Annotated in this window: 106 protein-coding genes, 4 tRNA genes and 1 pseudogene (1 of these 111 cut by a window edge); 20 read left to right on the plus strand and 91 right to left on the minus strand. The window is 71.2% G+C overall.

Features of this window, described 5'->3' with window-relative positions:
- Window positions 1–99 precede the first annotated feature (99 nt).
- The 15 genes from rplE to rpsJ all read right to left on the minus strand — a co-directional run bounded on the left by rplE (window position 100) and on the right by rpsJ (window position 8,512).
- Complete coding sequence (rplE, locus tag DPA01S_RS01060; RefSeq protein ID WP_043566766.1) at window positions 100–672, minus strand: 50S ribosomal protein L5; 573 nt, start codon at window positions 670–672, stop codon at window positions 100–102.
- Window positions 673–674: 2 nt separating this feature from the next.
- Window positions 675–989, minus strand: coding sequence for a 50S ribosomal protein L24 (gene rplX, locus DPA01S_RS01065; RefSeq protein ID WP_007628110.1), 315 nt, complete (start codon window positions 987–989; stop codon window positions 675–677).
- Between the two features lies 1 nt (window position 990).
- Entirely contained in the window at window positions 991–1,359 is a 369-nt protein-coding gene (gene rplN, locus DPA01S_RS01070) for a 50S ribosomal protein L14 (RefSeq protein ID WP_007628112.1), read from the minus strand.
- A gap of 144 nt (window positions 1,360–1,503) precedes the next feature.
- Window positions 1,504–2,943 carry an alpha/beta hydrolase gene (locus DPA01S_RS01075; RefSeq protein WP_232302949.1) on the minus strand — a complete coding sequence of 480 codons (1,440 nt, stop codon included), beginning with the start codon at window positions 2,941–2,943 and terminating at the stop codon, window positions 1,504–1,506.
- Window positions 2,944–3,153: 210 nt separating this feature from the next.
- A complete protein-coding gene (gene rpsQ, locus DPA01S_RS01080; protein WP_174521529.1) occupies window positions 3,154–3,450 on the minus strand; it encodes a 30S ribosomal protein S17 in 297 nt (98 codons plus the stop codon).
- Window positions 3,447–3,677, minus strand: a complete 231-nt coding sequence (rpmC, locus tag DPA01S_RS01085; RefSeq protein WP_007628118.1) for a 50S ribosomal protein L29 — start codon at window positions 3,675–3,677, stop codon at window positions 3,447–3,449. Before rpmC ends, rpsQ begins: the two co-directional genes overlap by 4 nt.
- Window positions 3,677–4,093 (minus strand): 50S ribosomal protein L16, encoded by a 417-nt coding sequence (gene rplP, locus DPA01S_RS01090; protein ID WP_007628120.1) that lies wholly within the window; start codon window positions 4,091–4,093, stop codon window positions 3,677–3,679. The genes rpmC and rplP overlap by 1 nt, the downstream gene beginning before the upstream one ends.
- A 2-nt stretch (window positions 4,094–4,095) precedes the next feature.
- Window positions 4,096–4,914 (minus strand): 30S ribosomal protein S3, encoded by an 819-nt coding sequence (gene rpsC / locus DPA01S_RS01095; RefSeq protein WP_007628122.1) that lies wholly within the window; start codon window positions 4,912–4,914, stop codon window positions 4,096–4,098.
- Complete coding sequence (rplV, locus tag DPA01S_RS01100) at window positions 4,915–5,343, minus strand: 50S ribosomal protein L22 (RefSeq protein WP_061228296.1); 429 nt, start codon at window positions 5,341–5,343, stop codon at window positions 4,915–4,917.
- Window positions 5,340–5,621 (minus strand): 30S ribosomal protein S19, encoded by a 282-nt coding sequence (gene rpsS / locus DPA01S_RS01105; protein WP_007628126.1) that lies wholly within the window; start codon window positions 5,619–5,621, stop codon window positions 5,340–5,342. Before rpsS ends, rplV begins: the two co-directional genes overlap by 4 nt.
- A 14-nt stretch (window positions 5,622–5,635) precedes the next feature.
- Window positions 5,636–6,472, minus strand: a complete 837-nt coding sequence (gene rplB / locus DPA01S_RS01110; RefSeq protein WP_061228295.1) for a 50S ribosomal protein L2 — start codon at window positions 6,470–6,472, stop codon at window positions 5,636–5,638.
- Between the two features lie 31 nt (window positions 6,473–6,503).
- The gene (gene rplW, locus DPA01S_RS01115; RefSeq protein ID WP_007628130.1) at window positions 6,504–6,806 is read right to left on the minus strand and encodes a 50S ribosomal protein L23; all 303 of its coding nucleotides are present in this window, start codon (window positions 6,804–6,806) and stop codon (window positions 6,504–6,506) included.
- Window positions 6,803–7,492 (minus strand): 50S ribosomal protein L4, encoded by a 690-nt coding sequence (gene rplD, locus DPA01S_RS01120; RefSeq protein WP_061228294.1) that lies wholly within the window; start codon window positions 7,490–7,492, stop codon window positions 6,803–6,805. The genes rplW and rplD overlap by 4 nt, the downstream gene beginning before the upstream one ends.
- On the minus strand, window positions 7,489–8,154 hold the full coding sequence (rplC, locus tag DPA01S_RS01125) for a 50S ribosomal protein L3 (RefSeq protein ID WP_061228293.1): 666 nt from the start codon (window positions 8,152–8,154) through the stop codon (window positions 7,489–7,491). Before rplC ends, rplD begins: the two co-directional genes overlap by 4 nt.
- Before the next feature lie 52 nt (window positions 8,155–8,206).
- Window positions 8,207–8,512: a 30S ribosomal protein S10 gene (gene rpsJ, locus DPA01S_RS01130; RefSeq protein WP_003938093.1), complete on the minus strand. Its 306-nt coding sequence runs from the start codon at window positions 8,510–8,512 to the stop codon at window positions 8,207–8,209.
- A 563-nt stretch (window positions 8,513–9,075) separates the two neighbouring features.
- Between rpsJ and DPA01S_RS01135 the strand changes: the two genes are divergently transcribed.
- A complete protein-coding gene (locus DPA01S_RS01135; RefSeq protein ID WP_061228292.1) occupies window positions 9,076–9,348 on the plus strand; it encodes a hypothetical protein in 273 nt (90 codons plus the stop codon).
- A 110-nt stretch (window positions 9,349–9,458) separates the two neighbouring features.
- Here DPA01S_RS01135 and tuf read toward each other — a convergent pair whose 3' ends face one another.
- The 13 genes from tuf to DPA01S_RS01200 form a co-directional block, all read right to left on the minus strand.
- Window positions 9,459–10,649 (minus strand): elongation factor Tu, encoded by a 1,191-nt coding sequence (gene tuf / locus DPA01S_RS01140; protein WP_061228291.1) that lies wholly within the window; start codon window positions 10,647–10,649, stop codon window positions 9,459–9,461.
- A gap of 176 nt (window positions 10,650–10,825) precedes the next feature.
- The gene (gene fusA / locus DPA01S_RS01145; protein WP_061228290.1) at window positions 10,826–12,937 is read right to left on the minus strand and encodes an elongation factor G; all 2,112 of its coding nucleotides are present in this window, start codon (window positions 12,935–12,937) and stop codon (window positions 10,826–10,828) included.
- A 196-nt stretch (window positions 12,938–13,133) separates the two neighbouring features.
- Complete coding sequence (rpsG, locus tag DPA01S_RS01150; protein WP_061228289.1) at window positions 13,134–13,604, minus strand: 30S ribosomal protein S7; 471 nt, start codon at window positions 13,602–13,604, stop codon at window positions 13,134–13,136.
- Window positions 13,604–13,975, minus strand: coding sequence for a 30S ribosomal protein S12 (rpsL, locus tag DPA01S_RS01155; protein WP_007628148.1), 372 nt, complete (start codon window positions 13,973–13,975; stop codon window positions 13,604–13,606). Before rpsL ends, rpsG begins: the two co-directional genes overlap by 1 nt.
- A 200-nt stretch (window positions 13,976–14,175) precedes the next feature.
- A complete protein-coding gene (locus DPA01S_RS01160; RefSeq protein WP_061228288.1) occupies window positions 14,176–14,826 on the minus strand; it encodes a TetR family transcriptional regulator in 651 nt (216 codons plus the stop codon).
- Window positions 14,827–14,837: 11 nt separating this feature from the next.
- Window positions 14,838–15,971, minus strand: a complete 1,134-nt coding sequence (locus DPA01S_RS01165) for an NDMA-dependent alcohol dehydrogenase (RefSeq protein WP_061228287.1) — start codon at window positions 15,969–15,971, stop codon at window positions 14,838–14,840.
- A gap of 79 nt (window positions 15,972–16,050) precedes the next feature.
- Entirely contained in the window at window positions 16,051–16,833 is a 783-nt protein-coding gene (locus DPA01S_RS01170; RefSeq protein WP_061913569.1) for an enoyl-CoA hydratase family protein, read from the minus strand.
- A 97-nt stretch (window positions 16,834–16,930) separates the two neighbouring features.
- Window positions 16,931–18,112 (minus strand): acyl-CoA dehydrogenase family protein, encoded by a 1,182-nt coding sequence (locus tag DPA01S_RS01175; RefSeq protein WP_061913663.1) that lies wholly within the window; start codon window positions 18,110–18,112, stop codon window positions 16,931–16,933.
- Window positions 18,113–18,117: 5 nt separating this feature from the next.
- Window positions 18,118–20,187, minus strand: coding sequence for an ATP-binding protein (locus tag DPA01S_RS01180; RefSeq protein ID WP_061913571.1), 2,070 nt, complete (start codon window positions 20,185–20,187; stop codon window positions 18,118–18,120).
- Between the two features lie 11 nt (window positions 20,188–20,198).
- Window positions 20,199–21,797, minus strand: coding sequence for an acyl-CoA carboxylase subunit beta (locus tag DPA01S_RS01185; RefSeq protein WP_061913573.1), 1,599 nt, complete (start codon window positions 21,795–21,797; stop codon window positions 20,199–20,201).
- The gene (locus DPA01S_RS01190; protein WP_174521528.1) at window positions 21,794–22,996 is read right to left on the minus strand and encodes an acyl-CoA dehydrogenase family protein; all 1,203 of its coding nucleotides are present in this window, start codon (window positions 22,994–22,996) and stop codon (window positions 21,794–21,796) included. The genes DPA01S_RS01185 and DPA01S_RS01190 overlap by 4 nt, the downstream gene beginning before the upstream one ends.
- Complete coding sequence (locus DPA01S_RS01195; RefSeq protein WP_061913575.1) at window positions 22,993–24,834, minus strand: acyclic terpene utilization AtuA family protein; 1,842 nt, start codon at window positions 24,832–24,834, stop codon at window positions 22,993–22,995. The genes DPA01S_RS01190 and DPA01S_RS01195 overlap by 4 nt, the downstream gene beginning before the upstream one ends.
- A complete protein-coding gene (locus DPA01S_RS01200) occupies window positions 24,831–25,649 on the minus strand; it encodes a TIGR03084 family metal-binding protein (RefSeq protein WP_061913577.1) in 819 nt (272 codons plus the stop codon). The genes DPA01S_RS01195 and DPA01S_RS01200 overlap by 4 nt, the downstream gene beginning before the upstream one ends.
- 142 nt (window positions 25,650–25,791) lie before the next feature.
- On the opposite strand from DPA01S_RS01200, the gene DPA01S_RS01205 reads away from it, so the two are divergent.
- A complete protein-coding gene (locus DPA01S_RS01205; RefSeq protein WP_061913579.1) occupies window positions 25,792–27,399 on the plus strand; it encodes a class I adenylate-forming enzyme family protein in 1,608 nt (535 codons plus the stop codon).
- A 69-nt stretch (window positions 27,400–27,468) separates the two neighbouring features.
- Here DPA01S_RS01205 and DPA01S_RS01210 read toward each other — a convergent pair whose 3' ends face one another.
- Both DPA01S_RS01210 and scpC read right to left on the minus strand, forming a co-directional pair.
- Window positions 27,469–28,941 (minus strand): acyclic terpene utilization AtuA family protein, encoded by a 1,473-nt coding sequence (locus DPA01S_RS01210; RefSeq protein WP_061913581.1) that lies wholly within the window; start codon window positions 28,939–28,941, stop codon window positions 27,469–27,471.
- 36 nt (window positions 28,942–28,977) lie between these two features.
- Window positions 28,978–30,528, minus strand: a complete 1,551-nt coding sequence (gene scpC / locus DPA01S_RS01215; RefSeq protein ID WP_061913583.1) for a succinyl-CoA:acetate CoA-transferase ScpC — start codon at window positions 30,526–30,528, stop codon at window positions 28,978–28,980.
- Between the two features lie 184 nt (window positions 30,529–30,712).
- Here scpC and DPA01S_RS01220 point away from each other — a divergent pair, with 184 nt between their 5' ends.
- Window positions 30,713–31,219: a MarR family winged helix-turn-helix transcriptional regulator gene (locus tag DPA01S_RS01220; RefSeq protein WP_061228278.1), complete on the plus strand. Its 507-nt coding sequence runs from the start codon at window positions 30,713–30,715 to the stop codon at window positions 31,217–31,219.
- A gap of 109 nt (window positions 31,220–31,328) precedes the next feature.
- Here DPA01S_RS01220 and DPA01S_RS01225 read toward each other — a convergent pair whose 3' ends face one another.
- From DPA01S_RS01225 to DPA01S_RS01275, 11 genes are all read right to left on the minus strand, one after another.
- Window positions 31,329–32,759, minus strand: coding sequence for an MFS transporter (locus DPA01S_RS01225; RefSeq protein ID WP_061228277.1), 1,431 nt, complete (start codon window positions 32,757–32,759; stop codon window positions 31,329–31,331).
- A gap of 142 nt (window positions 32,760–32,901) precedes the next feature.
- Window positions 32,902–33,873, minus strand: a complete 972-nt coding sequence (locus DPA01S_RS01230) for a UDP-glucuronic acid decarboxylase family protein (RefSeq protein ID WP_061228276.1) — start codon at window positions 33,871–33,873, stop codon at window positions 32,902–32,904.
- On the minus strand, window positions 33,870–34,937 hold the full coding sequence (locus DPA01S_RS01235) for a glycosyltransferase family 9 protein (RefSeq protein ID WP_165001055.1): 1,068 nt from the start codon (window positions 34,935–34,937) through the stop codon (window positions 33,870–33,872). Before DPA01S_RS01235 ends, DPA01S_RS01230 begins: the two co-directional genes overlap by 4 nt.
- Complete coding sequence (locus DPA01S_RS01240; protein WP_061913585.1) at window positions 34,927–36,300, minus strand: PfkB family carbohydrate kinase; 1,374 nt, start codon at window positions 36,298–36,300, stop codon at window positions 34,927–34,929. Before DPA01S_RS01240 ends, DPA01S_RS01235 begins: the two co-directional genes overlap by 11 nt.
- On the minus strand, window positions 36,290–38,119 hold the full coding sequence (locus tag DPA01S_RS01245; protein ID WP_061913587.1) for a glycosyltransferase: 1,830 nt from the start codon (window positions 38,117–38,119) through the stop codon (window positions 36,290–36,292). The genes DPA01S_RS01240 and DPA01S_RS01245 overlap by 11 nt, the downstream gene beginning before the upstream one ends.
- A complete protein-coding gene (locus tag DPA01S_RS01250) occupies window positions 38,116–39,087 on the minus strand; it encodes a glycosyltransferase (protein ID WP_061913589.1) in 972 nt (323 codons plus the stop codon). The genes DPA01S_RS01245 and DPA01S_RS01250 overlap by 4 nt, the downstream gene beginning before the upstream one ends.
- Window positions 39,075–40,136 (minus strand): glycosyltransferase family 9 protein, encoded by a 1,062-nt coding sequence (locus DPA01S_RS01255; protein WP_181365940.1) that lies wholly within the window; start codon window positions 40,134–40,136, stop codon window positions 39,075–39,077. Before DPA01S_RS01255 ends, DPA01S_RS01250 begins: the two co-directional genes overlap by 13 nt.
- The gene (locus tag DPA01S_RS01260; protein WP_061913591.1) at window positions 40,136–41,761 is read right to left on the minus strand and encodes an HAD-IIIA family hydrolase; all 1,626 of its coding nucleotides are present in this window, start codon (window positions 41,759–41,761) and stop codon (window positions 40,136–40,138) included. The genes DPA01S_RS01255 and DPA01S_RS01260 overlap by 1 nt, the downstream gene beginning before the upstream one ends.
- On the minus strand, window positions 41,758–43,398 hold the full coding sequence (locus tag DPA01S_RS01265) for a carbamoyltransferase family protein (protein ID WP_061913593.1): 1,641 nt from the start codon (window positions 43,396–43,398) through the stop codon (window positions 41,758–41,760). Before DPA01S_RS01265 ends, DPA01S_RS01260 begins: the two co-directional genes overlap by 4 nt.
- Window positions 43,399–43,481: 83 nt before the next feature.
- On the minus strand, window positions 43,482–44,402 hold the full coding sequence (locus DPA01S_RS01270) for a glycosyltransferase family 2 protein (RefSeq protein ID WP_061913595.1): 921 nt from the start codon (window positions 44,400–44,402) through the stop codon (window positions 43,482–43,484).
- Between the two features lie 53 nt (window positions 44,403–44,455).
- A complete protein-coding gene (locus tag DPA01S_RS01275; RefSeq protein ID WP_061913597.1) occupies window positions 44,456–45,301 on the minus strand; it encodes a glycosyltransferase family 2 protein in 846 nt (281 codons plus the stop codon).
- Window positions 45,302–45,319: 18 nt separating this feature from the next.
- On the opposite strand from DPA01S_RS01275, the gene DPA01S_RS01280 reads away from it, so the two are divergent.
- Window positions 45,320–46,312, plus strand: a complete 993-nt coding sequence (locus DPA01S_RS01280; RefSeq protein ID WP_061913599.1) for a polysaccharide pyruvyl transferase family protein — start codon at window positions 45,320–45,322, stop codon at window positions 46,310–46,312.
- Window positions 46,313–46,459: 147 nt separating this feature from the next.
- Complete coding sequence (locus tag DPA01S_RS01285; protein ID WP_061913601.1) at window positions 46,460–47,767, plus strand: cytochrome P450; 1,308 nt, start codon at window positions 46,460–46,462, stop codon at window positions 47,765–47,767.
- Window positions 47,768–47,804: 37 nt separating this feature from the next.
- Here DPA01S_RS01285 and DPA01S_RS17150 read toward each other — a convergent pair whose 3' ends face one another.
- From DPA01S_RS17150 to DPA01S_RS01305, 4 genes are all read right to left on the minus strand, one after another.
- Window positions 47,805–48,011: a response regulator transcription factor gene (locus DPA01S_RS17150; protein ID WP_232302950.1), complete on the minus strand. Its 207-nt coding sequence runs from the start codon at window positions 48,009–48,011 to the stop codon at window positions 47,805–47,807.
- 684 nt (window positions 48,012–48,695) lie between these two features.
- On the minus strand, window positions 48,696–49,601 hold the full coding sequence (gene mmsB, locus DPA01S_RS01295) for a 3-hydroxyisobutyrate dehydrogenase (RefSeq protein ID WP_061228402.1): 906 nt from the start codon (window positions 49,599–49,601) through the stop codon (window positions 48,696–48,698).
- Window positions 49,602–49,604: 3 nt separating this feature from the next.
- Window positions 49,605–50,768 (minus strand): acyl-CoA dehydrogenase family protein, encoded by a 1,164-nt coding sequence (locus tag DPA01S_RS01300; RefSeq protein WP_061913603.1) that lies wholly within the window; start codon window positions 50,766–50,768, stop codon window positions 49,605–49,607.
- Window positions 50,769–50,796: 28 nt separating this feature from the next.
- Complete coding sequence (locus DPA01S_RS01305; protein WP_061913605.1) at window positions 50,797–52,323, minus strand: CoA-acylating methylmalonate-semialdehyde dehydrogenase; 1,527 nt, start codon at window positions 52,321–52,323, stop codon at window positions 50,797–50,799.
- Between the two features lie 215 nt (window positions 52,324–52,538).
- Between DPA01S_RS01305 and DPA01S_RS01310 the strand changes: the two genes are divergently transcribed.
- Window positions 52,539–54,341 carry an AMP-binding protein gene (locus DPA01S_RS01310; protein WP_061913607.1) on the plus strand — a complete coding sequence of 601 codons (1,803 nt, stop codon included), beginning with the start codon at window positions 52,539–52,541 and terminating at the stop codon, window positions 54,339–54,341.
- Between the two features lie 84 nt (window positions 54,342–54,425).
- A complete protein-coding gene (locus tag DPA01S_RS01315; protein WP_061913610.1) occupies window positions 54,426–55,085 on the plus strand; it encodes a class I SAM-dependent methyltransferase in 660 nt (219 codons plus the stop codon).
- A gap of 6 nt (window positions 55,086–55,091) precedes the next feature.
- Here the strand turns inward: DPA01S_RS01315 and DPA01S_RS01320 are convergent, their stop codons facing one another.
- The gene (locus DPA01S_RS01320) at window positions 55,092–57,110 is read right to left on the minus strand and encodes a vWA domain-containing protein (protein ID WP_061913612.1); all 2,019 of its coding nucleotides are present in this window, start codon (window positions 57,108–57,110) and stop codon (window positions 55,092–55,094) included.
- Window positions 57,111–57,153: 43 nt separating this feature from the next.
- Entirely contained in the window at window positions 57,154–58,551 is a 1,398-nt protein-coding gene (locus DPA01S_RS01325; protein ID WP_061913669.1) for a sigma 54-interacting transcriptional regulator, read from the minus strand.
- A gap of 54 nt (window positions 58,552–58,605) precedes the next feature.
- Between DPA01S_RS01325 and DPA01S_RS01330 the strand changes: the two genes are divergently transcribed.
- On the plus strand, window positions 58,606–59,022 hold the full coding sequence (locus DPA01S_RS01330; protein ID WP_061228408.1) for a YccF domain-containing protein: 417 nt from the start codon (window positions 58,606–58,608) through the stop codon (window positions 59,020–59,022).
- Between the two features lie 54 nt (window positions 59,023–59,076).
- Here the strand turns inward: DPA01S_RS01330 and DPA01S_RS01335 are convergent, their stop codons facing one another.
- From DPA01S_RS01335 to DPA01S_RS16940, 4 genes and pseudogenes are all read right to left on the minus strand, one after another.
- On the minus strand, window positions 59,077–59,532 hold the full coding sequence (locus DPA01S_RS01335; protein WP_061228409.1) for a carboxymuconolactone decarboxylase family protein: 456 nt from the start codon (window positions 59,530–59,532) through the stop codon (window positions 59,077–59,079).
- A 1-nt stretch (window position 59,533) separates the two neighbouring features.
- Window positions 59,534–59,890 (minus strand): GNAT family N-acetyltransferase, encoded by a 357-nt coding sequence (locus tag DPA01S_RS01340; protein ID WP_061228410.1) that lies wholly within the window; start codon window positions 59,888–59,890, stop codon window positions 59,534–59,536.
- 12 nt (window positions 59,891–59,902) lie between these two features.
- Entirely contained in the window at window positions 59,903–60,931 is a 1,029-nt protein-coding gene (locus DPA01S_RS01345) for a pirin family protein (protein WP_061913614.1), read from the minus strand.
- Between the two features lie 425 nt (window positions 60,932–61,356).
- Window positions 61,357–61,877, minus strand: a pseudogene (locus DPA01S_RS16940) (TIGR03619 family F420-dependent LLM class oxidoreductase); the annotation flags it as partial.
- Here DPA01S_RS16940 and DPA01S_RS17640 point away from each other — a divergent pair.
- Window positions 61,786–61,977 carry a hypothetical protein gene (locus tag DPA01S_RS17640; protein WP_232302956.1) on the plus strand — a complete coding sequence of 64 codons (192 nt, stop codon included), beginning with the start codon at window positions 61,786–61,788 and terminating at the stop codon, window positions 61,975–61,977. The pseudogene DPA01S_RS16940 and the gene DPA01S_RS17640 overlap by 92 nt on opposite strands.
- Window positions 61,978–62,011: 34 nt before the next feature.
- Here DPA01S_RS17640 and DPA01S_RS01355 read toward each other — a convergent pair whose 3' ends face one another.
- The 18 genes from DPA01S_RS01355 to rplJ all read right to left on the minus strand — a co-directional run bounded on the left by DPA01S_RS01355 (window position 62,012) and on the right by rplJ (window position 86,227).
- Window positions 62,012–63,130: a prenyltransferase gene (locus DPA01S_RS01355; protein ID WP_232302955.1), complete on the minus strand. Its 1,119-nt coding sequence runs from the start codon at window positions 63,128–63,130 to the stop codon at window positions 62,012–62,014.
- A 45-nt stretch (window positions 63,131–63,175) separates the two neighbouring features.
- Window positions 63,176–63,895: a class I SAM-dependent methyltransferase gene (locus DPA01S_RS01360; protein ID WP_061228413.1), complete on the minus strand. Its 720-nt coding sequence runs from the start codon at window positions 63,893–63,895 to the stop codon at window positions 63,176–63,178.
- A complete protein-coding gene (locus DPA01S_RS01365) occupies window positions 63,889–65,262 on the minus strand; it encodes a glycosyltransferase family 4 protein (protein ID WP_061913616.1) in 1,374 nt (457 codons plus the stop codon). Before DPA01S_RS01365 ends, DPA01S_RS01360 begins: the two co-directional genes overlap by 7 nt.
- Before the next feature lie 213 nt (window positions 65,263–65,475).
- On the minus strand, window positions 65,476–69,435 hold the full coding sequence (locus DPA01S_RS01370) for a DNA-directed RNA polymerase subunit beta' (RefSeq protein WP_061913618.1): 3,960 nt from the start codon (window positions 69,433–69,435) through the stop codon (window positions 65,476–65,478).
- A 123-nt stretch (window positions 69,436–69,558) separates the two neighbouring features.
- The gene (gene rpoB / locus DPA01S_RS01375) at window positions 69,559–73,065 is read right to left on the minus strand and encodes a DNA-directed RNA polymerase subunit beta (RefSeq protein ID WP_061913620.1); all 3,507 of its coding nucleotides are present in this window, start codon (window positions 73,063–73,065) and stop codon (window positions 69,559–69,561) included.
- A 417-nt stretch (window positions 73,066–73,482) separates the two neighbouring features.
- Entirely contained in the window at window positions 73,483–74,154 is a 672-nt protein-coding gene (locus tag DPA01S_RS01380) for a hypothetical protein (protein ID WP_061913622.1), read from the minus strand.
- 19 nt (window positions 74,155–74,173) lie between these two features.
- Window positions 74,174–74,863 (minus strand): Rv1363c family protein, encoded by a 690-nt coding sequence (locus tag DPA01S_RS01385; RefSeq protein ID WP_232302951.1) that lies wholly within the window; start codon window positions 74,861–74,863, stop codon window positions 74,174–74,176.
- 53 nt (window positions 74,864–74,916) lie between these two features.
- Window positions 74,917–76,161 carry an MCE family protein gene (locus DPA01S_RS01390; protein WP_061228419.1) on the minus strand — a complete coding sequence of 415 codons (1,245 nt, stop codon included), beginning with the start codon at window positions 76,159–76,161 and terminating at the stop codon, window positions 74,917–74,919.
- On the minus strand, window positions 76,158–77,411 hold the full coding sequence (locus DPA01S_RS01395; RefSeq protein WP_061228420.1) for an MCE family protein: 1,254 nt from the start codon (window positions 77,409–77,411) through the stop codon (window positions 76,158–76,160). The genes DPA01S_RS01390 and DPA01S_RS01395 overlap by 4 nt, the downstream gene beginning before the upstream one ends.
- Window positions 77,408–78,637 (minus strand): MCE family protein, encoded by a 1,230-nt coding sequence (locus DPA01S_RS01400; RefSeq protein ID WP_061913624.1) that lies wholly within the window; start codon window positions 78,635–78,637, stop codon window positions 77,408–77,410. The genes DPA01S_RS01395 and DPA01S_RS01400 overlap by 4 nt, the downstream gene beginning before the upstream one ends.
- A complete protein-coding gene (locus tag DPA01S_RS01405; protein ID WP_061913626.1) occupies window positions 78,637–79,659 on the minus strand; it encodes an MCE family protein in 1,023 nt (340 codons plus the stop codon). Before DPA01S_RS01405 ends, DPA01S_RS01400 begins: the two co-directional genes overlap by 1 nt.
- Complete coding sequence (locus DPA01S_RS01410; RefSeq protein ID WP_061228421.1) at window positions 79,656–80,747, minus strand: MCE family protein; 1,092 nt, start codon at window positions 80,745–80,747, stop codon at window positions 79,656–79,658. Before DPA01S_RS01410 ends, DPA01S_RS01405 begins: the two co-directional genes overlap by 4 nt.
- Window positions 80,744–82,180: an MCE family protein gene (locus DPA01S_RS01415; RefSeq protein WP_061228457.1), complete on the minus strand. Its 1,437-nt coding sequence runs from the start codon at window positions 82,178–82,180 to the stop codon at window positions 80,744–80,746. The genes DPA01S_RS01410 and DPA01S_RS01415 overlap by 4 nt, the downstream gene beginning before the upstream one ends.
- Window positions 82,177–82,986 (minus strand): MlaE family ABC transporter permease, encoded by an 810-nt coding sequence (locus DPA01S_RS01420; protein WP_174521533.1) that lies wholly within the window; start codon window positions 82,984–82,986, stop codon window positions 82,177–82,179. The genes DPA01S_RS01415 and DPA01S_RS01420 overlap by 4 nt, the downstream gene beginning before the upstream one ends.
- 48 nt (window positions 82,987–83,034) lie before the next feature.
- Complete coding sequence (locus DPA01S_RS01425; protein ID WP_061228423.1) at window positions 83,035–83,865, minus strand: MlaE family ABC transporter permease; 831 nt, start codon at window positions 83,863–83,865, stop codon at window positions 83,035–83,037.
- A gap of 25 nt (window positions 83,866–83,890) precedes the next feature.
- Window positions 83,891–85,057 carry an ABC transporter ATP-binding protein gene (locus DPA01S_RS01430; RefSeq protein WP_061913628.1) on the minus strand — a complete coding sequence of 389 codons (1,167 nt, stop codon included), beginning with the start codon at window positions 85,055–85,057 and terminating at the stop codon, window positions 83,891–83,893.
- 210 nt (window positions 85,058–85,267) lie between these two features.
- Complete coding sequence (gene rplL, locus DPA01S_RS01435; RefSeq protein WP_061228425.1) at window positions 85,268–85,654, minus strand: 50S ribosomal protein L7/L12; 387 nt, start codon at window positions 85,652–85,654, stop codon at window positions 85,268–85,270.
- A 60-nt stretch (window positions 85,655–85,714) separates the two neighbouring features.
- Complete coding sequence (rplJ, locus tag DPA01S_RS01440; RefSeq protein WP_061228426.1) at window positions 85,715–86,227, minus strand: 50S ribosomal protein L10; 513 nt, start codon at window positions 86,225–86,227, stop codon at window positions 85,715–85,717.
- Between the two features lie 339 nt (window positions 86,228–86,566).
- On the opposite strand from rplJ, the gene DPA01S_RS01445 reads away from it, so the two are divergent.
- Entirely contained in the window at window positions 86,567–87,550 is a 984-nt protein-coding gene (locus tag DPA01S_RS01445) for a diacylglycerol/lipid kinase family protein (RefSeq protein ID WP_061228427.1), read from the plus strand.
- 133 nt (window positions 87,551–87,683) lie between these two features.
- On the opposite strand, the gene rplA is transcribed toward DPA01S_RS01445, so the two are convergent.
- The 9 genes from rplA to DPA01S_RS01490 all read right to left on the minus strand — a co-directional run bounded on the left by rplA (window position 87,684) and on the right by DPA01S_RS01490 (window position 92,116).
- Window positions 87,684–88,406: a 50S ribosomal protein L1 gene (gene rplA, locus DPA01S_RS01450; protein WP_061228428.1), complete on the minus strand. Its 723-nt coding sequence runs from the start codon at window positions 88,404–88,406 to the stop codon at window positions 87,684–87,686.
- Window positions 88,407–88,496: 90 nt separating this feature from the next.
- On the minus strand, window positions 88,497–88,931 hold the full coding sequence (gene rplK / locus DPA01S_RS01455) for a 50S ribosomal protein L11 (protein WP_061228429.1): 435 nt from the start codon (window positions 88,929–88,931) through the stop codon (window positions 88,497–88,499).
- A gap of 257 nt (window positions 88,932–89,188) precedes the next feature.
- Window positions 89,189–90,091 (minus strand): transcription termination/antitermination protein NusG, encoded by a 903-nt coding sequence (gene nusG, locus DPA01S_RS01460; protein WP_061228430.1) that lies wholly within the window; start codon window positions 90,089–90,091, stop codon window positions 89,189–89,191.
- A gap of 64 nt (window positions 90,092–90,155) precedes the next feature.
- Window positions 90,156–90,494 (minus strand): preprotein translocase subunit SecE, encoded by a 339-nt coding sequence (gene secE / locus DPA01S_RS01465; RefSeq protein ID WP_061228431.1) that lies wholly within the window; start codon window positions 90,492–90,494, stop codon window positions 90,156–90,158.
- A 37-nt stretch (window positions 90,495–90,531) separates the two neighbouring features.
- Window positions 90,532–90,604: transfer RNA gene (locus DPA01S_RS01470), tRNA-Trp, on the minus strand.
- 172 nt (window positions 90,605–90,776) lie between these two features.
- A complete protein-coding gene (locus tag DPA01S_RS01475; RefSeq protein WP_082767669.1) occupies window positions 90,777–91,259 on the minus strand; it encodes a MaoC/PaaZ C-terminal domain-containing protein in 483 nt (160 codons plus the stop codon).
- A complete protein-coding gene (gene hadA, locus DPA01S_RS01480; protein ID WP_061913630.1) occupies window positions 91,256–91,651 on the minus strand; it encodes a (3R)-hydroxyacyl-ACP dehydratase subunit HadA in 396 nt (131 codons plus the stop codon). The genes DPA01S_RS01475 and hadA overlap by 4 nt, the downstream gene beginning before the upstream one ends.
- Before the next feature lie 276 nt (window positions 91,652–91,927).
- Window positions 91,928–92,001 (minus strand) — tRNA-Met (locus DPA01S_RS01485).
- 42 nt (window positions 92,002–92,043) lie between these two features.
- Window positions 92,044–92,116: transfer RNA gene (locus DPA01S_RS01490), tRNA-Thr, on the minus strand.
- A gap of 121 nt (window positions 92,117–92,237) precedes the next feature.
- On the opposite strand from DPA01S_RS01490, the gene DPA01S_RS01495 reads away from it, so the two are divergent.
- The gene (locus DPA01S_RS01495) at window positions 92,238–92,960 is read left to right on the plus strand and encodes a glycosyltransferase family 2 protein (RefSeq protein ID WP_061228433.1); all 723 of its coding nucleotides are present in this window, start codon (window positions 92,238–92,240) and stop codon (window positions 92,958–92,960) included.
- A gap of 67 nt (window positions 92,961–93,027) precedes the next feature.
- On the opposite strand, the gene lbtBC is transcribed toward DPA01S_RS01495, so the two are convergent.
- The 6 genes from lbtBC to DPA01S_RS01525 form a co-directional block, all read right to left on the minus strand.
- Complete coding sequence (gene lbtBC / locus DPA01S_RS17515; protein ID WP_198150703.1) at window positions 93,028–94,356, minus strand: C(50) beta-cyclic carotenoids biosynthesis protein LbtBC; 1,329 nt, start codon at window positions 94,354–94,356, stop codon at window positions 93,028–93,030.
- A gap of 26 nt (window positions 94,357–94,382) precedes the next feature.
- Window positions 94,383–94,727 carry a lycopene cyclase domain-containing protein gene (locus tag DPA01S_RS01505; protein WP_061228434.1) on the minus strand — a complete coding sequence of 115 codons (345 nt, stop codon included), beginning with the start codon at window positions 94,725–94,727 and terminating at the stop codon, window positions 94,383–94,385.
- Window positions 94,724–96,412: a phytoene desaturase family protein gene (gene crtI / locus DPA01S_RS01510; protein ID WP_061913632.1), complete on the minus strand. Its 1,689-nt coding sequence runs from the start codon at window positions 96,410–96,412 to the stop codon at window positions 94,724–94,726. Before crtI ends, DPA01S_RS01505 begins: the two co-directional genes overlap by 4 nt.
- Window positions 96,409–97,269, minus strand: a complete 861-nt coding sequence (locus DPA01S_RS01515; RefSeq protein ID WP_061228436.1) for a phytoene/squalene synthase family protein — start codon at window positions 97,267–97,269, stop codon at window positions 96,409–96,411. The genes crtI and DPA01S_RS01515 overlap by 4 nt, the downstream gene beginning before the upstream one ends.
- Window positions 97,266–98,270, minus strand: coding sequence for a polyprenyl synthetase family protein (locus DPA01S_RS01520; protein ID WP_232302952.1), 1,005 nt, complete (start codon window positions 98,268–98,270; stop codon window positions 97,266–97,268). Before DPA01S_RS01520 ends, DPA01S_RS01515 begins: the two co-directional genes overlap by 4 nt.
- A 198-nt stretch (window positions 98,271–98,468) precedes the next feature.
- Window positions 98,469–98,551: transfer RNA gene (locus DPA01S_RS01525), tRNA-Tyr, on the minus strand.
- A 136-nt stretch (window positions 98,552–98,687) separates the two neighbouring features.
- Between DPA01S_RS01525 and DPA01S_RS01530 the strand changes: the two genes are divergently transcribed.
- The 4 genes from DPA01S_RS01530 to DPA01S_RS01545 are packed head-to-tail and all read left to right on the plus strand — an operon-like array spanning window position 98,688 to window position 101,950.
- Window positions 98,688–99,182, plus strand: a complete 495-nt coding sequence (locus DPA01S_RS01530; RefSeq protein WP_007630882.1) for a YajQ family cyclic di-GMP-binding protein — start codon at window positions 98,688–98,690, stop codon at window positions 99,180–99,182.
- A gap of 11 nt (window positions 99,183–99,193) precedes the next feature.
- Entirely contained in the window at window positions 99,194–99,973 is a 780-nt protein-coding gene (gene modA / locus DPA01S_RS01535; RefSeq protein WP_153038726.1) for a molybdate ABC transporter substrate-binding protein, read from the plus strand.
- Entirely contained in the window at window positions 99,970–100,764 is a 795-nt protein-coding gene (locus DPA01S_RS01540) for an ABC transporter permease (RefSeq protein WP_061228438.1), read from the plus strand. The genes modA and DPA01S_RS01540 overlap by 4 nt, the downstream gene beginning before the upstream one ends.
- Window positions 100,757–101,950: a sulfate/molybdate ABC transporter ATP-binding protein gene (locus DPA01S_RS01545; RefSeq protein ID WP_061913636.1), complete on the plus strand. Its 1,194-nt coding sequence runs from the start codon at window positions 100,757–100,759 to the stop codon at window positions 101,948–101,950. Before DPA01S_RS01540 ends, DPA01S_RS01545 begins: the two co-directional genes overlap by 8 nt.
- Before the next feature lie 127 nt (window positions 101,951–102,077).
- On the opposite strand, the gene DPA01S_RS01550 is transcribed toward DPA01S_RS01545, so the two are convergent.
- Window positions 102,078–103,127: a polyprenyl synthetase family protein gene (locus tag DPA01S_RS01550; protein WP_061913639.1), complete on the minus strand. Its 1,050-nt coding sequence runs from the start codon at window positions 103,125–103,127 to the stop codon at window positions 102,078–102,080.
- A 145-nt stretch (window positions 103,128–103,272) separates the two neighbouring features.
- Here DPA01S_RS01550 and DPA01S_RS01555 point away from each other — a divergent pair, with 145 nt between their 5' ends.
- Window positions 103,273–104,580, plus strand: a complete 1,308-nt coding sequence (locus DPA01S_RS01555) for a geranylgeranyl reductase family protein (RefSeq protein ID WP_217354158.1) — start codon at window positions 103,273–103,275, stop codon at window positions 104,578–104,580.
- 73 nt (window positions 104,581–104,653) lie between these two features.
- Here the strand turns inward: DPA01S_RS01555 and DPA01S_RS01560 are convergent, their stop codons facing one another.
- From DPA01S_RS01560 to DPA01S_RS01580, 5 genes are read right to left on the minus strand one after another with little or no spacing between them, the layout of a single operon-like run.
- The gene (locus tag DPA01S_RS01560) at window positions 104,654–105,343 is read right to left on the minus strand and encodes a demethylmenaquinone methyltransferase (RefSeq protein ID WP_061913643.1); all 690 of its coding nucleotides are present in this window, start codon (window positions 105,341–105,343) and stop codon (window positions 104,654–104,656) included.
- 10 nt (window positions 105,344–105,353) lie between these two features.
- Window positions 105,354–106,628 (minus strand): glycosyltransferase family 4 protein, encoded by a 1,275-nt coding sequence (locus DPA01S_RS01565; protein WP_061913671.1) that lies wholly within the window; start codon window positions 106,626–106,628, stop codon window positions 105,354–105,356.
- A gap of 37 nt (window positions 106,629–106,665) precedes the next feature.
- Complete coding sequence (locus tag DPA01S_RS01570; RefSeq protein WP_061913645.1) at window positions 106,666–107,148, minus strand: DUF3592 domain-containing protein; 483 nt, start codon at window positions 107,146–107,148, stop codon at window positions 106,666–106,668.
- A complete protein-coding gene (menD, locus tag DPA01S_RS01575) occupies window positions 107,145–108,968 on the minus strand; it encodes a 2-succinyl-5-enolpyruvyl-6-hydroxy-3-cyclohexene-1-carboxylic-acid synthase (RefSeq protein WP_083961780.1) in 1,824 nt (607 codons plus the stop codon). The genes DPA01S_RS01570 and menD overlap by 4 nt, the downstream gene beginning before the upstream one ends.
- A gap of 10 nt (window positions 108,969–108,978) precedes the next feature.
- On the minus strand, window positions 108,979–109,977 hold the full coding sequence (locus DPA01S_RS01580; RefSeq protein WP_061913647.1) for a helix-turn-helix transcriptional regulator: 999 nt from the start codon (window positions 109,975–109,977) through the stop codon (window positions 108,979–108,981).
- 120 nt (window positions 109,978–110,097) lie between these two features.
- Between DPA01S_RS01580 and DPA01S_RS01585 the strand changes: the two genes are divergently transcribed.
- On the plus strand, window positions 110,098–110,673 hold the full coding sequence (locus DPA01S_RS01585) for a DinB family protein (protein WP_061913649.1): 576 nt from the start codon (window positions 110,098–110,100) through the stop codon (window positions 110,671–110,673).
- Window positions 110,674–110,716: 43 nt separating this feature from the next.
- Window positions 110,717–111,334: a DinB family protein gene (locus DPA01S_RS01590; protein WP_061228446.1), complete on the plus strand. Its 618-nt coding sequence runs from the start codon at window positions 110,717–110,719 to the stop codon at window positions 111,332–111,334.
- 42 nt (window positions 111,335–111,376) lie between these two features.
- Here the strand turns inward: DPA01S_RS01590 and DPA01S_RS01595 are convergent, their stop codons facing one another.
- Window positions 111,377–112,942 carry a WS/DGAT domain-containing protein gene (locus tag DPA01S_RS01595; RefSeq protein WP_232302954.1) on the minus strand — a complete coding sequence of 522 codons (1,566 nt, stop codon included), beginning with the start codon at window positions 112,940–112,942 and terminating at the stop codon, window positions 111,377–111,379.
- Window positions 112,943–113,066: 124 nt separating this feature from the next.
- Here DPA01S_RS01595 and DPA01S_RS01600 point away from each other — a divergent pair, with 124 nt between their 5' ends.
- Together DPA01S_RS01600 and DPA01S_RS01605 are read left to right on the plus strand one after the other, a co-directional pair.
- Complete coding sequence (locus tag DPA01S_RS01600; RefSeq protein ID WP_061913651.1) at window positions 113,067–113,657, plus strand: flavin reductase family protein; 591 nt, start codon at window positions 113,067–113,069, stop codon at window positions 113,655–113,657.
- A 241-nt stretch (window positions 113,658–113,898) separates the two neighbouring features.
- On the plus strand, window positions 113,899–114,225 hold the 5' end (the start) of the coding sequence (locus tag DPA01S_RS01605) for a type IV toxin-antitoxin system AbiEi family antitoxin domain-containing protein (RefSeq protein WP_061913653.1). It continues 630 nt past the right edge of the window; the window shows 327 of its 957 coding nt (coding positions 1–327); the start codon lies at window positions 113,899–113,901; the stop codon falls past the right edge of the window.

A 114,225-nucleotide genomic window follows, 5' to 3' on the forward strand; every position in this document is an offset into this window, starting at 1 on the left:
CACTGCTCACGACCAGACGACTGGGCCGTCTGCCCGTCGCCGGGGACCCGCGATGCGGTGCCCCGGCGAGGACGGCCGGTCCGGCCTGTCAGGAGAGGATCAGTTCTCCTTGAAGGGGAAACCGAGGTGCTTGAGAAGCGCCCGGCCCTCTTCGTCGTTCGTCGCGGTGGTGACGACCGTGATGTCCATGCCGCGCGGACGATCGACCTTGTCGACGTCGATCTCGTAGAACATCGTCTGCTCGTTGAGACCGAAGGTGTAGTTGCCGTGGCCGTCGAACTGCTTGCCGGAGAGGCCGCGGAAGTCGCGGATACGCGGCAGGGCGACGGTCGTCAGGCGGTCCAGGAACTCCCACATGCGGTCGCCACGGAGGGTGACGCGCGCGCCGATGGGCATGCCCTCACGCAGCTTGAACTGCGCGATGGACTTGCGGGCCCGGCGGACCTCCGGCTTCTGGCCGGTGATCAGGGTGAGGTCGTTGATCGCGCCGTTGATGAGCTTGGCGTCGCGAGCGGCGTCGCCGACGCCCATGTTGACGACGACCTTGACGACGCCCGGGATCTGCATGACGTTCGCGTATTCGAACGTCTCGTTCAGCGCCGGCTTGATCTCGCTACGGTACTTCGCCTTGAGGCGCGGGGTGTAGCCGGTGGGAAGAGCGGTATCGGTCATGGTCACAGGTCCTTCCCGGTCTTACGCGAGACACGGACGCGCTTGCCGTTCTCGTCGGTGCGGATTCCGACCCGGGTCGGGGTGCCGTCGGCGTCCACGACCATCACGTTGGACACGTGGATCGGGGCCTCCTGGGTGACGATGCCGCCGGAGGAGGCGCCACGCTCGGCAGCCGAGTTGGAGGTGTGCTTCTTGATGCGGTTGACGCCCTCGACGAGGACCTTCTCCTGGGCGGGGAAGGCCTGGATGACCTTGCCCTTCGCGCCCTTGTCCTTGCCCGAGATGACGAGCACGGTGTCGCCCTTGTGAACCTTCATGTCAGAGCACCTCCGGAGCCAGCGAGACGATGCGCATGAACTTCTTGTCGCGCAGCTCGCGGCCGACGGGCCCGAAGATGCGCGTGCCACGCGGGTCGTTGTCGTTCTTGATGATGACGGCGGCGTTCTCGTCGAACTTGATGTACGACCCGTCCGGGCGACGGCGCTCCTTGGCGGTGCGCACGATGACGGCCTTGACGACCTCACCCTTCTTGACGTTGCCGCCGGGGATGGCGTCCTTGACGGTGGCGACGATGATGTCGCCCACGCCCGCATAGCGACGCTTGGACCCGCCGAGAACGCGGATGCAGAGAATCTCCTTGGCACCCGTGTTGTCGGCGACCTTCAGCCGCGACTCCTGCTGGATCATGGTTCTCCTGACCAGGTCTGTTCGATGTGTGCCGGATACCGACCCGACACACGCGGTCATGCCGCCCGGGCGCGCGAAACGTACGCGCCAGCTCGGGCAACTGTTCCAGTGTAGGGTGCCGCCCCTGCGCGGCCCAAATCCCGGTCAGTTGCCGCCCGACCCCGCCGACCCCGCGCCCAGCATGCGGAGCGACCCGGAGGAGCCGGCCGAGCCCGTCCCGCCCGAAGAGCCGGCCGAGCCGGCCGAGCCCAGGGAGCCGAGCGGGCTGTGCTCGCGATCCGCCACTCCCCCGGTCGTGGCCCGCGAGTTGGGAACGGCGGCATCGAGCCCGGAGAGGATGTGCTGCAGCCCCGGAAGCATCTGCGGGACGAAGGTCGGCCAGTTGTGGATACCCGCGTCCATGTAGACGACCTGCAGATCGACATCCGGGACCCCGCGCAGTGCGCCCTCGAGCGCGCGGGTGCTCTCGTAGGACCCCTTCTCGAGGATGTGGCCGTCGAGCAGCACGACTTCGTTACTCCCGAAGTACCCCAGCTCGGTCGATCCGACGAGCCCGGTGGCAGCGCTGAGGAACACGGACTGTCCGGCCAGCCCGCTCGGGTCGGCGACCGTGTCGTGGTCCTCCCACGCCTGCGATCCCCGTGGTCCCCACATGTTGGTCACCTCACCGTGGCGGGCGGCCACGGTCAGACGGGCGTACTGGTACCCGAGCTCGTCCAGTGTCGAATAGGCACCCGACACTCCCCCGGCCCCGCTGAACATCTCCGGAGTGGAGTTGGCCAGGTGGAGCGCCGACGCCGCCCCCATCGAGACGCCCAACACGCCCCAGTCCCCGTTGTGCGCGAGCCCGTCGGCGGTGCCTTCGAGACCCTGCTCGAGCAGCGGCGGCAGCTCCTCGGTCAGGAACGTCTCCCAGCTGTTGGGGCCGAGGACCGGATCGTCGGTCCGCCAGTCGGACCACATCGATGACGGAGCGCCGGTCGGCGCGATCACGTTGACGTCGAGGTCGCGCACGGCCGGATCGCCCCAGCCCATGCCACCGCTCCAGCCCGAGGGGGACTCGCTGCCCACACCGTCGAGGAAGTAGACGTTGGGGGCGTCGACGCCCGCGGGAGCGCGGTAGACCTCCACCCGCACGACCCGCTGCATCGTCGCCGACGTGACCGTCCAGACCTCGGCGCGCCCGTCGACCTCGTGTGGGGACGCGGGGAAGAGCGGATCTATGCTCCGCACCTCGGACCGGGTGATCGACTTGTCGCGGACCGCTATCGGCTGCCCGGGCGGCAGCGAGCTGCCGGGGCGGGCGAAATCCCCGGACCCGGCGTCCGCGAGTGATCCGAGGACGCCCGTCAACGGGATCGGCGCGCCGAGATGGGTCGAGGCGGCAATACTCAGCGACGGTACCCCGAACAGGCTCCCGGGCACGACGCTCGGCGCCAGGGACGCAGGGTCGACGGACCCCGGCCCGATCGATCCGGCGTCGGGGCTCTGCGCGGCGGCCGGCACGGCCCCGCCGGCGATCAGAGCCACCGCGGCTGCCGACGCGGCGAGGGCGCGCAATCCGCGGGCGGCCCCGGCTCGCACTTCCTTCCGCTGGTGATTATCCACTCGTACGGTCATGTGGCGTCCTGTCCTGGCTGGGCGATGTCGCTGTCGTGTGTGAGGCTCCGGTCCGTACCCGGGCCGATGACACAGTACGTTCCCCGTCGTATCAGCGTCTACTCATGTGACAAATGCGAACAACCCGCCCCCGGGAATCCCAGGGGCGGGTTGCTCGTGTGGAGCGGGGCGGACCTACTTGGCGCGCTCCAGGACCTCCACGAGGCGGTACCGCTTCGAGGCGGACAGCGGGCGGGTCTCCATGATCCGCACGCGGTCGCCGACACCGGCGGTGTTGGTCTCGTCGTGCGCCTTGACGCGCTCCGTACGTCGCATGATCTTGCCGTACAGCGGGTGCTTCACGCGGTCCTCGAGCTCGACGACGATGGTCTTCTCCATCTTGTCGGACACGACGTACCCGATCCGCACCTTGCGGCTGTTGCGCTCGGTGTTCTCGTTGGACTCAGTCACAACTGCTTCCTTGTCACTCACTTGGCATCACCCGGCGCCGCCGACAGCCCGAGCTCGCGCTCGCGCATGACAGTGTAGATGCGAGCGATGTCGTGACGGACGACACGCAGGCGACGGTTGTTGGTCAGCTGACCGGTGGCCATCTGGAAGCGCAGGTTGAACAGCTCTTCCTTGGCCTCACGCAGACGCGCGGTCAGCGCTTCCGCGTCGAGCTCGCGCAGCTCGGGGGCGGTGGTTCCACTAGCCATCAGAACTGCTCCTCCCGGGTCACGATGCGGGTCTTACAGGGGAGCTTGTGCTGCGCGCGGCGAAGCGCCTCGCGAGCGGTCTCCTCGTTCGGGTACGACATCTCGAAGAGGATGCGCCCCGGCTTGACGTTGGCGACCCACCACTCGACCGAGCCCTTACCGGAACCCATGCGGACCTCGGCGGGCTTCTTGGTCAGCGGACGGTCCGGGTAGATGTTGATCCAGACCTTGCCACCACGCTTGATGTGGCGGTTGATGGCGATACGAGCGGACTCGATCTGACGGTTGGTGACGTACGCCGGCTCGAGGGCCTGGATGCCGTAGTCACCGAACGTCACCTTGGTGCCGCCCTTGGCCGCACCGCTGCGGCCGGGGTGGTGCTGCTTGCGGTGCTTGACGCGCTTCGGGATCAGCACGGTCAGGCCTCCTTGTTTTCTGCGGGCGCCTCGGCCGGGGCAGCCGAGCCGGCGCGGCCGGTCTCGGTGCTGGTGGCCGTGGTGCCCTGGGCGCCGGAGCGACGGGGCCGGCCGGCACCGCGCTCGCGGCGCGGGCCACGGTCAGCGCCACCGCGGTTGCTGGACTGGGCGTACTGGTCGGACTCGCGGCGACCGCCCACGACGTCGCCCTTGTAGATCCACACCTTGACGCCGATGCGACCGAAGGTCGTCTTGGCCTCGTAGGTGCCGTAGTCGATCTCGGCACGCAGGGTGTGGAGCGGGACGCGGCCCTCGTGGTAGCGCTCCGAGCGGGACATCTCGGCACCGCCGAGACGGCCCGAGCAGACCACCTTGATGCCCTTGACCTGCGGCTGGCGCATGGCGGACTGGATGCCCTTGCGCATCGCGCGGCGGAAGGCGACGCGGTTGGACAGCTGCTCGGCGATGCCCTGGGCGACGAGCTGGGCGTCGGCCTCGGTGTTCTTGATCTCGAGGATGTTGAGGTGGACCTGCTTGCCGGTGAGCTTCTCGAGCTCGCCACGCAGGCGGTCGGCCTCGGCGCCACGACGACCGATCACGATGCCGGGACGGGCGGTGTGGATGTCCACGTGGACTCGGTCACGGGTACGCGAGATGTCCACGCCCGAGATGCCGGCCCGCTCCATGCCCTTCGACAGGAGCTGGCGGATCTTGATGTCCTCGGACACGTAGTCGGCGTACTGCTTGTCGGCGAACCACTTGGACGTCCAGTCCGAGGTGATGCCCAGACGGAAGCCGTGCGGATGGATCTTCTGTCCCATTTAGCGGGCACCTCCCTGGTTACGACGTCCCCGGCCGGATCCGGCCTTCTCGGGCACGCTGGTCACCTCGACGGTGATGTGGCTCGTGCGCTTCCGCACGCGGAAGGCCCGGCCCTGGGCGCGCGGACGGAACCGCTTCAGGGTCGGCCCCTCGTCGGCGTACGCCGTGGTGACGACCAGGGTCCGGGGATCCAGATCCAGGTTGTTCTCGGCGTTCGCGATCGCCGACGCCAGAACCTTGGCGACCGGCTCGCTGGCGGACTGCGGGGCGAACCGCAGGATGTCCAGCGCGTCAGAGGCGTCCTTGCCTCGGACCAGGTCGATCACACGACGCGCCTTCATGGGCGTGACGCGGACGAACTTAGCGGTGGCGCGGGCGGTGAGCTTCTGCTCGGCCTGCGCGTCGTTCTTCTGGGTGTCAGTGCTCATCGACGCTTACTCTTCCGATCGTCCTTGATGTGCCCCTTGAACGTGCGCGTCGGCGCGAACTCGCCGAGCTTGTGACCCACCATCGAGTCGGACACGAACACGGGCACATGCTTGCGGCCGTCGTGGACGGCGAACGTGTGGCCGATGAAATCGGGCAGGATCGTCGAGCGACGCGACCAGGTCTTGATGACCTGATGAGTGCCCTTGTCGTTCTGCACGTCCACCTTCGCGAGGAGGTGTTCGTCGACGAACGGACCCTTCTTGAGACTACGAGGCATCCTAGTTTCCCTCCTTAGCGCTTCTTACCGGTGCGACGGCGACGGACGATGAGGCTGTCGCTCGCCTTGTTGGGCTTGCGGGTCCGGCCCTCGGGCTGGCCCCACGGGCTGACGGGGTGACGTCCACCGGACGTCTTGCCCTCGCCACCACCGTGCGGGTGGTCGATGGGGTTCATGACCACACCACGGACGGTCGGGCGGACGCCCTTCCACCGCATGCGGCCGGCCTTACCCCAGTTGATGTTGGCCTGCTCGGCGTTGCCGACCTCGCCGATCGTGGCGCGGCAGCGCACGTCGACCCGGCGGATCTCACCGGACGGCATACGCAGGGACGCGTAGGTGCCCTCCTTGCCGAGCAGCTGGATACCGGCGCCGGCCGCGCGGGCCATCTTGGCGCCGCCGCCCGGGCGCAGCTCCACCGCGTGCACGACCGTGCCGGCGGGGATGTTGCGGAGCGGCAGGTTGTTGCCGGTCTTGATGTCGGCGCCTGCGCCCGACTCCACCTTCATGCCCTGCTTGAGGTTGCGGGGGGCGAGGATGTAGCGCTTCTCGCCGTCCGCGTAGTGCAGGAGCGCGATGTTCGCGGTGCGGTTCGGGTCGTACTCGATGTGCGCCACGGTGGCGAGCACGCCGTCCTTGTCGTTCCGACGGAAGTCGATGACACGATACTGACGCTTGTGCCCACCGCCCTTGTGGCGGGTGGTGATGCGGCCGTGGCCGTTACGGCCGCCGGTCTTGCTGAGCGGGCGCAACAGCGACTTCTCGGGCGTCGAGCGGGTGATCTCGGCGAAGTCCGAGACGCTCGAGCCGCGACGACCGGGGGTCGTGGGCTTGTACTTGCGGATAGCCATGAGGTTCTCTCGTCCTTAACTCTTCCCGCCCTCAGGCGGTCAGACCCGGGATCTCGATGGGCTTGCTGTCGGCCGCGAGGGTCACGATGGCGCGCTTGGTGCTCTTGCGCTGTCCGTACCCGGTGCGGGTGCGCTTGCGCTTGCCCTGACGGTTAGCGGTGTTCACGGACTCCACCGTGACGCCGAAGATCTCCTGGATGGCGATCTTGATCTGCGTCTTGTTGGCGTCCGGGGCCACCAGGAACGTGTACACGCCCTGCTCGAGCAGGCCGTATGCCTTCTCGGAGACGACCGGGGCGAGGATCACGTCCCGGGGATCGGCGACGGTGCTCACTTGTCGGCCTCCTTCGCAGCCTTGCCGGCGAGCGAACGGCTCGCCTGCGTGACGAACGCGTCCAGAGCCTCGACCGAGAACACGACGTCGTCGGCGTTCAGGACGTCGTAGGTGTTGAGCTGATCCGGAGCGATCGGGTGGACATGATCGAGGTTGGCGGCGGAGCGCCACGCGGCGAGGTCCTCGCGGCCGACGACGATCAGGAACTTCTTCCGGTCGGACAGGGTGCCGAGGAAGTCACGGACACCGGAGGTCGACGGCTTCTGGCCCTCGACGAACTCGGTGACCACGTGGATACGCTCGCTGGCGGCCCGGTCGGACAGGGCGCCACGCAGAGCGGCGGCCTTCATCTTCTTGGGCGTGCGCTGCGAGTAGTCGCGCGGCTTGGGGCCGTGGACCGTGCCGCCGCCGGTGTAGGCGGGGGCGCGGGTCGAGCCCTGACGGGCGCGGCCGGTGCCCTTCTGGCGGAACGGCTTACGACCGCCGCCGCGGACCTCGCCGCGGGTCTTGGTCGAGTGGGTGCCCTGGCGCGCCGCGGCGAGCTGGGCCACCACGACCTGGTGCATCAGGGGCAGATTGGGCTCGACGCCGAAGATCTCGGCGGGGAGCTCGACCGAGCCGTCGGTCGAGCCGGCCGGGGTACGGACATCCAGCTTGAGGTTCACGGTGTTCTCCGTCGTGGTCATGCGCGCGCACCGCCCTTCACAGCGGAACGGACCATCACGAGGCCGCCGTTGCGACCCGGGATGGCTCCCTTGATGAGGAGGACGCCGGCCTCGGCGTCAACCTTGTGGACCTTGAGGTTCATGGTGGTCACACGCTCGTTGCCCATGCGGCCGGCCATGGCCTTGCCCTTGAAGACGCGGCCGGGCGTCGAGGCGCCTCCGATGGAACCGGGCTTACGGTGCACCGCCTGGGTACCGTGCGAGGCGCCCTGACCAGCGAAGCCGTGGCGCTTCATGGTGCCGGCGAACCCCTTGCCCTTCGACGTGCCGGTGACGTCGACGAAGGCACCGTCCTCGAACACGTCGGCGCCGATCTCCTGGCCGATCTCGAAGCCGGAGGCCTGCTCGGCGTTGTCGAGCCGGATCTCGGCGATATGCCGGCGCGGGGTGACCCCGGCCTTCTCGAACTGACCCGCGACCGGCTTGGTGACCTTGCGGGGGTCGATCGCGCCGAACGCGATCTGGACGGCGTTGTAGCCGTCGTTCTCTTCGGTACGAATCCCGGTCACGACGCACGGCCCGGCCTTCACGACGGTCACCGGGACCACCCGGTTGTTCTCGTCGAAGACCTGGGTCATGCCGAGCTTGGCGCCCAGGATGCCCTTGATCTCGGTGTTACTCATCTGTTCACTGTCTCCGCTGCACGTTGCTTGCTGACCGCTACGCGGTCGGAGGTCACTGGATGTTGACGTCGACGCTGGCAGGCAGGTCGATGCGCATGAGCGCGTCCACGGTCTTCGGCGTGGGGTCGAGAATGTCGATCAACCGCTTGTGGGTACGCATCTCGAAGTGCTCACGCGAATCCTTGTACTTGTGCGGCGAGCGGATGACGCAGTAGACGTTCTTCTCGGTGGGCAGCGGCACGGGGCCGACGACACGAGCACCCGTACGGGTCACCGTCTCGACGATCTTGCGCGCCGATGCGTCGATGGCCTCGTGATCATAGGCCTTGAGCCGGATGCGGATCTTTTGTCCCGCCACTTCGTCCTCTTCTCCTCCCGCCCGTGAAGGCGGCTGTCGTGAGCGCCCTCGCCGCGCGGGGACACTACTGTGTTCGCTTGTCATACGTGACACCGTCAGACCGTCGATAACCCGGTCCCGTGCATCGGTGCCCGTCGTGGAGGTCTCCCCCGTGCACACACGTGACACGACTACGAGACCCCCAGAGGACGGGATGCCGCACACTCGCGCGAGGCGAGGATGACGGCGGACCGATCCGCTGCCGCTGTTGACGTGTCACGACGCGTCCACGCAGTCGGGCGTGTCGCCCTCCCGCTTTCCCGGCGGGTGATCGCTCACCCGCCACTGTCGTGCTCGCCCGGCCAACCCGACCCAGCGCACCGATCCCTGAGGACCCATACGCAGACGCCGCCTTGTCCGGGCAACTCGACCAGTATGCAGTACATCGTGGCCGAGGGCAAAATCGGCGGGCCCGACGCCTTACTCCCGCACCGCCTCAGCCCGGACATCGCCGCGTCGGGCATGCTGATGTGGGTACCGTCGGGGAGATCAACGACCGCGTCCGCCCACTAGGAGATCTGCCCGTGAACAGTCGACGTGAACCCCGTGACCCGGTCGCCTATCGAAGGGACAGGCGGCAGGCCGTCCTCCGCCATCATCCCGACAAGGGCGGCGATCCCGACGCGCTCCTGCGCGCTCTCGAAGAGGTCGACAGGCGACACGGCGTGGTGGGCGCCGGTCGCGGCGATCACGGCGCCAGCGCCGAACAGGTCGCCGCGGTCGCCGTCACGGCGTTCGCGGGGGTCGCCGCGGTCGGTTTGTCCGTCGCCATGAGCATCCTGGGCCGCCGACGATGATCGACTCGGGACCACCGCCGCCAGCGAATGCGTGAAGGGCGCCCCACCTCTTGGTGGGACGCCCTTCACGAGTAGCGCGAGTTGCTCACCCGCGCCGTGGGATCACTCGATCACTTGATGATCTTCGTGACCTGGCCGGCGCCGACGGTGCGGCCACCCTCACGGATGGCGAACCGCAGGCCCTCGTCCATCGCGACCGGCTGGATGAGCTCGACGCTCATCTCGGTGTTGTCGCCCGGCATGACCATCTCGGTGCCCTCGGGGAGGGTCACGACGCCGGTCACGTCCGTGGTACGGAAGTAGAACTGCGGGCGGTAGTTGTTGAAGAACGGCGTGTGACGGCCACCCTCGTCCTTGGACAGGATGTACGCCTGACCCTCGAACGTGGTGTGCGGGGTGTAGGCGCCCGGCTTGATGACGACCTGGCCGCGCTCGACGTCCTCACGCTTGAGGCCACGCACCAGCAGACCGACGTTGTCGCCGGCCTCGCCGTAGTCGAGCAGCTTACGGAACATCTCGATGCCCGTGATGGTGGTCTTGGTGGCCTTGTCGCGGATGCCGATGAGCTCGACGTCCTCGTTGACGTTGATCCGGCCACGCTCGATACGACCGGTGACGACGGTGCCACGGCCGGTGATCGTGAAGACGTCCTCGACGGGCATGAGGAACGGCTTGTCCGTCTCACGCTCGGGATCGGGGATCGAGTCGTCGCAGGCCTGCATGAGGTCACGAACGGCCTGGACCCACTTCTCGTCACCCTCGAGCGCCTTCAGCGCCGAGATGTGCACGACGGGGGCGTCCTCGTCGAACTCCTGCGAGGCCAGCAGCTCGCGGACCTCCATCTCGACGAGCTCGAGGATCTCCTCGTCGTCGACCATGTCGCACTTGTTGAGGGCGACGAGGATGTAGGGCACGCCGACCTGACGGGCGAGCAGCACGTGCTCACGGGTCTGGGGCATCGGGCCGTCGGTGGCCGCCACGACCAGGATCGCGCCGTCCATCTGGGCGGCACCGGTGATCATGTTCTTGATGTAGTCGGCGTGACCGGGGGCGTCGACGTGCGCGTAGTGACGCTTCTCGGTCTGGTACTCGACGTGGGAGATGTTGATCGTGATGCCACGAGCCTTCTCCTCCGGCGCCTTGTCGATCTCGTCGAACGCGAAGGCGTCGTTGAGCTCGGGGTAGGTGTCCGCCAGAACCTTGGTGATGGCCGCGGTGGTGGTGGTCTTACCGTGGTCGACGTGACCGATGGTGCCGATGTTAACGTGCGGCTTCGTCCGCTCGAACTTCGCCTTCGCCACTTGTTGTCCTCCTGGACTGGTCTGTCCCCACCCGTCGAGGTGGGCACTGCATTGTGTGGGGTCTGATCTTACTCATCGTGCCGTGAGGCACGAACCGGCGGCCACCCGGAGGTTCGACCGTGCGCCGCCGGCATCGGCCCCGGCGCGCCTTCACAGACGCACCGGAGCCGTACCGGTCACTCGCCGGTCGCCTTGGCGATGATCTCCTTGGCCACGCTCGCCGGGACCTCGGCGTAGTGGGAGAAGACCATCGAGTAGTTGGCCCGGCCCTGCGTCTTCGACCGGAGGTCACCGACGTAGCCGAACATCTCGGAAAGCGGCACGTTGGCCTTCACGACGCGGGCGCCGGAGCGCTCCTCCATCGCGTTGACCTGGCCGCGGCGGGAGTTGAGGTCGCCGATGACGTCACCCATGTAGTCCTCCGGCGTCACGACCTCGACGGCCATGAGCGGCTCCAGGATCACGGGCTGGCACTTACGGGCGGCCTCCTTGAAGGCCATCGAACCCGCGACCTTGAACGCCATCTCGGACGAGTCCACCTCGTGGTACGCGCCGTCGACCAGGGTGGCCTTGATGTTGACCATCGGGTACCCGGCGAGGATGCCGTACTGCATCGCGTCCTGGATACCGGCGTCCACGGAGGGGATGTACTCCTTGGGGACGCGGCCACCGGTGACCTTGTCGCTGAACTGGTAGGTCTCGCCCTCTTCGACGGCCTCCTGATCGAGCGGCGCGAGCGCGATCTGCACCTTCGCGAACTGACCGGAACCACCGGTCTGCTTCTTGTGGGTGTAGTCGTACTTGTCGATCGAGCCCTTGATGGTCTCACGGTACGCGACCTGCGGCTTGCCGACGTTGGCCTCGACCTTGAACTCGCGCTTCATACGGTCCACGAGGACGTCCAGGTGCAGCTCGCCCATGCCGCCGATGACCGTCTGACCGGTCTCCTCGTCCAGGCGCACGGAGAAGGTGGGGTCTTCCTCGGCGAGCTTCTGGATGGCGGTCGACAGCTTCTCCTGGTCGGCCTTGGTCTTGGGCTCGATGGAGACGTCGATAACCGGGTCCGGGAACGTCATCGACTCGAGGACGACCTGGTCGTTCAGGTCGCACAGCGTGTCACCGGTGGTGGTGTCCTTGAGTCCGATGAAGGCGTAGATGTTGCCGGCCACGGCCTCGTCGACCGGGTTCTCCTTGTTGGCGTGCATCTGGAAGAGCTTGCCGACACGCTCCTTCTTGCCCTTGGTCGAGTTGGCGACCTGGGCACCCGGCTCGACCCGACCCGAGTAGACGCGCACGAACGTGAGCTTACCGAAGAAGGGGTGCACGGCGATCTTGAACGCCAGCGCGGAGAACGGCTCGTCCTTGGACGGCTTCCGGAGGATCTCGGTCTCCTCGTCGCCGACCTTGTGGCCGTGGACCTCGCCGATGTCGAGCGGGGTCGGGAGGAAGTCGATGACCGCGTTGAGCATCGGCTGGATGCCCTTGTTCTTGTACGCGGAACCGCACAGGACCGGGTACACCTCGGAGTTGACGGTCATCTTGCGGATGGCCGCCTTGATCTCGTCGAGGGTTAGCTCTTCGCCGCCGAAGTACTTCTCCATGAGCTCTTCGCTGCTCTCGGCGACGGTCTCGAGGAGCTTCTCGCGGTACTCCTCGGCCTTCTCCTGGAGCTCGGCCGGGATGTCCTGGATCTGCGCCTCGGCGCCGATCTCGGTCTTACCCGGCCAGACGTGGGCCTTCATGGTGAGCAGGTCGACGATGCCGTCGAACTGGTCCTCGGCACCGATCGGCAGCTGCAGGACCAGCGGCTTGGCGCCGAGACGGTCGATGATGGTCTGGACCGTGTAGTAGAAGTCCGCACCCAGCTTGTCCATCTTGTTGACGAAGCAGATGCGGGGGACGTCGTACTTCTCGGCCTGGCGCCAGACCTGCTCGGACTGGGGCTCGACGCCCTCCTTGCCGTCGAAGACGGCGACGGCGCCGTCGAGCACGCGGAGCGAGCGCTCGACCTCGACTGTGAAGTCGACGTGACCCGGGGTATCGATGATGTTGATCTGGTTGTCGTTCCAGAAGCAGGTCACCGCGGCCGAGGTGATCGTGATGCCGCGCTCCTTCTCCTGCTCCATCCAGTCGGTGGTCGACGCGCCGTCGTGGGTCTCGCCGGCCTTGCGGTTGACACCCGTGTAGAACAGGATGCGCTCGGTCGTGGTGGTCTTACCGGCGTCGATGTGCGCCATGATGCCGATGTTTCGGACCTTGTTGAGGTCGGTCAGCACGTCCTGTGCCACGGATTCTCCCGATTGTGAGTCGTCGGTGGCCCGTGCGGTCGGTGTCGACCGTCCGAACCGGGTCGGTGTTACTGCCGGTACCCGCACTCGGTGCGGCCGGTACGGGCCTTGTTCAATGATGCCACCCGGCGGGTGACCGCGGGACCCTGGCCGGGGGGGTCGTTCCCGACACCGCCCCGGCCACGGCCCCACCGGATCACCAGCGGTAGTGCGCGAACGCCCGGTTGGCCTCGGCCATCTTGTGCGTGTCCTCGCGACGCTTGACCGCGGCACCCAGGCCGTTGGCGGCGTCCAGGATCTCGTTGGCGAGACGCTCGACCATCGTGTTCTCGCGACGCTGCCGGGAGAAGGTCACCAGCCAGCGCATCGCCAGGGTCGTCGAACGCCCGGGGCGGACCTCGACGGGCACCTGGTAGGTGGCGCCGCCGACACGACGGGAGCGGACCTCGAGGGCCGGGCGGACGTTGTCCAGGGCCTTCTTGAGGGTGATGACCGGGTCGGTTCCGGTCTTCTCGCGGCAGATCTCCAGCGCCGAGTAGACGATGCGCTCGGCGGTGGTCTTCTTACCGTCGAGGAGGATCTTGTTCACGAGCTGGGTGACCAGCGGCGACCCGTAGACCGGGTCGTTGATGAGCTGGCGCTTCGGGGCGGGACCCTTACGAGGCATTACTTCTCCTTCTTGGCGCCGTAGCGGGAGCGGGCCTGCTTGCGGTCCTTCACACCCTGGGTGTCGAGCGAGCCGCGGATGATCTTGTAACGGACACCCGGGAGGTCCTTCACACGACCGCCGCGCACGAGCACCATCGAGTGCTCCTGCAGGTTGTGGCCCTCGCCGGGGATGTAGGCGGAGACCTCGACGCCGCTGGTCAGGCGCACACGGGCGACCTTACGGAGCGCGGAGTTCGGCTTCTTGGGGGTCGTGGTGTACACGCGGGTGCACACGCCGCGACGCTGAGGCGAACCCTTGAGGGCAGCCGTCGACGTCGCCGACTTCTTGTCCTGGCGGCCCTTGCGGACCAGCTGGTTGATGGTTGGCATGAACCGACTTTCTCTAGCTGGCGGCCTCCGTCGAGGGCGACCACCGGTCTCTGGGACATGGCTCGTATCCGGACTCTCGCGCACCTGTCGCCGCGCACGGGCGACCTCGTCAGCCGCTCTCGCTGGCCTACAGGGCACGATCCTCCAGCTCGCATACTGCGAGCACGATGGTCAAGCCTAACCGCCCGGAGGAGTGACGGTCAAAATGAGGCGTTCGCGACATCCCCGGACGGCGACTCGGGGGTCTCCTCGAGGACGCCGTCGAGGGTTTGCGCCCAGAACCGCACAATCTTCTCACGCCGCTCGGAGTCGTCCGAGAGGACGTCGGCGAGGCCGAGCCCGCGGGCGAGGTCGAGGGTGGTCTGGAGCCCGCGTCGCACGCGGACGTCGGCGGCGTCCCGACCGAGTGCCGCCGCGGCGATGGCCAGCACCTCGCGTGACATGTGGTTCTCGAGGGGCAGGACCCGGTCACGGAGCGCCGGATCGCTCGCCGCGGCGGTCCACACGTGCAGGGCGGCTTTGAACAGGTTCGAGGTGTAGTGCTGAACGATGAACCCCACCACGGCGACGGTCCGCTCGGGCCCGGGCTCGGGCAGATCGAGCCCGCCCCGTCGGACGTCGGAAATGCGCTGCTCGATCATGTGACCGAGCGCGGCCGTGATGAGGTCCTCGCGGGTCGGGAAGTGGTGCTGGGCGGCGCCCCGTGAGACGCCGGCGGCGGCGGCCACCGCTCCGACGGTGGTCGCCGCCCACCCCTGGGTGGCGAGGAGGTCGATGGAGGCACCGAGCAGTCGCTCCCGCGTGATGCGGCTGCGGTCCTGCTTGGGCACGCGCTGCTCTGGTGCCGTCATGCGTCCTCCTATTACCAGTCCTGCTCGTCGTAGATGATCACACCGCGAAGATTCTTGCCGTCGCGCATGTCCTGGTAACCCTGGTTGATCTCCTCGAGCCGGTACGTCTTGGTGATGAGTTCGTCGAGTTTGAGGTTGCCCGCCCGGTACTGGTGCAGCAGGTGCGGGATCTGCTTGCGCGGGCCGGTGCCGCCGAAGATGGCCCCCTGCAGGGTCTTCTGCTGCATCGCCAGGTCAAGTATTGAGATCTGGGCGTCGACCGCGTTCATGTCGCCGAGCCCCACCACCACGCACCGTCGCCCCTTGCCGGTGAGCAGCAGCCCCGGGAGCAGATCCTTGCCCTCGACAACGCCCATGGTGAGGATGACGAGGTCGGCCATCCGGCCCCAGCTGATCTCCCCCACCAGCCCCATCGCCTCGTCCATCGAGGCACAGGTGTGGGTCGCGCCGAATTCCACGGCCTTCTCACGCTTGAACTCGACGGGGTCGACCGCGACGATGGCGCGCGCTCCGGCGGCCGCCGCGCCCTGCACGGAGTTGACGCCGATGCCGCCCACGCCGACGACGACGACGATGTCGCCCTCCTTGGCGCCGCCGATCTCCGTGGCCGATCCCCAGCCCGTGCACACGCCGCACCCGAGCAGGGCAGCCTTGTCCAGGGGGATGTCCTTCTCGATTTTGATGACCGACGACTGGTGCACGGTGACGTGGGGCGCGAACGTGCCGAGGACACACATCGTGGCGACATCGGTTCCGTCGGCCGTGTGGACCCGGTACCCGCCGTCGCTGATGGCCCGCCCGCTGAGCAGGCCGGCGCCGTTGTCACAGAGGTTCTGCAGGCCTTCGGAACAGGGCGGACAGGTACCGCAGGCGGGGATGAAGGCCAGGACCACGTGATCGCCCTCCTCGAGTCCGATCACCCCCTCCCCCACCTTGGTGATCACACCGGCACCTTCGTGACCGCCCATGATCGGATACGACTCGAACTGCAGGTCCCCCGTGAGCAGGTGCTCGTCGGAGTGGCAGAGACCTGACGCTGCCAGCCTGATCTGGACCTCCCCGGCTTGGGGATCGTCGATGTCGACGTCGACGATCTCCCAGCCGTCCTGCTTCGGCTCCCGGATGATGGCGGCCTTGGTGCGCATTCGCGCCTCCTCAGAAAAGAAAGGGTGAGTGAGAAAGAGTGACGTGGCACTAGTCACGTGACCAGTGTCACAGTTCAACCTACTCCGACTCCGCCTCCCAGGAGGGCCGTCTGCGTTCCAGGAACGCCGTCATCCCCTCGGCGACCTCGGGAGTGCCGAACAGGCGGGCCGTGACGCCCGCCAGGTCCTCGCCCCGTGCATCCAGCTCGGCGAGCAACGGTGCGCTGAGCAGGGCCTTGTTCTCCTCGAGGCCTTGTGGGGAGCAGGGCCCGAACGCCGCGACGAGCTCGGCGACGGCGGCGTCGAGATCGTCGACCGCCTCGGAGAGCAGACCGATGGAACGCGCGTGGGCGGCATCGAACTTCTCCCCCGTCAGCAGTGCCCGGGTGAGGTCACGCGAGTTCACGCGCGCGGCCAGCGGTACCGAGATCATGGCCGCGGCGAGGCCGAGGCGGACCTCGGTCAGTGCGAACGTCGAAGCCGGGCCGGCCAGCGCGAAGTCGCATGCCGCCACCAGCCCCATCCCGCCCGCACGGACATGACCGTCGACGGCCGCGATCACGGGTTTGGGATGGGACACGATCGCCCGCAGCAGGCCCAGGAAGATCAGGGTCCGCTCGGCCGCCTGCTCCTGCGGACTGCTCTCCGGACCGGCGGCCGAGGCCTCCGAGAGGTCCGCCCCGGCGCAGAACGTGCCGCCCGCGTGCCCGAGCACGACCACCCGCGCGGCGTCCTCGCCGGCCGCGCGTTCGAGCGCGGCGTGGAGTTGCTCGACGAGAGCCGTGGAGATGGCGTTCCGGTTGTGTTGCGAGTCGAGGGTGAGGCGGGCGGCACCGCCGGAGACCTCGTAGCGCACCAGCATCCGGTCGCCCCCGGCCCGATCACTCCGGGCCTGATCACTTCGGGCCTGATCACTCCGGGCCTGATGACTCATCGCCTGGTCACTCATGTCACGCCCCTCAGTAGCTCTTCGGCAGCCCGAGCGAATGCTGGGCGACGTAGTTGAGGATCATCTCCCGGCTGACGGGCGCGATCCGGGGCAGCCGGGACGCGGCGAGCATCCCCGCCAGGCCGTACTCGACCGACAGTCCGTTGCCGCCGAGGGTCTGGATGGCCTGGTCGACCGAGCGGGCCGAGACCTCGCCGGAGGCGTACTTTGCCATGTTCGCGGCCTCCCCGGCGAGGTCGTCGCGGCCGGCGTCGACCAGGGCGGCTGCCTTGCGCATCATCAGCCGCGCGAGTTCGAGCTCGATCTTGCACTGCGCGAGCGGGTGGGCGACGCCCTGGTGCGCGCCGATGGGGGTCTTCCACACCGCCCGCTCGTTGGCGTACTTCGTGGCCCGGTCCAGGGCGAAGCGAGCGGTGCCGCACGCCATGCCGGAGGCCATGATGCGCTCGGGGTTGAGGCCCGCGAACAGCATGAGCAGGGCGGTGTCGCCGTCGCCGATGAGCGCCTCGGCGGGTACGCGGACGTCGTCGAAGTACAGCTGGAACTGCCGCTCCGGCGTACGCACCTCCGTGGGGATGTGGGTCTTCTCCAGCCCGGGCGCGTCCGTGGGGACCATGAACAGCGCCGGCTCGAGTCGGCCCGAGGCGGAGCCCTCGAGCCGGGCCACGACGAGGATGGCATCGGCCTGGTCGACGCCGGAGATGTAGGTCTTCTGACCGCTGATGAGGAAGTCCGCGCCGTCGCGGCGGGCGGTGGTGGTGATGGCGTGTGAGTTGGAGCCGGCGTCGGGTTCGGTGATCGCGAACGACGTGATGGTCTCGCCCGACGCGATGCCGGGCAGCCAGCGCTTTTTCTGCTCCTCCGTGCCGAAGCGAGAGATGATGGTGCCGTTGATGGCGGGCGAGACGACCATCATGAGCAGCCCGGCGCCGGCGGCGGAGAGCTCCTCCTCGACGATCGCGAGCTCGGTCATGCCGGCACCGCCTCCGCCGTACTCCTCGGGCAGGTTCACGCCGAGCAGGCCGAGCCTGCCGGCCTCGGTCCACAACTCGTCGGTGGTCTCCCCCGCGTCGGACTTCGATCGCATGTATTCGAGCCCGTAGCGCGAGCCCAGGTCATAGGCCACCTTGCGGAGCTGGGCCTGCTCGTCGGTGTCGATCACGGGATTGGGGATCTGGGAGATGTCGGTCATCGTGGTCACTCCTGGGCTGTGGTGGGATCGGTGGTGTCGGTGTCGTCGGTGTCGGTGCCGTGGGTGTCGGTGCCGGGTTCGGTGACGACGGCGAGGACCGTTCCCGACTCGACCTGGGTGCCGACCTCCACGGGAAGCTCGGTGACGATGCCGTCGACGGCGGCCGCGATGGTGTGTTCCATCTTCATGGCCTCCATCCACAACAGGGGCTGGCCCGCGGTGACGGTGTCCCCGACGGAGACGGCCACCCGGATGACCGCACCCGGCATGGGCGCGAGCAGCGACCCCGCGGCGACCTCGGCGGCCGGGTCGGTATAGCGCGGAGGTTCGACAAGCGAGACGGGCCCGAGCGGCGAGTCGACCTCGACGACGGTGTCCGCGCCCGGGGTCTCGTAGCGCGCCACGGTGAACACCCGCCGTACCCCCCGGACCGAGAGCACGGCGGAGTCGGCGGACACATCCTCGATGCCGACGACGTCGGCGAGCTCGCCGACCGGGCGGGGGCCCGAGCGGTCGCGGAGGTAGCTCACCTCGAGCTCGTCCTCGCCGACCCGGAAGGTGCGCTTCTGGAGGGTGCGACCGACGTTGCGGAAGCCTGGCCGCGCCAGAGCGACCGGGCCGGCGGCGTGCTCGGCGGTGCCGGAGACGACGGCAGCGGCCAGGGCGGAGATCCGCACCGCCTCGACGTCGGCGAGCGGCGCGGCCAGCGCCCCGGCGCCGTGGTCGTCGAGGAACGCGGTGGACAGGTTGCCGGCGACGAACTCGGGGTGACGCAGTACGCGGACGAGCTGCGCGCGGTTGGTGGTCAGGCCGTGCACCTTCGCGCGGGCGAGCGCTCCGGCGAGGGAGGCACAGGCCTCGGCGCGGGTGCGACCGTAGGAGATCACCTTGGCCAACATGGGGTCGTAGTGCACGCCGATGAGGGCGCCGCCGGGGCCCGGCTCGACGCCGCTGTCCAGGCGGATGCCCGGGCGGTGCGGCCCGGAGAACCATGACGAGACGCCGGGGACGTCCAGCGCCCACAGGGTCCCCGTCCCGGGCGTGTAGTCGTTCGCGGGGTCCTCGGCGTACAGGCGGGCCTCGAGAGACCAGCCGTGGGCGGCCGGGGGCTCGGCCGACGGCAGCGGCAGGCCCGCGGCCACGTCGAACTGAAGGGCGACGAGGTCCAGACCGGTGGTGGCCTCGGTGACCGGGTGCTCCACCTGGAGGCGGGTGTTCATCTCGAGGAAGAAAAACTCGCCGTCGTCGGTGGCCAGGAACTCCACCGTGCCGGCGCCGGTGTACCCGATCGCGGCCGCGGCGTCGCGGGCCGCGGTGTAGAGCTTCTCCCGCATTCCCGGCGTGCGCTCGACCAGCGGGCTGGGCGCCTCCTCGATGACCTTCTGGTGACGACGCTGGATGGAGCACTCGCGCTCCCCCACCGCCCAGACGGTCCCGTGGGCATCCGCCATGATCTGGACCTCGATGTGCCGTCCGCGCTCGAGATACCGCTCACAGAACACAGCGTCGTCGCCGAACGCGGACCCGGCCTCACGCCGGGCGGCCGCGATCTCGTCGTGCAGCGAGTCCAGCGTGCGGACGACTCGCATACCGCGGCCGCCGCCGCCGGCGGAGGCCTTGACCAGCACCGGGAGCATGTCCTCGGTGACGGCGTCGGGCTCGAGGTCGCTGAGCATGGGCACGCCCGCGGCGGCCATCATCTTCTTGGCCTCGATCTTGGAGCCCATGGCCTCGATCGCGGCGACCGGCGGCCCGACCCAGGTCAGCCCTGCCGCGATCACATCGCGGGCGAACCCGGCGTTCTCGGACAGGAAGCCGTATCCGGGGTGGATCGCATCGGCGCCGGCCGCCTGCGCCGCGGCGATGACCAGGTCACCGCGCAGGTAGGTCTCGGCCGGGGTGTTTCCCGGCAGCCGGACCGCCGCGTCGGCCTCGCGTGTGTGGGGCGCGTCGACGTCGGCGTCGGAGAAGACGGCCACCGTGGTCATACCGCGTGCGCGGGCCGTGTGGTGTACGCGCCGGGCGATCTCGCCGCGGTTGGCCACCAGGACGGACGTGATGGGGGTGGTGCTCATGGTCTCGTTCCTCACATCCGGAAGACGCCGAAGCGGTCGGTTCCGGCGACCTCTCCGGAGTGGATCGCGGACAGGCTGAGGCCCAGCACCGTCCGGGTGTCGCGGGGGTCGATGACGCCGTCGTCGTAGAGCATCCCGGACAGGAACGCCGGCAACGACTCGGACTCGATCTGGTCGGCGATCGCCGCCTTGAGCCCCTCGATGGTCTCGGGGTCCATCTCCTCTCCTCGGGCGGCCGACGCGGCGGCCGCCACTGATGTGACGACGTCCGCGAGCTGCTGGCCGCCCATCACCGCGGACTTGGCGCTGGGCCAGGTGTAGAGGAACCGCGGGTCGAAGGCGCGGCCGCACATCCCGTAGTGGCCGGCGCCGTAGGACGCGGCCGTGATGAGCGACAGGTGCGGGACCTCGGAGTTGGAGACCGCGTTGATCATCATGGCGCCGTGCTTGATGATGCCGCCGCGCTCGTACTCCGAGCCGACCATGTAGCCGGTGGTGTTGTGCATGAACAGCAGCGGGGTGTCGTAGCGGTTGGCCAGTTCGATGAACTGCGTGGCCTTCTGTGCCTCCTCGCTGAAGAGCACGCCGCGGGCGTTGGCGATGATGCCGATCGGGTAACCGTGGATCTCGGCCCACCCGGTGCACAGGCTCGCGCCGTAGAGGGGCTTGAACTCGTCGAAGTCCGAGCCGTCCACGGTACGTGCGATGATCTCGCGCGGGTCGAAGGGGATCTTGAGGTCGTCGGGCACGATCCCCAGGAGCTCGTCGGCGCCGTAGAGCGGTTCGATCACGTCCGCGCGCGGGGCGCGCCCGGCCTTGGTCCAGTTGAGGCGACGGACTATGCCGCGGGTGATGCGCGCGGCGTCGGACTCGTCGACGGCGAGGTGGTCGGCCAGCCCGGAGACCCGCGCGTGCATGTCGGCGCCACCGAGCGTCTCCTCGTCGGCGACCTCCCCCGTCGCGGCCTTGACCAGCGGAGGGCCGGCCAGGAAGACCTTGGACCGCTCTTCGATCATGACGACGTGGTCGCTCATGCCGGGCACGTACGCGCCGCCGGCGGTGGAGTTGCCGTACACAACGGCGATGGTGGGGATGCCGGCCTTCGACAGCCGGGTGAGGTCGCGGAAGAGCCCGCCGCCCGGGACGAAGACCTCCTTCTGGGTGGGCAGGTCGGCGCCACCGGACTCGACGAGACTGATGACCGGGAGCCGGTTCTTCATGGCGACGTCGTTGAGTCGGAGGATCTTGCGCAGTGTCCAGGGGTTGGAGGTGCCGCCCTTGACCGTGGGGTCGTTGGCGATGAGCAGGCATTCGACGCCGGAGACCACCCCGATGCCGGCGACCACGGAGGCGCCGGTCTGGAAGTCCGAGCCCCACGCGGCGAGCGCGCACAGTTCGAGGAAGGGCGACTCGCGGTCGAGGATCATGTCGATCCGCTCGCGGGCGGTGAACTTGCCGCGCTCGCGGTGGCGGGCGACCTTGCGCTCGCCGCCACCGGCCAGTGCCGGCTCGAGGTCGGTGGCGAGCTGGTCCAGCTTGCCCTCCATCGCCTCTCTCGCTGCGCCGAACTCGGCGCTAGTGGTGTCCAGTGTGGACCGCAGGATGGTCATGCCGTGTACCCCAAACGTCGTCCGGCGAGGGTGGTGAGGATCTCGGTGGTGCCGCCGCCGATGCCGAGGAGTCGGACGTCGCGGTACTGGCGGCTCACCTCGGACTCGGCCATGAAGCCGAACCCTCCGAAGAGCTGCACCGCCTGGCCCGCGACCCATTCGGCGCACTCGACGGCGGTGTTCTTGGCGAAGCAGACCTCGGCGATGGCGTCGTGCCCGGCGACGGCGAGGTCGGCGCACCGGTGCGTGTAGGTGCGGGCCACGTCGACACGACGGGCCATCTCGGTGACCGTGTTCTGCACGGCCTGGCGCGACAGCAGCGGGCGGCCGAAAGTCTCGCGTTCGCGGACCCAGGCCAGGGTGAGGTCGAGGCAGCGCTGGGCGTGGGAGTAGCCCTGGGCGGCCAGCGCGATCCGCTCGCCCACGAAGCCGATGGCGATCTGGGCGAACCCCTCGTTCACCTCGCCGACGAGGTTCTCGACCGGCACCCGGCAGTCGGCGAAGGTCATCTCCGCGGTGTCGGAGGCGCGCCAGCCCAGCTTTTCCAGCGGGGCCGATCGGTGGAATCCCGGGGTGTCGGTGGGGATGACCAGGAGGCTGACGCCGGACGCCCCGGGTAGGTCCTCGCCGCCGGTGCGGACCGCGGTGACGACGAAGTCGGCGCGGGTACCGGAGGTGATGTACGTCTTGGCCCCGTTGACCACGAAGTGGTCGCCGTCCCGGCGCGCGGCGGTGGTCAGGTGCCCGACGTCCGACCCGCCGCCGGGCTCGGTGATGGCCAGGGAGCCGATCATCTCGCCGGCCAGGGTGGGGCGGACCCACCGGTCGATCTGATCGGGGCGTCCGGACTGGGCGAGGTGCGGGGTGGCGATGCCGCAGGTGAACAGGGAGGCGAAGACCCCGCCGGACACGCCGGCCTCGTGGAGGGCCTCGCACACGATGACCGAGTCGCGCATGTCTCCCCCGCCGCCGCCGACTTCCTCCGGGAACGACACGCCGAGCAGGCCGAGCTCCCCGGCCGCGCGGTGCAGGTCGCGGGGGATCGCTCCAGCGGCCTCCCACTCATCCTGGTGCGGCAGGATCTCACGCTCGGCGAAGCGAGTCGTGGTCTCGCGCAGGGCGAGACGTTCGTCGGTGTACCAGGGGTCCCCGGGGACGTGCGGTGGGATGGTGGGGGCTGTACTGCGTGGGATGGTCACGCGTTCTCCTCGGCGGCCGCGCGGGCGGCATCGGCGGTGGTGGGCACGGGGGCGGTGAGGGAGTCGGGGATGTCGACGTGTCGGGAGCGCAGCCACTCGGCCAGCCCCTTGGCCTGCGGGTCCCAGCGGTAGCCGTGGGCGACGCCCTTGCCGAGAAGACCGTCGATGACGAAGTTCACCGCGTGCAGGCGCGGCAGCTCGTAGCGCTCGATCGGCAAGTCGGCGGCCTCGGGCAGCAGGCGGCGGACTTCGTCGACGGTGAGCGTGGCCAGCATCCAGCGGTAGGCCTCCTCGTCACCGGCCCACAGCCCGATGTTCGCCGTACCGCCCTTGTCCCCCGAGCGGGCGCCGAGAACGTCGCCGAGAGGGCGACGGCGGACCGGGCCGGAGGGCGGGACGTAGGCGTCGAGCGGGGCCCCGTCGGCGCCGAGCCCGTCAGAGGTGTGGCCGTCGCCCATCTCCTGCGTCCGCTGCGGCGGTTCGATGTCGACGCGGGTGCCGTCGGGGAGCACGGCCACGTGCGGCACCTCGGTCTGCGGGAGGTAGGCGGGGATGTAGACGCCGTACGGTCCGCCGCGGCCGGGCGGTCCGCTCGGGGTGGCCCCGGGGTAGCTGGACAGCGTCATCGCGACGGCGGCGTCGGAGAACGCCCGGCCCACAACGTCGGGGTCCGCATCCCAGGCGACGATGGTCAGCATGGCCGTCGCGGCGGCCTGGGTGTCGGCGTCGGGGTGGTCGGTCCGGTGCAGACGGAAGTCGAGCTGGGCGGGTTCCCGCTCGAGGCCCGCGCGGAACTGCCGCTCGACCAGGGCGGCCTTGTCGGAGATGTCGAGGCCGGTGAGCAGGAACGTGACCTCGTTGCGGAATCCGCCGAGGCACGTGACCGACACCTTGGTGGTGGGCGGGGCGGGCTCGCCGAGGACTCCGGAGATGCGGACGCGGTCGGTGCCCTCCTGCTCCACCACGGCGGTGTCCAGGCGGGTGACGACGTCGGGGCCGCCGTACCGCGCGCCGGTGACCTCGTACAGCAGCTGGGAGGTGACGGTGCCGACGGTCACGGCGCCGCCCGTGTCGGCGTGCTTGGTGATGATCGAGGTGCCGTCGGCGGAGATCTCGGCGATCGGGAACCCCGGTCGGGTGAGGTCGGCGATCTCGCCGCGGTCGAAGAACGCGTAGTTGCCGCCGGTGGCCTGGGTGCCGCACTCGATGACGTGACCGGCGGCCGTGGCGCCGGCGAGCGCGTCGAGGTCGTCGCGGCCCCAGCCGAAGTGGCTGATGGCCGGCCCGACGATGACAGAGGCGTCGGTGACGCGACCGGTGACGACGATGTCCGCGCCCGCGTCCAGGCAGCGCGCGATGCCGAACGCACCGAGGTAGGCGTTGGCGGTGACGGGGACGCCGGAGTCGGCCGGGATGTCGAGCTCGGAGACCCTGGACATGAGATCGTCGCCCTCGACGTGCGCGACGACCGGCGACAGTCCGAGGCGCGTACCCAGCTCCCGGATCGCGTCGGCCAGTCCGGCCGGATTGAGGCCGCCCGCGTTGGCGACGATCTTCACCTTCTTCTCGAGCGCGAGCCCGAGGCAGTCCTCGAGCTGGCGGAGGAACGTCTTGGCGTAGCCGAGCTCGGCGCTCTTCAGCCGGTCCCGGCCCAGGATGAGCATGGTCAGCTCGGCCAGGTAGTCGCCGGTGAGGACGTCGAGCTCGCCGCCCTCGAGCATCTCCCGCATCGCGGAGATGCGGTCGCCGTAGAACCCGGACATGTTGCCGACGCGGAGCGGAGGCACCGTCGACTCAGGGCCGACGCGGAGCGGCGCCGGTGGGGTGGACCCGGTCATGCCCGCGCTCCCTTCTCGCGGCCGCCGCCGGGGAGGCCGGCGAAGGCCTGGGCGATGCGCAGCCACTCCTCGGCCTCGGCGCCGACCGCCTCGAGGGCGGTGTCCTCGCGGTGGACGCGCTGGGTGACCAGCAGGCAGAAGTCGAGGATCGGCCCGGTGACGCGCTGCTCGGCGTCGGCGGGGCCGAACTCGACGACGGTGCCGTCGGCCTGCGCGAGCGCGACGTACACCTCTGAGGCGGGGGCCTCGAGGCCGTTCATCATGTAGGCGAAGGCGCGGGTCTTCCATCCCAGCCGGGCGACGTGCGGGAGGGCTCCCACGAACGCCGGGTCGGAGTCGACCGGGACGCCGAGCGCGTCGGCCACGTCGACCCCGTGGGCCCAGGTCTCCATGATCCGCGCGGTGGTCATCGACCTGGGGCGCATCGGCGGCCCGAACCACGGGATCTTCTCCCTCGGGTCCGCGGCCTCGAGAGCGTCGGCGAGCTCGCCACGGGCCAGGCGCCAGCGCGCGAGGACCTCGTCGCGGCCGGTGGCCGCGACCTCGGCGGCGCCGGCGTCGACGAAGCCGGTCGGGTCGGCCTCGGCCTTCTCGACGACCGACCGGAAGGCGTCCGCGTCGCGAATGGCGGTGACCGAGACCTCGTCGGTCCAGGCCAGGTGAGCGATCTGCAGGCCGATGTCCCAGCCCGCGGCCGGGGTGTCGATGTTCCAGCCGTCGACGCCGGCGGCCTCGACGAGCTCGTCCAGTCGGGCGCTGAGCGCGGCGAGGGCCGTGTGCGGATCCTCTGTGACGGAGGTCTCGGGGTTCGTCATGTGATCACGATGACACCCCGCCACAAAAAAAGCAAGCGTGATTGTTTGCTTTCTCGCCGGGCCTCTGCGAGCCTATGCCTACGGTGATACGCGTCACAGACACGCGTTCCCCTCACCCCTCCCCCGAGCCCCTGGAGACACTGTGCGACTCGACCCCACCGGCATCGACCCGACCGATCACGCCCTCGCCCGCCGCTGCTCCGTGGGGGACATCCCCACCCGTGCGGCCGCTACGTTCTCTCACCGCACCGCCCTCACCGACGACACCGGTTCGTGGACGTATCTCGAGCTCGAGTCCGCCGCCAACCGGTTCGCCCACGGGCTGGTCGAGCACGGCATCCGCGAGTCCGAACCGGTCGCGATCCTCTCCCCGAACTGCCGGGAGTTCGTCGCCACCTACTTCGGGACCGCCAAGGCCGGGATGGTCGCGCTGCCCGTCAACCTGCTGTCCGGGCTCGAGAACATCGCGCACGCCCTGACCGACTCGGGGACGCGCATCGTCGTCGTCCACGGCTCACTCGTGGAGCTCGTCCTCGGAGCGACCGCCGCCATTCCCGGCGTCGAGACCCTCGTCGTCGTCGGCGGGGTCCCGGACGGACTCGGGGCCACGACCGACGGACCCACGCTGATCGGCTGGGACGACCTGCTGGCGGACGACGACTCCAACCCGGACACCGTGATCGGCGACCGCCAGGTCGTCCAGTGCCTCTACTCGTCCGGGACCACCTCCCGCCCCAAGGGCGTCCTCACCTCCCACCTCTCGGTGACCGTCGCCGCCCTCGGCAACGGCGCGCTGTTCGGCCTGAACTGGGGCGCGGAACCGTCGGTCACCGTGTGCCCGCTCCCCCTCTTCCACACCGCCGGCCTGAACGGCGTCCTGCTGTCCGCGGTGACCATGGGCGCGACGGTGCACCTGCTGCCGGGGTTCGACCCCGTCGGGTACGCCGACACCGTCGCCCGCGTCCGCGCCACGCACCTCGTGGGCCTGCCCCTCATGCTGGAGGCGCTCGCCGACGGCACCGACCGGGGACTCGACCTGACCTCGGTCCGGTTCCTCCTCTACGCCATGGCCCCGATGTCGGAGGAGATGCGCCGACGCCTCGAGACCGCACTCCCCGACGCGCGGATGGTGCTGGCCTCGGGGATGAGCGAGTGCACGCCGGCCACCGTCATGCAGTGGCCCGAGCTCAACCCGGACAAGTCCGACTCGTGGGGCTACCCCACTCCGATCGCCGAGAACCGGATCGCCGAACCCGGCACCGACGAACTGCTGCCGCCCGGGACCGACGGCGAGATCGTCTACCGCGGCCCGACCGTCATGGAGGGGTACTGGAACAACCCGCAGGCCAACGCGGAGGCGTTCGTGGGTGGGCGCCTGCACTCGGGCGATCTGGGGCGCATCGACGACGAGGGCGTGGTGTGGTTCTCCGACCGCGTCAAGGACATCGTCAAGTCCGGCGGCGAGAACGTCTCGTCACTGCACGTCGAGCGCGTCCTCATGGACCACCCGCACGTCGCGGAGGTGGCCTGCGTCGGGCGCCCCGACCCGACGTGGGGCGAGCTGGTCGTGGCGGTGGTCGTGCCCTCCGAGGGCGCCCCGGCCGAAGACGAGCTCAAGGCCTCGGTGAGCGAGTTCGGCGCCGAGCGGCTCCCCTCGTCACACCGACCGCGCGATGTCGTGGTGGTGGACTCGATCCCCCGCACCGCGACCGGCAAGATCCGCAAGGTCGAGCTGCGCGCGCTCGCCTGACGACCCGATCGGCCTCTCCGGGCGCCCGGCTGGCGCGGGCGGCGCGGGCGGCGCGGGCGGCGCTGGTTCCTAGGGGCCGACCTCGAGCAGCTCGCCGGGGATCTCCAGTCGAGCCGCGGCGAGGTCGGCACCCAGCCCGGGCCGCAGCACCTCTCCGCGCGGCGGGCGCGCCACCAGGTTGACCGCGCGGAGGTTGGGCAGCAGGTACAGCCTGGTGTCCATGCCCTCCAGCTCGGGGACGAGCTCGCGGAAGCGCTCCGCGGTGAGCTCGCCCGCGAGCCAGGCGAAGGCCGAGTCGTCCCACGTCCACACCGCGATGTTGACCCCGCGCCCGACGACGCCGCGGCGGACGCCGGCCACCGACCCCAGGGTCGCGGTGACGGGTTCCCCGCCCGGGACGGCGCCCGCCGACCACGGGACCGGCAGCTCCCCCGGGCCGATCGGCGCGGTCTCGCGCGGCACGGGAACACGGACGCGCGCGCCGTCGGGCAGGACGACGGTGTGCCCGGACTCGTCCTGCGGCAGCGGGCGGGCGACCCGGGTGGGGCGCCGGCCGTCCGGGCCGCCCTGGCCGCCCCGGCTCATGCCGACCACCGCGACGACCGGCGGAGCCTGCTCGCCGCGGGCGCCGCTGATGCGGACGCGGTCGGTGCCCTCCTGCGCCAGGCGGAGGGAGTCGAGCCGCAGGACGACGTCGGGCGCCGCGTACCGGGCGCCGGCGACGCCGTCGAGGAGTTGGTCGGTGACGGTGCCGACCGTGACCGAGCCGAACGCCGACGGGTGTCGCGTGATCACCGAGCAGCCTTCGTCGGCGATCTCGGCGATCGGGTACCCGCCGGTGACGGGGTCGGTGGTACGGGTGACGTCGGTGGTGGAGTCGACGACCCCCGTCGCGCCGGGGCCGCCGGAGAGCACGTGTCCCACCGCGACTGAGCCGGCGAGGGCGTCGAGGGCGGACGGGGTCCAGCCGTGGTGCGCCGCCGCGGCGCCGGCGACGAGGGCCTCGCGACTGACGCGCCCGGTGACGACGACGACGGCGCCGGCCGTGAGCGCGCGTGCGATCCCGAACGCACCGTGTCGGACGGTGGCCACGTCGACGTCACCGAGCCCGAGTGCGGGCGCCCGGTCCGTCACCTCGCCCGGGTCGAGGTGGGCCACGGCGAGCTCCACGCCCTTGTCCGCGGCCAGGGCCCGCAGCTCGCGCGCGAGGCCGGCCGGGTCGAGCGCACCCGCGTTGGTGACGATCCGGACCCCGCCGGCACGGTTCCCTCCGGCGCCGTTCTCGCCGGCGCCGTCCCCGCCGGCACCGCCCGCGCCGAGACGGTCCAGGCACTCGCCGATCTGTACGAGGGCGGCGCGCTCGTACCCCGGACCGCCCGCCGCCCGCTGCTCGGCCAGATCGAGCATCGCCTCGTCCGAGAGCATGTCCAGCGCGAGGACGTCCAGGGACGCCGCCGCGAGGAACTCGGCGGTCGCGCTGGAACGATCGGTCCGCGACGCGGAGACGTTGCCGATGCGTAGGGGCCTCGGGCTGGTCGTCATCGATCCTCCGGGTGCGTCTGTCGGGATGGTGCTCCTCTACTCCAGCATGCTTCCCGTCGCGGCGAAGCGGGTGTGGAAGGAGAACGCCTCCTCGAGCATATGCGGGGTGTTGCCGGCGTCGGGCCGGGCGTTCGCCCTGTCGAGGTAGTCGTGGAGCAGCGGCCGGTACGCCGGGTCGGCGCAGTTGTCCACGACGAGGCGGGCGCGCTTGCGGGGGCTGAGCCCGCGCAGGTCCGCCAGGCCGTGCTCGGTGACGATCACCTGGACGTCGTGTTCGGTGTGGTCGACGTGCGGGATCATCGGGACGATCGCCGACACCGCACCGCCCTTCGCGGTGGACGGGCTCAGGAACATGGAGACGTACCCGTTGCGGGTGAAGTCGCCGGAACCACCGATCCCGTTCATGATCCGGGTGCCGCACACGTGGGTTGAGTTGACGTTGCCGTACACGTCCGCCTCGAGCATGCCGTTCATCCCGATGATGCCCAGGCGTCGGACGATCTCCGGGTGGTTGCTGATCTCCTGCGGGCGCAGCGTGATGTGGTCGCGATAGAGGTCGATGTTGTCGACCAGCTCCTCGAGACCCGCCTGCGACAGGGCGAGCGAGGTGGCGGAGGCGTGCGCGACCTTGCCCTCGCGGATGAGCCGCAGCATGGAGTCCTGGATGACCTCCGAGTAGCAGGTCAGATTCTCGAACGGCCCGGCCTCCAACCCGGAGAGCACAGCGTTGGCGACGTTGCCGATCCCGGCCTGCAGCGGGAGGAGGCTGCCGGCGGGCATCCGCCCGCGCTCGACCTCCTGGCGGAGGAACTCCGCGACGTGCCCGGCGATGGCCCGGCTGGTCTCGTCGGGCTCGGTGAGTGCGCTGGCGGAGTCCTGACGGTCGGTCGGCACCACGGCGATCACCTTGGCCGGGTCGACCTCCAGGTGTGCCTGCCCGATCCGGTCGTCGGGCCGGGTGAGCATGATCGGCCGACGCTCTGGCGGCAGCGCGGTGCCGTAGTAGACGTCGTGCATGCCCTCGACGCCCAGCGGGACCCACGAGTTCACCTCGAGGATCACCTTGTCCGCGACATCGAGCCACTTCTTGTTGTTGCCCACGGACATCGCCGGGACGAGCTTGCCGTCGTCCGTCACCGCCGCCACCTCGACCACGGCGACGTCCACGTTCCCGTAGTAGCCCTCCCACACCTGCTGCGCGACATGTGAGAGGTGGATGTCCACGTAGTCCACGCGGCCCTCGTTGATCGCGCGCCGCGCGGTGGGCTCGCTCTGGTACGGCATCCGGAGGTCGACGCCGCCGACCTCCGCGAGCATCGCCTCGACCTCGTTGCTCACCGAGGCGCCGGTGAGCAGGTTGACGCGGAGTCGGCCGCCCGCCGCGCGAACGGTCCGCATCCGCTCAGCGAGGGCCGGCGCGAACGCCTTGGGGGTGCCCGCACTGGCGAACCCGCTGATCGCGACGGTGTCCCCGTCCTCGATCCGGGAGACGGCCGTGGCGGCGTCGGTGAGGAGGTCCCGGAAGTGCGGATGACGGATACGCGCCGGGTCGAACGATGTTCCCGACTGCTGGACAGCAGATCTCATGCGGCGACCATAGCGTCGGTCACACCGCGAACCCGCGTCGCCGGAGCGCCGCGGTCCCCCCGACATGGTGGGGCGCGCGTGCGGCGGACCCCGCGTGGCCGTGCCGGGTCCTCCCTGCACGGGCCCGCCGGGCGGATAGACTCTGCTGACCGCCCCGACCGTCGTGCCCTCCAGGAGTGTGCCCTTGCCCCCCAGGACCACCCCGATCCCCGATCGCATCGACCAGGCACGCGCCAACTGGGAGCGCGAGGGGTGGGCCGACGCCGCGCAGGGCATGACCGTGGTGACGTCGGTGATGCGGGCGCACCAGATCCTGCTCGCCCGCGTCGAGGAGACCCTCAGGCCCTGGAACCTGTCGTTCCCCCGCTACGAGCTTCTGCGGCTGCTCGCTTTCTCGCGTTCCGGGTCGCTCCCCATCACCAAGGCGTCCGAGCGCCTCCAGGTGCACGTCACCAGTGTCACCAGCGCGATGAAGCGGCTGCTCGACGCGGGCCTGGTCGAACGTCGCCCGCACCCGACGGACGGCCGCACCACGCTCGTCGAGATCACCGACGACGGCCGGCGTGTGGTGGCCGAGGCGACCGCCGCGCTCAACGCCGGCGTCTTCGCCGACCCGGGAATGAGCGCCGACGAGCAGGTCGCGCTCATCGACGCGATCGCCTCCCTGCGCCGGTCCGCCGGAGACTTCTGATCCCGGGGCGCCACACGACACCGCGCCCGGCCCCCTCTCGGGTGGGGCCGGGCGCGGCTGATGGTGGCGGGCTCCCTCGGCGGGGAGTCCCGGGGTCACCCGGTGCGGGTCAGGGCACCTCGGTGGCGAGGACGCGGTCCTCGGAGATCTCGGCGTCCGCGTGGATCTCGTTCTTGCTCGACTCCGTCATCGCCACCACGCACAGCATGGACATGGCCGACAGGAGCGACAGCATGATCCCCACCCCGAGCGTGTTGCCGGCGGCGACCATCGCGGCGGCGGCCAGCGGCGGCAGCGCACCGCCGAGGATACCGGCGAGGTTGTAGCCGAGGCCGGCACCGGTGTAGCGGTAGCGGGCCTGGAACAGCTCGGGTAGCAGAGCGCCGGCCGGGCCGTAGGCGATGCCGAAGATGATGAGGGTGACGAACAGGACCAGGGCGAACGCGATCGGCGAGCCGGTGTCGAGGATCGGGAACACGAACAGCGCCCACACCACGGCCAGGGCGACCGAGGTGCCGATGACCTTCTTGCGGCCGATGCGGTCGGAGTAGATGGCCGAGACCGCGATCGCGGCACCGAAGATGAGCGCGGCGACCATGCCCATGCCCAGGACGAAGGGGCGCGGGTGCTCGAGGTTCTTGGTGGCGTAGTTCGTCAGGAAGGAGGTGCCCATGTAGAAGAGAGAGAACAGCGAGGTGAGCGCGCCACCGGCGATGAGGATCTCCTTCCACTGGAAGCGGATCGCATCGGCGAAGGGCAGGGTCCGGGGAGCGGTCTCCGTGGCGGCGAGCGCCCGGTCCTGCTTGAAGACGGGGGTCTCCTCGACTGAGATGCGGATCCACAGACCGATGAGGACCAGGACCGCGGACAGCAGGAACGGGATGCGCCAGCCGTACTGCATGAACGGGCTGTTGACGTCCGCGCCGTCACCGGCGATGAGGGAGAACAGCAGGAAGGTGCCCGAAGAGAGGAAGAAGGCGAAGGCCACCCCGAGCTGCGGCCACATACCCATGAGTCCGCGCTTGCCCTTCGGCGCGTACTCCGCCGTCAGCAGGGTCGCGCCGGCCCATTCTCCGCCGACGGCGAAGCCCTGGAAGAAGCGGCACGCGACGAGAAGGATCGGCGCGAGTATGCCGATACCGTTCTCGAACGCCCCGAACGCCCCGGTTTCGTACCCGGGCAGGAGGCCGATGAACACGGTCGCGACACCCATGATCATGAGCGTCCAGACGAGGGTGCGCTTGCGGCCGATCCGGTCGCCGAAGTGACCGAAGACCGCCGCGCCCACGGGCCGCGCGAAGAACGCGACCGCGAACGTGGCGAAGGACGACAGGGTCGCCGTGGCGGGGTTCTGGTCCGGGAAGAACAGGGCCGGGAAGACCAGGGCCGCGGCGGTGCCGTAGATGAAGAAGTCGTACCACTCGATCGTCGTACCGATCGAGGAGGCCGCGGCTACCTTCGCTAGCGAGGTCTTCTGCGTGACCGGCGGGTCGTTCGGCGACTGTGCCGAATCCCCCGCGGGGAGGTTCGTGGCTGTCAAGACAACTCCAAGTCCTGTAAGGGGCCGTCGGGCGGAAGACCCGGCGGGGTGGTCCCCGGCGCGTAAACGCCGATTGACGGACAAGGTATGTGATGGCTGCCACACCCCGTTACACCCGAAAGTGGAGGGTGGGTGATCTGGCTCACGCGGAGGGCGCGGACAACTCCTGTGGCGTCCTCGTGCGGAACCACTCGACCGTCCGCCGGAGTCCGTCACGCCACGACACCGTCGGCTCCCACCCCAGCGCCTCGGCGGCCAGTGCGGTGTCCGGGCGCCGGACCTGCGGGTCGTCGACGGGACGGTCGATGTACCGGATCCGCGAGGACGACCCCACCACCTCGATGACGTCGCTCGCGATGCGCAGGACCTCGAGCTCGTTGGGGTTGCCGATGTTCATCGGCCCCGCGTGGCCCGATTCGGCCAACGCGAGGATCCCGCGCACGAGATCGTCGACGAAGCACACCGACCGGGTCTGGGATCCGTCGCCGGCCACGGTGAGTTCCTCGCCGCGCAGCGCCTGTCTGATGAAGGTCGGGATCGCCCGCCCGTCGTGGGGGCGCATACGGGGGCCGAAGGTGTTGAAGATGCGCACGATCGCCGTGTCGACGCCGTGGGTGGTGCGGTAGGCCTCGGTGAGTGCCTCCGCGTACCGCTTGGCCTCGTCGTACACCCCTCGGGGGCCGACCGGGTTGACGTTGCCCCAGTACGTCTCGGGCTGGGGGTGCACGAGCGGGTCGCCGTACACCTCGGAGGTCGAGGCCAGGAGGAACCGCGCGCCCTTGTCGCGGGCGAGGCCCAGGGCGTTGTGCGTGCCCTGAGATCCCACTCGAAGGGTGTGGATGGGCAACTTGAGGTAGTCGATCGGTGAGGCCGGGGACGCGAAGTGCAGGACGAGGTCGACCGGGCCCGGCACGTGGACGTAGTCGGTGACGTCGCGCTCCATCAACTGGAACCCCGTGTCCGCCGCGAGGTGCGCGAGGTTGTCCGGGGTGCCGGTGAGGAAGTTGTCCAGGGCGACCACCTCGACGCCGCGGCGGCGGAGCTCGGTGCACAGGTGGCTGCCGAGGAAGCCGGCGCCTCCGGTGACGACGGCCCGTGCGATGGTTCGGGTCATGATGTGGTCCTCCCCGTGTCGTGGCTGAGTAGGTCGAAGGCGGAATCGAGCACCTCGTCGGTCCGCACGGCGTCCAGTCGCGGATCGACGACGTCACCGTGGGGGTCGCCCCACGAGTCGGCGTCCGGGTCGCCGTGCCACAGGACGTGGTGCAGGTGAGGGTCGATGAGCGGACCCCACCAGCGGGGCGGGACGGGGCCGAAGAGAACCACCGACGGGGTGGCCAGCGCCGTCGCGAGGTGCGCGATGCCGGTGTCCCCGCCGAGGACGAGTGCGGCCCCGCGGACGAGGTCGGTCAGGGCGTCGAGGTCGAGTGCTCCCCCGGCATCGGTCGCGCCGGGGGTCGACCCGGCGACCTCGGCCGTCAACGCCGCCTCGTCGGCCGAGCCGGTGACCACCACGCGGTGACCGTCCTCGGCCAGCGCGCGCGCGACGGCCGTCCACCGCCCGACCGGCCAGCGTCGGGCGGGCGCGGCGGCGCCGGGGTGGACGACGACCGGCCCCCCGGGAGCCCGGCCGGATGATCCGCCGGACGAGCCGGTGAGGCGGAGGTCCTCGGGACCGCACGGCCCGCCGGCGTCGCTCACCAGGCGGCACCACCGGCGGACCTCGTGTTCGTCCCGGTGCCAGGGCGGGCCGGTGTGCCCCACCTCCGGGCAGTCGAACCCGATGAGGCGGCCAGGGCCCGTGGCGGTGAGCAGGCCGCGACTGGCCGGTCCGTTGCCGTGCAGGTCCACGGCGATATGCCCCCCACGGATCGGCCCGAGCGGGACCAGGCCGGGGGTCGGCAGGACCGCGTCGACCACGCCCAGGCGGGCCAGCCAGCCCCCGACCCCTGCCGGGGCCGCCAGCACGAGGCGGAACCCCGGTGCCAGTCGTCGCAGGCCCCGCAGCGGTGCGATACCGGTGAGGGCGTCCCCCATCCCGAGGGCACGGAGGGCGAGCACGTCGCCGGATCCGATGTCCTCCGGTCGCAGCGCCCACGACTCCTCACGGGCGACGTCGATGTGCGTGGGCACCCCGGCCGCCCGGAGCGCCTCGGCGGTGTACGGCTCAACCGGCATCGCTGATCCGATCGAGGATCGAGGTCGTGGACCGACCGGACAGGAGCGGGAGGATGTCGACCCGGCCGCCCCAGCCGTGGACGATCGGCGCCTCCGGCAGGTCGGCCACGCGGTAGTCGCCACCCTTGACCCAGACGTCGGGCCGCAGTGCGTCCAGTGCGTGACGCGGGTCGTCCTCGTCGAACACCACCACGGCGTCGACGCTGGCCAGCGCCTCGAGCAACGCGCGCCGGTCGGCGACCGGGTTGACCGGCCGGCCGGGCCCCTTGAGCCTGCGTACGGAGGCGTCGGAGTTGAGCAGGACCACCAGCAGGTCGCCCAGCTCGCGGGCGGCGCGGAGGTACTGCGCGTGTCCGGCGTGCAGGACGTCGAAGCAGCCGCCGGTCGCGACGACGACCCCGCCCGCCTCACGGGTGCGGGCGATGCGGTGGGCGAAGCCGTCGAGGGTGCTCGGTGCGGGCTGGTTGCCGCGGCCGCGGAACCCGGCGGCGCCGCCCTCCGCCACCCACCGGGAGGCGTCGGCCACGGCCCGGACCGCCGCGGTGGCCGCCGACTCCCGCCGGCTCAACGACGCGGCGATCGACGCCGCGACGCGGTCGCCCGCGCCGCACGGGTCGCCGGCCTCGCGCCCGCCGGACGGGATCTGCCGCAGGTCGTCCCCCTCTGCGAGCCAGGCGCCCTCGGAGCCGACGGTGACGACCACGGCGCGGGCCTCCCAGGCGCGCCGGAGCGCACGGGCGAGTTCGCCCGGCCGTTCCGGGTCGGCGTCGAGGCCGAGGGCGCCCGCCGCGTCGAGGGCCTCGGCCAGGTTCGGGGTGACGACAGCGCACCCGGGCACGGGCGGCCCGCCCCGGGGGTGCGGGTCCCAGATCACGTCGCCGTCCCGCGCGGCCTGTTCGAGCCCCGCGCGCACGGCCGGGTCGCGGGTGGTCCCCGCGCCGTAGTCACTGACGAGCACGACCGCCCCGGCCAGCGCGTCCGCCAACCGGGCGGGGTCGACGTCGCGCGGTGTGGCCGGTCCGCCGTCGTCCACGCGGAGCAGCGTCTGGCCGCCGGCCCGGATGCGGGTCTTGGTGCGGGTGCCGCCCTTGTGCCCGAGCGCACGGACGTCGATGTCGGCGAGCTCGGAACGCAGCGTCTTCCCGGCGGCGTCGTCGGCCAGGGGCGCGACGAGCCGGACGCGGGGCACGCGGTCGATGCGCGCGCACATGAGCGCCGCCAACCCGGCGCCGCCGGGACTCACGCGCGTGTGGTCGGCGTCCACGACGGGGACGGGGGCGTCGGGGCACAGCCTGGTCGACGTGCCCTCGAGGTCACGGTCGAGGACGACGTCTCCGACGACGGCCACGGGTTCAGCGTGCATTGTCCACCTCTCGGCTCCGGGGCAGCCGCGTGTCCACGGCGGCCGCGAGGGCGTGCAGGAGCACCAGGTGACACTCCTGGATCACCGCCGTGTTGCAGGAGGCGACCCGGATCGACTCGTCGCACTCCTGCTCGAGCGGGTTGGGTCCGCCTCCGGTGAGGGCCCATGTGGTGACCCCTCGTTCGCGCGCCCGGCGGGCGGCGGCGATGACGTTCTCGCTGGTGCCGCTCGTGGACAGCAGCACGAGGATGTCGCCCGGCGAGGCGTGTGCCTCGACCTGGCGGGCGAAGACCTCGGCGTAGCCGTAGTCGTTGCCGATCGCGGTGAGTCCGGACAGGTCGGAGGTCAGGGCGATCGCGGAGACGGGACGCCGGTCGTCGATGAACCGTCCGACGAACTCGGCCGTGAAGTGTTGGGCCTCGGCCGCGCTGCCGCCGTTGCCGGCGGCGAGGAGCCGGCCGCCCGCGAGCAGGCGCGCGGTGAGCCGGCCCGCCCACCGGTCGAGGGTGGGTCCGTGTCGGGCGACGTCGTCGAGGGCCGCGCGCAGTCCCCCGAGGTGCGACTCGAGCCAGCCGCTGGCGGGGGCCGCGTCCCCTGCCGTGCGGGGGGCGGCCGTCCGCGCGGCGTCCGCGTAGGCGGTGAGGGTCGCGTCCACGACGCCGTCCCAGGAGAAGAGCGCCTCGACCCGGCGGCGCGCGGCGACGCCCATGGCCTCGGCGCGGTCACGGTCGTCGAGCAGCTCGGTCACCGCGCGGGTGACGGCGGCCTGGTCGCCGGGTGGCACGAGTAGCCCGGTGACCCCGTCGTCGACGGAGTCGAGCAGCCCGCCCACGGCCGTGCCGACGAGGGGGCGGCCGCACGCCATGGCCTCGAGCGGGACCATGCCGAAGGGTTCGTACCACGGGGTCACCACCACGACATCGGCGGAGGCGAGGAGAGCGGCGGCGTCCGGGCGGTCGAGCCGCCCGGTGAAGGTCACCCGGTCGTCGACCCCGAGCTCGCGCGCGAGCGCCTGCAGCCGCACGGCCTCGGGATCGCGGTCGAGTTCCGCACGGTCGGGCCCGCCGGCCACGACGAGGTCTGCGTCGGGGATGGACGTGAGCGTGCGGATGGCGTGGTCGATGCCCTTACGGGGCACCATCCGGCCGAGGGAGACGATCCGTCGGTGGCCGTCGCGGCGCGGCGGCAGGTGATCCGCGCGCGTCCGGTGGGCGTCGGGGTGGAACAGCTCGAGGTCGACCCCGCAGGGGATGACGTGGATACGGTCGGGGTCGGCGCCGAGGTCGACGAGCTCGCGGCGTTCGTCGCGGCAGCTGGCCGTGACGGCGTCGGCCCCGGTCGCGAGCGCGACCTCGTCGGCGAGGCGGCCGGGCGGGCTGGTGTCGGCGCTGCCCTGGTGGCGCCGCTTGACCACGCCGAGGGCGTGGAACGTCTGGAGGAAGGGCACGTCGACCGTCTGCCGGGCGCGCTGCACGGCCAGCCCGGACATCCAGAAATGGGCGTGGGCGACGTCGGGGACGCCGTCGGAGAGCCAGTGACGCGCCAGCGCGCGCCCGAACTCGTCCATGTACGGGGCGAGCTCGTCCTTCGGCAGCGGAGCCGGGGGGCCGGCGGTGACGTGGACCAGCCGCACCCGCTCGGCGAGCTGGATCGTCTCGGGCGCCGAGGCCGATTCTCTGCGGGTGTAGACGGTGACGTCGTGGCCCCGCGCGCCGAGGCCGGTCGCCAGCTCGGCGACGTAGACGTTCTGCCCGCCCGCGTCCTCCCCGCCGAGCGCGGCCAGTGGACTCGCGTGTTCCGATACCAGGGCGATCCTCATGTCGTCACCTCCTGCAGGACGGTGTCCCAGTCCGCCAGGAAGCGGCCGAGTCCGTAGTGGCGCAGTGCGTGGTCCCGGGCGGCGGCGCCGGCCGCCGCGGCGGCGTCGCGGTCGTGGAGCCAGCCCCGGGCGCGCGCGAGCAGTTCGTCGGGGTCGTTGCTGAGCAGGCCCGCCTCGGGCGGCACCGCGTGGGGCGCCTCGGTGGTGCTCAGCGCCAGGACGGGCATGCCGAGCGTCATGGCCTCGAGCAGGGCCAGGCCGAGGCTGGTCCAGCGGTACGGGTGGAAATAGGCGCGGTGCCGGCCGAGCGTGCGGTGCAGTTCGGCCTGGGGCGGGTTCTCGTGCAGCGTCGGTGCGAGGTGCGGTGCGAGCTCGGCGAGCTCGTCCATCCCCATGCCGTAGACGTGGAGGGGCACCTGACGTCCCAGGTCCACGACGAGGTCGGTGCCGGCGATGCGACCACGGCGTACCGGTTCGTTGACGACGACGGCGAGGCTGGCGTCCTCCCCCGTCCACGACCGCCCGGGATCGACGATGCCGTGCTCGACCACGCCCGTGCGAGCGGATCCGCAGTCCCACATCATGCGGTTGAAGCGGGTGACGTGGATGACGGGCACCCGGTCCTGGTCGGCCATCGGGTGCCGGGACCCGGCCGCGTGCTCGCGGGGCGTGTCGTGCTCGACATAGACGGCCGGCACGTCGACGCCGGCCCGTAGTCCGGTCCACTCGCGCAGCAGGTCGACCTCGTGGGCGCGTTGGAGGATCACGACGTCGATCCCGCCGTCCGCGGCCCGGTCGCGCAGCTGCCCGGGGTCGAGCTCGGAAACCGAGGCGGGCCAGTCCCACGTCTGTGCGCGGCCGCGGCCGTCGGGGCCCCGGTCCGGCAGGACGGGCACGAGGTACTCGTGGTCCCCCTGGACGAAGGACGTGGTCCAGGAGCCGTGGACGTGCCAGATCAGGATGCGCATCGGGTCCTCCTCTCCGTGGCGAGTCCGGTGACGGCGGCGACCACCTCGTCCGGCGGGACGCCGGTCAGGCACGGGTGCCCGTCGACGGGGCACTCGCGGGCGCGGGTGTCGCGGCACGGCGCGTGTTGGTCGCCGAGAAGCCGCACGGGGACGCCCCAGGGCGCCCAGCGGTCGGCGGGGACCACCGGGGAGAACAGCGAGACGACGGGGGTGCCGACGGCGGCGGCCAGGTGGGCGGGGCCGGTGTTGCCGACGACGACGACGGCCGCGCGCTCGAGCACCGCGGCCAGCTGCGCCAGGTCGGTTCGACCGGCGAGGTCGAGGACGCCGCCGCCGGTGCCGCCGGGGCACGCGGCGAGGGTCCGGGCGACCAGGTCGCGCTCGCCGGGGCCGCCGGTGACCGCGACGAGGTACCCGGCGTCGCGCAGCGCCGCGACGATGCGCCCGGCGTGGACGGGCGTGAGCGACCGGGCGGGGACGGAGGCGCCGGGGTGGACGACGACGAGGTCGCGCCCGTCGCCCGGGAGCAGGTCGGTCACGTCGGGGAGCGGGTGTCGCACGGCGAGGCCGGGGATCCGGGCCGGCCGTCGGGCGCCTGCCGCGACGGCGATCTCGACGGCGGCCTCGACCTCGTGCCCGCCGCCGGGCGGGTCGTCGCGGCGGACGCGCACGTCGAGCAGCGAGCCGGGGTAGTCCACGCTGGCGGCGGCGATGAAGGGCACGCCGGCCAGTCGCAGCAGCAGCGCCATCGGCAGGGGGCTCTGGTGGAAGGAGGTGAACACCACCGCCCGGTCGTAGCCCCCGGACGTGATCCGCTCGACCAGCTCCGCGGTGGCGGCGCGGTCGACCGGCGGCGGGCGGAAGCCCGACCAGGGGGCGTCGTGGACCAGCACCTCGGAGACCGCCGGGAGGAGCCCGGCGGCCGCGAGGCCCTGGGATGAGACCAGCAGGTCGACCTCGTCGCCCGTCTCGGCGAGCAGGGTCAGGGCGGGGCCGCAGAGCAGCACGTCGCCGTCGGAGTCGAGCCGGACGGCCAGGGTGCGTCCCATCAGCGCAGCACCTCCCCCACCGCCGTGAGCAGGTCGGGGGCGACGCACGGGGCGTCGCGGACCTCCTCGGGCCGGGTCACCGGGGTCGGCACGAGGACCGGCCGGGCGCGTGCGGCCAGGGCGGCCTCGACGTCGGCGCCGATGTCCCCGATGACCACGCACTCACGCGGGTCGACGCCGAGGTCGGCGGCGGCGGCGGTGACGAGACCGGGTTCGGGCTTGCGGCAGCCGCACCCGTCCTCCGGTCCGTGCGGGCAGTACCGCCAGGTGTCCATCCCGCCGAGGAGCTCGTCGACCCGGGCGTTGACCGCGCGGACCGCCGCTTCGTCGAGCAGTCCCCGGGCGATGCCGGACTGGTTGGAGACCACGCCGACCGCCAGGCCCGCGGCGCGGGCCCGGTCGACGGCCTCGCGGGCGCCGGGCATGAGCTCGACCTTCGCCGGGTCCCCGTTGTAGGGAACGTCCCGCACGAGGGTGCCGTCGCGGTCGAACAGCACCGCGCGGGGCCTCGGCGGCCACGGTGTCGCGTCACGGTGGCGCCGCCACCCGTCGATCCGGTGGCGGACCGCCGCGAACGGGATCGTGAGAGACGTCGGCACCATCCGGCGCACCTCGGCGCGGAACTCCGGGTCGCCGGGCCGGGGCCCGGGTCCGAGCCGGATGGCCAGGAAGCGGGCGGTGAGGCCGGCCCAGGCCAGCGCGCCGACGCCGGCCGCCGCGCCGGCCGCACGCACGGTACAGGCCGCGCGGGCCGTGCCGGCATCAGTCCCGGTCGCGAGGCCCGCGGCGGGGGCGGTGCGCGCCCACGCGCCCGCGGCCACCGCCGTGGCGGCACCCCCCGCCGCGACCAGCGCCCCGGCCACGGTGGCCACGTGATAGCCGAATCCGCCGCCCGGGGCCTGTGCCACCTCGCGCCAGCGCGGGCCGTGCAACCTCCGCATGAGGGCGTCGTCGGCGTTGCCGGCCTGCAGGCGCAGGCTCACCCCGCCGTCAGCCGGGCGGACGGGATGGACGATGTGCCGTGTGCCGCGGGTGAGCGACCAGCCCGCGCGGCGGACCCGCAGTGCGAGATCGGCGTCCTCGCGGAAGGCCCGGGGGAACCGCTCGTCGAAGCCCGCCACCTGTTCGAGGGCCGCGCGGCGGTACGCCATGTCCGCGGTCGCCCAGTCCGCGCCCTCGAGCGCGGCGACGTTGCGCTCCCAGTCCGTCGGCGGGCGATCCGTCGGACGCGGCACGCGGATCGAGGCCTGCGTGGCCCCCGTGTCCGGGCCGCACGCCGCGAGGTCGTCCACGAGACCGGATAGCCACCCGTCGGGCAGGATCACGTCGTCGTCGAGGAAGGAGATCCACTCCGGGGCCGACTCGTGGGTGGCCCGCCAGCCGCGGTTGCGGGCGGCGGCGGGGCCGCGCCCGTAGCCGCGGACGACGCGCAGCGGCCAGTCGACTCCCGGCAGGCTCGCCGACAACGGGTCGACCCGCCCCGGCCGGTCGTCGACGAGCACGACCTCCACGGGAGCCGGGTGGGTGTCATCTGTCCGCTGCGCGGCCAGGGAGTCGAGCATCGCCTGGAGGCACTCCCGACCGATGGTGGGCACGACGATCGCCCAGCGGGGAACTCGGCTCATGCGTCACCGCCGGCGACGAAGTCGGCGCGGCGCACGAGGTGGGGGCCGAGCACCAGCGCGGCGACGGGCGCCGACCCGAACAACTCGAGGGCGTCGCGGGGATCGTCCACCATGGGCCGGCCCGCCGTGTTCAGGCTCGTGTTGACCAGCACCGGGACACCGGTCCGGGCCTCGAAGGCGCGCAGCAGGTCGGCGACCCGCGGCGTGTCGGAGTCCGAGACCGTCTGGACCCGCGCGGTGCCGTCCGTGTGCACCACCGCGGGCAGCCGATCCCGCCATTCGGGGCGCACCGTGTGCACGAAGAGCATGTACGGGCTCGGCAGCGGGCCGTCGGTGACGATATCGGCGGCGCGCTCGGCGAGGATCATCGGCGCCACGGGCCGGAACTGCTCACGCCCCTTGACGTCGTTGAGCCGCTCGACGTTCGCCGCCCGCGTCGGGTTGGCCAGCAGGGACCGGCGACCCAGCGCCCGGGGACCGAACTCACTACGCCCGTCGAACCACGCAATGACGCCGTCGGCGGCGAGTAGATCGGCCACCTCGCCCGCCAGATCATCCGGGGTGCTGAAGGGCACGCGCGCCGCGGTGAGCCACTGCGCCAGCTCGTCGTCGTCCCATCCACGCCCCACCGCGGGGTCCACGGCCCCCGGGGCGAGCTCGTCCTGCTCGCGCGCCAGGTGCAGCGCCGCCCCCAGTGCGGTACCGGAGTCGCCGGACGCCGGCTGGACCCACACCTCGTCGAACGGCCCGTCACGCCAGATCCTCGTGTTGGCCACACAGTTCAGCGCGGTCCCGCCCGCCATGGTGAGGACGGTCTCGCCCGTCTGCCGGTGCAGCCACTCGGCGTTGGCGACCAACACCTCCTCCACCCCGGCCTGCACCGAGGCGGCGAGGTCGGCGTGCACGCCGCCCCACGTCCCGTCGTCGACGCGGCGGGGCGCGAACCGCTCCCACTCCGGGGCACGCGCGGTGAACCCCCCGTCCGGGTTCGCGTGCAGGCTCTCGCGCAGCTCCGGCAGGAAGCGCGGCTCGCCGTAGGAGGCCAGCGCCATCACCTTGAACTCGTCGCTCGAGCGCAGGAAGCCCAGGTGCTCGGTGAGCGACTCGTAGTACAGACCCAGCGAATCGGGCAGGTCCTGGCGGTGACAGATCTCCAGCTCCCCGTCGCGGTAGTGGCCCGCGAGCTGGGAGTGCCGCTCCCCGCGGCCGTCGTTGACCAACACCGCGCACGTGCGGTGCGGCCCGGCCAGGGCGGCGGAGGCGGCGTGCGCGACGTGGTGCTCGACGAACCGCACCCGGCCGGGGTCCAGCCCGGGCAGCGCCTCGGCGAGGAACTCGGGCGCCCGCCGCACGTAGTCGATGCGCACCGGGTCGAAGGGGTCGTCGGGCTGCAGCGCCGCCAGCTCGGGGTCGAAGGCGTACCCCACCGCATCCAGATCCGCCGCGGTGATCCCGGCCTCCTCGAGACACCAGCGCATCGACAGCTCCGGCAGCTCCCACGCCGAGAACGGCACCGGCCGCTTGGCGTGCTTACGGCGGGAGAAGCGTTCCTCCTCGGCGGCGGCGACCACGCGTCCGTCGACGACCAGCGCGGCGGACGAGTCGTGGAAGGTGGCATTTACGCCCAAGACGATCATGGCGCGACCATAGGCCCGATCGGGGGGAAGTGGCCACCGAACGCGGCCTCCTCGCGCTCGACCGCGAACCGGCGTGGGAAGCCTCAGCTCTCGTAGCGCCTTGCCGCGCTGAACTTCTGGCTCTCCTCGAGGGCCAGGAAGCGCGCCTCGACGTGCGGTGGCAGGACCCGCCGATCCCTCGCCACCCAGGCCGCGCCGCGGAGGGCGTCGAGCACCCCCGCCGCGGTGACCCGGTCCCGCGGGGCGCCCGCGAGGACGTCGCGCGTGCGCCGGAGTGCGGCGGGCAGCGGCCGGCGCAGCCACGTGAACCAGAGGGTGTTCCGGATGCCGTGACGGCGGCGCAGATGCGGGTCGCGCAGCACCGACGCCTGGTGGTGCACGGTCATCTCGGGCAGGTAGCAGAGCTCCCAGCCGGCGGTGGCGAGGTCGGCCGCGAGCAGCTCCTCCTCGCCCCCCAGCCACAGACGATCGTGAAAGCCGCCGACCTCCCGGTAGGCCCCGGCCCGGACGATGCTCGCCCCCGCGAGGAAACTGCCCAGCGCCGGCCCGGGGAGCCAGTCCGGGCCGCGCACCGGTGAGTTCTCCAGCTCCGCGACGATCGGGTCGTCCTCGCCGTCCGGCTCCACGACGATCCGCGCCGTGACCACGCCCAGCCGCGGGTGCGCGTCGAGGGCGTCCGCACCGGCGCGCAGCGAACCGGGATCCCACCACGTGTCGTCGTCGCAGAACGCGACATAGGGGGTGGTCGCCGCGTCCACCCCGAGGTTGCGGCCGACCGCGCCCAGGTTCGTGGGGCTGGCGATGAGCCGCACGCCCGGGCGCTGGCGGGTGATGGCGTCGGCGGTGCCGTCGGTGGAACCGTTGTCGACGACGATGACCTCCGGACGCTCGGGAAGCCCCGCCAGCCGGTCCAGGGCGGCGAGCGCCTCCTCGCGGCGGTTCCAGGTGATCATCACCACGCTCACCCTGGGATCCCGACCATCCGGCTCCGGTGCGCTGCTCATCCGACTCTCCTTCCGTGTGGCGGCTTCCACCCGTCGTCCACGGCGCGGGGCTTCTACCCGTCGTCCGCGGCGCGGAGCCGCTCCCGCGCGCGCAGGGTGCGCTCTCCCACGACCCGGCGCGCGGCGAGCGCGGCAGGGATCCGCGGCACCGCGCTGAGGAGTCCCCTCCGTCCGTCCGCGCTGCGCATCCCGTCCACGACCTCACCCGCGACCGCGCCCGCCGGCAACCGGAGGACCGCGGTGAGGAGCCGGCTGCGGGTGAGGCCGGCCCGGCGGATCCCCGGCGCGTCCCGCACCGGTGACGGGTGGTGGTGGGCCACGAGGTCCGGGACGTGACAGATCTGCCAGCCCGCGTCGTGCAGGTCGAGGGCGACCCGCTCCTCCTCGCCGGGGAAACGGATGACGTCGTCGAACCCGCCCACCCCGAGGAACGCGTCGCGGCGGACGATCGCACCGCATCCGACGAAACCCAGCAGGGCCGGGCCCGGGGCGTCGGGTGCGGTGCCCAGGGGCGAGTCGGCGAGCACCGCGTTGATCGGGTCCGGCTCGTCCGCCGGACCCACGAGGATGGTGCCGGCGGCCAGGCCGAGGCGCGGATACTCGGCGAAGAGCCGCACCGCCCGCTCGAGGGAGTCCGGTTCCCACCACGAGTCGTCGTCGGCGAACGCGACGAGTTCGGTCCGCGCCGCCCGCGCACCGACGGTGCGGGCCCTCGCGGCGAGGTTCTCGGGCGACGCGATGACACTCACGTGGTCGCCCGCGGCGCGGCACACCTCCACCGAGTCGTCGTCCGAGGCGTTGTCCACGACGATCACGGGCGCGTCATGGCGGGGCAGGGTGGCCCGGAGGTCCTCTCGCCGGTTCCTCGAGGCCACCACGACGGTCACGTTGGTGTTCACCGGCCCGAGGCTAGCCCGATGAGCCGGGGCTGGCGGGGCGGAGCCGCGTCGGGCAGGCTCGACGGGGTGCGCGTACTCATCGTCGGTTGGTCCAGTCCCCTGCACGGCGAGGCCACGGCCGGCGACGTCCTGGCGATGGAGGCGGTGGCCCGTCGCCTCACCGCCGACGGGATCGGTCACGACACCGCCTGGAGCGCGGTGATGTGCCCGCCCGGCGGCCTCCGCCTCGACGACGTCGACCCCGCCCGCTACACCCACGTGGTCTTCGTGTGCGGCCCCGCCAGCGGCGACGCCGCGGTCGAGATGCTGGACCGCTTCCCCCGCTGCCGACGGATCGCTGTCGGCGTCAGCGTCGTGGACCACGCCGATCCCCTGCTCGACCGGCTCGACGCCGTGATCGCCCGCGACGCCCCCGGTTCAACCGCGCGACCCGACCTGGCCGCACACGTCCCGCCACCGGCGGTGCCCGTCGTCGGGGTGTACCTGACCGGTGGCCAACAGGAGTACGGCGACCGGCGGCGCCACGAGGCCGTGATCGGCGCGCTCACCGACTGGCTGGGTAGCCTGGACGCGGCGCTGCTCCCGCTGGAGACCCGACTCGACCCCCGCGACTGGCGACTGCCCTCGACGCCCGGTCAGGTGAGCTCGGTGATCGCCCGCATGGACGCCGTGGTGACGATGCGGATGCACGGACTCGTGCTGGCCCTGCAGGCCGGTGTGCCCGCACTGGCGATCGACCCGATCAGCGGTGGCGGCAAGGTGTCCGCGCAGGCCGCCGCGTGGGACTGGCCGGCGGTCGTCGGCGCCGACGACCTCGGCGCGGGCGCGCCCGGCGCCGACGCGTTCACCGCCGACGGCCTGGGCGCCCCCGGCCCCGGCGAGACCGTCCTCGACCACTGGTGGCGGTGGTGCCTGTCCCTCGACGGGCGCGCCACCGCGAGCCGACGCGCCGACGACCGGCCGTCCGACGGCATGCTCGACGACCTGATGAAGGCACTGCGGTCGCGGTGAGCGCGCGGCGGCCGACGTCCGATGGCGGTTGGGCGGCGTCCGGTCGCCGATGCTGCGGACGCGACCGGAAGCGCGGCGGCGCGAGTCGCTCTAGTGTGGCCGTGACGCCGACCGCGAGTTCCCACCCGAGCACGAAGGAGAGCGCCCGTGCCCCGACCCGTCCCCCGAGTGATCAGCGACCAGTCCTTCGACTTCGTGCGCTCGGGATACCTCTTCGCCTCCCGGGTACGGCGGCGTGCGGGGGTCACCGCCGAGTCCCAGACACCGGTCCGGTTGCGGTTGATGGGACGCAGCGCGGTGTTGCTCCGGGGGATCGACGGCGTGCGTGCGTTCTACGACGCCGACAAGGTCAAACGAGACGGGGCGATGCCGGGGTTCATCCGGTTGCCTCTGTTCGGCCCCGGCTCCGTCCACAAGCTCGACGGCCGCGCCCACGCCACACGCAAGAACGCGATGGCCGACATGGCCTACGACGACGACCGGGCCGCCCGCTTCGGCGAGCTGGTGGCCGAGGAGCTCGAGGAGATGCTCGACCAGTGGGCACGCAGCGGCGCCGGCACCGTGTACGACGACACGGCGACCGCGTTCGGTCGGGCGGCGTTCCGCTGGGCCGGTCTGCCCCTCACCCCTGCGGAGGCCGACCGTCGCGCCCGCCAGATGAGCCGCCTGCTCGACACGTTCGGACGCGTGGCGACCAACCCGGTCGCGCAGATCGAGCGCATCCGGCTGGACCGGTGGGCCACCGACCTGATCCGGGCGGTGCGATCCGGCCGGCACCGGGCCGACCCGCACTCCGTCCTGGCGGCCATGGCCGACCTGCGCGATGAGAACGGCGCGCTCGTCGACGACCGCACCGCGGCGGTGGAACTGCAGAACCTCACCCGGCCCACCGTGGCGGTGGCCCGGTTCGCGGCGTTCGCCGCCGTCGCACTCACCGAACACCCCGCGTGGGCGGACCGGATCCGGGAGGCCGCGTCCGCCGCCGGGCGGCTGACCGAGATCCCCGAGGCCGTGGCGTTCGCCCAGGAGGTCCGCCGTGTCTACCCGTTCGTTCCCATGCTGCCCGCCCTGGCGACCACGGACTTCGAGGTCCAGGGCTGCCCCGTGCGCAAGGGCCAGCGGGTCCTGCTCGACCTGCTCGGGACCGACACCGACCCGCGGCACTGGCCGGACGCCACCACGTTCGACCCCGACCGGTTCATGGACGTCGACGACGCCGAAGCGCTCGAGGCGTTCATCCCCCACGGCGGTGCCGGCGTGCGCACGGGCCACCGCTGCCCTGGTGAGAAGATCGCCGTGGCCGCACTGTCCGCCGCCGTGGCCGCGCTGTGCCGCCCCGAGGTGCGGGTCAGCCGGGACCCCGACGACCTGACGTTCCCGTGGACCGAGATGCTGACCCGGCCCGCGACCGGCGTGCGGGTGGCGTGGCAGGAGCGCTCGGCCGCGACGGCGTAGGGCCGCCGCCGTGACCCGGCCGCGAGGCGGGAGGGGGTCAGGGCAGGAGGCCGAGCAGCCGTGCCCGGGCCACCGACTCCATCCGCGACCGCGTCCCGAGCTTGGTGCCGATGTTGCGCAGGTATGCCTTGATCGTCTCCGGGGAGAGCGACAACCGCGCGCCCACCTCGGCGTTGGACAATCCGAGCGCCACCTGGGCGAGGACGTCGATCTCGCGGGGCGAGAGCACCGAGTTCGCGGGCACCGGCACGTCGCCGGCGTCGGGAGCGCGCCCGACGCCGGCGAGGGCCGACCCGGCCGCCAGCAACCGGTCGCGAAGGGCCGGGTCCCCCCAGCTCTGCGGCGATCGCCCGCAGCTCGCCGTGCAACACCCTCAGCTGCTCGCGATCCGAGGCCTCCAGGCCGACCGAGTGCTCGGCGGCCGCGACGTCCGCCATGCGCAGGCGGCGGTCGACCTCGTCGCGGACCCGGAACTCCGAGGCGAGCTCGGCGGCGACCGAGTTGAAGGTCCGGGTCACGTGGTCACCGAGCTGCGTGGCCACCCGCGTCGACCCGTAGAGGATCGTGCGCGCGACGCCGGAGACCATCACCGGCACCGAGATGATGGCGCGCAGCCCCTCCTGCCCCACCGCCTCGGCGTAGTGCCGGGTGATTCCGGAGCAGTCCTCGTAGTCGCGCACCGTCGCGGGTCGCCCCGACGCCATGACGTGACCGCCGAGCCCGCGCCCCTTGGCCACCTGCAGGCCCTGCATGGAGGAGGTCCGGGCGCCGATGAACCGACTGAGTTGGGCGGTCTCGCCGTTCCCCTCCCCGGCGAACACGATCGGGAGCCCGGAGTCCTGCCGGGCCCGGCGCAGTGCGCCCAGGACGGCGTCCGAATCGCTCGGTCGGAGGGTGGTCATGGCAACGCTCCTCGTACTGACGTCGATCAGCTCCGCGCGGAGTCGCGGATGCTGGTGATGATGGCGCTGAAGTCCTTGTCACCGTGATCCTGCGCGAACTCGTCGTACAGCGCCGCGGCCGCAGCACCGAGGGGCGCCACCGTGCCGGTGCTCTCGAGCGCGGACAGCGCCAGGCCGAGGTCCTTGTTCATCAGTGCCGTGGCGAAGCCGGGCTTGAACTCGTTGTTCGCCGGCGACGTCGGGACGGGGCCGGGTACCGGGCAGTTGGTGTGCAACGCCCAGCTGTTGCCGGTGGCGCCGGTGACGACGTCGAACAACGCCTGGTGCTCGAGACCCAGCCGCTCGGCCAGGACGAACGCCTCACCGATCGCGATCTGGTGCACGGCGAGGACCATGTTGTTGCACACCTTCGCGGCCTGCCCCGCACCGGCGCCGCCGCAGTGGATGACCTTGCCCGCCATCGGCTCGAGCAGCGGCTGCGCGGCTGCGAACGCCTCGTCCTCACCACCGACCATGAACGCCAGGGTGCCGGCGGTGGCGCCCTTGACCCCGCCCGAGACGGGAGCGTCGACCTGGAGCATGCCGGCGGCCACCGCCTGCTCGTGGACCGCGCGGGCGTCGTCGACCGAGATGGTGGACGAGTCGATGAACAGCGTCCCCGCCTCGGCGGAACCGAGCACGTCGGCGTAGGTCGAGGTCACCAGCGCGCCGTTGGGCAGCATCGTGATGACCGCGGCGGCACCCCGCACCGCCTCGGCCGGGGACTCGCACACCGTCACCCCGGCCTCACGCGCGGCCTGCTGCGCGGCCTCGACCGGGTCGAAACCGCGGACCTCGTGACCGGCCCCGACCAGATTGGCGGCCATCGGCCCGCCCATGTTGCCCAGCCCGAGGAACGCCACGGTCGGCTTGCTCGTGTCCACGTTGCTCATCTACTACGCTCCCAGTCCGCGAGCGGCGACGGCCCGGCCGACGACGACCCGCATGATCTCGTTCGTGCCCTCAAGGATGCGGTGGACCCGCAGATCCCGCACGATCTTCTCGATTCCGTACTCGGATAGATATCCGTAACCGCCGAACAGCTGCAGCGACCGGTCCGCGATGTCGAAGCAGCGGTCGGTGACGAACAGCTTGGCCATGGCGCACAGTTCGACGTGGTCGGGCTCCTTGGCGTCCAGCGCCGCCGCCGCACGCCACAACATCAGCCGGCTGGCCTCCAGCTCGGTGGCCAGCTCCGCGAGGGTGAAACGGATGGTCGGCTCGTCGATGAGCGCCCCGCCGAACGCCTCGCGATCCCGTACGTGGGCCACCGCTCGCGCGTAGGCCTCCTGGGCGCCACCCAGCGAACAGGCCGCGATGTTGATGCGGCCGCCGTTGAGACCGCGCATGGCGATGGTGAAGCCGAGCCCCTCCCCGCCGGAATCCGCGCCGCCGATGAGGTTGGCGGCCGGCACGCGCACGCCCTCCATGATCACCTGCGCCGTGGGCTGCGCGTTCCAGCCCATCTTCCGCTCGTCCGGACCGAAGCCCAGTCCCTCCGAGTCTGCGGGGACCAGGAACGCCGAGATGCCCTTGGGGCCGGCGTCCCCGGTCCGCGCCATGACGAGGTAGACGTCCGACTGGCCGCCACCGGAGATGAACTGCTTGGTGCCGGTGAGCAGATAGTGGTCCCCGTCCCGGACCGCCTTCGTCCGCAACGCCGCCGCGTCCGAACCGGCGCCCGGCTCGGTCAGGCAGTAGCTCGCGAACGACTCCATCGAGGCCAATCGCGGGATCCACTCCCGCCGCTGCTCGTCGGTGCCGAACTCGTCGACCATCCACACGCACATGTTGTGGATCGACAGGTATGCCGCCACCGACGGGCAGCCCCGCGCGAGCTGCTCGAAGATGCGGACACCGTCCAGGCGACGCATCCCGCTGCCCCCGACGTCCTCCGAGACATAGATCGCGCCCATGCCCATCCCGGCGGCCTCCCGCAGGACGTCCTTGGGGAAGTGGTGGTTCTCATCCCACTCCTGCGCCATGGGCCCGACCCGCTTGTCCGAGAAGTCGCGTGCGGCGTCGACGATGACCTTGTCGTCGTCATCAAGCGTGAACATCAGGTTCCTCTCCTACGCCCGGTAGGCGTCAGTCCATCGTGGGGATGACGAACTCGGCGCCGTCCTTGATCCCCGAGGGCCACCGCTGGGTGACCGTCTTGACCTTGGAGTAGAACTTGATCGACTCCGGCCCGTGCTGGTTGAGGTCGCCGAAGCCGGACTTCTTCCAGCCGCCGAAGGTGTGGTAGGCGATCGGCACCGGGATCGGCACGTTCACGCCGACCATGCCGACCTCCACGCGGGAGACGAACTCGCGGGCCGCGTCACCGTCGCGCGTGAAGATGGCCACGCCGTTGCCGTACTCGTGGTCGCTGGGCAGCGCCAGGGCCTCCTCGAAGTCCTTCGCGTGCACGATCGTCAGCACCGGGCCGAAGATCTCGTCGGTGTAGACGCTCATGTCGGTGGTGACCTTGTCCAGCAGGGTCGGCCCGACGTAGTAGCCGCCCGAGATGTCCTCGCCGTCGAAGGAGTCCGTGTACGCGCCCACACCGCGGCCGTCGACGAGCACCTCCGCGCCCGCGTCCGCACCCTGCGAGATGTAGTCCAGCACGCGCTCCTTGGACTCCGGCGTCACCAGCGGCCCGTAGTCGGACCGCGGGTCGTGGCTGTGGCCGACCTTGAGCTCCTTCACCTTGGGCAGGAGCTTCTCGATCAGCTTCTCGGCCGTGCCCTCGCCGACCGGCACTGCCACCGAGATGGCCATGCAGCGCTCACCGGCCGAGCCGAAGCCGGCCCCGACCAGGGCGTCCGCGACCTGGTCCATGTCCGCGTCCGGCATGATGATCGCGTGGTTCTTGGCGCCGCCGAAGCACTGCGCGCGCTTGCCGGTGCGCGCGGCGTTCTCGTAGATGTACTGCGCGATCGGGGTGGAGCCGACGAAGCCGACCGCCTGGATCGTGTCGTTGTTCAGGATGGCGTCCACGGCCTCCTTGTCGCCGTGCACCACCTGGAAGATGCCGTCCGGCAGACCGGCCTCGGTGAACAGCTCCGCGAGGCGGACCGGCACCGACGGGTCGCGCTCTGATGGTTTGAGGACGAACGCGTTGCCGCACGCGATGGCCGGACCGGCCTTCCACAGCGGGATCATGGCCGGGAAGTTGAACGGCGTGATGCCGGCGACGACGCCGAGCGGTTGGCGCATGGAGTAGACGTCCACGCCGGTGCCGGCGTTCTCGGTGTACTCGCCCTTGAGCAAGTGCGGGATGCCGATCGCGAACTCGATGACCTCGAGGCCGCGCTGGATGTCGCCCTTCGCGTCCGGAGTCGTCTTGCCGTGCTCGATCGCGAGCAGCTCCGCGAGCTCCTGCATGTTCTGGTTGACCAGGTCGACGAACCGCATGAGCACGCGGGCGCGCTTCTGCGGGTTCTGCGCGGCCCACGCCTTCTGCGCGGCGGCGGCCTTGGCGATGACGTCGTCGACCTCGGCCGTCGTGGCCAGCGGCACGATCGCCTGCGCCTTCCCCGTGCTCGGGTTGAGCACCTCCTGGGTGCGGCCGCCCGTGGCCGCGACACGCGCGCCGTTGATGTAGTGCTCGACCTGCCTGAGATCCGACATGTCCGTCCCTTCGTCAGCGGGCTCGCCGCGGCCTGGTGACCGCGCGCCCCTCTCCCGTGATGCCCATCACCCTATACTTGCAACTCCTAGTAATCCATATCGAGGCGGCGACGGGCCTCGCACCATCCCCTTTCGGGTGTACCGCCACCCCGAACGACGGACCTACTGTGAGCTGACTCACTACACAAGAGGCACGTCCGTCGACAGGAGTACCCATGCCCCCGTTGCCCACCGAGGCCACCGTCCGGTTCCGCGCCGCCCGCGACTTCCTCCAGGCCCACGCGCAGGACTACGAGGGTGCCCGGGACGGTTTCGTCTGGCCTGAGCTGGACGAATGGAACTGGGCGTTGAATTGGTTCGACGTCCAGGCCGAGGGCAACGACGACCCGGCGCTGTGGATCGTCGAGGAGCACGACGGCGGCGGCGCACCCACCGAGGCCAAGTACTCGTTCGACGAGATGCGCATCCGCTCCGACCGCACCGCCAACTGGCTCCGCGACCACGGAGTGGAGCCCGGCGACCGCATCCTGCTCATGCTCGCCAACCAAGTCGAACTCTGGGACGTCATGCTCGCCGTGATCAAGCTCGGCGCCGTCGTCATCCCCGCGACCACGCTCCTGGCCGAGGGCGACCTGCGCGACCGGATTGCCCGCGGCGGGATCAAACACGTGATCGCCCGCGCCGAGCTGGCCGACCGCTTCGCCGGCATCTCCGGTGACTTCCAGCGCATCTCCGTCGGCGGGGCCGACGTGGGTGGCGCCGTCGGCGGGGCCGATGTGGGTGACGCCGTCGGCGGGGCCGATGTGGGTGACGCCGTCGGCGGGGCGCCCGAGGGCTGGATCGATCTGGCCGGCGCGATGGACGCCTCCCCCGACTTCGAGCCCAGCCACACCACGCACGCCGACGACACCCTGCTGCTGTATTTCACCTCCGGCACCACCAGCAAGCCCAAGCTCGTCGAGCACACGCATGCCTCGTACCCCGCCGGCCACCTGTCGACCATGTACTGGATCGGATTGCAGCCCGGCGACGTGCACCTCAACGTGTCCTCGCCCGGCTGGGCCAAGCACGCGTGGTCCAACGTTTTCACGCCGTGGATCGCCGGTTCGTGCGTGTTCATCTACAACTACTCCCGCTTCGACGCGACGGCGATGATGCGCGAGATGGACCGCTGCGGAGTGACCAGCCTGTGCTGCCCGCCGACCGTGTGGCGCATGCTCATCCAGGCCGACCTCACGCAGCTGCAGGTCCCGCCGCGTCTGGCGGTGGGCGCCGGTGAGCCGCTCAACCCCGAGGTGATCGGCCGCGTCCGCGACGCGTGGGGCGTGACCATTCGTGACGGCTTCGGCCAGACCGAGACCACCGTGCAGATCGCCAACACCCCCGGCCAGCCCATCAAGGACGGCTCCATGGGCCGGCCGTGCCCGGGCTTCGAGGTGGCGCTGGTGGACCCGGCCACGGGGCAGGAGGTCACCGATGACGGGGCCGAGGGCGAGATCTGCCTGCGCCTCGACCCGCGGCCGCTCGGTCTGATGGTCGGCTACCACGGCGACCCGGAGCGGACCGCTGCCGCGTACGCCGACGGGTTCTACCACACGGGCGACGTGGGCTCCCGGGACGCCGACGGCTACATCACCTACGTGGGTCGCACCGACGACGTCTTCAAGTCCTCGGACTACCGGATCTCACCCTTCGAGCTCGAGTCGGTCCTGCTCGAGCACCCGGCCGTGGCCGAGGCGGCCGTGGTGCCCTCCCCCGATCCGGTGCGGTTGAGCGTGCCCAAGGCGTTCGTCGTCCTGGCCGGGGGTTGGGAGGCGACCGAGGAGACCGCGCGGGAGATCTTCGAGTACTCGCGCACCCACCTGGCCGGCTACAAGCGGATCCGCCGGCTGCAGTTCACGGACCTGCCCAAGACGATCTCGGGCAAGATCCGGCGCGTCGAGCTGCGCAGGGCCGAGGTAGACAACGGCCCGTCGGTGGACTTCCCCGGCGAGTTCCGCGAGGAGGCGCTGCGCTGACCGCGACGACGACGGCGTGAGCGCCGCGCCCGCAAGGCCGCCCGCCGCACGGAGGGCCGAGGGGTGGGCGCTAGGTTGACTGTCATGACCGCACCCGAGATCGAACCCTCGCTGCTCGCCGTCGCACTCGCCGCCCCGGGCTTCATGCCACTGGAGGAGGGCACGACTCTCTACGAGATCGCCTGCGAGTACCTGGGCGACGGTGTGGGCGTGGAGATCGGCACGTACTGCGGCCGCTCGACGGTGTTCCTCGGCGCCGCCGCGCGCGTGACCGGCGGCAGCATCGTCACCGTCGACCACCACCGCGGGTCCGAGGAGCACCAGCCGGGCTGGGAATACCACGACACCTCGCTCGTCGACCCGCACACCGGGCGCCTGGAGACCCTGGTCGCCTTCCGCCACACCATGTGGGACGCGGGTCTGGACGAGGTGGTGACCGCCGCGGTGGGCAGCTCCCGGCAGGTCGCGCGGGTGTGGGGCACTCCCGCGTCGTTCGTCTTCATCGACGGTGGCCACTCCTCCGAGGCCGCGCAGGCCGACTACTCCGGCTGGGCCCGGTGGGTGAAGATCGGCGGAGCGCTGCTCATCCACGACGTGTTCCCGAACCCCGAGGACGGCGGTCGTCCGCCGTACGAGATCTACTGCCGCGCCCTGGAGTCAGGGCAGTTCACCGAGGTGGCCGCCGTGGATTCGCTGCGTGTCCTGCGCCGGGTTTCCGGCGAGGTCGGCGCACCGATGCCCTGAGAGGGGTCACACGGCCCAGCGGCCGCCCGCGCTCCACGCGTCACCGGCGCCAGGCCGGCCGTGGCGTGTGTGCAGGAACCGCCCCACCACGGCAGCCCCGAGGTCGTCGACCTCCGGCGCCACCACCGTGCCCTCGACCCGCCGGGCCAGCGCATCCAGGAACCGCGAGAGGCCGGGATCCGCGCCCAGGCGGAAGAACGTGGTCTGCGCGCCGAACCGGGCGACCCTGTCGAGCTCGTCGACGGTCGTGCGGATCGTGTCCGGGTCCGGCGGGTAGGCGAACCAGGGTTCGCCGCCGCTGAGCAGGTGCGCGGTGGGCTCGCCATCGGTGACGATGAGCAGGACCGGCTGCATGGTCGGGTGCTCGCGGAAGAAACGACCCGCCAGGAGCAACGCGTGGTGCAGGTTCGTCCCGGCCTCGTACTGGGCGTCCAGTGACAACAGTGACTCGATCGTGCGGGTCTGGGCGAACCGCCCGAACGAGATGAGCTGGAGCCGGTCCTGCCGGAAGCGGGTGCTCACCAGGTGATGCAGGGCGAGCGCGGTGCGCTTCATCGGCACCCACCGGCCCTCCATCGCCATGGAGAACGAGGTGTCCACGAGCAGCGCGACCGCGGCCTGCGTCCGGGCCTCGGTCTCGCGGACCTCGATGTCCTCGGGCAGGAGCCGGACCCCGCCGACGGTTTCACCGCCCTCTGCGGCGATGCGGGAGATCGCGTTTCCGATCGTCCGCGGCACGTCCCACGACTCGACGTCGCCGAACTCCCACGCCCGGCTCGACCCCGTCTGGTCGTCCGCCGCCCCCGATGCGCGGGTCTCCCGCGCGCCCGATCGGCCGGACAGCCGGCGGGCGGCGTCCCGCAGCAGCGACCGGCCCAGTTTACGGAGCGCGGCCGGGGACAGTCGCAGGTCGCCGTCCGACCGGCGGCTCAGGTAGCCCGAGTCCCGCATGGCCTGCTCGAGCCGGGCCAGGGTCTGGACGGACACCGCCGCCTCACGACCGAGGGTGCGCTCGACGGCCTCCAGGTCCAGTTCGGACAGCGGCGACCGGTCACTGCGGGACAGCTGCTCGGCCAGCCGGTCGAGGTCTCCGAGTTCGGCCATCGCGGCCGTCCCCTCGGACATGCCCAGGCCCTCGGAGCCGCCGAAGTCCTCGGAGCCGTCCCAGTTCTCGCCGGGTCGCAGTGTCTGCAGCAATCCGTCGAGTCTGCCGAGCTGCTCGGAGAGCTCGGGCGAGCCGAACGCCTGCTGCGACAGGGCCATGAGCTCCTCCCGCTGCTCCGGGGTCATCGAGCGCATCATCCGCTGCGCTGCGGCCGAGCGCTTGGCGAGGGTGTCGATGAGCTCGTCGACGTTCTGCGGCTGCTCGGGGAAGGCGTCACCGTGCTTGTCCATGAACTCGCGGAAGTCCTCGTCGGTGTCCTCCCCGCGGGCGTGCTTGTCCAGCAGGTCGGTGAGGTCGGAGAGCATCTCGGACACCGCCGCCCGGTCGGCGTCGGTGGTGTTCTCCAGCGCCTGCTTCATTCCGGCGAACCGCGCGTCGAGCGCCTCGGCACCCAGCAGGTCCTGGATCCGCCTGTACGCCTCGCGGGCGTCCGACGAGGCCCAGTCGTAGTCCTTGAGCTCCCCCACCGCGGCCGCCGGACTGTCGGGGAGGTTCTCGATGGTCATCTCCCGCAGCGTGCGGTCCATGGGGTCCATCTCGGTGTCGCGGGCGAGCTGCCCGCGTTCGGCGAGCAACGCCTCGTCGAGCAGCTTCGAGACCTCGTCGAGGGTGCCGCCCAGCCGGTGGCGCTTCAGCAGTTCCTGCCGGCGGCGGTGGACGCGCCCTGCGAGCTCGTCGAGCCCGGTGTGGTCGCGGCCGCCGGAGCGCAGGAACTCGCGCATGGACTGCTCGGGCGAGTAGCCGGCCATGACACCCTCGGACACCGCGTCGAGTGCCTCGGACAGGTCGAGCGGGGGCGCGAGCGGGTCCGGCCCGCCGACGTAGCGTCCGTAGCGGGCGCGGGGTTCTGGTCGCGACATCGCGCACCTCCTGCTCCGACGGCCGCGTGGCCACCGGGGTGTGTCAGCCGTAGACGGCGGCGCCGTCCCCGGTCTCCTTGGACAGGCGCCGCGAGAGGTACAGCCCCTCCAGCGCCAGCTCGATCGCGCCGGCCCGCTGGCCGGCGTTGGTGGCGCCGACCCGGTCGGCGATCTCGTCGTACAGCCCCGGTACGGACAGCTCGGGCAGTGCGGCCAGGAACTCGGTCGCGGTGACGCTCGCCCCCGTGGTCAGGGTCACCGAGCCGTCGAACGCCTCGACGAGCGGGGCCATGTCGATGCCGCGGAAGAGCCCGCGCACGACGTCCACGGTCGCGGTGCGGAGCAGGTACCGCAGGATCTCGGATTCGCGCCCCTCCTCGCCGGGTTCGAACTCGATCTTGCCGCGCAGGACCTCCACGGCGGCGTCGAGATCCACGAGCCGGGCCACCGCCTCGCCGGGGTCGTCGGCCCCGCGGACGGCGGCCCGCCGGCGGGCCGCCGCGGCGACGGTCTCCGCGCCCGCGATGGCGAAACGCGCCGACACGCCCGAGGCCTGGTTGATCGAGTCGGAGGTGCGCAGTTCTCGGGTGAAGCGGGCGAGCAGCTCCATGAGGGCGTCCGGCACCTCGGCGGTGAGCTCGGCCTCCTGCCGCACGACCTCGATCTCGTCGGCCAGGTCGAGCGGGTAGTGGGTGCGGATCTCCGCGCCGAACCTGTCCTTGAGGGGAGTGATGATCCGCCCGCGGTTCGTGTAGTCCTCCGGGTTCGCCGACGCCACGACCAGTACGTCGAGGGGCAGCCGCAGCACATAGCCGCGGATCTGGACGTCCCGCTCCTCCATGACGTTGAGCAACGCCACCTGGATGCGCTCGGCGAGGTCGGGCAGCTCGTTGAGCGCCACGATCCCGCGATTGGCGCGGGGTACGAGTCCGTAGTGGATGGTCTCCGGGTCACCGAGGCGGCGCCCCTCCGCCACGCGCATGGGGTCGACGTCGCCGATCATGTCGGACACCGACGTATCCGGGGTGGAGAGCTTCTCCACGTACCGTTCGGTGCGGTGGCGCCACTCGACGGGCAGCGTGTCACCCTCGCGGGCGATCCGCTCGCGGGTCGGGTCGGTGATGGGGGCGAGCGGGTCCTCTCCCAGTTCGGAGCCGGCGACGACGGGGGACCACTCGTCGAGCAGCCCGACGAGGGTGCGCAGCAGGCGCGTCTTGCCCTGTCCGCGCTCACCGAGCAGTACGATGTCGTGCCCGGCGATGAGGGCGCGCTCGACCTGCGGGATCACTGTGGTGTCGAACCCGTGCATCCCGGGCCACGGGTCCCGTCCGGCGGCCAGGGCCGCGAGCAGATTGCCGCGCAACTCGTCGCGGAGGGTGCGGCTGGTGTAACCGGCGGCGCGCAGCTCGCCGAGGGTCCTGACGTCCGGCTTGTCGCTCACATCGCCCACCGTAACCCTGTGACGCGACTTCCGCTTCCGACCTACAGTGGCGGCATGCGTTCCGTGCTGACGGTGGTCCTCAACGTCATCTGGCTGGTGACCGCGGGCGTGTGGTTGTTCCTGGGCTATGTGGTCGCCGGGATCCTCGCGTGCATCCTCGTCGTCACGATCCCGTTCGGGGTTGCGAGCTTCCGGATCGCCGCCTATGTCCTGTGGCCGTTCGGTCGCGAGGTCGTCGACCGGGGCCGGCCCGGCGGGGCGAGCACGGTCGGCAACGTCATCTGGTTCCTGGTGGCCGGGCTGTGGCTGGCGATCGGCCACGTCGCCACGGCACTCGCCCAGGCGGTGACGATCATCGGACTGCCGCTGGCGTGGGCCAACCTCAAGCTCATCCCCGTGACGTGTTTCCCGTTCGGCAAGGAGATCGTGCGCTCCGGCCGGGCGTCGATGGTGCCGGTCGCCTCCCGCTGACCACCCGTCCGGGGCCGGCGGCGGTCGCCGTGCCCGGGGTCGGCGGCGGCCGGGTCAGTCCTCGATCCGCGGCTGGTGGTGACTGGCGATCGAAACCCGGTTGAAGGCGTTGATGAGCACGATCGTCCACTCCAACGCCGAGAGCTGCTCATCGGAGAAGTGGTCGGTGGCGGCCGCCGTCGCGGCAGCGCGTTCGTCGCCGTCGTCCAGGCGTGTCAACGTCTCGGCCAGGCGCAACGCCGCCCGCTCGGGGTCGCCGAACGCGTCGAGTTCGTGCCACGCGGGCAGCAGGTCCAGCCGTTCCTGTGACACCCCGGCCTCGCGGGCGGCCGGCACGTGGGTGGCCAGGCAGGCCGCGCATCCGTTGATCTGCGACACGCGCACGTTGACCAGTTCGAGCAGTGCCTCCTCCAATCCGGCCTCGCGGGACGCCTGCCGGGACGCGACGGCGGTACGGACGAGCTGCTTGTAGACCTCGCGCTGGGTCCGATCCAGCTGCGGGACCCCCATATCAGCCGTCCTCCGCTCCGACCCGGGCGCGGTCCTCGTCGGTGGCGTCGCGGTACGCTCCCGCGAACTCGTCGGCGTTCTTGCCGAGGAACCCTTCCACCATCGAACACACGGGGACGATCATCACGCCCTCGTCGCGGGTCGCCTCCACCGCGCCGCGCACGAGCGCGGTACCGAGACCCCGGCCTCCGAACTCCTCGCCGACCACGGTGTGGTGGAAGATGCGCTCGCCGCCGATCTCGCGGAAGTCGGCGTGGCCGGCGACCTCGCCGGAGGCGTCCCGGATCTCGAACGCACTGCGCGAGTCGGAGCGCTCCACGGTCACGGTGCTGCCGCTGCTGTCGGTGTACTCGGTCATCGGTGTTCTCCCCTACTCGGTGGTCCGTGCACGCGGATCGGGATTGACCCGCGGTCTGAGCGTGGTGGTGGGCAGCGTGGGCGCGGGCAGCCGGGTCAGGCCCTGCGGGTCGTGGCCGATGTAGCCGTCCACGCGGCCGAAGCGGTCGGAGCCGGCCTCCCACAGGTCACGGTAGTGGGCGATCTCGTCGTGGGTCCGCCCGATGAAGTTCCACCACATGATGATCTCCTCGGCGAACGGAGTGCCGCCGATGAGGATCGCGCGCCCGGCGGTGGCGCCGGTGTTGCGGAGGGTCAGGGTGGTCTCGCCGACGCCCGTGTAGGCGAGTTCGGTCACCGCGACGCGCACCCCCTCGAGCGTGAGGTCGCCGCTGTCCGCGAGCAGCCCGTGCTCGAACTCCGGGTCCACGTCGAGCGTCAGCTCGGCGCCGGGGTCGAACCGGATCTCCGCCGCGAGGAGGGGGGTGTAGGTGGGGACCGACGACGACGAGCCCATCAGTGACCCCATGAAGACCTGCATCGACGAGCCCTCGAAGCGGACCGTGTCGGGCACGAAGTGGTCGAACCTGCGGCCGCCCACCTCGCGGTGCGACTCGGGGAGCACGGTCCAGAGCTGCACTCCGTGCAGCATGGTGGTGTCCTGGGTCGACACCTCGGTGTGGCAGATGCCGGACCCGGCGGTCATGAGGTTGACCTCCCCGGGGCGCACGACGGCGTGGTTGTCGCCGGAGTCGTGGTGGGTGATGTTCCCCTCGAACAGCCAGCTGACGGTCTGCAGGCCGGTGTGCGGGTGGGAGGGGACGTCCATGCCGCCGCTGACGGAGACGTCGTCGGGTCCGTAGTGGTCGACAAAGCAGAAGGCACCGATGAGGGAGCGTTGCCGCTGCGGCAGCGTGCGGCGGACGGTCATCGCGCGCGGCCCGCCCAGGGGGACGTCGCGGGAGGTGATGATCTCCACGGCGGCGCCACCGGGGCGTGGCCCGTCGGGCGCGCCGCCGGCCTCGCACTCGATCTCCTCGGGCCGGGGGTCGAGGTTGGTCATTCGGCCACCTCGCTCATCTGTTCGCGGGCGCCGGCTTCCTGTCGCCGCATCTCGAGCTTCCGGGCGTTGATCGTCCCGCCCAGCGCGAGGACGAGCGCCTTGTCGACCAACGGTACCGGTAGATGGTCCAGCAGGCGACGGGTCAGTCCGCGGCGCAGGGCGGCGAGCGGGCCGATCCCCAGGATCCCCGCGAAGGTGACGACGAGGTCGAGTCGACCGAAGTCGGCCCGCACGCGGTCGGCCAGAGTGGAGAGGGAGTCGGGGTCGGTGACGTCCGCGGCTACCGGCGTGATCCCCGTCCCGCCGGCCCCGGTGATGACGACGACGGGAGCGACCGGGTCACTGTGGTCCATACCACGACGGTACCGGCGGAACCGGCCCGGGTGGGGCGCTACCGGCGGCTCAGACCGTGCCCCGAGGCCGAGCTTGCCGCCGAGGACGACGATGTACGGCTCGCCCTCGCGGCCGGCCTCCGCCCACAGCTCGCGCAACCTGCGCACGCTGCCGGAGATGTCCCGGGAGATGGGTGTGGTCATCCAGCCGTCGGCGCTGCGGCAGATCCACTTCAGGTTCTTCTCGTTCCCTGCCGCGCCCACCAGAGTGAGCGGGCCGGGCGTCCGGGCGGGCTTGGGCCAGGCCCAGCTGGGCCCGAAGTCGACGAACTCGCCGTGGTACTCGGCCTTGTCGTGGGTCCAGAGCTCGCGCATCGCCTCGAGGTACTCGCGCAGCATTGTGCGACGGCGCTTCGGCGGAACGTTGTGGCCGCCATCTCGTCGAGGCTCCAGCCGTAGCCCACGCCCAGGACGGCCCGGCCGTCGGAGAGGTGGTCGACGGAGGCGAAGGTCTTGGCCAGCGTGATGGGATCGCTCTCCACCGGGATGGACACGGCCGTGCCCAGCCGGATGGTCGAGGTCACCGCGGCGGCGGCGCCCAGCGCGACCCACGGCGAGCGCCGCGGTGTGTGGCCTCCGGTCGCTCGTGAACAGCGTCAGGCCGAATTCCATGCGCACTCCCCGGTCTGCGTCGCCACCCGCGCCGACACGTGATGAGGCAGGTGTCCCGCGGCGGCGTGGCGACAGACTAACGCGCGACGACGGCGGTCGGGCAGGCCTCGCCCGGCGCACAGTCCGCGGGGTCACCCGGCTGCGACCGCAGGCGCTGCATGGTGTGGTCCGAGACGTACCGGAAGATCTCGTTGCCCGGCGTGGTGCGCGACAGTGCGTCAGCGGCCAGCAGCACCACCGCGGCGGTCCATGTGCTCAGCTCGACGGGCCACCGTTTGCCGTCCGCGAAGACCAGGCCGGTCCAGTACGAACCGTCGTCATCCCTCAGGTGCTGCATGTTGGTGAACTGCTGCAGCGCCTGCTCGTGCCGACCCGCGGCCTCGAGCGCGAGCACCAGCTCGCATGTCTCCGCGCCCGTGACCCACGGACGGTGGTCGACGCAGCGGATACCGAGGTCGTCCACCACGAAGTCGTCCCAGCGGGAGTCGAGCCGGGCCTGCGCCTGCTCCCCCACCATGACACCGGCCAGGACCGGGTAGTACCAGTCCATGGAGAACTCGTCCTTGGGCGTGAACAGCTCCGGGTGCGCGCGCAGCGCGTGGCCCAGCCGGTCGGCGGCCGCGTCCCAGTCCGGCGCCGTCTCCCCCAGCTCCTCGGCGATCGCGACACCGCAGCGCAGCGAGTGGTGGACGCTCGACGACCCCGTGACCAGGGCCTCCTCGCAGAAGCCCTCGGGGCCGGCGCCCCACCACATCTGCCCCTCCGGGCCCTGGAACGTCAGCACCAGGTCGAGCGCACGCCGCACGGTCGGCCACATCGACTCCAGGAACCCCGGGGTGCCGGTGACCAGGTGGTGGTGCCAGACCCCGACCGCGACGTAGGCGCAGAAGTTCGAGTCGACGTCGCCGTCCACGATCCGGCCGTCCTGCCACTTGATCGGCCACGAACCGTCCGGGCGCTGGGAGTCGCGGAGGAACCCGTAGGCCCGCTCGGCGGCCTCCCACTGGCCGGCGACGGACAGACCCATCGCCGACTCGACGTGGTCCCACGGGTCGGTGTGCCCACCGGTGAACCACGGGATCTCACCGTTCGGCTTCTGGACCGAGGCGATCCACTGCCCGGTGGCCCGGACCGCGTCGGCGTCGAGGACGCCCGGCACGCTGGGCACCGGCCGGTCACCGGCCACCACGGTCACCGGCCCCGGGCGGGACACGCCGTTGTTGTGTGACTGCACGGACGATCAGGCCTCCACGGGCTTGCGCAGGTAGAACACGATCGACTTGCCCATGACCGGGTTGAGCAGCTTCTCGGCGGTGCGTGTGACCCACGGGCCCTTCATGAGGTCCCACACGAGCAGCTTGTGGTACGCCTTCGGCAGCGGATGATCCTCGTTCTCCGTGCCGACCGCGCACTTGAGCCACCAGTACGGCGCGTGCAGCGCGTGGGCGTATCCGGTGCCCGTCACCTCGAGGCCCGCGGCGCGCAGCTTGTAGCCGAGTTCCTCGGCCGTGTAGATCCGGCAGTGCCCGCCCGGGTTGGAGTGGTAGGCGTCCGACAGCTTCCAGCACAGCTTCTCCGGCCACTCCCGCGGCACGGTCACCGCGGCGACCCCGCCCGGCTTGAGGATCCGGACCAGCTCCGCGATGGCCTTCGTGTCCTCCGGCACGTGCTCGAGGACCTCGGAGATGAGCACCAGGTCGAACGTCGCGTCCCCGTACGGCATGGCCAGGGCGTCCCCGGTGACGGCCTCGCCCTTCGACGTGGGCAGGCCCTCGCCCTCGGCCTCCATGGCCGCCAGCATGTCCGCGACCTGCTGCATCTCGTCGGCATTCTGGTCGAACGCTGTGACGTCGGCCCCACGCCGGTAGAGCTCGAACGTGTGACGGCCGAGCCCGGCCCCCACGTCGATGGCTCGCATGCCCGGGGTGACCCCCAGACGGTCGAAGTCAGCGGTCAGCATGCGGCGTCCTCCTGCTCACGGATGTCGTACTCACCGGATTCCGGGAGCACCTCGGGCGCGTCGTCGGTGACGTGCTCGTCGATCTCGGTCTGATCCGGCCCGAGGACCGGCCCCGCCGACAGGTCCGGCAGCGCGTCGCCGCGGACCCGGGCGATCGCCGCCTCGTAGACCTCGACGGTCCGGCGGGCGACGGCCGCCCAACTGTAGCGCTCCATCACCCTCGCGCGGCCACCCTCCGACAGCCGGCCCCGCTCGACGGGATCGGACAGCAGCGCGCTGATCTCCCGGGCCAGTGCGTCGACGTCCCCGGGCTCGACAAGGCGGGCCGCCGAATCGTCCGTCCCGACCACCTCCGGCAGTGCGCCGGCCCGCGTCGCCACGAGAGCGCAGCCACTGGACATCGCCTCCACCGCCGGGAGGGAGAACCCCTCGTACATACTCGGAACCACCGCGATCTCGGCGGACCCCACGAGTTCGGCGAGCTCGTCGTCGTCGACCCCGGACACCAGGTCCACCGCATCGCGCAACCTCAACCTGTCCAGCAGACGCGACGCCTCGCCCTTCGGCTTGAGCTTGGAGATCAACGTCAGGCGGACGTCCGGGTGGTCCTCACGCACCTTCGCCAGCGCGCGCAGCAGGACGGGGACACCCTTGAGCGGCTGGTCGGCGCTCGCCACGCACACCAGGCGGCCGGGTTCGCGACGCCGCCCGTCGTGGAAACGGTCGGCGTCCACACCCAGCGGGATCGTGACGATCCGGTCCGGGTCGACCCCGAAGTCCACCGCGATGTCCTCCGCCGAGTTGCCGGAGACCGTGATGATCTCCTGCAGCCGGCGGGAGACGCGGATCTGCATACCGAGGAAGCCGAACCACCGCCACGTGGTGATCTTCTTGCGCAGCGGGGCCTCTTTCATGGCCAGCGCGCGATCCCTCGTGATGGGATGGTGCACGGTCGCCACCACGGGGAAGCCGGCCTTCTCCAGGTCCAGCAGGCCCGAGCCCAGGCACTGGTTGTCGTGCACCACGTCGAAGTCGTCCAGCCGGTCCTTCAGCGTGCGCGCGGCCCGCAGGCTGAACGTCCGCGGTTCCGGGAACCCGGCGGTCCACATCGTGACCACCTCGAGCACGTCGATGAGATCCCGGATCTCGCGGGGACGCGGCGTACGGAACGGGTTCGCGTCGTTGTACAGGTCCAGGCTCGGCACCTTCGTCAGCGTGGGCCCCGGGTCCAGCTCGGGGTACGGCTGACCGGAGAACACCTCGACGGTGTGGCCGAGTGTCGCCAGCTCACGGCTCAGGTGGCGTACGTATACACCCTGCCCGCCGCCGTGGGGTTTGCTCCTGTACGAGAGCAACGCGATCCGCACGATCGATCGCCTCCTTCTACGGTCATCGGCCCCGCCGTCGCGACTGCAGTGAGTGGCGGCGGGCACATCGGGCAAGTCTAGAACACGTTCCCCAGCAGCAAGGACGCGGCCGGGCAGCCGACCCGCCGACACACCGGACCCCCGGCACGCGGGGTGCTCGGGGGTCCGGTGAGACGGGCTGGGCGCGGCGGCGATCCCGCCGCGCCGAGCCGATCAGTAGCCCAGGTCGTCGAGGCGGACGGACGCGCCGGTGGCGTCGCCGAAACCGTCCTCGGGGCCGTAGAAGCCGTCGCCGTAGTCCGGGATGGAGTAGGCGGCGGCGCGGGCCTCCTCGGTGGGCTCGACCGTCGAGTTCCGGTAGCGGTTGATACCGGTACCCGCCGGGATGAGCTTACCGATGATGACGTTCTCCTTGAGGCCCACGAGCCGGTCCGACCGCTTGTTGATCGCGGCGTCGGTGAGGACGCGGGTGGTCTCCTGGAAGGAGGCCGCCGAGAGCCACGAGTCGGTGGCGAGCGAGGCCTTGGTGATGCCCATGAGGACCGGGCGCGCCGAGGCCGGCGAACCACCCTCGGTGAGCACGCGGCGGTTCTCCGCCGTGAGCTCGGCACGCTCCACCAGGGCACCCGGCAGGAACTCGGTGCTGTTCGACTCGTTGATCGCGACGCGGCGCATCATCTGGCGGACGATGACCTCGATGTGCTTGTCGTGGATCGACACGCCCTGCGAGCGGTAGACCTTCTGCACCTCGTCGACGAGGTGCTTCTGCACACCGTTCGGGCCGAGGATCGCCAGCACCTCGTGCGGGTCGGCCGGGCCCTCGAGGAGGGCCTGACCGCGCTCGAGATGGTCGCCGTCGGCGATCGGCCGCGAGGAGCCGTCGTCGAGGGTGATGTGGGCGAGGCCCTGACGCTTGGAGAGCTTCTCGTAGACGATCTCGTCCGCACCGTTGTCGGGCACGATCGTGATCGTGTAGAAACGCTCCTCCTCGTCGATGCGGATCCGGCCCGCCTCCTCGGCGATCGGCGCCTTGCCCTTGGGCACGCGCGCCTCGAACAGCTCCTGCACACGCGGCAGACCACCGGTGATGTCGTCGCCGACGCCACCCTGGTGGAACGTACGCATCGTGAGCTGGGTACCGGGCTCACCGATCGACTGTGCGGCGACGATGCCGACGGCCTCGCCGATGTCGACCAGCTGGCCGGTCGCCATCGAGCGGCCGTAGCAGGTCGCGCAGACGCCGGTGCCGGTGGTGCAGGTCAGGACCGAGCGCACCTTGACCTTCTCCACGCCGGCGTTGATGAGCGCCTCGATGGTCGGGTCACCCAGGTCGGTGCCCGCCGACACGATGACCGTGCCGTTCGCGTCGACCGCGTCCTCGGCGAGCGTCCGGGCGAACGTCGAGGTCTCGACGTGCTCGTCGCGCTCGAGGACACCCGTGGAGTTGCCCTGGGCGTCCATGATCGGACGGGCGATCGTCGTCTCCACGCCCTTGCTGGTGCCACAGTCGGTCTCGCGAACGATGACGTCCTGGGAGACGTCGACCAGACGACGGGTGAGGTAGCCCGAGTCGGCGGTACGCAGGGCGGTGTCGGCCAGGCCCTTACGCGCACCGTGCGTGTTCATGAAGTACTCGAGCACCGTCAGGCCCTCGCGGAACGAGGACTTGATGGGCTGCGGGATGAACTCGCCGTTCGGACGGGTCACCAGGCCCTTCATGCCGGCCAGCGACCGGATCTGGGTCATGTTGCCCGCCGCGCCCGACTTCACGATCGTCGGGATCGGGTTGTCGTCCGGGTAGTTGGCCTCCATGGCCTGGCCGATCTCGTCGGTGGCCTCCTGCCAGAGCTTGACCAGGTCGCTCTTGCGCTCCTCGTCGGTGATCTTGCCGAGGTCGTACTGCGACTCCAGGCGCGCGGCCTTGGTGTCGTACGAGGCGAGGATTTCCTTCTTGGCCGGCGGCACGAGCACGTCGGACATGGCGATGGTGACACCCGACCGGGTGGCCCAGTAGAAGCCGGTGTCCTTGAGCTTGTCCACCGTCTGCGCCACGACGATCATCGGGTAGCGCTCGGCCAGGTCGTTGATGATGACGGCCTGACGCTTCTTCGGCATCTGCTCGTTGACGAACGGGTAGTCCGCCGGGAGCAGCTCGTTGAACATGACGCGGCCGAGCGTGGTCTCGGCCAGCCACTCCTGCCCGGGGGTCCAGCCCTCGGGGAACTGCTCCGCCTCGATCTCGGCGCTGGGGCGCTGCTGCGTCATCCGGACCCGGATCGGGGCGTGGATGTCGAGCACACCCAGGTCGACGGCCATGATGGCCTCGGCCGGGGTCGCGTACACGCCGGTCGCCGGCGCGTCGTCGGTGGCGGGCCCGTAGGCGCCCTCGGCGCCCTCGTCCAGACGGGTCAGGTAGTAGAGGCCCGTGACCATGTCCAGACGCGGCATGGCGAGCGGACGACCCGACGCCGGCGACAGGATGTTGTTCGACGCGAGCATGAGGATGCGCGCCTCGGCCTGCGCCTCCGCGGACAGCGGGAGGTGCACGGCCATCTGGTCGCCGTCGAAGTCGGCGTTGAAGGCCTCACACACGAGCGGGTGCAGCTGGATGGCCTTGCCCTCGACGAGCTGCGGCTCGAACGCCTGGATACCCAGGCGGTGCAGGGTCGGAGCGCGGTTGAGCATCACCGGGTGCTCGGCGATGACCTCTTCGAGCACGTCCCACACCTGATCGCGCTGACGCTCGACCATGCGCTTGGCGGACTTGATGTTCTGCGCGTGGTTGAGGTCGACGAGCCGCTTCATGACGAACGGCTTGAACAGCTCGAGCGCCATCAGCTTGGGCAGACCGCACTGGTGTAGCTGGAGTTGCGGGCCGACGACGATGACCGAACGGCCCGAGTAGTCGACGCGCTTGCCGAGGAGGTTCTGACGGAACCGGCCCTGCTTGCCCTTGAGCAGGTCCGACAGGGACTTGAGCGGGCGGTTGCCCGGCCCCGTGACGGGCCGCCCGCGGCGACCGTTGTCGAACAGCGCGTCGACGGACTCCTGAAGCATCCGCTTCTCGTTGTTGACGATGATCTCGGGCGCGCCGAGGTCCATCAGTCGCTTGAGGCGGTTGTTGCGGTTGATCACGCGACGGTAGAGGTCGTTGAGGTCCGACGTGGCGAAGCGGCCACCGTCGAGCTGGACCATCGGCCGCAGCTCCGGCGGGATCACCGGGACGGCGCCGAGCACCATGGCTGCCGGGTGGTTGCCCGACTGCAGGAATGCGGAGACGACCTTGAGCCGCTTGAGGGCGCGGATCTTCTTCTGCCCCTTGCCGTTGCGGATGATCTCGCGCAGCGACTCGGCCTCGGCCTCGAGGTCGAAGTTCAGCAGCAGCTGCTGGATCGCCTCGGCACCCATGCCGCCCTCGAAGTACTCGCCGAAGCGGTCCTCGAGCTCGCGGTAGATGCCCTCGTCGGCGATGATCTGGTTGACGTCGAGCTTGACGAAGGTGTTCCAGATCTCCTCGAGGCGGTCCAGCTCACGCTGGGCGGCCTCGCGGATCTTCTTCATCTCCTTCTCGCCGCCGTCCTTGACCTTGCGGCGCTGGTCGGCCTTGGCCCCCTCGGCCTCGAGCTCGGCGAGGTCGGCCTCGAGCTTGCGCGCGCGGGCCTCGATGTCGGAGTCGCGCTCGTCCTCGATGATCTTGCGCTCCTCGAGGACCTGGGCCTCGAGGGTGCTGAGCTCGTTGTGACGTAGCTCGGTGTCGACGCCCGTGATGACATAGGCGGCGAAGTAGATGATCTTGTCGAGGTCCTTGGGCGCGAGGTCCAGGAGGTACCCCAGACGCGACGGGACGCCCTTGAAGTACCAGATGTGGGTGACGGGCGCGGCGAGCTCGATGTGGCCCATGCGCTCACGACGCACCTTGGCACGGGTCACCTCGACGCCGCAGCGCTCACAGATGATGCCCTTGAAGCGCACACGCTTGTACTTGCCGCAGTAGCACTCCCAGTCCCGGGTGGGGCCGAAGATCTTCTCGCAGAACAGGCCCTCCTTCTCCGGCTTGAGGGTGCGGTAGTTGATGGTCTCCGGCTTCTTGACCTCGCCGTAGGACCAGTTTCGGATGTCCTCGGCGGTCGCGAGGCTGATGACCAGCTCGTCGAAGTAGTTGACGTCCTGCACGTAGGCGTCCTTTCCCGGGTGGGATGATGGCGGGCCCCGGTCGGGGTGGGGCCGGTGGGGCCCGCCGTGGTGGAACTCGAATCTGTCGGGTGCGGGGCGGGGCGGCGGCTGCCGCCCTCCCGCCTACTGGGCCAGCTCGTCGGCCGCCGAGGACTCGTCGCGCGAGAGGTTGATCCCGAGGTTCGCGGCGGTACGGTCGAGGTCGTCGTCGTCACCCTCGCCCAGGGAGACCGCCTGGCCGTCGCTGGAGAGCACCTCGACGTTGAGGCACAGCGACTGCAGCTCCTTGAGGAGGACCTTGAAGGACTCCGGGATGCCAGGCTCGGGGATGTTCTCGCCCTTGACGATCGCCTCGTAGACCTTCACGCGGCCCACGACGTCGTCGGACTTGATGGTGAGCAGCTCCTGCAGCGTGTACGCCGCGCCGTAGGCCTGCATCGCCCAGCACTCCATCTCACCGAAGCGCTGGCCGCCGAACTGGGCCTTACCGCCGAGCGGCTGCTGGGTGATCATCGAGTACGGACCGGTCGAGCGGGCGTGGATCTTGTCGTCCACCAGGTGGTGCAGCTTGAGGATGTACATGTAACCCACGGCCACCGGGTACGGGAACGGCTCGCCGGAGCGGCCGTCGAACAGCGTCGCCTTGCCGTCGGCCTTGACCATCCGCTCACCGTCACGGTTCGGCAGGGTGCAGCCGAGCAGACCGGTGATCTCGGTGTCGGCCGCGCCGTCGAAGACGGGGGTCGCGGTGTTGGTGCCGGCCTCGACGTGGTGGATCTCCTCCGGCAGCTTGGTCGCCCAGTCGGGCAGGGAGCCGTCCGCCTCGCGCGGCACCTCCCAGCCCGCCTTGGCCAGCCAGCCGAGGTGGGTCTCCATGATCTGACCGATGTTCATACGACGCGGGACGCCGTGCGTGTTGAGGATGATGTCGACCGGCGTGCCGTCGGGCATGAACGGCATGTCCTCGGCGGGGAGGATCTTGCCGATGACGCCCTTGTTGCCGTGCCGGCCGGCGAGCTTGTCGCCGTCCTGGATCTTGCGCTTCTGCGCCACGTACACGCGCACCAGCTCGTTGACGCCGGGCGGCAGATCGTCGTCGTCGTCGCGCGAGAACACGCGCACACCGATGACCTTGCCGGACTCACCGTGGGGCACCTTGAGCGAGGTGTCGCGCACCTCGCGGGCCTTCTCTCCGAAGATCGCGCGCAGCAGGCGCTCCTCCGGGGTCAGCTCGGTCTCGCCCTTCGGGGTGACCTTGCCGACCAGCACGTCCCCATCACGGACCTCGGCGCCGATGCGCACGATGCCGCGGTCGTCGAGGTCGGCGAGGACCTCGTCGGAGACGTTGGGGATGTCGCGGGTGATCTCCTCGGCGCCCAGCTTGGTGTCGCGGGCGTCGATCTCGTGCTCCTCGATGTGGATGGACGTGAGCACGTCCTCCTCCACGAGGCGCTGCGAGAGGATGATCGCGTCCTCGTAGTTGTGACCCTCCCACGGCATGATCGCCACGAGCAGGTTCTTGCCGAGCGCCATCTCGCCGTTCTCGGTGCAGGGGCCGTCGGCGAGGACCTGGCCGACCTCGACGCGGTCGCCCTCGTCGACGATCGGCTTCTGGTTGGAGCAGGTGCCCTGGTTGGAGCGCGCGAACTTGGACAGGCGGTACGTCTGACGACCGCCGTCGTCGTCCATGACGGTGATGAAGTCGGCCGAGACCTCCTCCACGATGCCCGGGTGGGTGTTCACGACGACGTCGCCGGCGTCGACGGCCGCACGCAGCTCCATGCCGGTGCCGACGAGCGGCGCCTCGGAACGCACGAGCGGCACGGACTGACGCTGCATGTTCGCGCCCATGAGGGCACGGTTGGCGTCGTCGTGCTCGAGGAACGGGATCATCGCGGTGGCGACGGAGACCATCTGCCGCGGCGAGACGTCCATGTAGTCGACGTCACCGGCCTCGACGACCTCGACGTCGCCGTGCTTCTTGCGGACCAGGATGCGGTCCTCGACGAAGCGACCCTCGGTGTCGATCTCCGAGTTGGCCTGCGCGACGACGTAGCGGTCCTCCTCGTCAGCCGTCAGGTAGTCCACCTGGTCGGTGACGACGCCGTCGACGACACGGCGGTACGGGGTCTCGATGAACCCGAACGGGTTGACGCGGGCGTACACCGAGAGCGAACCGATGAGACCGATATTGGGACCCTCGGGGGTCTCGATCGGGCACATGCGGCCGTAGTGCGAGGCGTGGACGTCGCGGACCTCGAGGCCGGCGCGCTCACGCGAGAGGCCGCCGGGACCGAGCGCCGAGAGCCGACGCTTGTGCGTCAGGCCCGACAGCGGGTTGTTCTGGTCCATGAACTGCGACATCTGGGAGGTTCCGAAGAACTCCTTGAGCGCCGCGGTGATGGGCCGGATGTTGATCAGCGACTGCGGGGTGATCGCCTCGGAGTCCTGCGTGGTCATGCGCTCGCGGACGACGCGCTCCATGCGGGACAGGCCGACGCGGACCTGGTTCTGGATGAGCTCGCCGACGGTGCGCAGACGACGGTTGCCGAAGTGGTCGATGTCGTCGACCTCGACCGGCACCTCGCGGCCGCCGGCGACCTGCATGCTCGTCTCGCCCGCGTGGAGGCGCACGAGGTACTCGATGGTCGCGGCGATGTCCTCACGCGTGAGCGTGGTGGTGGCGTCGCCCTCGGGATCCGGCAGGCCGAGCTTGCGGTTGACCTTGTAGCGACCGACGCGGGCCAGGTCGTAGCGCTTCTCCTTGAAGAAGAGGTTCTCCAGGAGGGCCTCGGCGGACTCACGGGTCGGCGGCTCGCCCGGGCGCAGCTTGCGGTAGATCTCCAGCAGGGCCTGGTCGGTGTCCTCGACCGTGTCCTTCTCCAGCGTGGACATCATGATCTCGGAGAAGCCGTAGCGCTCCTTGATCTCGGTGGTGGTCCAGCCCAGCGCCTTGAGCAGCACGGTGACCGACTGGCGACGCTTGCGGTCGATGCGCACGCCCACGGTGTCGCGCTTGTCGACGTCGAACTCGAGCCACGCGCCGCGCGACGGGATGACCTTGACGGAGTGGACGTCCTTCTCCGTGGACTTGTCGCGTGAACGGTCGAAGTACACGCCGGGCGACCGGACGAGCTGGGACACGACGACCCGCTCGGTGCCGTTGATGATGAACGTGCCCTTGTCTGTCATCATGGGGAAATCGCCCATGAAGACGGTCTGGGACTTGATCTCACCGGTCTCGGTGTTCTCGAACTCCGCGGTGACGAACAGGGGCGCCTCGTACGTGCGGTCCTTCTCGCGGCAGTCCTCGAGGGACGCCTTCACCTCTTCGAAGTACGGCTCCGAGAACGAGAGGGACATGGAGCCGGAGAAGTCCTCGATCGGGGAAATCTCCTTGAGGATGGACTCCAGGCCTCCCTCGAGGTTCGTGGTACCGCGCGAGGCGGCCCTCTGCTGCCACTCCTCCGAACCGATGAACCACTCGAACGACTCCGTCTGGAGGTCGAGCAGCCCCGGGACCGGCAACGGCTCGGAGAGCTTCGCGAACGAGACTCTCCGGGGCGCACCGGGAACGGTGGAGACTGACGTGGTCTGGCGGGAGACTGCCAAGATGGGTCCTTCCAGCACCTCACGTGATCACCACGGGCGGTGACCACAGATGTATCTGCGAGCGGTCCGCCGACGGTTATCCCCCCAGGTCCGCGACCGGATGGAAGGCTCGGAGATCGCCCGGGGAAACCGGGGACGAGCCGTCACGGACGGACGAGTGGGCAAATAGCAGCCAGCGCAACGACCTAATCTAGTGGAAGGCGGCGACAAAGTCCAGCCTTCGACGGAAAGCCCCGGAGGCTGCTCATATACGCGGCGCGTCGTCCGTCTCTGCGCTGGTTGCCCTCGTGGCTCTCGCCTCATCGGCCCCCGGTCGGGACGTCGCGCCCGGGCGGTGTGGATCACGCCCGACGCTCCTAAAGGGTGACGGGTGAAAGCCCGTTCGTCAAGGATCCGACTCGGTCGGGTCTCTGATCGGTGCTCGCACAGGCTCCGTCAGGAGGGGAGGTCGGGGATCCTGGAGAGCTTCCACACGCCGTCGACCTTGTCGAGGCCGACGAGGTACGTGCCGCTGGTACTGCCGGCGGCCGCGCCGTCGCGGCTCATGGACACGTCCTGGACCAGCAGGACCTCGGCCTTGTCGCCCTGCAGGTAGGACAGGCCCGCCTCACGGACGAGCGCGTCGACGGTGGTCGCGGTCTGCTCGTAGCTGTCCCGTAGAGCGGGCCAGTTCCGCTCGAGCTCCTCCACGAGCCCCGGGGTGACGAACTCCTCGAGCGAGGCGTGGTACTCGTCGAGTTTCTCGTGGTCGATCGCCACGAGCCGCTGCACGTTGGTCGTCGCGGCGGCGAGGACCTCCTCGGTGGCCTGCTGGTCCACGAACGCCCGGTTCTCGACCGAGACGCCGGGTTCGGTCGCCAGGAACGCCCCCGCGGCGCCGGCGACCAGACCGACCGCCACGGCGGCGGACGCGAGGACGACCCCGGAGGGACGACGACGAGGCGTGCGCTCCCCCGTGTCCCCGCCCGCCGCCGCGTCGTGCGCTACGTCCGGGGCGGGGTCCGCCGGGCCGGCGGTGGTCTCGGCCCGGGTCGGCCCGGAGTGCCCGGCGAGGCGTCGCCGGGCCTGCGGGGTGGCCTGCTTCTGGGTTCTCTTGATGGGTGGCATCAGTTCTTCCCGCCCTTCGTCATCGGCCGGCGGTGGTGGTCGGCGCCGGGGTGGTCTCCTCCGCCTCCGGCGCGTCGTCGCTCCCCTGCTCCCCGGCGGCCGCCTCGGGCACCGCCAGGCCCTGCACCGACCGGCTGGACTGACCGACGGGGACGGTCACGCCGACCTGGTTGACCGCGTCGGCCTTCCACTGCCCCTCGACGCGGGTGAGATCGACACGCATGGCCTGGCGGCCCGTGATGTCGTCCTGGCCCTCCCGCTCGGAGTGCGCGGTGAACACGACCAGCACGGCGGCGTCGCCGGCGCCCCGGTCGAGGGTCTCGACCGCGGTGTGGGAGACGGTGGCCGTGGTGACCGCCTTCTGCTCCACCACGCGTGTGCGCACGTCCTGCGCCCACTGCTCCTGCTCCGCGAGGAAATCGCCCGTCGAGGCCGCGGCGAGCTGCTCGAGCGAGTCGTCCACGTCGCGGTGGTCGAAGCTGAACGCGTTGATGATCACCTGCGCGGCCGTCTCGGCGACCTCCTCGCGCTCCTGCGCCACCTGGTGCGCGGATCGCGCCTGGAGGTATCGCGTCCCCCCGACACCGAGCACCGCGAGCCCGGCCACCAGCACGACGACGGCCACGACGGCCATCCAGACGGGGACGCCGGCCCGCGTGCGGTCGGTCGCGGCGGGCGCGGGGTCCTCGTCCGTCGGCTGCGAACTCATGGCGGCGACGGTACCGGACGAGCGTCCTGACGGGTGATCCCCCGGTCGCCCCGTCACCGTGGGATCAGCCCCTGGAGGACGGCGAGCTGCTCGGCGGCCACGGACAGGTTGAGGCGGTCCGGGTCGATCTTCGGTGTACTGTCCCAGGGCTGCGGGACGTCGGGGTGTGCGTATTCCACCCGGTCGGCGCCGCGGACGGCCGTCGGACTGCCGAACGGCACCGTGCAGCGCGCCTCGTAGTTGGGCGGGAAGTCCTGCTCCAGCGGGTCGAAGGACGGGTCCTGCGCCTTGAGCTGCTCGATGATCTCGTAGGTCCTTTCGTAGCCCTGCGTACAGGGTGTGGGATTGTCCATTTCCAGTACCAGGCCGAAGTGGATGGTCCCGTCGCCCGGTGCCACGGACAGACCGCCCGCGGACAGTGCGGGCAGCAGCTGCAGCAGCACCACGAACGACGGCGCCAGCGGATCGACGGTCTTCATGGTGGTGGACAGGTTGCCCACCGCCCGGGTGAGGGGCTCGCCCGAGTTGTCGATCAGTGCACGGGTCTCGTCGGCGAACTCCGGGGCGGTGGAGATGAGCCGCTCGAGGTCCGAATCGGAGTCCCGCAGGGCCTCGGTCACGGTCCGCAGATCACGCGAGAAGCTGACGATCTCCCCGGACTGGTCGGCCTGGGTGTCGAGCACCGTCGCCCCGTCCCGGATGAGCGCCTGCAGCTGCGGCATAGTGCGGATCCCCTCCTCGGAGAGACGGATGAGCGAGTCCGACAGCCGCTGGAGCTGTGGCCCGCGGCCCTCGAAGGCGTCGCCGAGTTCGTCGACCATGACCTCGAGGTCGTCCAGCGGGACCGAGCGGGACAGGTCGTCGACCGAGGCCAGGAGGTCCTCGACGCGCACGGGCAGCGCTTCGCTGCCTGCCGTGATGACGTCGCCGTCCTGCAGGTGCGGCTCGGTGTAGCTGTTGGGCCTGAGGTCCACGAACTGCTCGCCGATCGCCGAGCGGTTGGCGACCACGGCCATCGTGTCGGCGGGAATCCCCGGGGCGTCGGAGTCGAGATCGAGTTCGACGCGCACCCCGCCGTCGGTCAGCGTCAGCTCCCCGACGCGCCCGACGGCGGTCCCACGGTAGTTGACTGCCGCGTTGGTGAACACGCCGCCGGTGTCCGGCAGGTCGAGGTAGACCTTGTACTGCCCGATTCCCAGCAGGGACGGCAGTCGGACGTAGTTGGCGCCGACATAGGCGATACCCACCGCTGCTATCACGCAGAAGGCGATGAGCTGGGTTCTCAGTGTCTTGCTCATCGGTATCCGGGCTCCCCTGGTTCGGGCAGGTAGTTCTCGGAGAACTCCGAGGTCCCCGGCGCGGGCCTGGGCTCGACGGCCCGGTCCATGACGGGTGGTACCGGCAACAGCGGCAGGACGATGGTGGTCCTCCGGTCCGGGCCGTTGTCGCCCTCCCACGGGTTGCCGGGGTCGACGTTGTACGGCCCTCTTGTGGTGGTCGGACGCAGCGGGACCGGGTCACCCTGGTTCGCGCCGAGGTTGCGGAGTGTCTCGGAGATGGTCGCGTCGATCGACAGGAACACGTTGGCCGAGCCACCGATGGTCGAGCGGATCGACGAGTCGGGGAACGGGAACGTGGGCACGAAGCCGGTGAGCTCGATGAGGTCCGGCGTCGACTCACCGAGGTACTGCAGCACGGGCCGGAGGGCGCGCAGGTCGGCGATGAGGTCCTCACGACTGGTGAGCAGGATGTCGGACCCGACCTGGCCCAGGGCGTCGATGCGACGCAGCATCTCCACCAGCTGCGGCCGCTGCTCCTCGAGGACCGCGACGCCGGCGGGGAGCTCGTCGAGTGCGGCCTGGATCTGTTCGCGCTGATCGTTGGCCCGGGCGGTCATGAGGTTGACGCCCTCGAGCGCGGCGGTGATGCTGTCGCGCTGCCGGTTGAGCCCGGCGATGAGCTCGTCGGCGGACCGGAGCGTCTCGGTGAGTCCGTCCTCTCGCCCGTCGGTGGCCTTGCGCAGTTCGGCGACGATCGGCTGCAGCTGGTCGACACCGCCGCCGTTGAGCAACAGCGACAGGGCGCCGAGGACCTGCTCGATGTCCGTGGCGGTCCGGGTGTTGGACGTGGAGATGACGTCCCCGTCCGCGAGCCGACCGGTGGGCGGCTCGTCCTCCGGCGGGGTGAGCTGGACGAACTTCTCACCCAGCAGGTTGGTCTGCTGGATGGACGCCTCCGTGTTGGCGGGCAGCTCCAGGTCGTCACGCAGGACGATGTCGACCTGGGCCGTCCAGCCGTCCTCGGCCAGCGAGATCCCGGTCACGCGCCCGGCGTCGAGTCCGTTGACCTTCACGGTGGACTGCAGCACCAGATCGAGCACGTCGTCGAACCTGATCGAGACATCCATGGGGTCGTCACCGACGTCGGCGCCCCCGGGCAGCGTGTAGTCCTCGAGGTTCATCGAACAGCCGGCGGCCACGGCCGCGACGAGGGCGGCCGCGCCCAGCGCGCGGCCCGCGCGGCCCGCCGGATTGAGCTGTCGCCTCATCCCCGTCCCCCTTCGGAAGCGGGCGTCATGGGCCACCCGCGGTTGCCCTCGACCGTCCCCGGCACCGGGATGGACTGCTTCATCTCGCCGGCGAGGATGCCGAGCGGCAGATCCGGGTTGGACGTGCGCAGTTCCTGGTTGCGCTGGGGCGCGAGCGCCTCGCACGCCTGGATGTCGGCGCGACGGAGGTTGTCCAGCTCCTGGAAAAGTTCGTTGCCGGGGTTGAGCCGGCCCAGCTTCATGATCTGGCACAGGATGCCGGCCGGGTTCTGCTTCTCGGGGATGTTCGGGCGCATCGACAGGCTGCCGGACTCCGCGTCGTAGGCGTTGATGAGGTTGGCCAGCGCCAGGGGCGCGGTCTTGAGGATCTCCTCGAGGTCGTCACGCTGGTCGGCGGTGATCTGGCTGATCGTCACCAGGCGGTCGGCGTTGCTGCGGATCACGTCCTGGTTGTCCCGCACGAGACGCGCGACGTCGGCCAGCGCGTAGCTCAGTTCGCCCAGCGCACCCTGGAGGTCCTCACGCTGCCCGGCCACCGTCTGGTTGAAGGAGGCCATCTGGGAGTTGAACTCGCGCACCTGAGCGTCGTTCTCCGCCAGCATGGTGACGAAGGACTGCAGGTTGACCACGGTCTCACTGATGTCCTGGCTCGAGTCGGCCAGTGTCGTCGCGGCGCGGGACAGTTCGTCGATCGAGCGACCCAGGGCGGCACCGTTGTCGGCGAGGGTGTCGGCGGAGGTGGCGACGAAGCGGTCGAGGGCACCGTCGCGGTTCGCGCCGTCGGGACCGAGCGCCTCGGTGAGGTCCTCGACCGACGCGTACAGCTTGTCGACCTCGACGGGCGTCGCCGTCCGTTCGATCGGGATGTGCGCGCCCGACTGCATGGTCGGGCCGCCCGAGTACGCCGGGACGATCTGGATGTTGCGGTCCGGGATCACCGAGGGGGTGACCTGGACGGCCTTGGCGTCGGCGGGGATGTCGACGCCTCTGCGCACGTGGAGGCGCACCTCGACGGTGTCACCCATGGGGGTGACCTCCTCAACCGATCCGACCGTCACGCCGAGGATGCGGACGTCGGTGCCCTCGGAGATGCCCACCGCGGACGGGAACGTCGCGGTGATGGTGGTGCGCCCGAGTCGGGTCACCGCGAGGTAGGTGACGGCGACGACCGCGACGACGACGACGAGGAGCAACGCCACCAGCCAGTACGGCAGCTTCTTGTGCATCACTTGATCCCACTCTGTCGGGCCGGCGTCCGGGCGCCCGGGTAGAAGGGCGGTTCCGGCGCTCCCGGCGGGATGAGGTTGGTGACCACGGAGTCGAACCACCGACCGGTGCCCAGCATGTTGGCGTACAGCCGGTAGAAGGGCGCGAGGTTGTGGATGGACTTCTTGAGGTCCTCCTCGTGGTCGGTGAGGATCTCCAGCGCGGAGTCGAGACTGTCGAGCGTCGGGCCGAACTTCGCCTCGTTGTCCGCCACGAACAACCGCAGCTCGGTCGACAGACCGCGGGTCGACGCCAGGACCAGTTTGAGGGTCTCCGCGCGCTCGTTGAGCTCGCTGAGCAGCTGACCGGTGCCGATGATGAGCCGGCGGAAGTCGTCGTTGCGCTCGGCGAGGATCCGCGAGCTCGTCCGGGTTGCCTCGAGCAGCTGCCGCAGTTCGGCGTCCCGGCTGGAGATGGTCTGGGACAGCCGCGCGACGCCGTCGACCGCGCCGCGGAACTCCTCGGGCGAGGCCTGCATCGCGTCGGTGAGGGTGTCCAGACTCTCCGCCAGCTTGACGTCGTCGATCTCGTCGAGCGTCTCGGCCGCGGAGGAGAACGCCGTGACCACGTCGTAAGGGGCCACCGTCCGCTCGAGCGGGATCGGTTCGGACCGGTCCAGCTCGCCCGTCCCCGCGGGGTCGAGCGCGAGGAACTTCTGCCCCAGGACGGTCTTGACCTGGATGCTCGCCCGGGTGTCGTCGCCGAGCCAGGCGTCCTCGGCCCGGAAGCCCACGAGTACCTTGTCTCCCTCGAGCTCGACGTCGGTGACCACGCCCACCTTGATTCCGGCGACGCGGACCTCGTTGCCGCCGGTGAGACCCGCCGCCTCGGAGAAGTAGGCCTCGTACTTCGGCCCCGCCCCGACGATGGGCAGGGCGTCCAGTCGGAAGGAGCCGAGCGTGAGCACGAGGATCGTGATCACGCCGATCGCCCCGATGGTGGCGTTACCGAACCGGGGCTCGCCCGGCTTGCGCCTGCTCACGGGATCCCTCCTTCATGGCATCGCGGTGCGACGTTGGTGTACAGGACGTGGTTGAGCGTGGGTCCTCCGCTCGGCAGCAGGTTCGGCACGTTGTTACCCGGGCCGTGTACTAGGTCGGCGCCGCACAGATAGAACTGGAACCAGGAACCGAACGAACCCATCCGGATGAGGTTGTCGGTCTTGAGCGGCATGTTCGTGAGGACCTCGCTGAGCTTCTCCTCGTTGTTGGCGAGATTGTCGGTGACCAACTTGAGGTGGTCTAGCGACTCGGTGACGGCCGGCCGCGTCCCGGTGACGACGTTCTCGGCCGAGGACGTCAGATCCGCCATCGACTCGAGCGAACCGCCGATGGCGTCCCGCTCGGCGGCCAATCCCTCGACGAGCTGCCTGGTGGTCACCACGAGTTGCTGGAACTGGACGTCACGCTCGTTGATCGTCTCGAGCACCCTGGTGAGGTTGTCGATGACCTCCCCGATCACCTGATCGCGGTCGGCCAGGTGGTTGGTGAGCTGGCCGGTCTGACGGACGAGGTTCGTCACCGTGCCACCCTCGCCCTGCAGGACCCGCACCAGCGAGTCGGCGAGGGCGTTGACGTCCTCGGGCTGCAGGGTGGTGAACAACGGCCGGAAGCCGTTGAACAGGGCGGTGAGGTCGACGGCGGGCGACGTCTTCTCGATGGGGATGGTGGTGCCCTCGGGAAGAGTCGGCTGGACCGGCCCCGGTTCGCGCGAGATGTTCATGTACCGCTGGCCGATCATGTTGCGGAACCGGAGGCTGAGGTGGACGTTAGCCGGCAGGGTGCGGTCACCGGCGAGGGTGAAGTACACCTTGGCCTGGTCGCGCTCGTGGATCTCGAAGTCGGTCACGTGCCCCACCACCACTCCCGCGATCCGGACGTCGTCACCCTCCTCGACCATGGTCGCGTCGGAGAAGATCGCGGAGTACTCGGTGCCCTTCTCGCGAGTACCGCCCCGGATGGTCGTGGCGAGGACGGTCGACAGCAGACCGGTGACCACGATGAAGATGACGAGCTTGACGAACGAGGACAGCAGGCCCCCGCGGAACAGCGCTCCGAGTCTGGTCTTCACTCGAACGCCACCTCCGTCCCGCGGAGTGCCGGGGCGCCGAGGGCACCGACCCAGCCCGGGATCTCGGCAGCGTCACGGGCGGAGGCGACGCCGTAGACCGTGCGGACGGTGTCGGTCTCCAGCGGGGACCCGGCGTAGGCCATGGCCATGACATCCGCGTCCCGTCCGGCGGTCACGGTCGACGGGAACGGACGGTTCGGCTGCTCGGGCACCGCGCGTCCGGGTGCCGCGGGGACGGAGCCCCTGCTGCGGAGCGCCGGGACCGGACCGTCGAGGTCCAGTGGGTTGGGCAAGGTCGGCATGCTCTGCGGGCCGGGATTACGCGACGGCGGCTGGAACGCGCCGTCGGCGATCGCCCCGCCGGGGGCCATGGGAAAGATGTCGGGCTCCTGGGCCGGTTCGTAGCAGCGCGGACCGCGAGTGTCGAAGAACCGCGGCTCGTCCTGGTTGGGCACGTACCGCCCCTTCGGGTTCACCACCTCTATGGTCACCCGGATGCCGGGGTGCGGGTCCCCCACGCCGAGGATCGCATCGGAGCGGTCCAGGGCGACCATGAAGTTCTCGACGGTGCACGGCAGGGCCGGCGAGTACTCGGCGAGGTACTCCAGCGAGGTCCGCGAGTCGGCCGCCAGGGCGATGAGGTCCGTGCGGTTGTTGGCCAGGAAACCGGTGAGCACCTCGGCGGAGGTGCTGATGCGCTGCAGTCCGTCCGCGATGTCGGTGCGTCGCTGGATGACCGTGTCGCCGGTGGTCCGCAGGGCGTCGAGGGCGTGGACGAGATCCGGCAGCGCCTCGGAGTACGTCTGGGAGAAGGTCGCGAGGTCCTGCAACCCGGACTCCAGGGCGGGCATCTCCTCGGAGATGCCCTCGAAGACCCGGCCGATCTCCACCAGGCTCGCCCCGATCTCGTCGCCTCGGCCGGCCAGCGCCTGGTTGAGCGCGCCGAGGGTGCCGGCGAGCTTCTGCGGGGGCACGGCCTCGAGCACGGGCAGCAACCCGTCGAGGACCCGGCCGAGCTCGACCGCGTTACCCCGCGTGTCCTGCTCGATGGTGTCGCCCGGTTCGAGCGCGCCCGTCGGCGTGTCGGGGAAGCCGAGGTCCACGTAGCGCTCGCCGAACAGCGTCTTGGGCAGGAGCCTGCCGCTGATGTTGGCCGGGAGCTGGCCCATGAAGTCCGGATCGAACTCCATGTTCACGCGCACCTGGTCGCCGTCGGGCTCGACCCCGGAGACCCGTCCGACGAGGACTCCGCGGGCTTTGACGTCCGCGTCCACGGGCAATGAGTAGGCCATGTCGTCGGTGACCATGGTGACGCTGTCGGACGCGGTGAATGCGCGGTTGTAGATCGCGACCGTGGTCGCGACGAACGCCACGACGATGACGACGAACAGGGTCGCCAGGAGTCGCTTGCGTGTCGATGACATCTCGTTCATCCGGCCACCCGCACCGTCGTGGTCGTGCCCCACAGGGCGAGTCCGACGAAGAAGTTGAGGATGGCCACCACGACGATCGTGGTGCGTACCGCGCGACCGACCGCGACGCCCACGCCGGCCGGGCCGCCGGTGGCGGTGAACCCGTAGTAGCAGTGGATCATCACCAGGACGAACGCGAAGATGATGACCTTGACGAAGGAGTAGATCACGTCTTCGGGCGGCAGGAAGAGATGGAAGTAGTGGTCGAAGGAGCCCGTCGACTGCCCCTGGACCATCGTGTTGACGCCCCGGGTGGCGAGGTAGGACGACAGCAGACCGACCACATAGAGCGGGATGACCGCGATGAACCCGGCGATGATCCGGGTGGTCACCAGGTACGGCACGCTGGGGATCGCCATCACCTCGAGGGCGTCGATCTCCTCCGAGATGCGCATGGCCCCGAGCTGGGCGGTGAACCCGCATCCGACGGTGGCGGACAGCGCGAGTGAGGCCACCAGCGGCGCGACCTCACGGGTGTTGACGTAGGCCGACAGGAAGCCGGTGAGCACCGAGCTGCCGATCTGATCCAGGGCGGCGTAACCCTGGAGCCCCACGACCACGCCGGTGAAACCGCTCATCATGACGATCACGCCGATGGTCCCGCCGAGGACGGCGAGCACGCCCACTCCGAAGGTCACCTCGGCGATGAGCCTCAGAACCTCTTTGCGGTAATGGACGATCGTCTGCGGGATCCACCGGATCGCGCGCAGGTGGAAGGCGAGCTGGTCGCCGAGCGAGTCGAACGAGGCTATGGGGCCGCGGATCATGGCCCGGATCCGGGCCCGGGTGGGGCCGACGTCGGTGTGGATCGCCATCTACGACCCCTTCGGCGGGACGATCTGCAGGTACATCGCCGTGAGGATGAGGTTGGCGAAGAACAGCAGGAGGAAGGTCAGGACCACGCCCAGGTTGACGGCGTCGCCGACCCCCTTGGGACCGCCCTTGGGGTTCATGCCGCAGTAGGACGAGACGACTCCGGCGATGAGCCCGAAGACGAGGGCCTTGAGCGACGACATGATGAAGTCGGGCAGCTGGGCGAGCGCCCCGAACGACATGAGGTACGCGCCGGGCGTGCCGCCCTGCAGCAGGATGTTGAACACGTAGCCGCCGGCGATGCCGACGATCGAGACGAGTCCGTTGAGCAGGACGGCGATCAGCATCATGCCCAGCACGCGGGGGACCACGAGTCGCTGGACCGGGTCGATCCCCAGCACCCGCATCGCGTCGAGTTCCTCGCGGATGGTGCGGGCGCCGAGGTCGGCGGCGACCGCGGACCCCGCCGCGCCGGCAATGAGCAGCGAGGTCACCAGCGGCGCCCCCTGCTGCACGACGGCGAGGACGCCGGTGGCCCCGGTGTAGGCCTCCGCCCCGAGCTGCTGGACCAGCGAACCCGTCTGCATCGCGACGACCGCGCCGAACGGGATCGCCACGAGCGCCGACGGCAGGATCGTCACCGAGGCGATGAACCAGGACTGCCCGATGAACTCACGGAACTGGAACGGTCGTCTGAAAATTCCCCGCAGCACCTCGAGGAAGAGTCGGAACACCTTGCCGGCCTCGCCGAACGCGGTGCGGACGCCACCGCCGACATCCGACGGCGACACCCCTGTTCTTCTCTCTGGCTGCTGGGTCGTGCCCTCCGCCATGTATTCTCCCCCGACCTCTCCTGCCTCAGTGCTGACCGGAACCGTAGTGGTCGTCGAGCCCCGACGGGCTCGCACCTCCCGGCGTGGCGGCGTGTGCGGGGGTCGTGGCGGGCTCTGCAGCGGTGGTCGCAGAGTCGGCGTGGGCCGACTCCGCGGGCACGGAATCCTGGGTGTGGGCGGCGGCGGTCGAGCGTCCGTTGCCGTGCCCACGGGCGGCCCACTCCGTCCGGATGGCCTCCCGGGCCTCGGGCGGAAGGGTGTCGAGCATCTCGGCGACCCGCTTCTCGCGGCGGAGTTCGCCCTGACGCTGCGGGCTGCCGGGGGTCGGCTGCATCTGCGGCGGAACGCCCTTGACCTCGTCCTCGCCCGGGGAGCCGTCGTTGTGGCCGGCCTCGGCGTGAGCCTGCTCCTGGCGCATCTGCGCGTCGTCCTTCTCTTCGGACATGCCGATGGGCCCGAGCTTCGATCCGCGCAGGAACTGGCGGACCGACGGCTCCTCGCTGGTGAGCAGCACCTCACGCGGGCCGAACATCACGAGGTTCTTGCGGTAGAGCATGCCCAGGTTGTCGGGGACCGTGCGCGCGAGGTTGATGTTGTGCGTCACGATGAGGATCGTGGCGTCGATCTGCGCGTTGATGTCGATCAACAGCTGCGCGAGGTACGTCGTGCGGACCGGGTCGAGGCCCGAGTCGGGCTCGTCGACGAGGATGATCTCCGGGTCGAGCACCAGCGCGCGGGCGAGGCCGGCCCGCTTCCGCATACCGCCGGAGATCTCGCCCGGCAACTTGCCCTCGGCACCGGTCAGACCGGTGAGCTCGAGCTTCTCCATGACGATGTCGCTGATCTCGGACTCGGGCTTTCGGGTGTGCTCGCGCAGGGGGAACGCCACGTTGTCGTAGAGGTCCATGGAGCCGAACAGCGCGCCGTCCTGGAAGAGGACGCCGAACAGCTTGCGGATCTCGTAGAGCTCCTTGGCGGTGCACTGCAGGATGTCCGTGCCGTCGATGATGATCTTGCCGCGCTCGGGCCGCAGCAGGCCGATGAGCGATTTGAGGAAGACGGACTTACCGGTGCCCGACGGGCCGAGGAGCGCACTGACCTCACCCTCGGGGAGGGTGAACGAGACGTCCTCCCAGATCTTCTGCGAACCGAAGGACTTGGTCAGCCCCTCGACGGAAACCTCGACACCCACGGCAACCACTCCTCACTGCAGCCATCATCTGTGGCCACGGTCACTGTAAGCTACCGCTCCGTAGGCGTGCGGTGTTACATGGCCCGGAAAAGTGTTCCGCTCGGATCGTCGAGAGTGCTCGTGGGCGTGGGGATGTGCCGGTCGTACAGACGCCACAGGGGCGGCCCGGCGATGTCGCCGGGCCGCCCCTGTGGACGGTGGTGCGTCAGGTCACTTGAGGGTGACGGTGGCACCGGCCTCTTCGAGCTTGGTCTTGGCGGCCTCGGCGGCCTCCTTGTCGGCCTTCTCGATGATCGCCTTGGGGGCGGACTCGACGAGGTCCTTGGCCTCCTTGAGGCCCAGGCCCGACACGATCTCGCGCACGACCTTGATCACGCCGATCTTCTTGTCGCCGGCCGACTCCAGGACGACGTCGAACTCGTCCTGCTCGGCGGCGGCCTCGCCACCGGCAGCCGGGGCGCCGGCGGCGGCGACGGCGACCGGAGCGGCCGCGGTGACCTCGAAGGTGTCCTCGAACAGCTTCACGAACTCGGAGAGCTCGAGAAGAGTCATCTCCTTGAAGGCCTCGAGCAGCTCGTCGTTGCTGAGCTTCGCCATGGTGGCGTCCTTTCTGTTGGTCCCGGTGCCGTCAGACGGCCCGGAAGCATGTGGGGTGGATCAGTTCTTCTTGTCCTGGAGCGCCGCGAACAGACGTGCCAGCTGCGAGGCGGGCGCGTTGAACAGGCCGGCGGCCTTGGCCTGGTTGCCCTTGAGGGCACCGGCCATCTTCGCGAGCAGGACCTCGCGGGACTCGAGCTCGGCGATCTTGTCGAGCTCGTCGGCGGACAGCGGGGCGCCGTCCATGACGCCGCCCTTGATGACGAGCGCCTTGTTGTCCTTGGCGAAGTTCTTGAGCGCCTTGGCGGCGTCCACGACCTCACCGGTGACGAACGCGATGGCGGTGGGACCGGACAGGAGGTCGTCGAGACCCTCGACTCCGGCTTCCTCGGCCGCACGCTTGACCAGGGTGTTCTTGGCCACGGTGTACGTGGCCGCGTCACCCAGCGTCTTGCGCAGCTCGGTCACCTGGGGAACGGAGAGTCCGCGGTACTCGGTGACCACGGCGGTGGAGGAGTTCTGGAAGTGCTGCTTGATCTCCTCGACGGCCTGGACCTTTGCGGGCTTTGCCATGTTTCGCCTCCTTTCTGCATCATCTCGCCCGGGAGAGACACGAACGCCCCGTGCGCAGGTGGCACGGGGCGCGGAGGAGGCGGGCCCGCGGGCGCGCTGTCGTCTACGCTGACCGGTGTTCTCCTGCGCGGGCCGTCCGGGCGCTCCCGGACCCTTCGACCACCCCCGGCGGGAATGGCGACCTGCGGTCTTCGGTGAAACTTGATCAGGCGCCCGGGGGCCTGGACCTCCGAGCGTTCAAACTTCGGACCCAAGGGTATAGGCGGCGGACGCCGCATACCAAATCGCCCGGGCCGGCCGCGAATGGCGGCAAGTCCGGCTTTCTGACAGATTGGTCCCGTGTCTCCAGCCTCCTCCCGCCTCGCCGTCGTCTATAACCCCACCAAGGTCGGAGTCGACGAGGTGCGCCGTCGCGCCACGGCACGGGCGTCCCGGCACGGGTGGACCGACCCCGTCTTCCTCGAGACCACGGAGGACGACCCCGGCACCGGTCAGGCCGCCGAGGCGGCGGCGCAGGGCGCCGGGCTGGTGATCGCGTGCGGCGGCGACGGCACCGTGCGCTCGGTCGCACAGGGACTGATCGGCACCACGGTGCCGATGGGCGTGGTCCCCCTCGGCACCGGCAACCTGCTGGCCCGGAATCTCGACATCCCCCTGGACGACGTCGACCGCGCGCTGCGGGTGGCCATGACCGGACGCAGCCGCGCCATCGACATCGGCGAGGTCCGCTACACGGACGGCGAGGGCGACTCCCACGACGACGTGTTCCTGGTGATGCTCGGTGCCGGGATGGACGCCGACATGATCGCCGGCACAGACGACGACCTCAAGGCGCGGGTGGGCTGGCTCGCCTACGTGGGCGCCTTCGCCTCCACCCTGCTGCGCGGCCACAGGATCAGGGTGGACTACTCCCTCGACGACGGCCCGCGGATCCAGACCCGCGCGAGGACCCTGCTCGTGGCGAACTGCGGGATGCTGCAGGCGGGGATGGTGCTGCTGCCGGACGCGGTGATCGACGACGGCCTGCTGGACGTGATGGCCCTGCGCGCGAAGGGCGCGATCGGGTGGGCCAAGGCCGGCGCGGTCCTCGCGCAACACACCGTCCGCCACCGCCTCAGCGCGCTGCGCCGCGGCGGCGGTTCGTCCCACGAGCCCGAGCGTCACGAGACCCGCCCGGTGGACTTCCGCCAGGGCGTGAGTGTCACCGCGCGCATCCTCGAGAAGCCGGCCGCGTTCCAGATCGACGGCGAGGACTGCGGAACAGTCGCCGAGTTCTCCGCCCGGATCAAGCGGAGGGGCCTCGCGGTACGCGTCGCGTACTGAACGCGCCGCCGGGCCTCGGACGCGCATCAGGGGTCCCGACGGATCAGGAGCGCGAGGACGGCGCGGATCCGGAAAAGCGGAAGGCCCCGCGCCGGGGATTCCGGTCGCGGGGCCTTCGGCCGAGCTGGCTAGCTCACTCCGAGTCGGTGCCGGCCTCGAGGAGCTTCGAGATCGCCTGCGTGTCGACCGGGATGCCGGGGCCGGTCGTGGTGGAGAAGGTGATCTTCTGCAGGTAGCGGCCCTTGGAGGAGGACGGCTTGAGGCGCAAGACCTCGTCGAGCGCAGCCTGGTAGTTCTCCGTGAGCTGCTCCGGCGTGAAGGATGCCTTGCCCACGATGAAGTGCAGGTTGTTGGCCTTGTCGGTGCGGAAGGTGATCTTTCCGCCCTTGATGTCGTTGACGGCCTTGGTCACGTCCATGGTGACGGTGCCCGTCTTGGGGTTGGGCATGAGACCACGCGGACCGAGAACGCGGGCCACACGGCCGACCTTGGCCATCTGGTCCGGGGTGGCGATCGCTGCGTCGAAGTCGAGCCAGCCGCCCTGGATGCGCTCGATGAGGTCATCGGAGCCGACGGCGTCGGCGCCTGCGGCCTCGGCCTCGGTGGCCTTCTCGCCCTCGGCGAAGACGATCACGCGGGCGGTCTTACCGGTACCGTGCGGAAGGTTCACGGTGCCACGGACCATCTGGTCCGCCTTGCGGGAGTCGACGCCAAGTCGCATGGCAACCTCGACGGTGGCATCCATCTTCGTCGAGGAGGTGTCCTTGGCCAGGGCCAGGGCTTCCAGAGGCGAGTACAGCTTGGTGCGGTCGACCTTTTCAGCGGCGGCCTTGTAGGCCTTGCTGTTCTTGCTCATGTCTCATCCATTCCTGCCGCGTCACTCACGCGGCGGTCGGGTGTGGTTCGGGCCTGAGCTGCCCTCCCACGCAGTGCTTGGGGGTGGAGGTCAGCCCTCGACCGTGATGCCCATGGAACGGGCGGTGCCGGCGACGATCTTCGCGGCCTGGTCGATGTCGTTGGCGTTGAGGTCCTCCAGCTTGGTCTGCGCGATCTCACGGACCTGGTCCATGGTGACCTTGCCGACCTTGGCGGAGTGCGGCGTGCCGGAGCCCTTCTGCAGGCCGGCGGCCTTGAGGAGGAGCTTGGCGGCCGGCGGCGTCTTCAGCTTGAAGTCGAACGACCGGTCCTCGTAGACCGTGATCTCGACCGGCACGACGTTTCCGCGCTGGTTCTCGGTGGCGGCGTTGTAGGCCTTGCAGAACTCCATGATGTTGACACCATGGGCACCCAGAGCCGGGCCGACCGGCGGGGCCGGGTTGGCAGCGCCGGCCTGGATCTGGAGCTTGATGAGCCCTGAGACCTTCTTCTTCTTCGGAGGCATCGTCTTCCTGATTCTTCGACTGGATCTCGGCGCCGCGCTGTACACGCGGGAGGCCGACTGTCGTGTGCACCCGTCCCCGCCGCCCCACCGTGAGGCGAGCGTGCGGCGACACAAGCGCAACCTGGGAGAGTTTACGTGTTCCGCGCACGCAACGACTAATCGTGGGCGCGGACCGCTCCCCCGGACGCCTTCCGTGCGGGAAACGACTAACCCGCCCCACGCTGGGCGCGGGGCGGGTCGCCGGAGGTTCGTGCGGGTCAGTCGATCTTCTCGACCTGGTTGAAGCCGAGCTCGACCGGGGTCTCGCGGCCGAAGATCGACACGAGCACCTTGAGCTTCTGGGCGGCCGGGTCGACCTCGGAGATCGACGCGGGCAGGGTCGCGAACGGGCCGTCCATGACGGTGACCGACTCGCCGACCTCGAACTCGACCTCGACGTTCTGCGGGACCATCCCGGCGTCGCCGTCGGCGACACCCGCGGCGGCGGCCTTCTTCTCCGGCTTGGGCGCCAGGAACTTGGCCACGTCGCTCAGGGAAAGCGGGGTGGGGCTGCCGCCCTGGCCGCCGGTCGCGCTGACGAAGCCGGTGACGCCGGGGGTGTTGCGCACGACGCCCCACGACTCGTCGTCGAGCTCCATGCGCACCAGCACGTAGCCGGGCAGGACCTTGCGGTTGGCGGTCTTCTTCTGACCGTTCTTGACCTCGGTGTACTCCTCCACCGGGACCTCGACCTGGAAGATCTTGTCCTCGGCGCCGAGGGTGACGGCGCGGGTCTCGAGGTTGGCCTTCACCTTGTTCTCGTACCCGGCGTACGAGTGGATGACGAACCAGTCGCCGGGCAGCTTGCGCAGCTGGCGCTTGAACGCGATGACCGGGTCGATCGCGGGCGTGGCCGGCTCGGCCGGCGACTCCTCGGCGGGGGCGTCGTCGCTCACGTCGTCGGTCTGCAGGGCCGACTCGTCGAGCTCGGCCTCGGCGACGTCCTCGTCACCCTCCTCGACGATGTCGCCCTCGACGTCCTCGTCGATCTCGGTGGGCTCGGCGTCGGTGGCCGCGTCCTCGTCGAGCTCGGCGCCGGCCGCGACGGTCTCGCCCTCGGCCTGCTCGGCGGCGGCGTGCTCGGCGTCCTCGGCCCCGGGGCTCTGATCGATGTCGCTCACGGAAAATGCGGTCCTCTCGAAGTCGGCGGTCCGGATCTCACCCCGGACCTTCAGCGGCAGGTCTCTAGCGGTCGAAGACGAGCTCGACGAGCTTGCCCGCGCCGAAGTCGACGCCCGAGACGAGCGCGGTCATGAAGATGAGGAACAGGAACACGACGATGGTGTAGGTGACCATCTGGTTGCGCGTGGGCCAGATGACCTTGCGCAGCTCCTCGACGACCTGCTTGAGGTACTTGACGGGATTCGCGCGGGCGGTCCGCGTGTCCTCCGGCTTGTCCGCGTCCGTGCGGACCCGGCCCGCGACGGCCGTGTCGGCACGACCGGCCTTACCCGTGGGAACGGCGGCGGCCTCGGAGTCGCGAGCGCCGCGGGTATCGACGTCGTCGTCGCGATCCTGGCTCACGCGGCTACCTCCGGGTCGTCTGGCTTGCGGGGAAGTGCAGGGGCGACAGGACTTGAACCTGCAACCTGCGGTTTTGGAGACCGCTGCTCTGCCAGTTGAGCTACGCCCCTTCGGCCGGTTTCCCGACCACCCGTACCGTCCCGCGTAGCGGACCGCACGATCGCCTCGACTCTACAGTGTCGGCGACTGCCCGGGGGCAGCGCGGGTCGCGACCACGTTCGGTCGGGCATCTCAGTGTACGACAGCCGCCCCGGCGCCCCGAAATCGGCTCCCCCGGCCCTCTCAGTCCCCGAGCGCGACCGTGACGATCGCCTTGCCGAACACCTTGGCCCCGCCGCTGGTGACGACCAGCGCGACGTCGGCGCTCGAGCCGTCCTCTGCGACCTTCTTCACCGTCCCCGCCACCGCCAGGAGCGCCGGGGCGTCGGCCGGCACCACCACGGGGGCGGCGAACCGGAACGAGGTGGCCAGGACGCGATCGGCGCCCCCGGCCCACTCGGCGACGACCCCGATCGCCAGGGCCGAGGTCAGCATCCCGTGCGCCACCACACCGGGCAGGCCGAGCGCCTGCGCTGCCGCGTCGTCCAGGTGGATGGGGTTGTGGTCCCCCGACGCCTCGGCGTAGCGACGCAGGTCCTCCCGCCGGACCGGCAGTGTCCGCGGGGGCAGGGCGTCGCCGGCGGCGGGACTCGTCGTCGTCGCCCCCGTCGTGCCCTCCGGCGCGGGCGTCTCCTCCGGCGCGGTCGTCTCCTCCGGCCTGGTCACGCCTCCACCTCCGCGGTGAGCAACGCACTGGTCAGGGTCTGGACGGGCTCGCCGTCGGCGTCGCGGAGCACCGTGTCGAAACCGATCATGCGCCCGCCGCGCGCCGACCGCACGCCGGTGACCGTCGCGGTGGCGGTGAGGACGTCGCCCACGCGGATCGGCCGGTGGTGCTCGCTCGACTGGGCGGTGTGGAGGGTCCGCGCGAGGTCGATGCGCAGCGCGGGGTGCTCCATCACCGCGCGTTGGACCGGGGCGGTCAGGGCGGCGGCCAGCGTCGCGGGGACCTGACCGGCGGGCGCGCCGACGGCCTCGGCGAACCGTGTCACGACCGCGTCGGTCACGGTCACGGGATCGGCGACGACGACGAGGTCATCGGCGGTGTCTGTGCTCACAGCCCCCGACGCTACCTGAGGGCGCGTGCGGCGGGATCGCCCTCGCGGCGGCGCCCCGGCTCCTACGGTGAGGGCGGTCCAGCAGGAGGTGCGACGTGAGCCATGACTGGACACGCCCCCGGACTTCCGGCTGAGCCACGGCGTGTTCGGCGGCAGGGACGGAACCACGCCCGCGACCGCTGTACCCCGATCGACGTCCGGTGCGAGAGAGTCGCTCCCCGGGCCGGAACGACGAAGGCCGCCCGCGGCGATGCGGACGGCCTTCGATGGAAGTCGTACCGGTGGGGGGACTCGATCCCCCGACCTCACGATTATGAGTCGTGCGCTCTAACCAGCTGAGCTACACCGGCATGCCCTGCCAGTCGGGCGATCGAGCCGCCCCGCACAGTGCGAGCCCCCTGTCGGAATCGAACCGACGACCTTTTCCTTACCATGGAAACGCTCTGCCGACTGAGCTAAGGGGGCGGGCTACGCTCTGCGGCTGATCTCCCAACCGCTCGGCGCTGAAGCCTTTAGCAGATTACACACACCGCCGAACGCCGCACAAATCCGCCGGTGAGGGGTCTGTCTCCGGCAGGATGGGCGGGTGCGCATCTCCGTGGTCATCCCCGTGCTCGACGACGCCCGCGAGCTCGCGGGGTGTCTGGCCGCGCTCGCCGCACAGACTCGGGCCCCCGACGAGGTCGTGGTGGTGGACAACGGCTGCTCGGACGACAGCGTCGCGGTGGCGCGGTCCGCAGGCGCCCGCGTGGTCGTTGAGCCCGTGCGCGGGATCCCCGCCGCGGCCGCGTCCGGGTATGACGCCGCCACGGGTGACGTCATCGCCCGCCTCGACGCCGACTCCCGACCGGGCTCCGACTGGCTGGCACGGATCGAGTCCGCGTTCGCCGCCGACTCCGAACTCGTCGCGGTCTCGGGGCCGGGCGAGTTCATCGGCTTGACCGGCTGGCGGGCCCGGGCGGCGAAGCTGCTCTACATGGACGCGTTCTTCGTGTCCGTCGGATCCGCGATGGCCCACCCGGTGTTGTTCGGCTCGAACCTGGCGATGCGCCGCAACGCGTGGGAGCGGGTCCGCGACGGGGTCGACCGCACCGACCCGGAGCTGCACGACGACATCGACCTGTCGTTCCAGTTCGGCGCTCGCGACCGGTTGTGGGTGGACCGCTCGCTCGCCGTCGGCATCTCGGCGCGACCGTTCGACGACCCCGCGGCGATGCGCCGTCGCTTCTCGCGGGCGTTCCGGACGATCTTCCGTAACTGGCGCACGAGCCCGCCGTCGCAGCGGTGGCTGGAGCGCGTCCGGCGCTGACCCGGCCGAGCGCCTGCAGCCCCGCGTAGCGGCGGGCCTCCTACAGCCGCGGGCCCCTCGTCTGGGCTCAGGCCCAGACGATGACGGACCAGAGGATCAGCTGCGTCACGCAGAACCCCGCGAGCATGTTGAGCACGAGGAAGCGCTTCCAGCCCTCGTTGGTCGCCTCGGCCGTGGCGTCGGTGACCCGCACGTAGGCGGCCACGGTCGCGAGGTACGGCAGGATCGCGAACGCCGCCCCGGAGGCCGGCCACGGCGCCGCGAGGAGTAGCACCAGCACGGCGGCCGCGTAGCAGGCCAGCGCGAACCACACAGCGGCCCGCGCGCCGAGCACGGTGGCGACCGACTTCAGGCCCGCCTCGCGGTCGAAGCGCACGTCCTGCACAGCCCCGAACGCCTGCGAGGCCGCGCCCCACAGCATGAACGCGATGAGGCACGCCCACACGCCGCCGCTGAGATCGGCCCCGGCGATGGTCCAGCCGACGATCGCCGGGGAGACGAAGTGGAACGCCGACGTCACCGAATCGAGGAACGGGATCTCCTTGAACCGCAGCCCCTTGGCGCTGTAGGCGATCACCGCGAACGCGCTCGCCGCCAGCCACAGCGACGACTCCAGCGTCCCGACCACCGCGAGATAGACCAGGAACGGCACCGTCGTCACCGCGGACGCCACGAGAGTGGGCGTGTGCAGGGAGCGGTCGAGCACCGCGCCCTCGACGCCGCCCTTACGCGGGTTCCGCAGGTCGGACTCGTAGTCGAAGACGTCGTTGATCCCGTACATCGCGAGGTTGTACGGCACCAGGAAGAATACCGTCCCGATCACGCCCAGCAGGTCGAACCCGCCCGTGGCCAGGAAGTACGCCAGCGCGAACGGGGCGGCGGTGTTCACCCACGACACCGGGCGGGACGACCAGAAGAGGGTGGTGAGCAGTCCGGGCGGCGCGGGCCGGTCGGGGCTGCGGACCTCGTCGTCGTCGCCACCCCGCCCCAGCGCGTCACCGACCGGCGCGTCACCCACCGCGGCGTCGCCCGCCACAGCGCCACCCACCGGCCCGTCGCCACGCCCCGACACGGTCGGGTTGGGGCTCGCGGCGGCCTCGCTCACGGCCACCGCGCGCGGCCGGGCGGTGAGCGTGAACCACACCGACGGCACGAACACGGACGCGGCGATCGCGTAGGAGAAGTCCTCGATCGGCGCCACGCCGAGGCGGATGCCGCTGGTGAGGGCGTCGTCGTAGGCCACGAGCCCGGCGGCGATCATGATGTTGTCGAAGATCGCCGTGAGGACGAGCAGCACCACGAGCGAGCCGCCGACCCCGATGAGCCAGCGCCGCCGGTCGTCGCCGCGAAGACACCACAGGGCGATGAGCGCGGCCGCCACCACGGGAATGGCCATGGTGACGTTGATGGTCGAGTAGATGCTCACGGCCACTCCTCCGCCCGCCGCGCCGAGACGTGCTCGACGACCGTGACCACACCCGTCGCACACACGAGCGCGAGGTGGGACAGGAACGCGAGGAACACGACCTCCTCGAGCGGGATCTCCGGCGCCACGAGCAACCCGGTCATGAAGTCGGTCTGCCCGCGAAAGAACACGCCGCTGCGCACGCCGAGCACGTCCCACGTCAGCAGCAGCGCCACCGACGCGGTCACGGCGAGCGCGGTGGCCGCCGGCGCGCGGAACGCCGCGAGCTTCCAGCGATGGTCGATGACGAGGATGCCCGCGAACGAGATCGCCTGGACCGCCAGGTACGCCAGCCCGATCACCGGTCGAACACCGTGCCCCCGCCCGACGCCGCGCCCCCGCTGGCGGCGGCCCGATCGAACACCGTGCCCCCGCCGGGCTCGGCGACCGGCGCCGTGCTCGTGTCCCCGCGGACGTGCTTGAGCACCAGCTCGGCGCTGATGAGGCACATCGGCAGGCCGATGCCGGGGATCGTCGAGGCACCCGCGTAGTACAGGCCGTCGACGTGCTTGCTCACGTTGCGGGTGCGGAAGAACGCGCTCTGCGCGAGCGTGTGTGCCGGGCCCAGGGCGGTGCCGCGCCACGCGCCGAGGTCGGCCTCGAGGTCGGCGGGCGCGATGGTGCGCCGCACGACGACCCGCTCGGCGAGGTCGTCGGCGCCCGTCCACTCGGCGATCTGGGCGATCGCGCGGTCGGCGGCGGCCTCGATCACCACATTCCCGGCACCGTCCACGCCGCCGCGCCCGAGGGACGGATCGGCGGGGATGGGCACCAGGACGAAGAGGTTCTCGTGCCCCTCCGGCGCGATCCCGGCTGCCGGGTCGATGTCGGTGGCGCTGGGTCGACAGACGTAGAGCGACGCCGGGTCGGGGATGTGCGGGTCGTCGCCGAATATCGCGTCGAACCCCTCCTCCCAGCGGTCGGTGAACAGCAGCGTGTGGTGCGCGAGCTGCGGCAGCTCGCCGCGCACGCCGAGCAGGATGAGCAGCGCGCCCGGCCCGGGGGTCTTGGCGTCCCAGTATTTCTGTGGGTACGTGCGGAGGTCCTCCGGGAGCCACCGGGTCTCGAGGTGGTGGAGGTCGGCGGCGCCGACGACGAGGCCGGCCGGCAGCGTCCGCTCCGCCCCTGCCCGGTCGCGCACCCTCAGGCCCTGCACACGGGGGCGGGCCCGGCCGGACACGCGCCCGGCGGCGCCCTCGGATGTGGTGACCAGTTCGATCGCCTCGGTGCCCGTGTAGATGCGCACCCCCTGCTCCTCGGCCACCCTGCGCACGGCGGCGATCACCTCGGTGAACCCGCCCCGCGGGTAGAGGACGCCGTCGGTGAGGTCGAGGTGGCTCATGAGGTGGTAGATCGACGGCGCCAGGTACGGCGAGGAGCCGAGGAACACGGCCGGGTAGCCGAGGATCTGCTGGATGCGCCGGTCGGAGAAGCGCCGCGACACGAACGAGTGCAGCGGCTGCACGAGCCGCGCCACCAGGCTGCCGGCCCGGGCCACGACGTCCGGCCGCACGAGCGCCGGGTACGAGGTGAAGTTGGTGTAGAGGAACCGCTTGAGCGCCAGGTCGTACGTCGTGCGCGCCGAGTCGAGGTACGTACCCAGCACCCGCCCGGCGCCGGCCTCGAGCGACTCGAACAGGGCCGTGGACGCCGCGCGGTCCGAGCGGACATCGACCGGGTCGCGCCGGTTCTCGAAGTACACGCGGTACCCGGGGTCCAGGCGGACCAGGTCGAGTTGCTCATCCGCGGAGGTGCCACAGAGACGGAAGAAGTGGTCGAATACCTCGGGCATCAGGTACCACGAGGGGCCGGTGTCGAAGCGGAACCCGACCGCCGACCAGCTGCCCGCGCGGCCGCCGACCTGGTCAGTGGCCTCGACCAGGGTGACGTCGCGGCCCTCGCGGGCGAGCAGCGCTGCGGTCGCCAGGCCCGCGATCCCGCCGCCCACCACCACGACGGGCCCGTCCGGGGCGTGCCGGGGGTTCATCGCGCCACCGCCCGGCCGCGGCCCGCGGCGGCCCGGCCGATCACGGCGAGTTTGACCGGGTCGGGCACCCGCACCCGGCCCGCGCTCACCCCGGCCGCACCGGCCGCGCGGAGGCGGGCGTTGAGCTCGGCGAAAAGGTCGTGCGCTGCCGCCACCGCCAGGCGGTCACGGCCCGGGATGCGGTCGATCGCCGCCCGCGCGACGCGCAGGTCCGCGTCCACGTGGTCGGCCAGCTCGCGGACGTCCCCCTCCGTCAGCGCCCGCGGGTCCCGACCCGGCAGGTAGTTGCGACCGAGTTCCAGCGAGTCCTCCCGGACGTCCCGGAGGAAGTTCACCTTCTGGAACGCCGCACCGAGTGCGCGCGCTCCCGCCGCCATCTCGTCGTCGTCACCCAGTCCCCCTCCGGCGAACGTACGCAGGCACATCTCCCCGATCACCTCCGCCGACCCGTGGATGTACCGGCGCAGGGACTCCTCGGTGTGCTCGGTGACCTCCAGGTCGGCCTCCATCGAGTCGTAGAACGGGTCCACCAGGCGCGCGTCGATCCCGAACCGACGCGCGGTGTCGGCGAACGCGTGCGTCACCGGATCCGGGTCCAGGCCCCGGTCGATCGCGCGGTGCGTGCGGCGCCGCGCCTCCGCGATGAGCTCCCGCGCGGCGACCGGGTCGTCCATCGCGCCGTCGACCACCTCGTCACCCACGCGCGCCCACGCGTAGATCGCCGCGACGTGCGGGCGGGTCGCGGGCGCGAGCAGGCGGCACGCCAGCGCGAACGACGTCGAATACCGGCGCAGGATCACCTCGCTGCAGCGGCGTGCCGCCGCGGTGAACTCCGCGTGCGGGCTCTGCTGGGTCATCGGTTCCTCTCCAGGGCGGTGGCCAGGTGCGATTCGAGCGCCTCGCGGACGACCGGCGGTACGGCCGGCGAGTCCAGGGCGGCGCGGGCCGCGGTGACGAGGTCCTCCGCGATCCCCAGGGCGTACTCCCGCGCGCCGCATTCGCGCAGCAGCTCGCGCGCTGTGTCGGGGTCGGGGTCGGACCGGTTCAGCGCGGCGTCGATCCGCGGCCACGCCCCGGTCGCGCGGGCGTGGGCGAGCAGCACGGTGGGCGCGCGGCGGACGAGGTCGCCGGAGTTCGACTTGCCCGTCACGGCCGGGTCGCCGAACACACCCAGCACGTCGTCCACCACCTGATACGCGGTGCCGAGGTGGCGGCCGGTCTCCCGCAGCGGGTCGACGATCTCCTCGGGCGCTCCGGCCAGGACCGCGCCCAGTACGAAAGGCAGGCACACCGAGTAGGCGGAGGTCTTGGCCGCGCCGATCGCCAGCGCCCGCTCGCACCCGGCGGGAACGTCCTCCGAGGCGCCGTGGACGTCCGCGAACTCGCCGGCCACCGACGCGACGACCGCCCGGTGCACCTCGTCCACCACACGGTGCAGCGTCGCCGCGGGCACGGGCAGGCGCGCGAACTCGGCCATCGCCGCCACGAGCAACAGGTCCCCGCCCAGCAGCCCGCCGATCATCCCCACGTGTCCTGCACACTCGGCGGGCAGTCCGCGATCGGCGGCCCGCGTGGCGGTGCGCCCCTGCAGGTTGGGGTGGCCGCGACGGTGGTCGTCCCCGTCGGCGAGGTCGTCGTGGACGAGGAACGCCTCGTGCAGCAGCTCGAGGGCCTGGCCCGCGGCGGCGCGCACGGTCTCGTCCCGCCCACCGGCGGTCGTGTAGACGGCGTCGAACAGCGCGGACCGCATGCCCTTCCCGGAACGGGTGGTCCGGCCCAGGTCACCCAGCCAGTCGTCCACCCCCCGCCCCAGTCCGGGCGGCAGCGCGCGGGCGGTGATCCGATGGGCGGCGGTCATCGAAACGGGTGTCATATCGGGTTGTTCGGAGCCGGGGCCGTCGTGGATATGTCTCACCTCGATTCTGGTCGACGAGATGCGGCGTGACAGGTCGTGCGGGACGTGACACCGGAGCCGCCCATGCCCACACTTTCACGAATGTGCGCGCGACGTGCCCCGAAATGCACGAAGACCCCCGCTTGTGGCAGGGGTCTCGCGTGCCAGATGATGGATTCGAACCAACGTAGGCATAAGCCGACGGATTTACAATCCGCTCCCTTTGGCCGCTCGGGCAATCTGGCGTGCACCCTCAAGGGCGCTACGACACGATACAACGCACACGCCCCCGGGTGCCAAATCGGGGTGGTCAGGGGTGGTCCGACGGGGCGGGTAGCCTGGCCTGGTCGGTTCACCACCCCCTACGTCAGGAGTGCGCCCATGGCCTCGGAGTCCTCGTTCGACATCGTCTCGGAGTTCGACCGCCAGGAGGTCGACAACGCCCTCAACCAGGCCGCCAAGGAGCTGGGCACCCGCTACGACTTCCGCGGCACCGACGCCGCCATCGAGTGGAAGGGCGAGGACGCCGTCGAGATCACCGCGAACTCCGAGGACCGGGTCCTGGCCGCCAAGGACGTGTTCATCGAGAAGCTGGTGCGCCGCGGGCTGAGCATGAAGGCCCTCGAGGTCGGCGAGCCGATGGCGTCGGGCAAGGGCTACCGCCTGGTCGGGTCGCTCAAGCAGGGCATCGACAAGGAGAACGCCAAGAAGATCACCAAGCTCCTGCGCGACGAGGGCCCGAAGGGCGTCAAGGCGCAGATCCAGGGCGAGGAGATCCGCGTGTCGTCCAAGAAGCGCGACGACCTGCAGGAGTGCATCGCGCTGCTCAAGGGCGCCGACTTCGACGTGGCGTTGCAGTTCACCAACTACCGCTGATCGGCCGGGCCGTGGGCTCCCCGGGTGCGGTTGGCCGTCGGCTCCGCGCCGCCGCGATGGTCGCCGTGGTGGGCCTGTCCCTGCTCGCGGGGTGCGCGTCCGGTGGCGACGACGACGAGGGCGGCGACCTGACCGTGTTCGCCGCCGCCTCGTTGAGCGGGGCGTTCACGGAGATCGCCGAACAGGTCGAGAGGTCCGAGCCCGGTGTGTCGATCCGGCTGAGCTTCGGTGGGTCGAACGGCCTGGTCGACCAGGTCGCCGGCGGCGCGCCCGCGGACGTGTTGGCTGCCGCGGACGTGGCGACCATGGATCGGGCCGTCGACGCCGGGCTGGTCGCCGGCGAACCCGTTCCGTTCGCCACCAACGTGCTCACGCTCATCACCCCGCCGGGTAATCCTGCGGGGATCACCGGGCTCGACGCGTCCCTGGACGGCGCCCGGTTGGTCGTCTGCGCGGACGGCGTGCCGTGCGGGTCCGCGACTCGCGAGCTCGCCGAGGCGGCCGGGGTCGAGTTGCGCCCGGTGAGTGAGGAGTCCGCGGTCACCGACGTGCGCGGCAAGGTCGCCTCCGGGGAGGCCGACGCGGGGATCGTCTACGTTACCGACGCGCTCGCGGTCGCCGGCCGGGTCGAGCGGGTCCCGATCACCGGGGCTCCTACCGTGCCCAACGTCTACCCGATCGCCGTCCTCGACCGCGCTGCGGACTCCGGGCCCGCCCGCCGGTTCCTCGACGCCGTCACCGGTCCCGCCGGGCGTGCGGTGCTGGCCGAGCACGGGTTCGGGCCGCCGTGACCCGGCCGCCGCTTCCCCGGTGGCTGCTCATCGCCGCCGCTGTGGCCGTGCTGTTGGCAGCCCTGCCGCTGGCCGGGATGGCGGTGCGCGTGCCGTGGACCCGGGTCCCCGAGTTGCTGACCTCCGAGGCCGCCCGCGATGCCGCGTGGCTCAGCCTTCGCACGTGCGCGGTCTCCACCGTGCTGTGCGTCCTGCTGGGGACCCCGCTGGCCGTGCTGCTGTCCCGCAGTCGTGGGCCGCTGGCGGCCGTGGCCCGCACCCTCACGGCGCTGCCGATGGTTCTCCCCCCGGTCGTGGCGGGCCTGGCGCTACTCATCACGTTCGGCCGCACCGGCGTGGTGGGTCGCCACCTGTCCGTGCTGGGGGTCGAGGTCGGGTTCACGACCGCGGCCGTGGTGATCGCGCAGACCTTCGTCGCGATGCCGTTCCTCGTGGTGGCGCTGGAGGGCGCGCTGCGTTCGGTGGACGCGCGGCTCGAGCGGACGGCGGCCTCGCTGGGCGCCTCCCCGTCCCGCGTCCTGGCGACCGTGACGTTGCCGCTCGTCCTACCCGCCCTGGCCGCCGGCGCGACGATGTCGTTCGCCCGTGCGCTCGGCGAGTTCGGCGCGACGCTGACCTTCGCCGGCTCCCTGCAGGGCACCACCCGGACCCTGCCGTTGGAGATCTACCTCAGTCGCGAGACCGACACCGAGACCGCCCTCGCGCTGGCCGTCCTGCTCATAGCGGTGGCGGCCGTGCTCATGGCGGCCTCGGCGCTCGTCGCCCGCCGGGCGGTGGTCGGACGTGGCTGACCACTCCCCCGGTGCCCGGCCCTCCCCCGCCGCCGCCGAGCTCGACTGCCGGGTCACCGCCCGCGGTATCGACCTCCGACTCACCGTCCCCGCCGGCCGTCGCCTGGCGATCGTCGGCCCCAACGGCGCGGGCAAGTCCACGGCGCTGTCCCTGCTCGCCGGGCACCTACGCCCCGACTCGGGCGAGGTCCGCCTCGACGGCCGCGTCGTCAGCTCGCCCCGCACCCACGTGCCGGCGCACCGCCGCCGGGTCGTCGCGCTCGAGCAGCGGCCCGGTCTGCTGCCGCACATCACGGCCCTGGAGAACGTGGCGTACGGCCCCCGCGCCCGCGGTGTGCGCAGGCGCGACGCTCTCGCCCGCGCCCGCACCGAGCTCGACGCCGTGGGCTGCGCAGACCTCGCCGGCCGCCGCCCGCACGAACTGTCCGGAGGGCAGGCCCAGCGTGTGGCGCTCGCCCGCGCGCTGGCCGTGGACCCGGAACTCGTGCTGCTGGACGAGCCGCTGGCCGCGCTGGACGTGGAGGTCGCTCCGGCGATCCGTCGTCTGCTCGCCGATCGGATCACCGGCCGGGCCGTGGTCCTGGTGACCCACGATCCGATGGACCTGTGGGCGCTGGCGGACGATGTCGTCGTCGTCCACTCCGGCCGCGCCACCCAGTCCGGCACGGTCGAGGGGGTACTTGCGCGCCCGGCGTCGGACTTCGCCGCGCGACTGGCCGGCGTCTCGCTGGTGGAGGGGATCGTCGACGACGACGAGGTGCGCACCCCCGGAGGCGATGCCGTGGCGGGGATCCGCGCGGACGCCGCGGCGGGCTGGCGGGGCGGGGTGCGGGCGGTGGCGACGGTCGATCCGCGGGCGGTGGCAGTGCACGCCGCTCCCGCCGACACCGCGTCCGCTTCGGCCCCGGGCCCGGCCGGCACTGTCGCTCCCGCCGCTCCCCCCAGCCCGGCCGGCCCTGCGTCCGCGCACTCGCCGGTCTCGAGCCCGCGGAACGCCTGGCCCGCCCGCGTCGTGTCGTTGGCTCCGGCCGGTGCGCAGACACGCGTGACCGCGGAACTCCGGGACGGCCAGCGAATCGACGCCGAGATCACGACGCGTTCGGCCGCCGAACTCGCGCTCGCACCGGGCGTGCCCGTCACGCTGATCGTCAAGGCCACCCAGGTGGTCCTCTACCCGCGCGGCTGACCCGGCCGGACCTGTCGCCGCACCCCGCGCTCGGCCCCTCCCGCCCATCCCAGACGACTGCCGCACTCACGCGGCCCCTCCTACACAGCCGCCCCTCGCACGCGAGAAGCCACGCCCACGCGGCCGCTCAGCCGACGCGGTCGACCGTGAAGCGCACGAGCCGGCGCAGCGCCTCGTTGGCGGGCCCGGCCGGCAGCGCGTCGAGCTCGGCCATGGCGTCGTCGACGTACTTCTCGAGTGTCGCCCGCGCGCGCCGCATACCGTCCGAGACCCGGAGCAACTCCAACGCCTCCACGACCTCGGAATCGTCGGTGAGCGGCTGGGCCAGCAGGTCGCGCAGTCGCGGGCTGTCGGGCGAGCCGGCCTCCATCGCGTAGATCATCGGCAGAGTGTGCACGCCCTCGCGCAGGTCGGTGCCGGGGGTCTTGCCGGACTCGGCGGACGGGGAGGCGATGTCGATGATGTCGTCGGCGATCTGGAACGCGATCCCCACCGCGTCACCGAACCTGCGCAGCCGCACGATCTGCTCGCCCGTCGCACCGGAGTACTCGCCTCCGAACTGGGCGGCGGCGGCGATGAGCGACCCGGTCTTCTCCCAGATCACCCGCAGGTAGTGCTGGGCGGCGTCCTCGTCGCGGCCACCGATGCCGGGACCGACGGTCTCGCGCATCTGCCCGGTGACGAGTTCGGCGAAGGTCTGGGCGATGAGCTGGACGGCGGCCGGACCGAGGTCGGCCAGCAGCATGGAGGAGTGGGCGAAGAGGAAGTCGCCGGCGAGGATCGCGGTGGAGTTGTCCCACCTGCTGTTGGCGGACTCGACGCCGCGGCGCATGCTGGCCTCGTCCATGACGTCGTCGTGGTACAGGGTGGCGAGGTGGATCATCTCGCAGACGACGGCGGCCTTGACCAGGCGCTCGTGGTCGGGCTCGGGCCCGATCTCGCCGGCGAGGAGGGTCACGATCGGCCGGAAACGTTTGCCGCCGGCGGTGACGAGGTGGAGTGCGACCTCGGAGAGGAAGTCCTCGCCGCTCTCGAGTCGACTGACCAGCAGTTTCTCGACCTCGTCGAGTCGCCCTCGAAGGGCTGCGGCGAGGTCTGCGTCACCGATGTCCACGCCGGCCACCACGTGGTCCGTCGCCGTGTCCGCGGTGCCGGTCGTCACTGATTCGCTCGACATCCCCACTCGTCCTCGTCGCCTGGTGCGGGTCGGCATCGACCGGCCCTTCTCGACAGACTACGGTCCCGGCCCGGCGGCTGCGGCACCCCACCCCGCCCGAGGTGCAGGCGACCGGTGCGCCCGCCGACCTGCCACCATGGTGCGTATGGAGTCCCGGCGGCGTCTTCCCTCTTCGACCGATGTCCTCGTGGTGGGCTGTGGCCCGGCGGGGGCGGCAACCGCGACGTGGTTGGCGCGGGCGGGCCGCGAGGTGACGGTGCTCGACGCCGCGGAGTTCCCCCGGGATAAAACGTGCGGGGACGGCCTGACGCCGCGGGCGATGCTCGAGGTGGATCGACTGGGCCTGGGCGCGTGGGCGCGGGACCGGATCACCATCCGTGGTCTCGAGCTGCGGGGCTTCGGCCACGAGCGACGGGTGCCGTGGCCGGCGGGTGAGCACGGGGGCACGGGGTCGGCGGTGCGGCGCACTGTGTTCGACGACCGGCTGCGGCAGGCGGCTGTCGAGGCCGGCGCGGTGGTGCACCAGGGCGTGCGGGTGACGGGCGTGGAGAGGGGCGACGACGACGAGGTGACCGCCGTCCTGGCCGGGGACGATCGCGTGGAGTGCCGGACATTGGTGGTGGCCGATGGCGTGAGGTCGCCGGTGGGTCGTCTGCTGGGTCGCACCTGGCATCGCGACACGGTCTACGCCGTGGCGGCGCGGTCGTATGTCGGGTCCGCTCGGCACGACCATCCGTGGATCGGGTCCGACCTCGAGCTGCGCGACGAGGCGGGTGCCATCCAGCCCGGCTACGGGTGGGTGTTCCCCCTGGGCGACGGCGAGGTCAACCTCGGGGTGGGCGCGCTGGCGACCTCGACGCGGCCGGCGAACGTGGCGGTCAAGGAGCTGCTGCAGCACTACGCCCGTAGCGTGCGCGACGACTGGGCGTTGGAGGGTGAGCCGCGGGCGGTGACGTCGGCGCTGCTGCCGATGGGGGGTGCGGTGGCGGGGGTGGCGGGCCGCAACTGGGCGGCTGTGGGTGATGCTGCGGCGTGCGTGAACCCGCTCAACGGCGAGGGCATCGACTACGCACTCGAGGGCGGGCGGCTGCTGGCCGAGTTAATCCTCGCCGGCCACGGGACGCGCTCGGGCGGTGTCGGCTCGGACGGTGTCGGCTCGGACGGTGGCGGTGCCCGCACGGAGCCGCTCACGCACGCGTGGCCGGAGGTGCTGCGGCGGACGTACGGCGAGGCGTTCGCGATCGCCCGGGACGCCGCCCGACTGCTCACCTATCCGCGATTCCTGCCGATCGCCGGTCCGGTGGGGATGCGCTCGCAGACGTTGATGACGGCGGCGGTGCGCTGCATGTCCAACACCGTCGCCGACTCGGACCGCGACGTGGTGGCGCGGGCGTGGCGGGCGGCCGGGTCGGTGGCCCGCAGGCTCGACCGGCGCCCGCTGTTCGCCGACTGACCGCGCGGACACCCGTCGGTCGTGCGCGAGCCGGGCGGGCGGCCTCTGCGGCGGACCGAGGGCGCAGGCGGCGTCAGGCGGGGCGACGGGCCAGATGGATCGCGGCGATGCCGCCGGTGAGGTTGGTGACGCTGCAGCGCTCCCAGCCGCTGGACTCGACCATCTCGCGCAGCGCCTGCTGGTCCGGCCAGTCGCGGATGGACTCGGCCAGGTAGACGTACGCGTCCGGGTTGGAGGACACGCTCGTCGCGATCTTCGGCAGCGCCCGCATGAGGTAGTTCATGTAGAGCGCGCGGAACGGCGGGAAGACGGGCGTGGAGAACTCCACCACCGCGAGCCGCCCGCCCGGCTTGACCACGCGCGCCATCTCCCGCAGACCGGCGGCGGTGTCCTGGACGTTGCGCAGGCCGAAGCTGATGGTCGCGGCATCGAAGGAGGCGTCGGCGAACGGCAGCTTCATCGCGTCGCCCGCGACCTTGGGCACGTCACGACCCGCGCCCGCGCGCAGCATGCCGAGCGAGAAGTCCGCGGCCACGCACCACGCGCCGGACTTGGCCAACTCGACGGTCGACACGGCGGTGCCGGCGGCCAGGTCGAGGATCCGCTCCCCCGGCCGCGGCGCGAGCAGCGACCGGGCCCGGCGCCGCCACACGTGGTCCATGCCTCCGGACAGGATCGTGTTGGTCAGGTCGTAGCGCTTGGCGACGCCGTCGAACATCGACGCGACGTCGCGGGGCTGCTTGTCGAGATTGGCGCGGGACACGCCCCCGACGCTACCCGGCCCGCCGGACGCCCACGCCGACCCGGCCCGCGGAGGAACCGACGCGGCCCGTGGACGAGCGGGCACCGGCGGCGGCGTAGTGGTCGAACAGCTGCCCGCAGACGGCGTCCCAGGTGCGCCCCGCGACGGTGGCGCGGGCGGCGGCGGCCATCCGATCGCGGTCGGCGAGCACGGCGTCGAGGGCCGCGGAGACGTCGGCGGCGTACCGGCGCGGGTCGAGCAGGACGCCGTTGACGCCGACCTGCACGAGATCGCGCGGGCCGCCGGCGTCCGGGCCGATGACGGGCACGCCCGAGGCGTGGGCCTCCTGGACGGACTGGCAGAACGTCTCGAACTCGCCGGCGTGGCAGAACACGTCGAGCGTGGCGTAGGCCTGCGCGAGGGCCTCGCCGTGGAGCTCGCCGGTGAAGATCGCGTGGGGCATGGCGGCGTGGAGTGCGGGGCGGTCGGGTCCGTCGCCGACGACGACGAGTTGCACGTCGCCGTCCGGGCCGGAGCGGTCGGCCAGCGGCTGGAGGCGCTCGACGTGCTTCTCCGGCGCGAGCCTGCCGACGAATCCGACGACGGGCCGCCCGTCCGGGGACCACAGCCGGTGCAGGGCCGCACTGCGCCGGGTGGGCGAGAACCGCTCGGCGTCGACGCCCCGCCCCCACCGGTACAGGCGCGGGATGCCGTGGGCGGCCAGGTCCGCCATCGCCGCGGTCGACGGGGCGAGGGTGCGGTCGCAGGCCGCGTGGATCGCCCGGGTCCAGGCCCAGGCGGCGTCGGCGAGGACGCCGACCCCGTACGCGTCGGCGAAGCCGGCCACGTCGGTCTGGTACACCGCCACCGAGGGCACGCCCAGGGCGCGGGCCGCAGCGGCACCGGCGGCGCCGAGCACGAACGGGGACGCCAGGTGCACCACGTCGGGCGCGAAGTCGCGGAGGGCGTTGTAGACGCTCGGGCTGGGCGCCCCGACCGGCAGCGAGGACACCACCGGCACCCGCACGGCCGTGACCCGGTGGACGGGGTAGCCGAGGTGGTGGTCGGGCCCCTCGGCCGGGTCGGCACCGAGCAGGTGCCCGCCCACGAGCGGGGCCACCGCGCTGACGAGCGGGTGCGCCCGGACGGCGTCGGCCGCGCCCTGCCAGAGCCCGACCTGCCCGGAGGGCGCCACGACGAGGCAGTCGTGGCCGTGTCGGCGCGCGTACTCCAGCACGCGCAGGACGGAGTTCGTGACGCCGTTGACGTTCGGCAGGAACGATTCGGTGACGATGGCTACGCGCACGCCCTCACTGTCGCCCGGCCGGGCCACGGGCCGGTGATCAGCGCGGGTCGGGGCGGGGAATTCGTGGTATCGCCCGGTGAACCCCCGGTGACGCGGCGGCGTAGGCGAGCGCGGCCAGCGGCACGACCACCGCCGGGACCGACAGGGCGGGCACCACGGCCACGGTCCAGCTGCGGCCGGAGACCCGGACGAGGTCGGGGTTGGCCCGGCGGAACTCCACCTGCACGCGCTGCCCCTCCACCAGGCCCGTCGGGTAGAACACGCCCGTCACCGGGCGCACCGTCCGGCCGCCACCGGCGTCGAACTCCACCGCGGCCCGCCGGTCGGTGACCTCGGTGACGGTGGCCGTGGCGCTGCCCATGTCCCGGTCGATGCGCTGGTCGTTGACGAAGCACGCCAGCAGGATGAGGACGGCCGTGAGCACGGAGAACGCCGCCGCGGCCGCCGCCACCACCCGCACGCCCTGCCGGGCGTACACCGCGCGACGGGCCCGACGCGCGGAGACGGTGCCCGCGGTCATTCGGGGTCCGAGGCCCCGGGCCCGGTCGCGCCGGACCCCGCGCCGCCGGGTGCGGTGGTACCGGGCACCGAGGCCCCGGGCTCGACGGCCTCCGCGCGCAGGGCCGCGTGCAGCTCACGCAGGCCCTGCCGGTCGGTGCCCACCCGCACCACGCGCAGGCCCTCGGGGACGATGTCGTGGTGCGCGACCGGCACCGACGGCTGCGCGAGGATCGCCTCGAGCCCGGCGGGATCGGTGTCGGTGAACGGCACCCCGGCGCCCGCGCAGAGCGCACCGAGGTTCGCGCCGTGCGGGGTGCCGAAGACCCGCTCGAAGTCGGCGGCCAGCCGCGGATCGCCCTGCTCGAGCAGGGAGAAGATGCCGCCACCGTCGTCGTCGGCCACCACGATGAGCAGATCCGACGGGTGGCGCTCACGGGGACCGAGCAGCAGTCCCGAGATGTCGTGCAGGAACGTGAGGTCGCCCAGCAGCGCCACGGTCCGACCGGGCGCCGACAGCGCGACGCCGATCGCCGTGGACACCGTCCCGTCGATCCCCGAGGCGCCGCGGTTGGCGTACACGGACACGTCGGGGTCGATCGGCCCCACGAAGGACAGGTCCCGCACGGCGTTGGAGGCGCCCACCACGATGTTGTCCCCGGCCCGCACGCCACGCGCCACGGCGCGGGCGACGTGCAGGCCCGTCGGGGCGCCCGCGTCCAGGTGCTCGTCGAGCAGCCGGTCGACGGCCGCGCGGGCGTGGGCGTCGGCACGGGCGGTGGTCTCGGTCCACGATTTCTCGACCCCCCAGCCGGTGAGCACGGAGTCGGCGAGCTCGGCGGCGCTGCCCGTGGGATTGGGCGAGCGCGGGCCGGCGTCGAGGATCACCAGGTCGACCTCCGGGTCGGCCAGCAACCGCGTCACGGAGCGGTGCAGCGTCGGCCGGCCGGTGACCACCACCTGCTCGGGCCGCAGCGACGATATCGCCAGCGGGTGCACCGGATGCAGCGGGACCGGCGCCCCGGGCTCGGCGACCGTCGGGACGCCCACCAGCCCGGAGACCGGAGCCGCCCCCACCCCCGAGACGACCAACGTGGGCCGCGTGAGGTCCACCGCCACCGCCGAGGCGGCGGGAGCGGAATCGACCCCCGCGCCCGCCCGCTGCACCCACGGACGACCGCCCGGGCGCCCCTCCGGCAGACCGCGGGAGCCGTCGTCGGGGTCCACCTCGTCGTCGTACCCCCCTGGGCCGCCACCGAGGACGAACTCCTCGTCGCCCTCGCCCGGCACCAGCGGCTCGCGGAACGCGATGTCCACCTGCACCGGGCCCGGGTCCGCGGCCGCGGTGGCGGTGAGGATCGCGCGGCCGATCGCGGAGCGCCAGTGGCGGTGCTCGGTGACGGGATCACCGGCCGCGCCGAGCTCGATCACCGCGCGCGCGTGCGGACCGAACAGGCCCACCTGGTCGATGGTCTGGTTGGCGCCGGTCCCCCGCAGTTCCGGCGGACGGTTGGCCGTGAGCGCCAGCACCGGCACGCCGGAATGGGCCGCCTCGACCATCGCCGGATGGAGGTTGGCGACCGCGGTGCCCGAGGTGACGACGACGGGGACCGGCCGCTTCGAGCCCAGCGCGAGTCCGAGCGCCGTGAACCCGGCACCGCGCTCGTCGATCCGCACGTGCAACGCGATCCGACCGGCCCGCTCCGCCGCGGCCAGCGCGAGGGCGAGCGGGGCACTGCGCGAACCCGGGCACAGGACCGCGTCGGTGATCCCGTGGCGGACCATCTCGTCCACCAGGACACGGGCCTGCGCGGTACTGGGGTTGCTCGGCGTGGCAGTCATCGCCCCCAGCCTAGTCGGGCGAGGTCGACCGCCCCGCCGCATCCGTGAGCCGCCCACCCATCGCCGCCAGCGTCTCGCGCAACGCCTCCGGCGACTCCACGACGAACTCACCCGGCAGCCTGGCGAGGTACCACGCCAGCACGTCGAGGTCGGCCGCCCCGGCCTCCAGCCGACACGCCGGGCCGTCCGGGTGCTCCGCGGGGCGCAGCTCGGTGACCGTGGCGTACATGGGCGGGAACAGCTCGACCACCTCCTCCGAGGGCGCGAACACCGTCACCCGCGCCACGTGCGGGTAGGGCGCCGCGGTGACCGCGTGCTGGACGTGCGCCGCCGGGTCCGGCACGTCGGCGCGGGCCGTGAAGCGCCACCGGCTGCGGTGCACCGCGCGGATCCGGTCCAGCCGGAACGTGCGCCAGTCCGCGCGCTCGAGATCAAAGCACAGCAGGTACCAGCGCCGGCCCAGCACGACGATCCGGTACGGCTCCACCCGCCGCTCGGTCTCCCGCCCCGCGCGGTCGCGGTAGTCGAGCCGCACCTGCTCCGTGCCCCGCACCGCATGTCCAAGGTCGAGCAGCAGACCCGGCTCCACCGGGGTGTCCGCGCCGGCGACCGCGACCATCGACTCGGTGACGTCGGCGACCCGCTCCCGCAGGCGGCCGGGCATCACCTGGTCCAGCTTGGTCAGCGCGCGCAGGGCGTGCTCCCCGACCCCCGCCACCGCGCCGCCGGCCGCCAGACGCAGTGCGATCGCGACGGCCACCGCCTCCCTGTCGTCGAGCAGCAGCGGCGGCAGGCGACGACCCGATCCCAGCCGGTAGCCGCCGCCCGCACCGCGCTCGGACTCCACCGGATAGCCCAGGTCCCGCAGGCGGTCCACGTCCCTGCGGACCGAGCGGGTCGTCACGCCCAGCTCCGCCGCCAACTCCTCGCCCGTCCACACCGACCGACGCTGCAGCAGGTCCAGCAGACACAACACGCGCTGGGTGGTGGGCATCCGGTCCTCGCTCATCGCGAGCCCCCGTTCGTCGCCGGGTCATCCGTCATGACGGAAGTGTTCCACGGCCAGCGGACCGGAACTGTCCGGACGGAGTGCGACGCTGTCCGCAACCGACCTCGCAAGGAGCAAGTCATGACCGCCACCCGCACCCTCGACTGGACCGACCAGCTCGTCGACCAGATGGACCGACACTGGACCGGTCAGCTCCGCCCGCGCCTCGAGGGGATGACCGACGACGAATACCACTTCTCACCCGCGCCCGACGAGCGGACCTGGGACGTGCGTCCGCGGGGCTCTAGCCGGGCGCCGATGCAGGGCGGAGCCGGTGATCACACCATCGACTTCGAGTTCCCCGAACCCGCGCCCGCGCCGCTGACGACCATCGCGTGGCGGATCGGCCACCTCGTCGTCGGCGTGTTGGGCACCCGGTGGCACTCCCACTTCGGCGGTCCCCCGCACGACTACATGACCCACACCTACGCCGGCGACGCCGCCGGCGGCCTGGCCCAGCTCGACCTCACCTACGCCGCCTGGATGAACGGCGTGCGGGGACTCGACGCCGAGGCGCTCGCCCGGCCGGTCGGCGAGGCGGAAGGCCCGTGGGCCGAGTACCCCATGGCCGCCCTGGTCCTGCACATCAACCGCGAGGTCATCCACCACGGCGCCGAGATGTGCCTCCTGCGCGACGTGTACGCGCACACCCACTGATCCGTTCGAACGCACCGCCCACCGCACACACCGAGGAGTCGCCATGCCACTGTTCCCCGCCACCTGCCCCACCGAGCGCGAGAACCTGCTCGAGTGGATCGACGTCGCGTTGGTCAACGCCCGGTCGATCGTCCACGGCCTGGACGCCGACCAGTTGCGCGCACGACCGCTGCCCTCCAGCGAACTGACGCTCGGATGGCTGATCCTGCACATCGGCGAGGTCGCGGAGGGCTGGCTCGGCCGCGCCGCCGCCGCACCGAACGCACCAGAGACCGGACGGTCCCTGCCCGAGCAGTTCGCCTGGGCCCAGGAGGTGAACCGGGTCGACCCCGACGCCACCGCCGAGGAGATCCTCGCCGAGTACGACCGACGGTGCGCGGCCGGTCTCGCCCACCTGCGCGCGGCCGACCTTGACGCGCCCGTCCCCGTGCCCGAGGAGATGCCCTGGTATCCGCCGGGGCTGCCCGCCTTCAACGGGCGCTGGGCCGCCCTGCACGCGCTCAACGAGATCGCGCGCCACTCCGGGCACGCCGACATCCTGCGGGAGGCGATCGATGGCCGGACGATGTACGAGCTCATCGCCGAGAGCCAGGAGATCGACATGTCCTACATCGGCCAGTGGTTCGCCGCCCATCCCGAGGTGCCCGCGCCGGAGTGGTGACGAGGGCGGCGCGGTTGCCGCCATGGGCTCTGCGCCGGCCGTCTACGCCGGCGGAGTCTCCCCGGCGCCGCCCGCGAGCTCCGCGAACTGCTCCTCGATCCGGCTCGCGACCTCGCCCGGTTCGGGGATGAGCTCGGCGTCGGTGGCGATCCCGACCGTCACCGTGCCGTCATAGCTGAAGATGCAGATCCCCAGAGCCTGGTCGCCGCTCATCGGCACCCACCCGAGCATGCCGTCGACCGTCGACCCGCCCAACGAGACCGGGCCGACCGGGCCCGGCACAGAGGTGAGCTGACCGACGGTCTTGTTGGCGAACAGGTCGATCACCGGCCGTGCCACCGGCCCGGGCGCCGCGGCCACGGTGAGGATCGTCGCGAACGTCACGTGCGGCTCGAGCGAGTACCGCACGCGCGTCATCGAGGTGGTGATCGCGCCGAGCAGCTCCTCCGGGTCGTCGATCCCCAGCGGCAACCGCATGAGCACCAGCTTGATGTGATTGCCCAGCTCTCCCGCCTCGTCGTCGCCCGAGCCCACCGACACCGGGACCATGAGGTTGATATCCGAGACACGGCGGTCTCCACGGGCGTCGAGATACCCGGTCAACGCCTTGGACACGGCGGCGATCATCACCGGGGTGACGGTGCTGTCGTGCGACTTCGCCACCTCCTTGATCGCCGCGAGGTCCAGACCGGAAACCCACGCCACCTTCTTCTCGCGGTGGACCCTGCCGCTCCACGGCAGGTCGGCGGAGCGCGGCTCGAACAGCAGCCGGAACACCGACCGGTAGGTGTTGGCCATGCGATTGGTCGGACCGATGGCGTCGGTCAGGGATTCCACGGCGCGCGTGGGCACGCGCGAGAGCTGGCGGCCCGGAGCCAACACGTCGCGGGTCAGCCGGCCGAGTGTCTCCGGGAGCCTCAGCGCTGCATCGGTCAACCCGCGGGCGATGCCGAACGAGTCCCTGGCCACGTCGGCGCCGACCCCTCCGACCGCGCTCATCGCGCCGAGCACACCCTTAGTCCGGCGCGACAGGTCGCGGCCGACCGAGGGCGGCGGGGAGTCGTCCTCGTGATCGCACAGGTCCAGGACCAACTGCGTGAGCCGGACCCCGTCGACCACGCCGTGCTGGACGCGGAACAGGACGAGCGCGCCCTCCTCCTCCGCGCCGTCCCGGTGGTACCCCTCGATGAACTCGACCCGCCACAGAGGACTGCCGCCCGGGAGCGGGACGCCCATCTGCTCGGCGACGTGCGCCTCGGCCTCCGCACGTCCGCCGGGTTCGGGCAGGCGCCGGCGGACCAGATGGTTCGACAGATCGAAGTCGGGGTCGTCGACCCAGTACCACCGACGGCCCCGGCGCCTGGCCACCCGACGGAACACCGGGTACGTCTCGACCATGCGGGTGCGGATCGCCTCGGTGACGGCGTCCCAGTCCGGCACGCGGGAGAACCACATCAGCGAGTTGATGTACATGAGGTTGTCCGGTCGGTCCATCAGCAGCCAGAGCTGGTCCCGCAGTGGGATCCGCACCCCGTCCGTCATTCCCCCTGTCGCACTGCCCGCCGCGCTGCCCGTCGCACTGCCCGCTGCACCGTCCGTCGCCGCCATGGCTCCGTTCCTCCCGCTCGCCGGGTGCCCGCCCCCTCGAGCCCGGGGAGCCTCGCGACTCACGCTAGAACAGCGATGACATCCACCGCCGCGCAATGGCCGCACCCGGCGGCACAATGGGCGGATGCGCATCGTGCACACGCCGGACGACCCACCCGCCAAGGGCTTCTACGCACTGCTCACCGCCTCGATCGCCCCACGGCCGATCGCGTGGGTGTCGACCGTCTCGGCTGACGGGGTGCTCAACCTGGCGCCGTACTCGTTCTTCACCGTCGCGTGCGCGGATCCGGCCATCCTGTCCGTGACATCTATCGGCCGCAAGGACACGTACCGCAACGTGATGGAGTCCGGCGAGTTCGTGGTGAACATCGGCACCGAGTCGCTCATGGAGACGATGAACGCCACGTCGGCACCCGTCGGGCCGGAGGTCGACGAGTTCGAGATGCAGGGGCTGACCCCCGATCCGTCGGACATCGTCTCCCCGCCGCGGGTCGCGGAGGCCCCGATCGCGTTCGAGTGCGTGCGTCACGACGTTGTCGACCTGGGCACCAGCGCGATGCTGCTCGGTCGCGTGGTGAGCGTGACCGTCGACGAGGAGATCATGGCCGACGACGGGCTGCCCGACTTCGACATCCTCCTGCCGCCCTCCCGGCTCGGCCGCCACCAGTGGGGCTACGCCCCGCGCACGCGAGAGCTGCCGCGGCCGCGGAAGTAGGTCCGGAGCTGCGGAGCTGTCGCGGGCCTCGCAGGTACCGGCGGCGCACGCACAGCCGCTCCCCCACCTGGCGTCTCGCTCCCGAATCCGGCGTCTCGCTCCGGTCGCTGTGCGGCCCCCTCAGCAGCCGCGGCCGAGCAGCCGCCCGGAAACTCACAGCCCCGGCCCTCTCCACAAGCCGGGCGCAGAACCCGCCTCCGCCGCAGGAACGGCCGGCCCATCACGGCAATACTGCCTGGCCATGAGCACAGATCAGTCCCGTCCAGTCGTCATCACCGCGGCCGATCTCCTCGCCCGTGGCTATAGTCGCCGGGCGCGCGAGCACGCGGAACGCACCGGCCAGCTCTACCGAGTCCGTCACGGCATCTACGCGCTCGCGTCGGAACTCCCCACCGGTCCCGATAGGGCCGAGGCGATGCTCGAGATGAGATCGAGGGCCGCGGCGAAGAGCGTCGGCATCGGGACCGCCCTGTCGCATACGTCGGCGCTCGTCCTCCACGGTCTGCCCGTCCACGAGATGGACACCCGGCGGGTCACCACCACCCGTCATCGACCCGGCAGTGGGAGC

The sequence above is a fragment of the Dietzia papillomatosis NBRC 105045 genome (assembly GCF_001570845.1).
Lineage (GTDB): Bacteria > Actinomycetota > Actinomycetes > Mycobacteriales > Mycobacteriaceae > Dietzia > Dietzia cinnamea.

Coding starts and splice junctions, on each gene's coding strand:
- rplE (WP_043566766.1), bottom strand. CDS start 672: ATGACCGATACCGCTCTTCCCACCGGCTACACCCCGCGCCTCAAGGCG.
- rplX (WP_007628110.1), bottom strand. CDS start 989: ATGAAGGTTCACAAGGGCGACACCGTGCTCGTCATCTCGGGCAAGGAC.
- rplN (WP_007628112.1), bottom strand. CDS start 1,359: ATGATCCAGCAGGAGTCGCGGCTGAAGGTCGCCGACAACACGGGTGCC.
- rpmC (WP_007628118.1), bottom strand. CDS start 3,677: ATGGCTAGTGGAACCACCGCCCCCGAGCTGCGCGAGCTCGACGCGGAA.
- rpsC (WP_007628122.1), bottom strand. CDS start 4,914: ATGGGACAGAAGATCCATCCGCACGGCTTCCGTCTGGGCATCACCTCG.
- rplV (WP_061228296.1), bottom strand. CDS start 5,343: ATGAGCACTGACACCCAGAAGAACGACGCGCAGGCCGAGCAGAAGCTC.
- rpsS (WP_007628126.1), bottom strand. CDS start 5,621: ATGCCTCGTAGTCTCAAGAAGGGTCCGTTCGTCGACGAACACCTCCTC.
- rplB (WP_061228295.1), bottom strand. CDS start 6,472: ATGGCTATCCGCAAGTACAAGCCCACGACCCCCGGTCGTCGCGGCTCG.
- rplD (WP_061228294.1), bottom strand. CDS start 7,492: ATGACCACGACGGAGAACACCGTGAACCTCAAGCTGGATGTCCGTACC.
- rplC (WP_061228293.1), bottom strand. CDS start 8,154: ATGAGTAACACCGAGATCAAGGGCATCCTGGGCGCCAAGCTCGGCATG.
- rpsG (WP_061228289.1), bottom strand. CDS start 13,604: ATGCCTCGTAAGGGTCCCGCCCCGAAGCGCCAGCTCATCAACGACCCG.
- rpsL (WP_007628148.1), bottom strand. CDS start 13,975: ATGCCAACCATCAACCAGCTGGTCCGCAAGGGCCGCCAGGACAAGAAG.
- DPA01S_RS01160 (WP_061228288.1), bottom strand. CDS start 14,826: ATGACGGCACCAGAGCAGCGCGTGCCCAAGCAGGACCGCAGCCGCATC.
- DPA01S_RS01165 (WP_061228287.1), bottom strand. CDS start 15,971: ATGCGCACCAAGGCCGCCATCATCCGGGAGCCGAAGCAGGACGGCTGG.
- DPA01S_RS01170 (WP_061913569.1), bottom strand. CDS start 16,833: ATGCTGGTGCGCTACGAGGTCTCCGGCGGTGCCGCCCGCCTCACCCTC.
- DPA01S_RS01175 (WP_061913663.1), bottom strand. CDS start 18,112: ATGACCGACATCTCCCAGATCCCCAATCCCGTGATCGACACCGACGAG.
- DPA01S_RS01180 (WP_061913571.1), bottom strand. CDS start 20,187: ATGAGCACCACCCCCATCACGTCCGTCCTGGTGGCCAACCGCGGCGAG.
- DPA01S_RS01185 (WP_061913573.1), bottom strand. CDS start 21,797: ATGACCATCCTGCGGTCCACACTGGACACCACTAGCGCCGAGTTCGGC.
- DPA01S_RS01195 (WP_061913575.1), bottom strand. CDS start 24,834: ATGACCGGGTCCACCCCACCGGCGCCGCTCCGCGTCGGCCCTGAGTCG.
- DPA01S_RS01200 (WP_061913577.1), bottom strand. CDS start 25,649: ATGACGAACCCCGAGACCTCCGTCACAGAGGATCCGCACACGGCCCTC.
- DPA01S_RS01210 (WP_061913581.1), bottom strand. CDS start 28,941: ATGACGACCAGCCCGAGGCCCCTACGCATCGGCAACGTCTCCGCGTCG.
- scpC (WP_061913583.1), bottom strand. CDS start 30,528: ATGAGATCTGCTGTCCAGCAGTCGGGAACATCGTTCGACCCGGCGCGT.
- DPA01S_RS01230 (WP_061228276.1), bottom strand. CDS start 33,873: ATGACCCGAACCATCGCACGGGCCGTCGTCACCGGAGGCGCCGGCTTC.
- DPA01S_RS01235 (WP_165001055.1), bottom strand. CDS start 34,937: ATGCCGGTTGAGCCGTACACCGCCGAGGCGCTCCGGGCGGCCGGGGTG.
- DPA01S_RS01240 (WP_061913585.1), bottom strand. CDS start 36,300: ATGCACGCTGAACCCGTGGCCGTCGTCGGAGACGTCGTCCTCGACCGT.
- DPA01S_RS01245 (WP_061913587.1), bottom strand. CDS start 38,119: ATGAGGATCGCCCTGGTATCGGAACACGCGAGTCCACTGGCCGCGCTC.
- DPA01S_RS01250 (WP_061913589.1), bottom strand. CDS start 39,087: ATGCGCATCCTGATCTGGCACGTCCACGGCTCCTGGACCACGTCCTTC.
- DPA01S_RS01255 (WP_181365940.1), bottom strand. CDS start 40,136: ATGGGACGCACCCTGGCCGTCCGGCTCGACTCCGACGGCGACGTGCTG.
- DPA01S_RS01260 (WP_061913591.1), bottom strand. CDS start 41,761: ATGAGCCGAGTTCCCCGCTGGGCGATCGTCGTGCCCACCATCGGTCGG.
- DPA01S_RS01265 (WP_061913593.1), bottom strand. CDS start 43,398: ATGATCGTCTTGGGCGTAAATGCCACCTTCCACGACTCGTCCGCCGCG.
- DPA01S_RS01270 (WP_061913595.1), bottom strand. CDS start 44,402: ATGAGCAGCGCACCGGAGCCGGATGGTCGGGATCCCAGGGTGAGCGTG.
- DPA01S_RS01280 (WP_061913599.1), top strand. CDS start 45,320: ATGAGCCGGGGCTGGCGGGGCGGAGCCGCGTCGGGCAGGCTCGACGGG.
- mmsB (WP_061228402.1), bottom strand. CDS start 49,601: ATGAGCAACGTGGACACGAGCAAGCCGACCGTGGCGTTCCTCGGGCTG.
- DPA01S_RS01300 (WP_061913603.1), bottom strand. CDS start 50,768: ATGTTCACGCTTGATGACGACGACAAGGTCATCGTCGACGCCGCACGC.
- DPA01S_RS01305 (WP_061913605.1), bottom strand. CDS start 52,323: ATGTCGGATCTCAGGCAGGTCGAGCACTACATCAACGGCGCGCGTGTC.
- DPA01S_RS01310 (WP_061913607.1), top strand. CDS start 52,539: ATGCCCCCGTTGCCCACCGAGGCCACCGTCCGGTTCCGCGCCGCCCGC.
- DPA01S_RS01315 (WP_061913610.1), top strand. CDS start 54,426: ATGACCGCACCCGAGATCGAACCCTCGCTGCTCGCCGTCGCACTCGCC.
- DPA01S_RS01320 (WP_061913612.1), bottom strand. CDS start 57,110: ATGTCGCGACCAGAACCCCGCGCCCGCTACGGACGCTACGTCGGCGGG.
- DPA01S_RS01330 (WP_061228408.1), top strand. CDS start 58,606: ATGCGTTCCGTGCTGACGGTGGTCCTCAACGTCATCTGGCTGGTGACC.
- DPA01S_RS01335 (WP_061228409.1), bottom strand. CDS start 59,532: ATGGGGGTCCCGCAGCTGGATCGGACCCAGCGCGAGGTCTACAAGCAG.
- DPA01S_RS01340 (WP_061228410.1), bottom strand. CDS start 59,890: ATGACCGAGTACACCGACAGCAGCGGCAGCACCGTGACCGTGGAGCGC.
- DPA01S_RS01345 (WP_061913614.1), bottom strand. CDS start 60,931: ATGACCAACCTCGACCCCCGGCCCGAGGAGATCGAGTGCGAGGCCGGC.
- DPA01S_RS01360 (WP_061228413.1), bottom strand. CDS start 63,895: ATGCTGACCGCTGACTTCGACCGTCTGGGGGTCACCCCGGGCATGCGA.
- DPA01S_RS01380 (WP_061913622.1), bottom strand. CDS start 74,154: ATGCCACCCATCAAGAGAACCCAGAAGCAGGCCACCCCGCAGGCCCGG.
- DPA01S_RS01385 (WP_232302951.1), bottom strand. CDS start 74,863: ATGAGTTCGCAGCCGACGGACGAGGACCCCGCGCCCGCCGCGACCGAC.
- DPA01S_RS01390 (WP_061228419.1), bottom strand. CDS start 76,161: ATGAGCAAGACACTGAGAACCCAGCTCATCGCCTTCTGCGTGATAGCA.
- DPA01S_RS01395 (WP_061228420.1), bottom strand. CDS start 77,411: ATGAGGCGACAGCTCAATCCGGCGGGCCGCGCGGGCCGCGCGCTGGGC.
- DPA01S_RS01400 (WP_061913624.1), bottom strand. CDS start 78,637: ATGCACAAGAAGCTGCCGTACTGGCTGGTGGCGTTGCTCCTCGTCGTC.
- DPA01S_RS01415 (WP_061228457.1), bottom strand. CDS start 82,180: ATGAACGAGATGTCATCGACACGCAAGCGACTCCTGGCGACCCTGTTC.
- DPA01S_RS01420 (WP_174521533.1), bottom strand. CDS start 82,986: ATGATCCGCGGCCCCATAGCCTCGTTCGACTCGCTCGGCGACCAGCTC.
- DPA01S_RS01425 (WP_061228423.1), bottom strand. CDS start 83,865: ATGGCGGAGGGCACGACCCAGCAGCCAGAGAGAAGAACAGGGGTGTCG.
- rplL (WP_061228425.1), bottom strand. CDS start 85,654: ATGGCGAAGCTCAGCAACGACGAGCTGCTCGAGGCCTTCAAGGAGATG.
- rplJ (WP_061228426.1), bottom strand. CDS start 86,227: ATGGCAAAGCCCGCAAAGGTCCAGGCCGTCGAGGAGATCAAGCAGCAC.
- rplA (WP_061228428.1), bottom strand. CDS start 88,406: ATGAGCAAGAACAGCAAGGCCTACAAGGCCGCCGCTGAAAAGGTCGAC.
- rplK (WP_061228429.1), bottom strand. CDS start 88,931: ATGCCTCCGAAGAAGAAGAAGGTCTCAGGGCTCATCAAGCTCCAGATC.
- lbtBC (WP_198150703.1), bottom strand. CDS start 94,356: ATGGCCATTCCCGTGGTGGCGGCCGCGCTCATCGCCCTGTGGTGTCTT.
- crtI (WP_061913632.1), bottom strand. CDS start 96,412: ATGAACCCCCGGCACGCCCCGGACGGGCCCGTCGTGGTGGTGGGCGGC.
- DPA01S_RS01515 (WP_061228436.1), bottom strand. CDS start 97,269: ATGACCCAGCAGAGCCCGCACGCGGAGTTCACCGCGGCGGCACGCCGC.
- DPA01S_RS01520 (WP_232302952.1), bottom strand. CDS start 98,270: ATGACCGCCGCCCATCGGATCACCGCCCGCGCGCTGCCGCCCGGACTG.
- DPA01S_RS01530 (WP_007630882.1), top strand. CDS start 98,688: ATGGCCTCGGAGTCCTCGTTCGACATCGTCTCGGAGTTCGACCGCCAG.
- DPA01S_RS01550 (WP_061913639.1), bottom strand. CDS start 103,127: ATGTCGAGCGAATCAGTGACGACCGGCACCGCGGACACGGCGACGGAC.
- DPA01S_RS01555 (WP_217354158.1), top strand. CDS start 103,273: ATGGAGTCCCGGCGGCGTCTTCCCTCTTCGACCGATGTCCTCGTGGTG.
- DPA01S_RS01570 (WP_061913645.1), bottom strand. CDS start 107,148: ATGACCGCGGGCACCGTCTCCGCGCGTCGGGCCCGTCGCGCGGTGTAC.
- menD (WP_083961780.1), bottom strand. CDS start 108,968: ATGACTGCCACGCCGAGCAACCCCAGTACCGCGCAGGCCCGTGTCCTG.
- DPA01S_RS01580 (WP_061913647.1), bottom strand. CDS start 109,977: ATGAGCGAGGACCGGATGCCCACCACCCAGCGCGTGTTGTGTCTGCTG.
- DPA01S_RS01585 (WP_061913649.1), top strand. CDS start 110,098: ATGACCGCCACCCGCACCCTCGACTGGACCGACCAGCTCGTCGACCAG.
- DPA01S_RS01590 (WP_061228446.1), top strand. CDS start 110,717: ATGCCACTGTTCCCCGCCACCTGCCCCACCGAGCGCGAGAACCTGCTC.
- DPA01S_RS01595 (WP_232302954.1), bottom strand. CDS start 112,942: ATGGCGGCGACGGACGGTGCAGCGGGCAGTGCGACGGGCAGCGCGGCG.
- DPA01S_RS01600 (WP_061913651.1), top strand. CDS start 113,067: ATGCGCATCGTGCACACGCCGGACGACCCACCCGCCAAGGGCTTCTAC.